104 protein-coding genes and 2 pseudogenes (1 of these 106 running past the window's edge) are annotated in these 111,834 nt (G+C 65.2%); 46 read left to right on the forward strand and 60 right to left on the reverse strand.

Going from position 1 to position 111,834, the window contains the following annotated elements; all coding sequences use genetic code 11:
- Positions 1-145 precede the first annotated feature (145 nt).
- From BVH06_RS22510 to BVH06_RS22530, 5 genes are all read left to right on the forward strand, one after another.
- The gene (locus BVH06_RS22510) at positions 146-1,363 is read left to right on the forward strand and encodes an HDOD domain-containing protein (RefSeq protein ID WP_075935785.1); all 1,218 of its coding nucleotides are present in this window, start codon (positions 146-148) and stop codon (positions 1,361-1,363) included.
- Positions 1,364-1,565: 202 nt separating this feature from the next.
- Positions 1,566-2,642 carry an FAD-dependent oxidoreductase gene (locus tag BVH06_RS22515; protein WP_075935547.1) on the forward strand — a complete coding sequence of 359 codons (1,077 nt, stop codon included), beginning with the start codon at positions 1,566-1,568 and terminating at the stop codon, positions 2,640-2,642.
- Positions 2,643-2,838: 196 nt separating this feature from the next.
- Complete coding sequence (locus tag BVH06_RS22520; RefSeq protein ID WP_027904039.1) at positions 2,839-4,392, forward strand: methyl-accepting chemotaxis protein; 1,554 nt, start codon at positions 2,839-2,841, stop codon at positions 4,390-4,392.
- A gap of 363 nt (positions 4,393-4,755) precedes the next feature.
- Positions 4,756-6,123 (forward strand): glutamine synthetase family protein, encoded by a 1,368-nt coding sequence (locus tag BVH06_RS22525; protein WP_075935548.1) that lies wholly within the window; start codon positions 4,756-4,758, stop codon positions 6,121-6,123.
- A 120-nt stretch (positions 6,124-6,243) separates the two neighbouring features.
- Positions 6,244-7,557 carry an FAD-binding oxidoreductase gene (locus BVH06_RS22530; RefSeq protein ID WP_075935549.1) on the forward strand — a complete coding sequence of 438 codons (1,314 nt, stop codon included), beginning with the start codon at positions 6,244-6,246 and terminating at the stop codon, positions 7,555-7,557.
- 51 nt (positions 7,558-7,608) lie between these two features.
- Here BVH06_RS22530 and BVH06_RS22535 read toward each other — a convergent pair whose 3' ends face one another.
- On the reverse strand, positions 7,609-8,985 hold the full coding sequence (locus BVH06_RS22535) for a uracil-xanthine permease family protein (RefSeq protein ID WP_075935550.1): 1,377 nt from the start codon (positions 8,983-8,985) through the stop codon (positions 7,609-7,611).
- 283 nt (positions 8,986-9,268) lie between these two features.
- Between BVH06_RS22535 and tauA the strand changes: the two genes are divergently transcribed.
- From tauA to tauC, 3 genes are all read left to right on the forward strand, one after another.
- Positions 9,269-10,252, forward strand: coding sequence for a taurine ABC transporter substrate-binding protein (gene tauA, locus BVH06_RS22540; protein WP_075935551.1), 984 nt, complete (start codon positions 9,269-9,271; stop codon positions 10,250-10,252).
- A 66-nt stretch (positions 10,253-10,318) separates the two neighbouring features.
- Positions 10,319-11,107, forward strand: coding sequence for a taurine ABC transporter ATP-binding protein (locus BVH06_RS22545; RefSeq protein WP_075935552.1), 789 nt, complete (start codon positions 10,319-10,321; stop codon positions 11,105-11,107).
- Entirely contained in the window at positions 11,097-11,912 is an 816-nt protein-coding gene (gene tauC / locus BVH06_RS22550; protein WP_075935553.1) for a taurine ABC transporter permease TauC, read from the forward strand. Before BVH06_RS22545 ends, tauC begins: the two co-directional genes overlap by 11 nt.
- Before the next feature lie 319 nt (positions 11,913-12,231).
- Here the strand turns inward: tauC and BVH06_RS22555 are convergent, their stop codons facing one another.
- The 3 genes from BVH06_RS22555 to BVH06_RS22565 form a co-directional block, all read right to left on the reverse strand.
- Positions 12,232-14,637: a TonB-dependent siderophore receptor gene (locus BVH06_RS22555; protein ID WP_075935554.1), complete on the reverse strand. Its 2,406-nt coding sequence runs from the start codon at positions 14,635-14,637 to the stop codon at positions 12,232-12,234.
- Positions 14,638-14,735: 98 nt separating this feature from the next.
- The gene (locus tag BVH06_RS22560) at positions 14,736-15,686 is read right to left on the reverse strand and encodes a FecR domain-containing protein (protein ID WP_075928403.1); all 951 of its coding nucleotides are present in this window, start codon (positions 15,684-15,686) and stop codon (positions 14,736-14,738) included.
- A complete protein-coding gene (locus BVH06_RS22565) occupies positions 15,683-16,186 on the reverse strand; it encodes a sigma-70 family RNA polymerase sigma factor (RefSeq protein WP_075935555.1) in 504 nt (167 codons plus the stop codon). Before BVH06_RS22565 ends, BVH06_RS22560 begins: the two co-directional genes overlap by 4 nt.
- Positions 16,187-16,359: 173 nt before the next feature.
- On the opposite strand from BVH06_RS22565, the gene BVH06_RS22570 reads away from it, so the two are divergent.
- From BVH06_RS22570 to BVH06_RS22585, 4 genes are all read left to right on the forward strand, one after another.
- Positions 16,360-16,575, forward strand: coding sequence for a dodecin (locus BVH06_RS22570; RefSeq protein ID WP_075928405.1), 216 nt, complete (start codon positions 16,360-16,362; stop codon positions 16,573-16,575).
- A 112-nt stretch (positions 16,576-16,687) separates the two neighbouring features.
- A complete protein-coding gene (locus tag BVH06_RS22575; protein ID WP_075928406.1) occupies positions 16,688-16,909 on the forward strand; it encodes a DUF1161 domain-containing protein in 222 nt (73 codons plus the stop codon).
- 159 nt (positions 16,910-17,068) lie between these two features.
- The gene (locus BVH06_RS22580) at positions 17,069-18,064 is read left to right on the forward strand and encodes an LLM class flavin-dependent oxidoreductase (protein WP_075928407.1); all 996 of its coding nucleotides are present in this window, start codon (positions 17,069-17,071) and stop codon (positions 18,062-18,064) included.
- An 85-nt stretch (positions 18,065-18,149) separates the two neighbouring features.
- On the forward strand, positions 18,150-18,575 hold the full coding sequence (locus BVH06_RS22585) for an OsmC family protein (RefSeq protein WP_075928408.1): 426 nt from the start codon (positions 18,150-18,152) through the stop codon (positions 18,573-18,575).
- A gap of 52 nt (positions 18,576-18,627) precedes the next feature.
- Here the strand turns inward: BVH06_RS22585 and BVH06_RS22590 are convergent, their stop codons facing one another.
- Complete coding sequence (locus BVH06_RS22590) at positions 18,628-19,047, reverse strand: hypothetical protein (RefSeq protein WP_075935556.1); 420 nt, start codon at positions 19,045-19,047, stop codon at positions 18,628-18,630.
- A 92-nt stretch (positions 19,048-19,139) separates the two neighbouring features.
- On the opposite strand from BVH06_RS22590, the gene BVH06_RS22595 reads away from it, so the two are divergent.
- Both BVH06_RS22595 and BVH06_RS22600 read left to right on the forward strand, forming a co-directional pair.
- The gene (locus BVH06_RS22595) at positions 19,140-20,228 is read left to right on the forward strand and encodes an aminopeptidase (RefSeq protein ID WP_139315711.1); all 1,089 of its coding nucleotides are present in this window, start codon (positions 19,140-19,142) and stop codon (positions 20,226-20,228) included.
- Positions 20,229-20,262: 34 nt separating this feature from the next.
- Complete coding sequence (locus tag BVH06_RS22600; protein ID WP_075928410.1) at positions 20,263-20,517, forward strand: DUF1161 domain-containing protein; 255 nt, start codon at positions 20,263-20,265, stop codon at positions 20,515-20,517.
- Positions 20,518-20,537: 20 nt separating this feature from the next.
- Here BVH06_RS22600 and BVH06_RS22605 read toward each other — a convergent pair whose 3' ends face one another.
- The 17 genes and pseudogenes from BVH06_RS22605 to tssA all read right to left on the reverse strand — a co-directional run bounded on the left by BVH06_RS22605 (position 20,538) and on the right by tssA (position 40,699).
- Positions 20,538-21,185, reverse strand: a complete 648-nt coding sequence (locus BVH06_RS22605) for an HAD family hydrolase (protein WP_075935557.1) — start codon at positions 21,183-21,185, stop codon at positions 20,538-20,540.
- A 63-nt stretch (positions 21,186-21,248) separates the two neighbouring features.
- The gene (locus BVH06_RS22610) at positions 21,249-22,214 is read right to left on the reverse strand and encodes a hypothetical protein (protein ID WP_075935558.1); all 966 of its coding nucleotides are present in this window, start codon (positions 22,212-22,214) and stop codon (positions 21,249-21,251) included.
- 80 nt (positions 22,215-22,294) lie between these two features.
- A complete protein-coding gene (locus BVH06_RS22615; RefSeq protein ID WP_075928413.1) occupies positions 22,295-22,843 on the reverse strand; it encodes a hypothetical protein in 549 nt (182 codons plus the stop codon).
- 312 nt (positions 22,844-23,155) lie between these two features.
- Positions 23,156-23,569 carry a hypothetical protein gene (locus BVH06_RS22620; protein ID WP_075935559.1) on the reverse strand — a complete coding sequence of 138 codons (414 nt, stop codon included), beginning with the start codon at positions 23,567-23,569 and terminating at the stop codon, positions 23,156-23,158.
- A 1-nt stretch (position 23,570) separates the two neighbouring features.
- On the reverse strand, positions 23,571-25,373 hold the full coding sequence (locus tag BVH06_RS22625) for a DNA/RNA non-specific endonuclease (RefSeq protein ID WP_075935560.1): 1,803 nt from the start codon (positions 25,371-25,373) through the stop codon (positions 23,571-23,573).
- The gene (locus BVH06_RS22630) at positions 25,363-26,475 is read right to left on the reverse strand and encodes a DUF2169 domain-containing protein (protein WP_075935561.1); all 1,113 of its coding nucleotides are present in this window, start codon (positions 26,473-26,475) and stop codon (positions 25,363-25,365) included. The genes BVH06_RS22625 and BVH06_RS22630 overlap by 11 nt, the downstream gene beginning before the upstream one ends.
- 21 nt (positions 26,476-26,496) lie before the next feature.
- On the reverse strand, positions 26,497-26,958 hold the full coding sequence (locus tag BVH06_RS22635) for a hypothetical protein (RefSeq protein ID WP_075935562.1): 462 nt from the start codon (positions 26,956-26,958) through the stop codon (positions 26,497-26,499).
- Between the two features lie 955 nt (positions 26,959-27,913).
- Positions 27,914-29,770 (reverse strand): annotated as a pseudogene (locus tag BVH06_RS26110) (type VI secretion system Vgr family protein); the annotation flags it as partial.
- Between the two features lie 25 nt (positions 29,771-29,795).
- Positions 29,796-32,498 carry a type VI secretion system ATPase TssH gene (tssH, locus tag BVH06_RS22645; RefSeq protein WP_075935563.1) on the reverse strand — a complete coding sequence of 901 codons (2,703 nt, stop codon included), beginning with the start codon at positions 32,496-32,498 and terminating at the stop codon, positions 29,796-29,798.
- An 11-nt stretch (positions 32,499-32,509) separates the two neighbouring features.
- A complete protein-coding gene (tssG, locus tag BVH06_RS22650) occupies positions 32,510-33,541 on the reverse strand; it encodes a type VI secretion system baseplate subunit TssG (RefSeq protein WP_075928419.1) in 1,032 nt (343 codons plus the stop codon).
- A complete protein-coding gene (tssF, locus tag BVH06_RS22655) occupies positions 33,505-35,364 on the reverse strand; it encodes a type VI secretion system baseplate subunit TssF (RefSeq protein ID WP_075935564.1) in 1,860 nt (619 codons plus the stop codon). Before tssF ends, tssG begins: the two co-directional genes overlap by 37 nt.
- Entirely contained in the window at positions 35,361-35,876 is a 516-nt protein-coding gene (gene tssE / locus BVH06_RS22660; RefSeq protein WP_075928421.1) for a type VI secretion system baseplate subunit TssE, read from the reverse strand. Before tssE ends, tssF begins: the two co-directional genes overlap by 4 nt.
- Entirely contained in the window at positions 35,864-36,664 is an 801-nt protein-coding gene (locus tag BVH06_RS22665) for a type VI secretion system accessory protein TagJ (RefSeq protein WP_075935565.1), read from the reverse strand. Before BVH06_RS22665 ends, tssE begins: the two co-directional genes overlap by 13 nt.
- 166 nt (positions 36,665-36,830) lie before the next feature.
- Entirely contained in the window at positions 36,831-37,319 is a 489-nt protein-coding gene (locus BVH06_RS22670; protein ID WP_075928423.1) for a type VI secretion system tube protein Hcp, read from the reverse strand.
- Between the two features lie 73 nt (positions 37,320-37,392).
- Positions 37,393-38,886 carry a type VI secretion system contractile sheath large subunit gene (gene tssC, locus BVH06_RS22675; protein ID WP_027904019.1) on the reverse strand — a complete coding sequence of 498 codons (1,494 nt, stop codon included), beginning with the start codon at positions 38,884-38,886 and terminating at the stop codon, positions 37,393-37,395.
- A gap of 12 nt (positions 38,887-38,898) precedes the next feature.
- Positions 38,899-39,417 carry a type VI secretion system contractile sheath small subunit gene (gene tssB / locus BVH06_RS22680; RefSeq protein WP_075935566.1) on the reverse strand — a complete coding sequence of 173 codons (519 nt, stop codon included), beginning with the start codon at positions 39,415-39,417 and terminating at the stop codon, positions 38,899-38,901.
- 247 nt (positions 39,418-39,664) lie between these two features.
- The gene (tssA, locus tag BVH06_RS22685) at positions 39,665-40,699 is read right to left on the reverse strand and encodes a type VI secretion system protein TssA (protein WP_075935567.1); all 1,035 of its coding nucleotides are present in this window, start codon (positions 40,697-40,699) and stop codon (positions 39,665-39,667) included.
- Between the two features lie 359 nt (positions 40,700-41,058).
- On the opposite strand from tssA, the gene tagH reads away from it, so the two are divergent.
- From tagH to BVH06_RS22770, 17 genes are all read left to right on the forward strand, one after another.
- Positions 41,059-42,609: a type VI secretion system-associated FHA domain protein TagH gene (gene tagH / locus BVH06_RS22690; RefSeq protein ID WP_075935568.1), complete on the forward strand. Its 1,551-nt coding sequence runs from the start codon at positions 41,059-41,061 to the stop codon at positions 42,607-42,609.
- 55 nt (positions 42,610-42,664) lie between these two features.
- Positions 42,665-43,132 (forward strand): type VI secretion system lipoprotein TssJ, encoded by a 468-nt coding sequence (gene tssJ / locus BVH06_RS22695; protein ID WP_075935569.1) that lies wholly within the window; start codon positions 42,665-42,667, stop codon positions 43,130-43,132.
- Between the two features lie 14 nt (positions 43,133-43,146).
- Positions 43,147-44,481, forward strand: a complete 1,335-nt coding sequence (tssK, locus tag BVH06_RS22700; protein ID WP_075935570.1) for a type VI secretion system baseplate subunit TssK — start codon at positions 43,147-43,149, stop codon at positions 44,479-44,481.
- Between the two features lie 6 nt (positions 44,482-44,487).
- Entirely contained in the window at positions 44,488-45,834 is a 1,347-nt protein-coding gene (locus tag BVH06_RS22705) for a DotU family type VI secretion system protein (RefSeq protein ID WP_075928427.1), read from the forward strand.
- Complete coding sequence (gene tssM, locus BVH06_RS22710; protein WP_075935571.1) at positions 45,831-49,349, forward strand: type VI secretion system membrane subunit TssM; 3,519 nt, start codon at positions 45,831-45,833, stop codon at positions 49,347-49,349. The genes BVH06_RS22705 and tssM overlap by 4 nt, the downstream gene beginning before the upstream one ends.
- Entirely contained in the window at positions 49,346-50,005 is a 660-nt protein-coding gene (tagF, locus tag BVH06_RS22715) for a type VI secretion system-associated protein TagF (RefSeq protein ID WP_075935572.1), read from the forward strand. Before tssM ends, tagF begins: the two co-directional genes overlap by 4 nt.
- Positions 50,002-50,730, forward strand: a complete 729-nt coding sequence (locus BVH06_RS22720) for a PP2C family serine/threonine-protein phosphatase (protein ID WP_075935573.1) — start codon at positions 50,002-50,004, stop codon at positions 50,728-50,730. The genes tagF and BVH06_RS22720 overlap by 4 nt, the downstream gene beginning before the upstream one ends.
- Positions 50,731-50,813: 83 nt before the next feature.
- Positions 50,814-53,840, forward strand: coding sequence for a serine/threonine-protein kinase (locus tag BVH06_RS22725; RefSeq protein ID WP_075935574.1), 3,027 nt, complete (start codon positions 50,814-50,816; stop codon positions 53,838-53,840).
- A complete protein-coding gene (locus BVH06_RS22730; protein ID WP_075928432.1) occupies positions 53,840-54,556 on the forward strand; it encodes an ABC transporter ATP-binding protein in 717 nt (238 codons plus the stop codon). The genes BVH06_RS22725 and BVH06_RS22730 overlap by 1 nt, the downstream gene beginning before the upstream one ends.
- On the forward strand, positions 54,556-55,752 hold the full coding sequence (locus tag BVH06_RS22735) for an FtsX-like permease family protein (RefSeq protein ID WP_075935575.1): 1,197 nt from the start codon (positions 54,556-54,558) through the stop codon (positions 55,750-55,752). Before BVH06_RS22730 ends, BVH06_RS22735 begins: the two co-directional genes overlap by 1 nt.
- Entirely contained in the window at positions 55,745-57,445 is a 1,701-nt protein-coding gene (locus BVH06_RS22740) for an SUMF1/EgtB/PvdO family nonheme iron enzyme (protein WP_075928434.1), read from the forward strand. Before BVH06_RS22735 ends, BVH06_RS22740 begins: the two co-directional genes overlap by 8 nt.
- Positions 57,446-57,595: 150 nt before the next feature.
- The gene (gene tagQ / locus BVH06_RS22745) at positions 57,596-58,474 is read left to right on the forward strand and encodes a type VI secretion system-associated lipoprotein TagQ (protein ID WP_075935576.1); all 879 of its coding nucleotides are present in this window, start codon (positions 57,596-57,598) and stop codon (positions 58,472-58,474) included.
- A 335-nt stretch (positions 58,475-58,809) separates the two neighbouring features.
- Positions 58,810-59,415, forward strand: coding sequence for a cytochrome c (locus tag BVH06_RS22750; protein WP_075935577.1), 606 nt, complete (start codon positions 58,810-58,812; stop codon positions 59,413-59,415).
- A 151-nt stretch (positions 59,416-59,566) separates the two neighbouring features.
- A complete protein-coding gene (locus BVH06_RS22755; RefSeq protein WP_075935578.1) occupies positions 59,567-60,196 on the forward strand; it encodes a thiol:disulfide interchange protein DsbA/DsbL in 630 nt (209 codons plus the stop codon).
- 22 nt (positions 60,197-60,218) lie between these two features.
- Positions 60,219-61,082: an endonuclease/exonuclease/phosphatase family protein gene (locus BVH06_RS22760; RefSeq protein WP_075935579.1), complete on the forward strand. Its 864-nt coding sequence runs from the start codon at positions 60,219-60,221 to the stop codon at positions 61,080-61,082.
- A gap of 2 nt (positions 61,083-61,084) precedes the next feature.
- Complete coding sequence (locus tag BVH06_RS22765; protein WP_075935580.1) at positions 61,085-63,154, forward strand: GGDEF domain-containing protein; 2,070 nt, start codon at positions 61,085-61,087, stop codon at positions 63,152-63,154.
- Positions 63,155-63,315: 161 nt separating this feature from the next.
- A complete protein-coding gene (locus BVH06_RS22770; protein WP_075935581.1) occupies positions 63,316-64,212 on the forward strand; it encodes a M23 family metallopeptidase in 897 nt (298 codons plus the stop codon).
- A gap of 18 nt (positions 64,213-64,230) precedes the next feature.
- Here BVH06_RS22770 and BVH06_RS22775 read toward each other — a convergent pair whose 3' ends face one another.
- The 7 genes from BVH06_RS22775 to BVH06_RS22805 all read right to left on the reverse strand — a co-directional run bounded on the left by BVH06_RS22775 (position 64,231) and on the right by BVH06_RS22805 (position 71,155).
- A complete protein-coding gene (locus BVH06_RS22775; RefSeq protein ID WP_075935582.1) occupies positions 64,231-64,974 on the reverse strand; it encodes an endonuclease/exonuclease/phosphatase family protein in 744 nt (247 codons plus the stop codon).
- A 137-nt stretch (positions 64,975-65,111) separates the two neighbouring features.
- Positions 65,112-65,870, reverse strand: a complete 759-nt coding sequence (locus BVH06_RS22780) for a hypothetical protein (RefSeq protein ID WP_075928442.1) — start codon at positions 65,868-65,870, stop codon at positions 65,112-65,114.
- Positions 65,871-66,105: 235 nt separating this feature from the next.
- Complete coding sequence (locus BVH06_RS22785) at positions 66,106-67,446, reverse strand: hemolysin family protein (RefSeq protein ID WP_075928443.1); 1,341 nt, start codon at positions 67,444-67,446, stop codon at positions 66,106-66,108.
- A gap of 69 nt (positions 67,447-67,515) precedes the next feature.
- A complete protein-coding gene (gene phoR / locus BVH06_RS22790; protein ID WP_075928444.1) occupies positions 67,516-68,823 on the reverse strand; it encodes a phosphate regulon sensor histidine kinase PhoR in 1,308 nt (435 codons plus the stop codon).
- Positions 68,824-68,875: 52 nt separating this feature from the next.
- Positions 68,876-69,565 (reverse strand): phosphate regulon transcriptional regulator PhoB, encoded by a 690-nt coding sequence (gene phoB / locus BVH06_RS22795; RefSeq protein ID WP_070885833.1) that lies wholly within the window; start codon positions 69,563-69,565, stop codon positions 68,876-68,878.
- A gap of 101 nt (positions 69,566-69,666) precedes the next feature.
- Positions 69,667-70,557 carry a 4-hydroxybenzoate octaprenyltransferase gene (gene ubiA / locus BVH06_RS22800; RefSeq protein ID WP_075935583.1) on the reverse strand — a complete coding sequence of 297 codons (891 nt, stop codon included), beginning with the start codon at positions 70,555-70,557 and terminating at the stop codon, positions 69,667-69,669.
- A gap of 55 nt (positions 70,558-70,612) precedes the next feature.
- The gene (locus BVH06_RS22805) at positions 70,613-71,155 is read right to left on the reverse strand and encodes a chorismate lyase (protein ID WP_075935584.1); all 543 of its coding nucleotides are present in this window, start codon (positions 71,153-71,155) and stop codon (positions 70,613-70,615) included.
- A gap of 143 nt (positions 71,156-71,298) precedes the next feature.
- Between BVH06_RS22805 and BVH06_RS22810 the strand changes: the two genes are divergently transcribed.
- From BVH06_RS22810 to BVH06_RS22825, 4 genes are all read left to right on the forward strand, one after another.
- Positions 71,299-71,466, forward strand: coding sequence for a rubredoxin (locus BVH06_RS22810; protein WP_075928447.1), 168 nt, complete (start codon positions 71,299-71,301; stop codon positions 71,464-71,466).
- A gap of 42 nt (positions 71,467-71,508) precedes the next feature.
- Positions 71,509-72,657, forward strand: a complete 1,149-nt coding sequence (locus BVH06_RS22815) for an FAD-dependent oxidoreductase (RefSeq protein WP_075928448.1) — start codon at positions 71,509-71,511, stop codon at positions 72,655-72,657.
- A 167-nt stretch (positions 72,658-72,824) separates the two neighbouring features.
- Positions 72,825-73,097, forward strand: coding sequence for an HU family DNA-binding protein (locus BVH06_RS22820; RefSeq protein ID WP_013789407.1), 273 nt, complete (start codon positions 72,825-72,827; stop codon positions 73,095-73,097).
- Between the two features lie 159 nt (positions 73,098-73,256).
- Entirely contained in the window at positions 73,257-73,649 is a 393-nt protein-coding gene (locus BVH06_RS22825) for a helicase (RefSeq protein ID WP_075928449.1), read from the forward strand.
- A gap of 42 nt (positions 73,650-73,691) precedes the next feature.
- Here the strand turns inward: BVH06_RS22825 and BVH06_RS22830 are convergent, their stop codons facing one another.
- From BVH06_RS22830 to exbB, 6 genes and pseudogenes are all read right to left on the reverse strand, one after another.
- Positions 73,692-75,095, reverse strand: a complete 1,404-nt coding sequence (locus BVH06_RS22830; RefSeq protein WP_075928450.1) for an aminoacyl-tRNA deacylase and HDOD domain-containing protein — start codon at positions 75,093-75,095, stop codon at positions 73,692-73,694.
- A 93-nt stretch (positions 75,096-75,188) separates the two neighbouring features.
- Entirely contained in the window at positions 75,189-77,264 is a 2,076-nt protein-coding gene (recG, locus tag BVH06_RS22835; RefSeq protein WP_075928451.1) for an ATP-dependent DNA helicase RecG, read from the reverse strand.
- 8 nt (positions 77,265-77,272) lie between these two features.
- On the reverse strand, positions 77,273-78,196 hold the full coding sequence (locus BVH06_RS22840) for a hydrogen peroxide-inducible genes activator (protein WP_075928452.1): 924 nt from the start codon (positions 78,194-78,196) through the stop codon (positions 77,273-77,275).
- A gap of 142 nt (positions 78,197-78,338) precedes the next feature.
- Positions 78,339-79,082: an energy transducer TonB gene (locus BVH06_RS22845; protein ID WP_075935585.1), complete on the reverse strand. Its 744-nt coding sequence runs from the start codon at positions 79,080-79,082 to the stop codon at positions 78,339-78,341.
- On the reverse strand, positions 79,079-79,507 hold the full coding sequence (gene exbD / locus BVH06_RS22850) for a TonB system transport protein ExbD (RefSeq protein WP_070885843.1): 429 nt from the start codon (positions 79,505-79,507) through the stop codon (positions 79,079-79,081). Before exbD ends, BVH06_RS22845 begins: the two co-directional genes overlap by 4 nt.
- A 4-nt stretch (positions 79,508-79,511) precedes the next feature.
- Positions 79,512-80,276: pseudogene (gene exbB / locus BVH06_RS22855) on the reverse strand (tonB-system energizer ExbB); the annotation flags it as partial.
- 536 nt (positions 80,277-80,812) lie between these two features.
- On the opposite strand from exbB, the gene BVH06_RS22860 reads away from it, so the two are divergent.
- Positions 80,813-81,670, forward strand: a complete 858-nt coding sequence (locus tag BVH06_RS22860) for an SDR family oxidoreductase (protein ID WP_075935587.1) — start codon at positions 80,813-80,815, stop codon at positions 81,668-81,670.
- Positions 81,671-81,710: 40 nt separating this feature from the next.
- On the opposite strand, the gene BVH06_RS22865 is transcribed toward BVH06_RS22860, so the two are convergent.
- The 5 genes from BVH06_RS22865 to BVH06_RS22885 form a co-directional block, all read right to left on the reverse strand.
- The gene (locus tag BVH06_RS22865; RefSeq protein WP_013789416.1) at positions 81,711-82,091 is read right to left on the reverse strand and encodes a RidA family protein; all 381 of its coding nucleotides are present in this window, start codon (positions 82,089-82,091) and stop codon (positions 81,711-81,713) included.
- Between the two features lie 292 nt (positions 82,092-82,383).
- Complete coding sequence (spoT, locus tag BVH06_RS22870; RefSeq protein ID WP_075928456.1) at positions 82,384-84,492, reverse strand: bifunctional GTP diphosphokinase/guanosine-3',5'-bis pyrophosphate 3'-pyrophosphohydrolase; 2,109 nt, start codon at positions 84,490-84,492, stop codon at positions 82,384-82,386.
- A 60-nt stretch (positions 84,493-84,552) separates the two neighbouring features.
- Positions 84,553-84,816: a DNA-directed RNA polymerase subunit omega gene (gene rpoZ / locus BVH06_RS22875; RefSeq protein WP_013789418.1), complete on the reverse strand. Its 264-nt coding sequence runs from the start codon at positions 84,814-84,816 to the stop codon at positions 84,553-84,555.
- A gap of 177 nt (positions 84,817-84,993) precedes the next feature.
- Positions 84,994-85,614, reverse strand: a complete 621-nt coding sequence (gmk, locus tag BVH06_RS22880) for a guanylate kinase (protein ID WP_075928457.1) — start codon at positions 85,612-85,614, stop codon at positions 84,994-84,996.
- Positions 85,615-85,723: 109 nt separating this feature from the next.
- Positions 85,724-86,587 carry a YicC/YloC family endoribonuclease gene (locus tag BVH06_RS22885; RefSeq protein WP_075935588.1) on the reverse strand — a complete coding sequence of 288 codons (864 nt, stop codon included), beginning with the start codon at positions 86,585-86,587 and terminating at the stop codon, positions 85,724-85,726.
- 163 nt (positions 86,588-86,750) lie between these two features.
- Between BVH06_RS22885 and rph the strand changes: the two genes are divergently transcribed.
- The 3 genes from rph (at position 86,751) to BVH06_RS22900 (ending at position 89,005) form a co-directional block, all read left to right on the forward strand.
- Positions 86,751-87,473, forward strand: coding sequence for a ribonuclease PH (gene rph / locus BVH06_RS22890; protein WP_074885778.1), 723 nt, complete (start codon positions 86,751-86,753; stop codon positions 87,471-87,473).
- Between the two features lie 26 nt (positions 87,474-87,499).
- Entirely contained in the window at positions 87,500-87,874 is a 375-nt protein-coding gene (locus BVH06_RS22895; protein ID WP_075935589.1) for a DUF4870 domain-containing protein, read from the forward strand.
- 132 nt (positions 87,875-88,006) lie between these two features.
- Positions 88,007-89,005: a hypothetical protein gene (locus tag BVH06_RS22900; RefSeq protein ID WP_075935590.1), complete on the forward strand. Its 999-nt coding sequence runs from the start codon at positions 88,007-88,009 to the stop codon at positions 89,003-89,005.
- Between the two features lie 6 nt (positions 89,006-89,011).
- Here BVH06_RS22900 and BVH06_RS22905 read toward each other — a convergent pair whose 3' ends face one another.
- The 11 genes from BVH06_RS22905 to BVH06_RS22955 form a co-directional block, all read right to left on the reverse strand.
- A complete protein-coding gene (locus BVH06_RS22905; RefSeq protein WP_070885853.1) occupies positions 89,012-89,335 on the reverse strand; it encodes a DUF3392 domain-containing protein in 324 nt (107 codons plus the stop codon).
- Between the two features lie 78 nt (positions 89,336-89,413).
- Positions 89,414-90,568: a radical SAM family heme chaperone HemW gene (gene hemW / locus BVH06_RS22910; protein WP_139315713.1), complete on the reverse strand. Its 1,155-nt coding sequence runs from the start codon at positions 90,566-90,568 to the stop codon at positions 89,414-89,416.
- 84 nt (positions 90,569-90,652) lie between these two features.
- Complete coding sequence (gene rdgB / locus BVH06_RS22915; RefSeq protein WP_041705675.1) at positions 90,653-91,246, reverse strand: RdgB/HAM1 family non-canonical purine NTP pyrophosphatase; 594 nt, start codon at positions 91,244-91,246, stop codon at positions 90,653-90,655.
- Positions 91,243-91,647, reverse strand: coding sequence for a DUF4426 domain-containing protein (locus BVH06_RS22920; RefSeq protein WP_075935591.1), 405 nt, complete (start codon positions 91,645-91,647; stop codon positions 91,243-91,245). Before BVH06_RS22920 ends, rdgB begins: the two co-directional genes overlap by 4 nt.
- 8 nt (positions 91,648-91,655) lie before the next feature.
- Entirely contained in the window at positions 91,656-92,276 is a 621-nt protein-coding gene (gene metW / locus BVH06_RS22925) for a methionine biosynthesis protein MetW (protein ID WP_075928463.1), read from the reverse strand.
- Positions 92,277-92,278: 2 nt separating this feature from the next.
- Entirely contained in the window at positions 92,279-93,418 is a 1,140-nt protein-coding gene (locus tag BVH06_RS22930) for a homoserine O-acetyltransferase (RefSeq protein WP_075928464.1), read from the reverse strand.
- A 123-nt stretch (positions 93,419-93,541) separates the two neighbouring features.
- Positions 93,542-95,524, reverse strand: a complete 1,983-nt coding sequence (locus BVH06_RS22935; protein WP_075935592.1) for a dynamin-like GTPase family protein — start codon at positions 95,522-95,524, stop codon at positions 93,542-93,544.
- A gap of 109 nt (positions 95,525-95,633) precedes the next feature.
- Entirely contained in the window at positions 95,634-95,930 is a 297-nt protein-coding gene (locus BVH06_RS22940) for a DUF167 family protein (protein WP_075935593.1), read from the reverse strand.
- Between the two features lie 159 nt (positions 95,931-96,089).
- Positions 96,090-96,680 (reverse strand): YggT family protein, encoded by a 591-nt coding sequence (locus BVH06_RS22945; protein WP_075935594.1) that lies wholly within the window; start codon positions 96,678-96,680, stop codon positions 96,090-96,092.
- Between the two features lie 11 nt (positions 96,681-96,691).
- The gene (gene proC, locus BVH06_RS22950) at positions 96,692-97,510 is read right to left on the reverse strand and encodes a pyrroline-5-carboxylate reductase (protein ID WP_075935595.1); all 819 of its coding nucleotides are present in this window, start codon (positions 97,508-97,510) and stop codon (positions 96,692-96,694) included.
- Positions 97,511-97,547: 37 nt separating this feature from the next.
- Positions 97,548-98,234 carry a YggS family pyridoxal phosphate-dependent enzyme gene (locus BVH06_RS22955; RefSeq protein WP_075935596.1) on the reverse strand — a complete coding sequence of 229 codons (687 nt, stop codon included), beginning with the start codon at positions 98,232-98,234 and terminating at the stop codon, positions 97,548-97,550.
- 136 nt (positions 98,235-98,370) lie between these two features.
- On the opposite strand from BVH06_RS22955, the gene BVH06_RS22960 reads away from it, so the two are divergent.
- Both BVH06_RS22960 and BVH06_RS22965 read left to right on the forward strand, forming a co-directional pair.
- Complete coding sequence (locus BVH06_RS22960) at positions 98,371-99,405, forward strand: type IV pilus twitching motility protein PilT (protein WP_013789435.1); 1,035 nt, start codon at positions 98,371-98,373, stop codon at positions 99,403-99,405.
- Between the two features lie 84 nt (positions 99,406-99,489).
- The gene (locus tag BVH06_RS22965) at positions 99,490-100,635 is read left to right on the forward strand and encodes a PilT/PilU family type 4a pilus ATPase (RefSeq protein ID WP_075928470.1); all 1,146 of its coding nucleotides are present in this window, start codon (positions 99,490-99,492) and stop codon (positions 100,633-100,635) included.
- An 83-nt stretch (positions 100,636-100,718) separates the two neighbouring features.
- Here BVH06_RS22965 and BVH06_RS22970 read toward each other — a convergent pair whose 3' ends face one another.
- Both BVH06_RS22970 and BVH06_RS22975 read right to left on the reverse strand, forming a co-directional pair.
- Complete coding sequence (locus BVH06_RS22970; protein ID WP_075935597.1) at positions 100,719-101,576, reverse strand: TIGR03915 family putative DNA repair protein; 858 nt, start codon at positions 101,574-101,576, stop codon at positions 100,719-100,721.
- Complete coding sequence (locus BVH06_RS22975; protein WP_075935598.1) at positions 101,576-102,787, reverse strand: putative DNA modification/repair radical SAM protein; 1,212 nt, start codon at positions 102,785-102,787, stop codon at positions 101,576-101,578. The genes BVH06_RS22970 and BVH06_RS22975 overlap by 1 nt, the downstream gene beginning before the upstream one ends.
- Positions 102,788-102,924: 137 nt before the next feature.
- Between BVH06_RS22975 and BVH06_RS22980 the strand changes: the two genes are divergently transcribed.
- The gene (locus BVH06_RS22980; RefSeq protein ID WP_167363091.1) at positions 102,925-103,326 is read left to right on the forward strand and encodes a TM2 domain-containing protein; all 402 of its coding nucleotides are present in this window, start codon (positions 102,925-102,927) and stop codon (positions 103,324-103,326) included.
- Between the two features lie 105 nt (positions 103,327-103,431).
- On the opposite strand, the gene BVH06_RS22985 is transcribed toward BVH06_RS22980, so the two are convergent.
- From BVH06_RS22985 to gshB, 7 genes are all read right to left on the reverse strand, one after another.
- On the reverse strand, positions 103,432-104,703 hold the full coding sequence (locus BVH06_RS22985; protein WP_075935599.1) for a dihydroorotase: 1,272 nt from the start codon (positions 104,701-104,703) through the stop codon (positions 103,432-103,434).
- Positions 104,703-105,710 (reverse strand): aspartate carbamoyltransferase catalytic subunit, encoded by a 1,008-nt coding sequence (locus BVH06_RS22990; RefSeq protein ID WP_075928475.1) that lies wholly within the window; start codon positions 105,708-105,710, stop codon positions 104,703-104,705. Before BVH06_RS22990 ends, BVH06_RS22985 begins: the two co-directional genes overlap by 1 nt.
- Positions 105,707-106,228, reverse strand: a complete 522-nt coding sequence (gene pyrR, locus BVH06_RS22995; RefSeq protein ID WP_075935600.1) for a bifunctional pyr operon transcriptional regulator/uracil phosphoribosyltransferase PyrR — start codon at positions 106,226-106,228, stop codon at positions 105,707-105,709. Before pyrR ends, BVH06_RS22990 begins: the two co-directional genes overlap by 4 nt.
- Positions 106,229-106,249: 21 nt before the next feature.
- On the reverse strand, positions 106,250-106,693 hold the full coding sequence (ruvX, locus tag BVH06_RS23000) for a Holliday junction resolvase RuvX (RefSeq protein WP_075935601.1): 444 nt from the start codon (positions 106,691-106,693) through the stop codon (positions 106,250-106,252).
- Positions 106,693-107,262 carry a YqgE/AlgH family protein gene (locus BVH06_RS23005; RefSeq protein WP_075935602.1) on the reverse strand — a complete coding sequence of 190 codons (570 nt, stop codon included), beginning with the start codon at positions 107,260-107,262 and terminating at the stop codon, positions 106,693-106,695. The genes ruvX and BVH06_RS23005 overlap by 1 nt, the downstream gene beginning before the upstream one ends.
- Positions 107,263-107,331: 69 nt before the next feature.
- Positions 107,332-108,228 carry an energy transducer TonB gene (locus tag BVH06_RS23010; RefSeq protein WP_075935603.1) on the reverse strand — a complete coding sequence of 299 codons (897 nt, stop codon included), beginning with the start codon at positions 108,226-108,228 and terminating at the stop codon, positions 107,332-107,334.
- 101 nt (positions 108,229-108,329) lie between these two features.
- Positions 108,330-109,292, reverse strand: coding sequence for a glutathione synthase (gene gshB / locus BVH06_RS23015; RefSeq protein ID WP_075928480.1), 963 nt, complete (start codon positions 109,290-109,292; stop codon positions 108,330-108,332).
- A 228-nt stretch (positions 109,293-109,520) separates the two neighbouring features.
- On the opposite strand from gshB, the gene pilG reads away from it, so the two are divergent.
- The 4 genes from pilG to BVH06_RS23035 form a co-directional block, all read left to right on the forward strand.
- Positions 109,521-109,928 (forward strand): twitching motility response regulator PilG, encoded by a 408-nt coding sequence (pilG, locus tag BVH06_RS23020; protein WP_070885873.1) that lies wholly within the window; start codon positions 109,521-109,523, stop codon positions 109,926-109,928.
- Positions 109,929-109,976: 48 nt separating this feature from the next.
- Positions 109,977-110,342, forward strand: coding sequence for a twitching motility response regulator PilH (gene pilH, locus BVH06_RS23025; protein WP_013789448.1), 366 nt, complete (start codon positions 109,977-109,979; stop codon positions 110,340-110,342).
- Positions 110,343-110,386: 44 nt separating this feature from the next.
- Positions 110,387-110,926: a chemotaxis protein CheW gene (locus tag BVH06_RS23030; RefSeq protein ID WP_013789449.1), complete on the forward strand. Its 540-nt coding sequence runs from the start codon at positions 110,387-110,389 to the stop codon at positions 110,924-110,926.
- An 82-nt stretch (positions 110,927-111,008) separates the two neighbouring features.
- Positions 111,009-111,834: the beginning of a methyl-accepting chemotaxis protein gene (locus BVH06_RS23035; RefSeq protein ID WP_075928481.1), read on the forward strand. The gene runs 1,223 nt beyond the window's last position; only the first 826 of its 2,049 coding nucleotides appear in the window; it begins with the start codon at positions 111,009-111,011; its stop codon lies beyond the right edge, outside the window.

Genomic DNA, 111,834 nt, shown 5'->3' on the forward strand with positions numbered 1-111,834 from the left:
GCTTCGGCGGGTCTTTTTTTGCCTGCCGTTTTGTCGCGGCATGTGGGGTGGTGGATAGCGACATCATTGATCCCGGTGCGCTTGGGCTGCCGCGGCCTTGTCTATACTCAGGCGCTGCCCTGTGTTGATGTTCCGAGGTTTTCTGATGGCTGAAGCGGTGCCCGCTCCAGAAGTGCTGATCGCCGATACCGACCCCTGGACGGCGGATCTGCTCGAACAACTGGTGCTCGACGTGCGGTGCGACGCCGTGGTGATTCGCGTCGCCGACGGCCAGGCGGCCATGGCGCGCTGCAAGCGACGCCTGCCTGAACTGGTGATCGCCGACAGCGAACTGCCGGGCGTAGATGGCCTTGAGCTGCTGCGCCAGCTACGTCGTCACCCGCGTACGCCGGCGCTGCCGTTCATCCTGATCAGCGGCCGCCTGGATGCCAACAGCGTGCGCGCCGCCAAGCCGCTGGCACCTACCGCCTACCTGGCCAAACCCTTCAATGCCGAGGCGCTGCGCAAGCGCTTGGCCAGCCTGCTGCTTGCCGACGGGGAAGAGTTGCTGTGCCCGATTCGCCCGCTGCTGGTGAACCGGCTGGAGGATTACCTGGATGCCATGCGCGAAGAAGGGCAGGGCGCGCCGCTGCTGGCCTCGGTGCGCGACTCGGTCAGCCAGTACCTGAACAGCAGCGAGCCGAGCCTGCGCGAGCTGGAGCAGGTGTTCGCCCGCGACCCGCAGATCACCGCCTGCCTGATTGCCGCGGCCAACAGCGCCGCCCACCACAACGGCTCGCCCTGTCAGACCCTGGCCCAGGCGCTGCCGCGTCTGGGCGTGGCGCGTACCCTGAACCTGGTGCTGGGGCTTTCCGTGCAGCGCAATGCGCGGCTCAGCGACCCGCGCCTGGCCGAGCGCGGCGTGCGTACCTGGGCTGCGGCCCAACGCAGCGCCGAGGTCGCCCATTGGTTAGCCAGCGAGCTGTCGCTGGATGCCGAGCTCTGCTACACCGCCGGCCTGCTGCATAACATCGGCGAACTGGCCTTGCTGCGCTGCATGCAGGACTGGCAGGACGCCGGCGGCAGCCTGAGCGATGCGCAGATCGACCAGGCCATTGGCCAGCGTGCTGCCGGCTTCGGTTCAGCCTTGCGTATCCGCTGGCGCCTGCCGTTCGGCTTGCGTGAGTTGGTGGCCGCCTATTACAGCCTGAACAGCGGCGTATTTTCCCGTGAGGCGCTGGTGCTCAATCTGACCGGGCAGGTGCTGGCGCTCGAGCAGGCGCAACGGCCCAGCGAGCAGCTTCGCGATGCCCGCTGCGTGCGCTTGCTGCGCATCGATCCGGGTTTGTTGGAGCGTTTGCCGGCGCAGGCCTCGGCGGCCTGAAAAACGGGTATTAACCGCAGCAAAAATGTGTCGAAAACCCGCCGCAAGCGTCTCTTCACTTGCTCGAAGCGGCCTGCTGCCGCCATGCTCCGCCAACCCCTTCGGCGGTGGGATCATTGTGCGGCTATTTCGGTCAAAGCTCGCTGTGCATGCCCACAGGCGGCTGCAAATCGCTCCCAGATTCTCAAGGATATCGGTGTAGATGACTGACTACGATCTGTTGCTGGTAGGCGCAGGCCCTGCCCATCTCGGGGTTCTGCGACGCTGGGCGCTGATCGAGCGGCCAGCGGGTCGCATCGCCCTGGTGGCCAGTGCCGAGCACACCTGGCACGCCGGCATGTTGCCAGGGCTGGTCGGTGGCCGCTATTCGCCGCAGGATTGCCAGATCGGCCTGGGCGCGTTGTGCCAGGCCGCGCAGGTCGAGCTGATCGTCGCCCCCGTTGCCGCGCTGGACGCCGCGACTCGTCAACTGACGTTGGAAGACGGTCGCGTACTGCAGGGGCACTGGCTGTCGCTCAACGTGGGTGACCGGGTCGCCTGTCCACCACGCGAGGGCGAGGCAATGGACGTGCTGGCGGTGAAGCCCGTGGATCACTTCATCACCGGCTGGCAGGCCTGGCGGCGCGACCCGCAGCCGCTGGCGATTCTCGGCGGCGGCGTGGCGGGGGTGGAGATGGCCCTGGCGCTCGCCGACCAGGTGCCGCAACTGGCGCTGTTCTGCGGTGAGCCGCTGTTGGCCGGCCACTGCGCCGGTTTGCGTATGCGCGCCTGGGGCCATCTGCGCATGCGCCGCGTGCAGGTGCGCGAGCATTGCCCAATCAGCCGCATCGACGGCAACTGCCTGATCAGCGGTGAGGCTTCCGTGTGGCATGGCAGCCGCCTGTTGCTGGCCAGTGGCGCTCAGGCGCTGCCTTGGATCGCGGCCAGCGGCCTGAGCTGCGATGGCGACGGTTTCGTGCACACCGCACTTACGCTGCAAAGTCATTCCCACCCGCAAGTGTTCGCGGTCGGCGATTGCGCCAACCTGCCCGGCGTGCGCAAGAGCGGTTTGTATTCGATGCGCCAGGTGCCGGTGCTCGCCGCCAACCTGGCGGCGGCCCTGCGCGGCGGCGCGCTGCGTGACTACAAGGCGCGTGGCCAACGCCCACTGCTATTGGCCAGCGGTGACGGCGGCGCGCTGCTGGGCTGGCAGCAGTGGAGCGCCGGCGGCCAACTGTACGGGCGCTGCAAGGACTACTTCGACCGCGCCTTCGTCAAGCGCCACCGCCTCGAACGCTGAGCGCGACCGTCGCTCTGCTACCAAAGTGCCATGGCGTAGCACCTCATGGGGTGATCAACTGACCGGATTGGTTTTCGGCCTACGGATTTGTCCCCTACGGCCGATGTACTGAACAGGGGCACCTTGCTGTGCTGCTAGAGCCTAGCGCTCGCATCACCTCACAATAAGAACGACGAGGTTCGCCATGGATGCTGGAATGACTCGTGATCGGCTCGCGCCGGCCTTGCACCTACTCGGCCTGCTGGCCCTGCTGGTGGTCTGGTACCAAGTGCAGCTGCCGGTTCATATCGCCGCCATCGCCCTGCTGGCGCTGGCCCTGTGGCCCTGGTTCGGCCCCTGGCGGCGACCGGCTGTAGTGGCCTCTACAGCCGCTCCTGCAACCTCGCTGGACGCGCTTAGCCAGAGCCTGTCGCAACATACCTGCCATAACGCGCTGTCCGCCGCCCAGGTGGCGTTCACTGTGCAGCAATTGTCCGGCAAGCTGCAGTCGCAGCTGGCGGCGGTCGAGCAGATCAGTGAAGGCGCTCGCGCCGTGACCCGCACCGAGCAGAGCAATGCCGAACGCGCCGGTCAGACCTTGGGTGCCGCGCAGACGGTGCGCGCCAGCAGCGCCACAGGTCAGAGCGAGTTGCAGCAAGCCATCGCGCGCATGCAGCAGCTCAGCACCCAGGCCGCCGCCAGCCGCGAATTGATCGATGGCCTCGGGGCGCGCACCGAGCAGATCGAGCAGGTCACCCAGGTAATCCAGTCCATCGCCAGCCAGACCAACCTGCTGGCGCTCAATGCCGCCATCGAGGCCGCGCGCGCCGGTGAGCAGGGGCGCGGCTTCGCGGTGGTCGCCGACGAGGTGCGCAGCCTGGCCGGGCGTACCGCCAGTGCTACCGGTGAGGTGGGGCAGATGGTCGCCGACATCCGTCAGCAGAGTGCGGCGGTGGTCAGCCATATCCAGCAGCAGGCCGAGGAGCTGGAAGCGGCCGCCCGGCAGATCGAGTTCACCGGCGAGCAATTGCGCGGCATCGCCGACCTGGCCGCCGATGTCGATGCTCAGGTGGAGCAGATCAGCGCCGGTACGGCGAGCAACCACGGGCATCTGGCCGAGCTGCTGGTGGCGGTCGAGCAACTGCGCGGCGACGTGCGCAGCAGCGAAGACCAGACCCGCCAGCTGGGCAAGGCCGCCGAGCAACTGGTCGGCCAGGCGGAAAGCGTCAGCGAGCAGTTGGCCAGCGTCGGGCTCGACGACTACCACCAGCGCATCTACGACCTCGCCCTGGAGGGCGCTGCCGCGATTGCCAGGCAGTTCGAGGCCGACATCCAGGCCGGGCGCATCAGCCTCGCGGACCTGTTCGACCGCCGGTACCAGCCGATCCCAGACAGCTTCCCGGCCAAGTTCCGCACGCGCTTCGACAGCTACGCCGACGGCGTGCTGCCGGCCATTCAGGAACCGCTGCTCAAGCGCCACGAAGGCCTGGTGTTCGCCATCGCCACCACGCCGGAAGGTTATGTGCCGACCCACAACCAGGCCTTCAACCATCCGCCCACCGGCGATCGCGCCGTGGACACCGTGAAAAGCCGCAGCAAGCGGCTGTTCAACGACCGCACCGGCATTCGCTGCGGCAGCCACCAACAGCGCGTGCTGTTGCAGACCTACATGCGAGACACCGGCGAACTGATGCACGACCTGTCGGTGCCGATCCATGTGCAGGGCAAGCATTGGGGCGGCTTGCGGCTGGGTTACAGGCCGGAGCCGTGAGCACTATGTTTAGCCGCTGGCTACCTGAAGGTGCGCCAATAACGATTTAACCTGACTGCCGCGGCGTGCGAGCCTCGCTGGCATGTCTATTCCGGTCTGCAGCCTTGCCCACGCTCTTGCCCTGCCAGCCTTGCGCTCGCGGGGGCGGGCGCCCGAACCCACGGCGCTGCCGCAGATCCTCGCCTTCTGGGCGCTCTGGCATTGCCGCCACGCCCGCCCGCCGGACGTTCTCTCCGCCCGCTGAATCCGATGGCTGCGCCATGTCCGCAGCCGCTGATACCCATTTGTCTGCCTGTGCGCCGATTCGAACAGCGAGCCGGCCGTGCGGACATCGAGCGCCTGACTGGCGCAAGCGAGTGCGCGATGACGACTTTCGCAGTTGTACAGGAAGCCCAGGATTTCCTGGCCGCTAACCCCAATATCGAATTGATCGAACTGTTCATCCTCGATGCCAATGGCGTGCCGCGCGGCAAGCTGTTGCACCGCGAGGAACTGCTGGCGCTGTACCAGAGCGGGCGGCCGCTGCCGAGCACCATGCTCGGTTTGTCCATCCAGGGCGAGGATGTCGAGGACACCGGCCTGGTCTGGGAGGTCGGCGACATCGACTGCCGTGCCTACCCATTGCCCTGCAGCCTGGTGCGCCTGCCCTGGCGGCAGATCCCCACCGCGGCCGTGCAGGTGTCGATGCACCCCAGCGAAGGCCTGCCGGCCACCCCGGCCGACCCGCGCCAGTTGCTGATCCGCGTGATCGAGCAGCTCGAAGCCGAAGGTTATTACCCGGTGATGGCCTGCGAGCTGGAGTTCTACCTGCTCGACCAGAAACGCGACGCCCACGGCCGCCCGCAGCCGGCCCTGGATGCCGACGGCGGCCGCCCGCGGCAGACCCAGGTCTACGGCCTGCGCGAGCTGGAGCAGCTCGAGCCGTTTCTCAAGGATCTCTATGCGGCCTGCAAGGCCCAGGGCATACCAGCGCGCACGGCGATTTCCGAATACGCCCCCGGCCAGGTGGAGATCACCTTGGAGCACGGCCCGGCGCTCGCGGCCATGGACCAGGCGGTGCGCTACAAGCGCCTGGTCAAGGGCGTGGCCCATGCCCACGGCATGCAGGCCTGCTTCATGGCCAAGCCGTTCGCCGAGATCGCCGGAACTGGCATGCATATGCATGTGAGCCTGGCCGACGGGCAGGGCGAGAATCTGTTTGCCAGCGAGGATCCGGCCGGCACGCCGCTGTTGCGTCAAGCGGTCGGCGGCATGCTCGCCAGCCTGCTCCACTCGCTGCTGCTGTTCTGCCCCAACGCCAATTCCTACCGACGCTTCCAGGCCAACAGCTATGCGCCGCTGGCGCCCACCTGGGGTGTGGATAACCGCACCGTCAGCCTGCGCGTGCCCGGTGGCCCGGCGGGTACCCGGCACATCGAGCACCGCATCTGCGGCGCCGATGCCAACCCCTATCTTGCCGCCGCGGCGATTCTGGCCGGGATTCACCGAGGCATCCGCGAAGCGCTGGATCCCGGGGCGCCGGTCGAGGGCAACGGCTACGCCCAGGCCACCGAGCGCCTGCCTACCCAGTGGTCGGCGGCGATCCAGGCGCTGGAGCACTCCGAGTGGGCCCGCGAGGCCTTTGGCGACGCGTTTCTCAAGGTGTACCTGGCGATCAAGCGCGCCGAATACCGCCAATTCATGGGTGAGGTCGGCGAGCAGGATTGGCGCTGGTACCTGAGCAACGCTTAAGGGCCGCCATTCGAAAGGATCGCGGCTGAAGCCGCTCCTACAGGGGACGCATGTTCCGTGGGAGTGGCTTCAGCCGCGATGACCGATTTCATCGGTGTGAACGCACCTCAAGGACATGCAATGAACGCAAGCAATCAATCCGTCAAACCCGCTGCCGTACGCGCGCCGTCCTACTACTCGGCGTCGCTGCATTTCGAGAGCGACTACCCGACGCTGCAGGGCAGCGTGACCGTAGACGTGGCCATCATCGGCGGTGGCTTCACCGGCATCGCCACCGCGGTGGAGCTGGCCGAGCGCGGTCTCAAGGTCGCCGTGGCGGAAACCCACAAGGTCGGCTGGGGCGCCAGTGGGCGCAACGGCGGCCAGGTCACCGGCAGCCTGTCCGGTGACGAAGCCATGCGTAAGCAGATGCGCAACACCCTCGGTGACGAGGTGGACGACTTCATCTGGCAGTTGCGCTGGCGCGGGCACGCGATCATCGAGCGCCGGGTGGCCAGGTATGGCATCGCCTGCGACCTCAAATACGGCCATCTGCATACGGCGATGAAAGCCAGCCATCTGGACGAGCTCAAGGCGACCTACGATGAGGCGTTGCGCCGCGGCATGGCTGACGATGTCAGCCTGCTCGACGCCCCCGGCGTACGGGCGCAACTGGGCAGCGACCTGTACTGCGGCGCGCTGAAGAACACCCGCAACATGCACCTGCACCCGCTCAACCTGTGCCTCGGCGAGGCAAGGGCTGCCGAAAGCCTGGGCGCGCTGATCTTCGAGCGTTCCGAGGTGCTGGAGATCATCCACGGCCCGCGCCCGGCGGTGGTCACCACGGGCGGGCGCATCGAGGCCAAACAGGTGTTGCTGGCCGGCGATGTCTACCACAAGCTGGAGCGCCGCCAGCTCAAGGGCCTGATCTTTCCGGCCATGGGTGGCATCGTTACCACCGCGCCGCTGGGCGAACTGGCCCGCGAGATCAACCCGCAGGATCTGGCGGTGTACGACTGCCGCTTCGTGCTCGATTATTACCGCCTGACCAGCGATGGCCGCCTGCTGTTCGGCGGTGGCGCCAATTACTCGGGGCGTGATTCACGGGATATCGCCGGCGAGCTTCGGCCGTGCATCGAGCGCACCTTCCCGCAGCTCAAGGGCGTGCCGATCGACTTCCAGTGGAGTTGCGCCATGGGCATCGTGATGAACCGCATCCCGCAGTTGGGCAAGCTGTCCGGCAACGTCTGGTATTGCCAGGGCTATTCCGGCCACGGCGTGGCGACCAGTCACATCATGGGCGAGATCATGGCCAAGGCGATCACCGGCGACCTGGAGCAGTTCGACACCTTCGCCGCCTGCAAGCACATCAAGGTGCCCCTGGGCGACCAGCTCGGCAACCCGATGCTGGCGGCGGGCATGTGGTACTACCAGATGCTGGAGAAGCTGCGCTGACGGCAGTTCGCCAGGGTTGCCTGCACCCTGGCGGTAACGGGCCACAGATTCTTAGTCGTGGCGTTCGGCCTTGGCCGCGCTCTCCGGCAGGAACCAGTTGAGCACCAGCGCGCAGATGCCGCCAGTGGCCACGCCGGACTCCAGCACGTTGCGCAGCGCTGCCGGCATGTGGGCGAGGAATTCCGGCACCTGGGAAACGCCGAGGCCGAGGGCCAGGGACACGGCGATGATCAGCAGCGCGCGGCGGTCCAGCTCGATACCGGCGAGGATGTTGATGCCCGAGGCCGCCACGGCGCCGAACATGACCATCGCTGCACCGCCGAGCACCGGCTCGGGCACGGCCTGGATTACGCCGGCTACGGCCGGGAACAGGCCGAGAATCACCAGCACCAGGGCGATCCACACGCCGATGTGGCGACTGGCGATGCCGGTCAGCTGAATCACCCCGTTGTTCTGGGCGAAGATCGAGCTGGGAAAGGTATTGAACACGCCGGCCAGCAGCGAGTTGACGCCGTTGACCAGCACGCCGCCCTTGATGCGTTGCATCCACAGCGGGCCTTCCACCGGCTGGCGCGACACCTTGCTGGTAGCGGTGACATCGCCGATGGCTTCCAGGGACGTCACCAGGTAGATCACCAGCATCGGGATGAACAGGCTCCACGAAAAGCCCAGGCCGAAATGCAGCGGCGTCGGCACCTGGAACAGCTCGGCCTGATGCATGCCGGTGAAGTCCAGGCGGCCCAGGTAGCCGGCCAGCGCGTAGCCGACCAGCAGGGCGATGACGATGGCGCAACTGCGCATCCACACCACCGGGATGCGGTTGAGCACCACGATCACCGCCAGCACCACGCCGGACAGCAGCAGGTTCTCGCCGTTGGCGAAGGTGCCATTGGCCATCGCGCCATAGCCGCCGCCCATGCTGATCAGGCCGACCTTGATCAGCGTCAGGCCGATCATCAGCACCACGATGCCGGTCACCAGCGGGGTAATGAGCTTCTTCACGAACGGCAAAATGCGAGAGATGCCGATCTCCACGAACGAGCCGGCGATCACCACGCCGAAGATCGCCGCCATCACGCCTTCCACCGGCGTGCCCTGCTTGACCATCAGCGCGCCGCCGGCGATCAGCGGGCCGACGAAGTTGAAGCTGGTGCCCTGCACCACCAGCAGGCCCGCGCCCAGCGGCCCGAAGCGGCGGCACTGCACGTAGGTGGCGATGCCGGAAATCACCAGGCTCATGGACACGATCAGGTTGGTGTCGCGGGCTGACACGCCTAGCGCCTGGCAGATCAACAGGCCCGGCGTGACGATCGGCACGATGATCGCCAGCAGGTGTTGCAGGGCGGCGAGGATGGCCACCAGCGGGCGCGGGCGGTCTTCGAGGCCGTAGATCAGTTCGCCGTTACGCGGGGAGTCACCTGGTTGCATGGTCGTGATCGCCTGGAAAAACGGCGGATTCTACTGCCTGGGCGGAGCAAGCCCAAGTGGCTGACGACCGTGTGATCGAGGTCCGGCTATCGGCGCCTTTTGCTGTGATCGGCGTTGTCTTGTGCAAGCGCTGGCGCTCTGGCTCGCGGCTGTGACAGGCGGCTCTAAGCTAATCATTAAATGTTATTGGAAGGATATTTTTTATAACCATAAATTTCTCGCAACAGCGCCACTGAGGCGCAGGCAGCCGGGACGGCTCGGTGCCCATTGCGAGGAGTTGCTCATGAAACATGCCTTAAAGACCCTGCTGCTCGCCGTCGTGGCTGCCACCAGCCTGCAGGCCCAGGCGGCCGATATCGTGATTGGCTACCAGACCGGCGTCGACCCGTCCAAGGTCGCCCAGGCCGACGGTGCCTACGAGAAAGCCATCGGCGAGAAGCTCGACTGGCGACGCTTCAATTCCGGCCCCGAAGTGGTGACCGCCCTGGCGTCCGGCGACGTGCAGATCGGCAACCTCGGCTCCAGCCCTCTGGCTGCGGCCACCTCGCGAAAATTGCCGCTGGTGACCTTCCTGGTCGCGGCGCAGATCAACGCCGCCGAGGCGCTGGTGGTACGCAACGGCAGCGGCATCGACACACCCGAGCAGCTGGTTGGCAAGACCATCGCCACGCCGTTCGTGTCCACCTCCCACTACAGTCTGCTCGGTGCCCTCAAGCACTGGAACATCGACCCGAGCAAGGTGAAGATCGTCAACCTCAACCCCGCCGAGATCAACGCGGCCTGGAAGCGCGGTGACATCGATGGCGCTTTCGTCTGGTCGCCGGCCCTGGGCGAGATCAAGCGCAGCGGCAAGGTGCTGACCGATGCCGCCGAAGTCGGCAAGTGGGGCGCGCCCACCTTCGAGGTGTGGGTCGCTCGCAAGGATTTCGCCGAGAAGCACCCCGAGGTGCTTGCCGAGTTCGCCGGCGTGACATTGGGCGCTTTTGCCGACTACCAGGCCAACGCCGCCAAGTGGACGGCCGACTCCGAGCAGGCCAAAAAGATCGCCAAGCTGATCGGCGCCAACGCCGCCGACGTTCCCGAGTTGCTGGCCGGCTCGACCTACCCCAACGCGCAGCAGCAGGTGAGCGCCGAGCTGCTGGGCGGCGGCACCGCCAAGGCCACCGCACGCACGGCTGAATTCCTCAAGGAACAGAAGCGCATTCCCGCCGTCCTGCCGGACTACTCGCCCTACGTGAGTGCCGAGTACGTGCCCAAGGCGCAGTGAACCCGAATCACCTTCACGACAGGTTCGCCCCTCTTCGGAGGGGCTTTTTTAATTGAGGAGTCGACCATGAGCCGACTGAATGCCGAGCGGGTCAGCCTGAGTTTCGAGCGCCGCGGTGAGGCGCAGGTGATCCTGGATAACTTCGACCTGCAGATAGACAAAGGTGAGTCGGTGGTCGTGCTCGGCCCGTCGGGCTGCGGCAAGTCGAGCCTGCTCAACGTGCTGGCCGGTTTTCAGCCAGCGGGCAGCGGCCGTGTGCATATCGACGGTAAAACCCTGCAAGGCCCGGGCGGCGAGCGCGGCGTGGTCTTCCAGGACGATGCGCTGATGCCCTGGCTCGATGCCCTCGACAACGTCGCCCTGGGCCTGCGCCTGCGTGGCCTGAGCAAGGCCGAGCGCCATGCGCGGGCGCTGCAAGTGCTGGAGCTGGTCGGCCTGGCCAGCCATGCCCACCATCAGGTCGGCGAGCTTTCTGGCGGACAGCGTCAGCGCCTCGGCCTGGCCCGGGCGCTGGCGGTCGACCCGGATTTCCTGTTGCTCGACGAACCCTTCGGCGCCCTCGATGCACTGACCCGCGAGCGCATGCAGGTGCTGCTGCTCGACGTCTGGAAGCGCACCGGCAAGGGCCTGTTCCTGATCACCCACAGCGTCGACGAGGCGCTGTTCCTGGCCACCGACCTAATCGTGCTGGATGGCCCGCCCGCTCGCGCGGTGCTGCGCCGGCAGTTGCCGTTCGCGCGCCGTTATACCGCCGGCGAGCCCGTACGTTCGATCAAGGGCGATCCCGCCTTCGCGCAGTTGCGCCAGGAGCTGCTCGACATTTTCCTGCAGGAGCCCGCCGGCCATGTCTACTGAAGCGCTACGCAGTACTCTGAACGTCCGCCGTCGCCGCCTTGCCATCGGCCTCGACCGCCGCCGCGTGGCCGCCTTCGGCACCCTGGCCGCGCTGGCGAGCCTGTGGTGGCTGGCCACGCACCTGGGCTGGATCGACACCATCTTCTTGCCGGCGCCCGAGCAACTGCTGGTGGCGCTCAAGGGCTTGCTGCACGACGGCTACCTGGACGCCACCCTGTGGCAGCATCTGAGCACCAGCCTATGGCGCGTGCTGATGGCCCTGCTGGCGGCGGTAATCACCGCCGTGCCGCTGGGCATCGCCATGGGTCTGAACCCGACGCTCAACGCCGCGCTCGACCCGCTGGTGGAGTTCTACCGGCCCATTCCGCCTTTGGCCTATCTGCCGTTGATGGTGATCTGGTTCGGCATCGGCGAGCTGTCCAAGGTGCTGCTCATCTACCTGGCGTTGTTCGCGCCGCTGCTGATCGCCACCGTGGGCGGCGTGCGCCGCGTCGACAAAGCGCGCATCCAGGCGGTGCGTTGCCTGGGCGCCAGCCGTCTGCAGGTGGTGCGCCACGTGATTCTGCCCAGCGCGTTGCCGGACATTCTCACCGGCTTGCGCATCGCCCTTGGCGTCGGCTGGTCGACGCTGGTGGCTGCCGAGCTGATCGCTGCCAATCAGGGCCTGGGTTTCATGGTGCAGTCCGCTGCGCAGTTCCTCGCCACCGACGTGGTGGTGGTCGGCATCCTGCTGATCGCCGGTATCGCCCTGGCCATCGAGCTCGGGCTGCGTGTGCTGCAGAAGCGCTTCGCATCCTGGAACTGACTGCTGAGCGGGCCTGAATAGATAAAGACCTATGACCACCGTATTCGAACGCATCGGCCAGGCCCTTGGCCAACTGCTCGGCAGGCCTCGAGGCGCTGCCCGTACCGATTCGCGTGCACCTGGAGACCGGGCGCAAGGGCCTGTTCGTCAGTGAGGCGTTCACCACCTGTATCAACGAGCTGGGCCGCCGGGGCATTGTGCTGGCAACCACCGTTGCGTATAGCGCAGCGCATGACCATCCGCGGTGTCGCGATCGACAAGCACCTCGGACAGGCGTTTGTCGGTCGCAGATCTGCCGGGGCAGGGGCGCATGCGCGGGTCAGAAGTCGCCTCTTAGCGTGAGCATGTAGCTGCGCGGTTCGCCGTAGGTGGTGCCACGCGTCCAGTAGCCGGTCGACGCGAAATACTTGCGGTCCAGCAGGTTCTGCACATCGATGCCCACCGTCCAGTGCGGGTCGAGCTGGTAGGCCGCACGGGCGTCGAAGATCGCTCGTCCGCTGTTGCTCACCCCGTTGTAGGCATCGTGGTAGCCATTCTGGGCCGACACGCCAGCGCCGACACTCGCGCGGCTCCAGGCACCGGGCAGCGTGTAGTTGGTGTTGAGACGCAGCATGTGCTTGGGGGTTTGCGCCGAGATCGGCCCGCCACTCGATTGGCGGGTGGTGTTGAAGGTGTAGCCGGCCGCCACCTGCAGGCCCGGCAGCAGTTCCCCGCTGGCCTCGGCCTCGAAACCCTTGCTGCGATTGATGCCGTCACCGTTGAGCCAGCAGCGGCCGGCCGGGTCACTTGGGCAGGCGCCGTCGTTTTGCATGTCGCGTACCGCCACGTCCTGCTGCTCGATGTAGAACAGCGCGAAGGACAGGTTCAGGCTTTTGTCGAACAGCTCGCCCTTGAGGCCGGTCTCGTAGTTGGAACCCACCGAAGGATCGAGCAGGCTACCGGATACCGTGCGGTAATCGGCCTGCGGCAGAAACACGTCAGCGTAGCTGGCGTAGACCGACCATTGCTCGTCCAGATCATAGATCGCGCCCACGAATGGAGTGAATTCGTGTTTCTGCTCGTTGACCGACACGCTGTCGTCGTTCCACGCCTCGGTCTTGTACCAACTCAGGCGCGCGCCGAGCACGAAGCTCAGGTCCCGGGTAGCGCGCAGGCGCGTGTTCAGGTAGGTGCCGTACTGGGTTTCGAAGGTGTCGTTCCTGGCGTCCCAGCCCTGGCGCGCGAGTTCAGGCACGTTGTCGTGGCTGGGGGCGAAGACGTTGAGCGGTAAGGGGCTGTCCAGGCGTACCGTGGCGTCCTTATCGTTCAGCTTGCGCCTTGACCAGTTGGCGCCCACCGTCAGGCTATGGGTCAGGCCGAAGGCCTCGAACTCGCCGTCCAGGTGGCCGTCGGCGGCGTTGGAGGTGGCGTCGAACTTGTGGTAACTGATGTCGTTGACCTGCGGGCCGCCTGCCACGGCGTACTGCAGGGAGTCCTCGGCGCTCCATTCGATGGCGCTGCGGTTGTAGCTGCTCTCGGTGTGCGACAGCGCCAGCTTGCCGGTCCAGCTGTCGTTGAAACGCTGGGTGATGTCGGCAAACACCTCATCGACGCGGGTCTGCATCTTGGTCCAGTCCTGCCCCAGGTAGGTCGAGCGTTTCAAGTGTGGATTGCTGCCATCCGGGTTGGTTGGCAGGCCCAGCACGCTGTAGCCATCGGTGCGCAGCGTCTGGCGGCGCAGCCCCAGGGCCAGCGTGGTGCTGTCGCTCAGGTCGCTTTCGACGATGCCGTACAGCAGCGGCCTTTTGGAGGTGGTGACGTCGGTGAAGTAGCCACGGTCTTCGTAGGCGGCGACCAGACGGCCGCGCAGGCTGCCCTGCGGATTGAGGCGGCCGCTGGCGTCCAGATCCAGGCGGTAGTTGTCCCAGGATCCGGCACGCGTCATGACGGTGAAGCGCGGGTCGGCGGTCGGTCGCTTGCGCACCAGGTTCACCGCGCCGCCGGGGTTGCCCGCGCCGACCAGCAGTCCGGAGGCGCCACGCAGGACTTCCACGCGGTCGAACAGGGCCATGTCAGGCACCATCAGGCCGGTGTAGCCATAGGCCAGGCCGGGTACACCGTCGACCATGTAGCTCTCATCGCTGAGGTCGAAGCCGCGGGAACTGAAATGGTGGTTGCCGTAGCCGCGATTGGCGCGGGTTATGCCAGGGGTCTGGGCCATCACCTGATCGAGGGTCACCAGGTTCTTGTCATCCATCAGCTTGCGGGTTACCACGGTGACCGACTGGGGCGTTTCACGCAGCGACCGCGCTGTCTTGCCGAGCGTGACCGCGCCGGAGGTGTAGGAACCCGAGCCTTCGGTGACCTCACTGAGCCCCATGCCGTTGATGTTGGTGGCGCCCAGTTCCAGTGCTCCCTGTGCCTGCACTGCCGGCACCACGCTGAACGCGCCACTGCTGGTGACTATTACCTGCAAGCCGCTGTCGCCCAGCGCACGTTGCAGGGCTTGCAGCGTGCTCATCGCGCCGACGATGGCCGGTGCCCGTTTGTTGGCCACCAGCGCAGGGTCGAGCGACATGACCTGGCCGCTCTGGCGGGCGATGGCATTGAGGGTGGTGCCCAGACCAGCAGCCGGCAGTTCGAAGTTCAGCAGTTGTTGCTGAAGGTTTGACTCGGCATGGGCGATTGCCATCGGCAGCCCTGAGGTCAGTGCGATAGCCAGGGCGAGAGGCCAGGGTTTGAACACGGGGATTCTCCTGAAAAGTGAGGTCGTCAGGAGAGAGGTGCAACGAGATATGAAAACCGGACACGGATGCGAAGGATATTCATTCGTTATCTGGCGGATTAACCGCGGGGGCCGATCAGGGTCAGCCAGGGGCCATAGCGCTCTATCCTTAGTGGCAGGGTTTCGGCCAGCGCTGCCAGTGTGCGGTCGCTGTCGTCCAACGGGAAAACACCCTGGACACGCAATTGCCGTACTTGCGGAGCGAGCCGTAGCAGGCCGCTGCGATAGGCGCGCAATGCGTCGATCACCGTCTCCAGCGGCTCGTCGAGCACACTCAGTTGTCCCTGCAGCCAATCGGCGCGATAACGCTGGTCGCCTGCCAGGCGCCTGATGCCTGTCGGTTGCAGCGCGGCGGCCTGGCCCTCCTGCAGGTCAAGATGGTGCCCCGTGGGTTGCGAGACACGCACCGAGTGCTGCAGAACTACCACGCGGCTCGACTCGGCTTGGCGTTCGACCATCAAGCGTGTGCCCAGCGCGCGCGCTTCGCCGTGGGAGGTACGAACCACGAACGGCCGCGCCGGGTCGGCGGCCACCTGAACCAGCAGCGCTCCCTGGCGCAAATGCAGCAGACGATGCTGCGCGCGCAGGTCGAGGTCGACTGCACTGTCGGCATTGAGGGTCAATTGGCTGCCGTCGCTCAGGGTCAGGGTACGTCGCTCGCCGCGGCCAGTGCGCAGATCGGCCAGCAGGACGCGACCGGGATCGCTGCGCGCCGCCAGCCACAGGCTGCCGCCAAGCAGGCCGAGGCCGACCAGCCCGCGCAACAGGTCACGACGGTTGGGTTCGCTATGCAGCAGGCTATCGCGCAGGTGGCCGGGCGCCTGGCGCACCCGTTCGTAATGACCGCCCAGGCCGCGTTGCAATTGAGCCCAGGCCTGCTGATGCGCCGTATCGCTGGCCAGCCAGGCCTCGAAACGCGCTTTTTGCCGAACGCTCGGGGTACCGGCGCGCAGCTGTACCATCCAGGCGATGGCCTCTTCTGCAGCGCGCCCGAGTGGAGCCTCGCTCATGGTTGCATGGCGCTCAGGTAGCACTGACGCAGCGCCTGGGTCATATAGCGGCTCACCGTACGTTCGGACACGGCCAGGCGTCGGGAAATCTCGACATAGCTGAGTTCGTCGAGCTGGCTATACAGGAAGGCTCTCTTGACCACCAGTGGCAGCCCATCGAGGGCCTGGTCGATGGCATCCAGAGCCTCGAGCAGCAGCAGGCGCTCTTCGGGTGAGGGCATCAGCGCCTCGGGCACTTGTGCCAGGCGCTCCAGGTACGCCAACTCCAGGCGTTTACGGCGGTGACGGTCAAAGATCAAGCGGCGCGCGATGGTCGACAGAAACGCGCGCGGCTGCTCGATGCTCGCCGGGTCGACGCGCGCGTTGAGCATCTGGCAAAAGGTCTCGGCGGCGGTGTCTTCGGCATCGGCCCGGTTGCGCAACTGGCGCTGGGCGTATTGCACCAACCAGCGATGATGATCGCTGAAGAAAAAACCTAGCGCGTTGGAATGGCTGCGCACAGCGTGACGTTCCGTAAAGGGTGCTAATGTTTCTCATTCTAAAGTTCATTGGCAAATGCCGGCAATCGTCATCGGCATGGCGCACCACGAAAACCTGAACTTAGCAGCGCGCTCCAGTGACTGATTGATTAAGGGCGATCAGCCCACCTCAATTCACAGCCCTGGAGGCGGATATGTCGGATCATCACACTTACAAGAAGGTCGAGCTGGTTGGCTCGTCCACCTCGAGTATCGAAGATGCCATCAACAATGCACTGGCCGAGGCCAGCAAGAGCATCCGGCATCTGGAGTGGTTCGAAATCACCGAAACCCGTGGTCACATCGCCGATGGCGCGGTGGCTCACTATCAGGTCACTCTGAAAGTCGGCTTCCGCGTCGCCAACAGCTGATCGCGGGCCTGGGCAGCCGCAGGTACTTGCCATAACGGCGATCTGCGGCTTTATTGAGTCGGGCCACTTTTAGGCACCCGGCGTTGTTCACTGGTACGAGGGAGCGTTTGTGATGAAGAAAGTGTTGTTTGCAGCAGGCCTGATGGCACTCGCTGGTTCGGCTTTCGCGGCCAAGGACTGCGAAGAGCTCAAAGGCGAGATCGATGCGAAGATCCAGGCCAATGGTGTTGCGTCCTACACCCTGGAAATCGTCGACAAAGGCAGCGTGACCGATCGCCAGGTGGTCGGCACCTGCGGTGGCGACACCAAGGAAATCGTCTACCAGCGCAATTGATGACGATGGTTCGAAGCCGGCTCGCAGCCTCTGCGCAGCCGGCTTTTTACTGCCTGCGATTTGTCACGAGTTGGCCTGAGCCGGTTGGGAGGCGTAGGATAAGACCTACTGTTTTACTCGGGTAAGGCCTCGGCGTTATCCATCAGCAAGGGTTTTCTCATGTCCGCACTCGCGAAACTTCCTTTCTCCGTTCTCGACTTGGCGCCGATCCGCGACACCGGCAGCCCGCAGCAGGCGCTGCACAACTCGCTGGCGCTGGCCCGGCACGTCGAGTCGCTGGAATTCAACCGTTTCTGGGTCGCCGAACACCACAACATGGACGGCATCGCCAGTTCGGCCACCGCTGTTTTGCTTGGCTATCTGGCCGCCGGCACTTCGCGCATTCGCCTGGGCTCGGGCGGGGTGATGCTGCCCAACCACGCGCCGCTGGTGGTCGCCGAGCAGTTCGGCACCCTGGCGACCCTGTATCCGGGGCGCATCGAGCTGGGGCTGGGCCGCGCGCCAGGCGCCGACCAGTTCACCGCCCATGCGCTGCGCCGCGAGCGCTCCGGCAGCGCTGACGACTTCCCCCAGGATGTCGCCGAACTGCAGCGCTACCTTGGCCCGCGTACTCCGGATCAACGCGTCATCGCCGTGCCCGGCACCGGCACCAACGTACCGATCTGGCTGCTCGGCTCGAGCCTGTTCAGCGCCCAGTTGGCTGGTGAGCGCGGTTTGCCCTATGCCTTCGCCTCGCACTTCGCGCCGCGTTACGTGCACGAGGCGATCAGGGTCTACCGCAACGCCTTCAAACCGTCCGAGGTGCTCGACAAGCCTTACGTGATGCTCGGTGTACCACTGCTGGCCGCCGATACCGACGAGCAGGCGCAGTACCTGGCGACCTCCGCCTACCAGCGCATCCTCTCGCTGATCCGCGGCCAGAGTCTGGTGCAGCGCCCGCCGGTGGAGTCGATGGAAGGCCTGTGGCTGCCCCATGAGCGCGATGCCGTGGGCAGCTTCCTGGGCATGGCGGTGATCGGCGGGCCGCAGAAGATCCGCGCGCGGCTTGAGGTATTGCTGGAGCAGACCGAGGCCGACGAGCTGATCTTCACCTGCGACCACTACGACTTCGCTGACCGCCTGCACGCCTTCGATATCCTCGCCAGCCTGCGCTGAGCAGCCGGTCACCCGGCAAAAAACTCGAACTTGCCCGGCTGCTGTCTCTCTGAATTCTGTACCCCTTATCAACAGGAGCGTAAAGATGAAGAAGACAGCATCGGCCCACTGGCAGGGCGGCATCAAAGACGGCAAGGGCACCATTTCCACCCAGAGCGGTGTGCTTTCCGAACAGCCCTACGGCTTCAATACCCGCTTCGAAGACAAGCCCGGCACCAACCCCGAAGAGCTGATCGGCGCAGCCCATGCCGGCTGCTTCTCCATGGCACTGTCCAAGGAGTTGGGTGAGGCGGGGATGACTGCCGAGAGCATCGACACCAAGGCCGAAGTCACTCTGGACAAGCAGGACGGCGGCTTCGCCATCACTGCCGTGCATCTGTCGCTGAAAGCCAAGATTCCGGGCGCTGACCGCGCTGCCTTCGAGAAAGCAGTGGAAACCGCCAAGACCGGTTGCCCGGTATCCAAGGTGCTGAACGCCGAGATCACCCTGGAAGCCGTGCTGGAAGCCTGAACGGCTTCCGCCTGCCAGACCTGAGCCGCCTTGCGCGGCTCAGTCCTTCAGATCAAAAAGTGCCGCAGCGCAGATTCTTGCCCTGCGCCAGCACGTTGCGGTCTGCATCGTAGAGCGCCGCCTGGGCACGCATTGCTGCCGAACGGGCCTCGACGCGATAGCGCTGACCGGCCTTGAAGTCGTCATAGCGAATGCGCACGTCACAAGTCAGCTCCTGTGGCTCTGAGATCATCGATGAGCCACCGCCGCCGGCGATCTCGAAGCGATAGCGCATGTCCAGCTCATGGGCGCCCGGTGTCACCTGGAAATAACGACCGTCATTGACGCGCTCGCGATTCAGGCGTTCGGCCATCAGCAGGTCGATGCCTTCGCCCTTGAGGTCGATCCAGGCCATGTTCGGGTCGGCGGCCGGCAGCGGCGACGCGCAGGCGCCCAGAAGCAGCAGGCTGGCAAGCAGGAGGGGCTGGCGCATCGAGGTATCTCCCATGGGCCGATTCGGTGGATGCAGCAGTATCGCGCAAAGCGGCCGCGACTTCGCGGTAGGATGAGGCGATCACCCTTCACATGACCACGGCCATGCTCGAGCAGTGCATCTCTTTTCTTGTCGACCTGTCGCGCCGCGCGACGGTTCCCCTGCTGGCCTTGGCGCTGACCGGCTGCAGCACGGTCGATTACTACGGGCAACTGGCCCGTGGGCAGTTGCAATTGCTGAGCGCGCGGCAGCCGGTGCAGGCGCTGATCGACGATCCGGCCACCGATGCGAGGCTGCGCGAGCGGCTGGCGCTTTCCCAGCAGGCGCGACGCTTCGCCAGCGAGAGGCTGGCGCTGCCGGACAACCGCAGCTATCGGCTGTACGCCGACCTGCAGCGGCCGTTCGTGGTGTGGAACCTGTTCGCCACCGAGGAGTTCTCGCTGCAACCGCAGCTGCACTGCTTTCCGATTGCCGGCTGCGTGGCCTATCGCGGCTTCTACCAGCAGAACCGCGCCCGTGGCGCGGCGGCCCTGCTCCAGGCCCAGGGGCTGGATACCTACCTGGGCGGCGTGGAAGCCTATTCGACCCTGGGCTGGTTCGATGACCCGATCCTCAACACCATGCTGCGCTGGAGCGACGAGCGCCTGGTCGCGGTGATCTTCCATGAGCTGGCGCACCAGCAGTATTACCTGGCCGGCGATACGGCATTCAACGAGTCCTACGCCACGTTCGTCGAGCAGGAGGGTTTGCGGCAATGGCGCGCGGCCCGCGGTCTGCCGGCCGCCAGAGAGCTCGGTGCGCAGCCGCGTGAACAATTCACCGCGTTGGTGCTGGCCAGTCGCGCTCGCCTGGAGACGCTCTACGCCAGTGGCCTGGATGCCGAGGCGATGCGTGCCGGCAAGCAGGCCGAATTCGCGCGCCTGCGCGCCGAGTATCGACAGTTGCGCGCGAGCCAGTGGCAGGGCGTGGGCTACTACGACAGCTGGATCAATGGCCCCTTGAACAATGCCAAGCTGCTGCCCTTCGGGCTCTATGACCAATGGGTGGGGGCTTTCGCCAGGCTGTTCGCCGAGGTCGACGGCGACTGGCCGACGTTCTACCAGCGGGTCGCCGAATTGGGGGCTTTGCCGCAAACGCAACGGCTTATACAACTGCGAGCGCTGGGCGCTGTCCCAGAGTAGGGTCAGAACCAACTAGACGCAGAGGAAGGTCGTGATGAGAGGATGGACGGCAGTGATGCTGGTGCTGGGCGTGATGAGCAGCAACGCCTGGGCGGCGCCCAAGTCGTGCGAAGAGCTCAAGCAGGAAATCGAAGTGAAGATCCAGGCGGCGGGCGTTTCCAGCTACACGTTGGAGATCGTGCCCAACGAAGAGGTCGAAGACGACGCCATGGTGATCGGCACCTGCGATGGCGGCAGCCGCAAGGTGATCTACCAGCGCAACGACCTGACCGGATCGCGAATGATGTAGCGGCTCGCGCCGCCGCCACTTCAGGCGCTGAACGCCTGGCGCAGCTGAGCCAGCGTCTGCACATGGTGAGCCGGGCGCTCGCCGCTCAGCTCCTCCAGGCTACCGAATCCGTAACCGACCGCCACCGCCTGCAAGCCATTGCTGTGGGCGCCGATAAGGTCATGCTTGCGATCGCCGATCATCAGCGTGTCGGCCGCATCGAGGCCTTCCTGTTCGAGCAGGTAGGCGATCAGCTCCACCTTGTTGGTGCGCGTGCCATCCAGCTCGCTGCCGTAGATGGCCTTGAAGTAACGGGCGAAATCGAAGTGCCGGGCGATCTCGCTGGCGAACACCGTCGGTTTGCTGGTGGCGATGTACAGGGTGCGGCCCTGTTCCTGCAGCAGTTGCAGCAGTTCGATCACGCCGTCGAACAGCTGGTTCTCGTACAGCCCGACCTCGCGGAAGCGATCGCGGTAATGGTTCACCGCCTCCCAGGCGCGTGCCTCGCTCAGGCTGTAGGTATGCATGAAGCATTGCAGCAGCGGTGGGCCGATGAAGTGCTCCAGCGCGACCAGGTCGGGCTCGTGGATATCCAGTTTCGACAGCGCATATTGCACCGAGCGGGTGATGCCTTCACGCGGGTCGGTGAGGGTGCCGTCGAGGTCGAAGAGAACGGTGCGCTGCTGCATGTGAGGGTATCCGCTGGCCTGAATCGGCGCGGATTGTCCCGCACCGTGGGTTGCCGCGGCAACTCAGGCGGCGAGCGGACGATAGATCCAGCGCAGGCTCAGGAGGGTCAGCGGCCAGAGCAGCGCCAGCAGCAGGACGCCGAACAGCACCATCAGCGCCAGCACCAGAAACTCCGAGCCGGCATACAGCGCCACCAGCAGTACGAAACCCAGCACGCCGGCCACCAGCAGCCAGATCGCCATGCACACCAGCACGCTCGCCAGCAGGCGGCCCACTGCCAGCTGCGGCAATTGCGCCGGCAGCGAGCGCTGCGCGGCGATCAGCGCCACCAGCCCGTACACCAGGCCGACGGCGGTGCTGAGCCCGAGCATCCACTCCATGCCGTAAGGGCTGATGGCCGTGGTGGGCAGCAGCGTCAGCAGCTTGGTGTAGAGCACGATGAACAACAGGCCGAAGGCCAGCGCGGTCTCGCCACGGCTCACCTGGGTCAGCCCGCTCTGGAACTGGCCCGTGCGGCGCATCAGGTGCAGGCTCAGCCACAGCGGCAGCAGGGTCGCCAGCATGAAGGACACCAGGTTCAGCGGCAGCATGAGCAAGGTGGGCGAGATGCCGCGGGCATTTTCATACAACCAGGGAGATACCTGCGCCCACAGCAGGTTGTAGAGCAGGCCGACCACGAAGATGGCCACCAGGTAGAGGCCGACGAACAGCGCGATGAGCCGCGTCGGGCGGCTCACATCAACCACATCGTGGCGCTGCAGGTAATAGCGGGCGAGCAGCAGCGCACTGCAGCCGTCGACCGCCAGGGCGCTGAGCCAATAGGCCGCCAGCTGCCACAGGTTGTTCAGATAGGCCTGGAAATACTCCGGCTCCAGCGTCAGCCACATGATCAGCCAGTGGATCATCAGGCTCGCCGTACAGCACGCCAGCGCCGTGAACAGCAGGCGCATGGGCAGGCGTGATGACCGTCGAGGCTCGATGCCATGGCCGGACTCGGCCTGGCCGATGACGGGGGAGGGGTTATCCATGGCGATTTCCTTTTGCGGCGACGCGGCGCCAGCAGGGTTGAGAGCAAATAGGTGGGCTTGAAGCAGGTTGTACGTGCGCCTCAGCGAGACGGCGGCGGCAGCCATTGCGAGCGACCGAAGCGGCCACGCAGCCAGGTGAGCGGCCACATGAGGGCCGACAGAATCAGCAGATACTCGACGAAGCGAAACGGCACCACTATCCAGCTGCTCAGCTCATCCACCTTGTGGCCGCTGGCATCGACGAAGCGGAAGTCGTAATTCACCCCGGTGCTGCCGCCGCCGTGGGTGACGATCTCCCGGGTCTCCAATTGCGCGCCAGCCGGGGCGAACAACCACTCCAGCGGTTTGTTGTAGACCGGGTTGCCGCGGGCATCGAGGAACATGCCGACATAGGCGGCGATCGCAATCAGCACCGCCGCCGCCACTGGCTTCGCCCAGGTGATGCGTGCCTTCCAGGCAATGGCAGCGAACCCCAGCAAGACCGCCGCGCTGGCCACCCCATCGATGAAAATCGCCCCGGTGAAGAACAGGTAGAAGGCGAAACCGATCAGGCAGAACCCACCGATCACGGCGGCGGCGATGGCGAAGATGGTGAGAACGGTCAGGAAACTGGAGCGTGGTTTTTTCATGGGGCGATTTTAGTGCAGGGCCGAATGGGGCAGTACAGTTGATAGCCGCCGCTTCGCATCCAGCCCTGCGTGTCTGCGTGGCGTCCAGGGCTGCCAACTGACCTACGCACTTCCAGCCCAAGGTCGGCAGTTGGCATATATTTGAGTTGTAAGCATTTTCGGTAAGCAGGCCATGTGGCGGCTGGCTGCTTGCGCGTTCTTGCCCCGACCGGTCGTGTCCAGAGATGCCATTCAATACATCGATGCCGCCAACGGCCCGCAATGATCTGCGTGAGCTGTCGGGGCACGGGCAGAGGCCAGGACGCGGTGCCTTCAGTTAGGCTGCGGCGGAACGCGGTCCTGCAACTCCGGTCGAGGGTAGCTGCGAAACTCGTCCGCCCACTTATCGGTAGAAGGAATGATTTCAAAGGCTGGCAGTTCGTCGTAAATGAAATCGAAGCGGAAGTTACCATCAGGTGTGATTTTGAATGTTGCGGTGTACCAGGCATGGCCATTTTCATGCAGTGCGGCCATCTTGGGCCGTAGCTCGCGAAACGCGTCGCTGACCTCATCTTCCGCAACGAACGACACGGCACGTCCATCACTCAGTCGATAGGAGCCTTTTTCGGAAAAGAAACGGGTGATCGCCAGGAAGCAATAGCTAGCCTCCGTCCAACCTTCATCGGGCAGCGCCTCATATACACCTTGGGCTATTGTTTGCTGCAGCTGCTGTATCTCGGGCGTCATTTCAGTGACCTGTAGGATTGATGATGGTGTGTTTGGCCGTGTTGCCGCCAATCGTCTCGGTGATTCTGAACTCGCTGGCCCGCGCACTTCCATCGGTGTATATGGGCCTGATTTTAACATGTACGTCTTTTCCGGCCGCCAACTCGCTGGCCCATCGCTTCTCCATCTGTCCCCACTCACCGGCGTGGTAGTTATTGATGTCCTTGTGCATTGGCGTCAGGTTGCCTTTTCCACCGTGGCCGCCAAATTGTGAACCGATGAGGTGACCCCCCTGGTCGTCAGCCAGCCTTCCATCCTCCTTGCCAACGGTACGTTGAGCGTAGGGGTTGCGATCAGCTTTTTTCAGTGACAACTTGCCTTCGACAGAATTGATACGGCCTTCTGCGTCCGTAGTGTATTTGTAGCCATTGAGCTCATAACTGTCGTTGGCCTTCAGCCTGCGCTTCTTGACTTGAACGCCCTGTCGAGCGCTGTCCGAGGCTTTCCCCGTCTCCGATGTCGCCTCGGACGCGCGTGCGCTTTCACTGGCGCCCCCAGTGGCTTTACCTGCTTGCGCCGCCCCCTCGGCTCCGCGAGCGGTGTCCGCCAAGGTATCTGCAGCCTCTATGCCACGTACCGCCTTGCTCGCCCTGCTGGCGCCCTTCACGACCACGCTGCCAGGTATGAACATCGACAGCACGGAGCCACCGGTTTGCGCATCGCTGGTCAGCTCGAACAGATCGTCGGCATAGCCTGAACTCATCATCTGGCTCGCCTGCCGGGCGAGCTCATTGGCCTTGGCCAGATCACCGGCCTGGTGGGCAGCAATGGCTGCCTTTTCCATGGCGTTGGCGCGCACGGCGACGGGTGGGATGCCCGCCACCGAAGTGTACTTGCTGGCCACCACGCCCAGGTTCCACAGGTCGGTGGGCAAGTTGCCAATGCCCTTCAGTACGCCGACGCCGGTATCCAGTGGATCATCTGCACTGGCTTCAGCGATTCGCTTGGTGCTGCTCCAGGCGCCGGAGCCGAAGTCCTTGGTCTTCTGCCACAACGAGCGCTCGTCGGCTTCTGCGTCGAGCAGCGCTTGCAGCTCCGGGTTGGCCTCTTTGTCGGAGGCTTGCGCCTGGGTGGCCGCGCTGCGCTGGGTCGTGACGACCTTGCCCAGTGCGCCGCCGATACCGGCACCATTGCAGTTGACCAGGCAGGTGCTGTCCTGGCGCACCAGGGGAATACCGTTGACCTTGACGTCGTTCTGGCCGCTGAGAAATCTGACGTAGCCGCCGCCCAGCGAGGTGCCGGCCACCACATGGGAGCCGGCATCGCCCTGAACGCCCTTGTGCAGGTCGCCGACGCGATACACCGGCACGCCCTGAGCTTTGACGTTGGGCGAGGACTGGGTCTGGTTACCGATGGTGGCGAAGCTGTCGAAGGGCACCACGGCGTTGCCGACCTTGCAGAAGTCCGGTACCGAGCAGACCGCTTTCCACTCATGGCTGTCGTTGGCGGCGTGGCGGGCGTTGCCCACGAGGTCCTTGCCATCCTCTGTCGGCTTTGACTCCGCCAATTCACCGTCTTTGAAGATGCCTTGGTCGTAGAGGTCTTTGACCTGTCTTGCGGTCTTGTCGAAGCTCTCCCGCTGCCCTGGAAAATACTCGCCGTTGCGGGCTGTGAAGGCTTCCCAAGGGTGGCCGCCACGGGCATACAGAGCATCCAGATTATTCAGGGCACTTGTAGCTTGGTCGGCACTGTCGATGCCGAAATTCTTACGAAACAGGTTGGCGTTGTGGTGAGGGCCCGCGACGATGTCGATATCAAGCGCCATGCACGTCCTCCTGTCTCAGGGGAGCGTCCAGCGTACCAACCGCCAGCCGTCGCCATGGCTCGATGCGCTCGAAGGTGCCACGCCAGATCAGCGAGACCTGCCGGGCATCCAGGTCGATGGCGACGGTATCGAGCACCAGCGGCCCTTGCCGGCAAAGGCCGCTGGTAGTGGTCAGGGAGACCAGCGCCAGCACACCGGGTAGGCGGAAATGGGTCAGCCCTTCGGGCAGCAGGCCGAGCAGCGAGATGAATTCGTCGCCGGCCAGGTAGCCTGGCTGAACCAGGTCCGGCGGGGCGGCCTGGTAGAAGCGCTCGTCGAAATCATCGGGCAGCAGCGGGTAGCGCTCACGCTGCCAGTGCTCGTCGTAGGTGCCGGCGTATTGCAGGCGCTCCTGGCTCCAGCGGGCGAGGGGGGCGAGGCCCTGCGGCGGCAGGGCGTCATGGGGGCTAGCGACGGGCGCCTCGACATCCTCGATCTGCGGCGCCGGCAGTTCGCTTACTTCTTCGAGCCATTGGCGTAGCTGGGCCTGAGCCTCGGGTGACATCGCCTGAAGGTCGGCCTCGCTGGGCAGCCAGCCGCACCCGGCTGGATTCTGCGGGTTGTATACCCGCTCGATCTCGCCTTGCTCGCCCGTCCTTACGCTGTAGCAGCCGCCGAATGCGTAGCGGTAGTCGAGCGGCACCTGCGTGACGGATTCCGCGCCGCTCAGGCGCCATTGCTGCCCGTGGCGTTCGAAGCGCCGCGGGCCGTGCAACTGCAACAGCTTGCGCCGGTTGCCGACACGGATGCCGGCGAGCCAGCCCGGTTTGGCGACCCTGCCTTCACTGTGCGCCGTACCGGTGACGTAGATATCACTGGCCGGTTTGAGCAGCACCAGATCACCTTCGCGGCGCAGCACGCTCTGCAGAGGGTTGACCTCGGGATGACCGTCATACTCATCGGCATAGACGATGGCGGCCTGCTTCGCGGCGCGCTGCAAAGGTTTATAGCGGTCGTTCAAGTCGAAGGTGCCGCGCAGCACCAGCACGTCGTGGACGATGCCGCCCGGCCCGGTTTTCTCGAACCAGGCGTGGGGAAAGCCGCTGCGGTTATCGATCTGCACGGTGCGCCCGTTCGCCCGGGGTCAGATTTCGTCGGGCAGCGCTGGCGCGGCCGTGACGAGCGACACGCTGTGCAGGCACTCGGGGTTGTTCTGCTTGAAGGCGAAGCGCAGTTGGCCCCAGGGCCGTGTGCTTTCCCAGACGCTGCTCTCGTGTAGCGAGCGACCACGCGGGGCCGAGACCAGCTGCAGCTCACCATATCGAGCCTGCAGCTCTTCGCGGCCGATGCAGGCACCGCTCAGAAACAGACCGACGGTACCCTGTCCGCTCGCCTGCTCCTTGCTGAGCACCGTGAAACCGATCTGCGCGATGCGTACGTTGTCCAGCAAGGCCACATCGCCTCCAACCCAGCGAGCGCGATGTTCATCCTGCTTGTCCAGCTGCAAGGGACTACCGAGCGTCTGCTCGATCTTGGCCTTGGTCAGCGGTGCCTGTTGCGCCAATTGCTCGATGGCTTGCCAGAGCGTGAAAGAGGCTTGGTTCATCCGTTCGTTCTCGTTCGTTGTAGAGCAGGCTGTTGCGCTCGCCACCAGCAGATAGGCGAAGAGCCTGAAGAAAAGCCGTTTACTTGCCGACGTTGTCGTCATACCAGCTGCCGTAGTAATCGTTGTACGTGACGAACTGGCCGTCGACCTTGACCGATGACGTCTCGCCGCCCCACAAGCGACCCACCGCCGAGCGTGCAGCGTCGCTGTTGCCGTTGCCGAGCAGTTGGTCGTAGGCCGCGTTGTAGCCGGCATGGTTGGCCGCCGAACCATTGATGCCGATGTCGGGGCCGCCGCTGGCGATGATTTCGCGCTGGACCTTGATGTTGTTCAGCACGGCTGCGCCTTCGTCCTTCAGCGCGCCATTGACGTATGCCGCCTTGGAGGACAAATCTTCCACGTACGGATTGGTGGCATGCCCCACTTCGTGGGCCAGCAACTGCGTCACCGTGTCGGGAGAGCCGCGCATGTCGCCATCGATGACGATCTTGCTGATGTCACCCTCCTGGGTGACGAAGGTCCCTTCGCCGGCAGGGCCATATTCGATATCCCAGCCGTCTTCTTGCAGCGTGCGAAGATCCTTCTGCAGCGAGGGTGATTGCGCGGCGAGGCGATCCACCGCGTTGCCCAGCCCGGTGGTCACCGCAGTGGGCGTCTGAGCTGCGGGCGAGCTGCTTTTCAGCGAAAGGCTGCTCTGCGCGTCGGCCGCCGGGCGCTTGTCATTGCCCTGGGCCGTTGGGCCTGCTTGTGAGCCGAGCCCGCGCACCACCCCGGCGATGGCCGCGAGCGCGCCCACCTGTGAGCCAGGTTCCAGCTTGCCGCTGTGCGCGGGGGCAGGTTGTGCAGTGCCCGAGTTGAGCAGGATGTCCGAAGGCGCATCGGCGTGCAGGTACTCCTGCGCCTTGAAATGGATGTCCTTGGCGCTGAGGTAGATGGCGTCCGGCGTCAGCGTCAGTTGTGAGCTGCCGACCTTGAATTCGATCTTGTCGCCGGCCGAAACGGCCCAGGTCTTGCCGATGAAGTCGGTGCGGTTCATGCCCACGGCCGAGAACATGGCCATGCCGACGTTGCGGTTATAGCCCAGGCCGACGTTGGTCATCTTCGCCATGCCGATGCTTTCGACCTTGAAGCGACCGATGTTGACCGTCTTGTTGTGGCCAATGCTGTAACGCTCGTTGCGGGCGATCTTCTTGGTGCGATTGGCGCCCACGTCGACGGTCTCGTTACGGCCGATGGATTTGCTGCGGTCGCGGCCGACGGCGTGGGTTTCGTCCTGCTCGACGACGATGTTCTGGTTGCGTTCGGCATGGATGTACAGCTGCTCTTCGCCCTTCTTGTCCTCCATGCGGATTTCATTGAACTGAGCAGGTGTGCCGCCCTTGCTCGAGCGGCTCTTGATGCCGCTCTGGGTGGCGTTGGCCGGAAGGTCGTAGGGCACCGTCTGTTCGGCGTTGTAGACGCGGCCAGTGATGATCGGCCGGTCGGGGTCACCTTCCAGGAAGCTGACGATCACTTCCTGGCCGATGCGTGGAATCTGGATCGCGCCCCAGTTCTTGCCCGCCCAGTTCTGCGACACGCGAATCCAGCATGAGCTGTTCTCGTTGGATTGGTCGTGGCGGTCCCAGTAGAAGTGCACCTTCACGCGACCGTACTGGTCGGTCCAGATTTCCTCACCCTGGGGGCCGACCACCAATGCCGTTTGCGGGCCCTGCACGATGGGCTGCACGGTCAGCGGTAGCGGACGGAACACCTGGCTGGCATCGATACAGTCGAGGCGGCTGTCGAATTGCAGCGGTTCATCATGGGTGTTGTTCTCGAAGGCTTCCTGAACGATCTGGTAGTCGGCACTGACGGTCAGGTATTCGCGGTTCTGATCGGCGCGTGGGTAACCGGTCATGCTGAACAGGTGGCCGGAGCCGATGCCGCGGGCGTTGGTACGCAGCTGAATGCGCTCGTACTGGGTCTGGATGGCCTCGATACGGTTGCGGGCGTATTGCTCGCCGTCCTTGCTCTGCACGTATTCGCCGGGGTAGTCGAACAGCGGATGACCGGCGTTGCTGTGCGCCCGTGAGACGATCGAACGTACTTCCAGGCGGGCGCTGGGGCGCTGGAAGTCGTAGTCGTTGAGCTCCAGCGAACCGGGTTGTACCTCGTGATCGAGGTGCCAGTCGTAGATGTGATCGCGCTCGCGCATCTGATCTTCCAGGGGGAAGAAGGGAACGCTGGCGTAGCCCGGTGCTGCTCGATGCGCACCGTAGGCGTCGCACAGCACCAGCACGTGGCGGGCCTGCTCGTGGCGGAAGTAGTAGTAGATCCCTTCCTGCTCGAGCAGCCGGCTGACGAAGTCCAGGCTGGTTTCCCGGTACTGAACGCAGTAGTCCCACTCGCGGTAGGTGCGCGTCAGCGCGTCTTCGAAGTCGGAGAAGCCCAGGTCGCGAAACACCTGCTTGACGATGTCGGGCACCGTCTTGTTCTGGAATATCCGGCAGTCGGAGGTCCGCGAGAGCAGCCACAACCAGGGTTTGAGGGTGACCCGGTAGCTGGCGAATTGTCCGCTACCGGCCGCCTGGCTGCAGCGCGCGGCGATACCGTGAAAATAACGGTCGCTGCCGTCGGCCAGTTGCAGGGTCAGGCCCATGGGCTTACCGAGCAAGGCGTTGAGCGGTAGCGAGTGGTCCTCGGATATCAACGCCAACTCGTAGGCGAATGGCCGGCTGAGCTCATCCCGGCCTTCCATGCGGCGCAGCACCAGCACGTCACCACCCAGCGGGCTGGTGACGATGGCCATGCGTGCATCCTGAGTAATTGCCATCAAGCGTCCTCTCGCGCGGCGGGCGTTATTGCACCTGTTCGAACTGGTAATGCAGATCCTGGTTCTGCACGCTCACCTGCACGCTGGCGAGCGGCTTGCCTTCGAGCAGGCGGCCGAGGAACTCACGGCTCATGTCCGGGAGCATGCTGTTGGTGAGGATCGCGTCGATCTGCCGGCCGCCGCTCTCGTTCTCGGTGCAGCGCGACACCACCAGGTCGACCACCGCATCGTCGTAACTGAACGGCACCTTGTGGGTGCTTTCGATGCGCTTCTTGATGCGCTCCAGCTGCAGGCGGGTGATGGCCTTGAGCATGTCGTCCGACAGCGGGTAGTAGGGGATGGTCACCAGGCGGCCGAGCAGGGCTGGCGGGAAGATCTTCAGCAGCGGCTCGCGCAGCGCCTTGGCGATGCCTTCGGGCTCTGGCATCAGTTCCGGGTCGCTGCACAGCCCGGCGATCATCTCGGTGCCGGCATTGGTGGTCAGCAGGATCAGGGTGTTCTTGAAGTCGATCTGGCGGCCTTCGCCGTCTTCCATCACGCCCTTGTCGAACACCTGGAAGAAAATCTCGTGGACGTCCGGGTGCGCCTTCTCGACCTCGTCGAGCAATACCACGCTGTAGGGGCGTCGGCGCACCGCTTCGGTCAGTACGCCACCCTCGCCGTAGCCGATGTAGCCCGGTGGCGCGCCCTTGAGGGTGGACACCGTGTGGGCTTCCTGGAACTCGCTCATGTTGATGGTGATGACGTTCTGCTCACCGCCATACAGGGCTTCGGCCAGGGCCAGGGCGGTTTCGGTCTTGCCCACGCCGGAGGTGCCGGCGAGCATGAACACGCCGATCGGCTTGTTGGGGTTGTCGAGCCCGGCGCGGGAGGTCTGGATGCGCTTGGCGATCATCTCCAGGGCGTGGTCCTGGCCGATGATGCGTTTCTTCAGGTGCGCATCCAGCTTGAGAACGGTCTCGATCTCGTTGCGCGCCATGCGCCCGACCGGAATGCCGGTCCAGTCGGCGACCACCGAGGCCACGGCCTGGTAATCGACGGTCGACAGGATCAGCGGGTCTTCGCCCTGCAGGGCGCTCAGGCGGCTCTGCAGGTCGGCGAGTTTACTGCGCAGGGTGGCGTGTTCCTCGTCGCTCAGACGGGCAGCGCCGGCCTCGCGGCTGGTCTCGTCCACCGGTTCGGCGGCCGCGCGCAGGCTGGCGCGGGTGGCCAGCAGTTCGTCGACCAGCGCCTTTTCCTCGCTCCAGCGCGCTTCCAGGCCGGCCAGGCGGCTGCGCTCTTCGGCCAGCGCGAACTCGCTGTCGCGGCGGCGGCTGCCGATGTTCACGCCGATGGCCTCTTCACGGCCGATGATCGCCAGCTCGGTTTCCAGCGCTTCGATGCGTCGACGGCTGTCGTCCACCTCGGCTGGCACCGCGTGCAGGCTGATGGCCACGCGTGCGCAGGCGGTATCGAGCAGGCTGACCGACTTGTCCGGCAACTGACGCGCCGGAATGTAGCGATGCGACAGCTTGACCGAGGCCTCCAGGGCTTCGTCGAGAATCTGCACCTGATGGTGCTTTTCCATGGTCGAGGCAACGCCGCGCATCATCAGGATGGCGCGATGCTCGGAAGGCTCGTCGACCTGCACCACCTGGAAGCGACGGGTCAGGGCCGGATCCTTCTCGATGTGTTTCTTGTACTCGGCCCAGGTAGTGGCTGCCACGGTACGCAGGGTGCCGCGGGCCAGGGCCGGCTTGAGCAGGTTGGCGGCGTCGCCGGTGCCGGCCGCGCCACCTGCGCCGACCAGGGTGTGGGCTTCGTCGATGAACAGGATGATCGGCTTGGGCGAGCTCTGCACGTCCTCGATGACCTGACGCAGGCGCTGTTCGAACTCGCCCTTCATGCTGGCGCCGGCCTGCAGCAGGCCGACGTCCAGGCTGCGCAGCTCGACGTCCTTGAGGCTCGGCGGCACGTCGCCGGCGACGATGCGCAGGGCGAAGCCTTCGACTACTGCAGTCTTGCCCACGCCGGCCTCACCGGTGAGGATCGGGTTGTTCTGCCGGCGACGCATGAGGATATCGACCAGTTGGCGGATCTCGTCGTCACGGCCGACGATGGGGTCGAGCTTGCCGCTGCGCGCCTGCTCGGTGAGGTCGACGGTGAAGCGCTTGAGCGCTTCCTGCTTGCCCATGGCGCTCGGCGCGATGGCGCCGCTGGCCTCGCCCGGCGCGGCGCCGGCCTGGAAGCCGTCAGTGGCGGTCAGGGCGTTCTCCGGCGAGGTGCCGACCACTTCGTCGAAGCGCTCGGTGAGGGTCTCGACCTTGAGTTTGTCGAACTCACGGGAGATGGCCAGCAGCGCGTTGCGCAGGCTTGGCGTCTTGAGGATGCCGACGATCAGGTAGCCGGTGCGCACCTGGCTTTCGCCGAACATCAGGCTACCGTACACCCAGCCGCGCTCGACCGCTTCCTCGACATGGGAAGACAGGTCGGTGATCGAAGTGGAACCACGCGGCAGCCGGTCCAGGGCCTCGGTGATGTCCTTGGCCAGGCGCGCCGGCTCGATGCTGAACTGGCGGATGATCTGGTGCAGATCGGAATCCTGCAACTGCAGGATCTGGTGCAGCCAGTGGCTCAGTTCGACATAGGGGTTGCCACGCAGCTTGCAGAACACGGTGGCGGCTTCGATGGCCTTGTAAGCGACGCTGTTGAGCTTGCCGAACAACGCGGCGCGACTGATTTCACTCATTTTCCTGTCCTCTAATTCGGGGTAGTGAGCGGCTGGGTGGCGACGTGATGCCTATCCAGCAGCAGATCCTTTGCATCCTCGCGCGGCTTGCCGAGCCAGGTATCGAAGCCGAGTCGGCAGCCGCCATCCAGTGACGCGGGCGGTACCTCCTCCTGTTTGAGCACCAGGTTGGTGTCCCAGTCCAGTTCCATGCCGACGTACTCGGCCACCCACGCCGCCAGCTCGGCGAGCAGCGGCTGGTCGGGCAGGAAACGGCGGTATTGCGCCAGGCTCAGTGGGCCGATGCGCAGGCGGAATTTGTGTTGCCGGTCCCATACGTGGGTGCCCAGACACAGGTCCATGCCCAGGGTGCAGGTGCTGGCACCCAGGCGGCTGTATTCCGGCAGCGGCAGCCACTGGCCGATGTATTCCTCGAGCGCCACCGGCACGCCGAAGTACTCGGCAACAATGGCCTGCAGCCCGTCGGGATAGCGGGTCTGGCTGGCCAGATGGCCGGTGAAGTAATAGCGCGCCGCGTCCGGGATCGGGCCCTGGCCGAGCAGGCTTTCCATGCCGCGGCCGGATAGCGCACCGAGGCGCGGCGACCAGTAGTCGTCAGCGGCGCGATCCTGGGCCACCGTTGGCCGGGCTTCGGCCCAGGCGCGGTAGAACAGAGTCAGCAGGCGGTGGTTGAAGACGTCGAGAAAACGCTTGAAAGTGGCATCGCCATGGTGGCGCTGGCGCTCGCGGGCGTGCTCGGTGAGGTGGATCGGCAGCGGTCCGTTGGGCCCGGTCAGGCCGAAGAAGAACTGCTCGATACGCGGCGTGCCGGTGCTGTCGTGGATGACGCTGGCCAGGGTAGAAGGCGCGAAGCCGCAGTCCGGCTTCTGGCCGAGGCGCAGCGGGTCGTCGACCAGGCGCACGGAATGGCCGAGGCGCGGGCGCTCCGGGTACTCGCACTCGATGCGCCGCATGGCCTGGAAAAAATCGTAGTTCCAGGGCGTTTCGGCCATCGCCGCCAGGCTGTTCACAGCGTCGGCCGACATCCGGGCTTGGCCCTCCATCGCATCACTTCGCCACGTTCGGTGGTACGCAGCACCGTCTCGGTGAAGCTGTTGATCGACACGTAACGGGTCAGGAAGCGCTCCAGCACCGAACCGAGCAGGAACACGCCGGTACCGCGAAAGGCGTTCTCGTCGAATTCCAGGCCGATCTCCAGGCCGCGCCCGAAGACGATCGGCCCCGGCATCGGCAGGCGCCGCGTGCACGGCTGGGCGGTAACCTTGCGCAGGCCGTCGATCTGCAGTTGCAGCGCGTTGTCACCGACATCGCCGTACAGGCGCAGCAGTTCGCGCAGCGCCGCAGCGCCCTGGCCTTGCTCGCTGAGCGACAAATAGTTGAGCGACAGCTGGCTGATCAGGCGCCAGGCGCTGGCGTCGTGGGCGCGGCTGGCCCGTGGGCGGCTGGGCCCGGCCAGGCAGCGCACGGCGACCACCGGGGCGCTGTCTTCGAGGGTGAAATCGCTGCGCGTGCCGCCGATCGGCATCGACAGCGGCAGGTCGCGGTTGGTGCACAGCGTGCCGATGCCCAGCTGGCGCAGGTCATGGCGGTAGGGTGCCTGGTTGGCGTCGACCAGCGAGATGAAGGTCTCGCTGCCCACGTAGGTCGAGCGCGGGCCGTTGCGCCGTTGCTTGCTCGACAGCACGCGAGGCTCGCGGCGCAGGCTGTACCAGGCCTGTTCGCGACCATAACGCGACGGGTCGCGCACCGCGTAGAACGGTTGGAACGGCTGCTCGGGGCCGCTGCCATGACCGCTGACCTCGGTGACCGAATGGATCTCGAAATCCTGCGGGCGGGTGCGGTCGGCGATGATCTGGTGCTCGTGCACGCGATCGCTCAGGTGAATACGGTCGGCACGGCGGGCGAACAGGTTGATCGCCGGGGTGCAGAACAGCCGGAACTGCTCGGCACCGATGCTGTTTTCCAGGCTGTTGTCGAGGCGGTTGAACAGCACCACGAGTTCCAGTTCCTGACTGGTGCTGCGCTGTACGGCGCGCTTGAGGCCCGTGAGCTCGACGAACAGGAAACGGTTGGGCAGGGCGAAGTATTCCTGCAGCAGGCGATAGCCCTGGAAGGCGCGGGGTACCACCGGCAGTGCGGCGTCCTGATCATCGAAGCCGCGCGGGCGCAGGCTGTCCGGCGGCAGGCGCTCGACCCAGGAACCGTCCACGGCCCGCACGAATAGGGCGCAGACGTTGCCCATCAATTGTTCGTAGAGGCGGAACGGTTGCTCATCGGCGCCGTGCAGATAGAACGTCAGCTCGTCGAGGTCCAGCGCATTGAACGGTAGCCCGGCGCCGGTACGCAGGCGCACTCGCACGGCGGCCTTGGCGCCCGGTTCGCTGGCCGCCAGGCGGCCGAGCTGGGTGCTCGGATTACCGAAATAGCTGGCCTGGGTGACCTCCAGTGGCCACAGGGTGACTGGCTGGCAGGTGCGATATTCGCAGGCGGTCTGCGCCTCGCTGCCCAGGGCGCCGCGCAGTGAAGCGCCGCGGTCGAGGGTGAAGCCGCTGCTCAGCGAGCCTTCATTGGGGTCGGCGCACAACTGCACCACGGTCATCGACGGCGTCGGTGCCAGGTAGTGCGGATAGGCGATTTCCAGCAGGTTGTGGGTGAAGGTCGGGTATTCGGCGTCGAGTTTGAGCTGCACCCGCGCGGTCAGGTAGGCGAAACCTTCGAGCAGGCGCTCCACGTAGGGGTCGGCGCATTCGACGCCGGACAGGCTCAGGCGGCTGGCGATCTTCGGGAATTCACGGGCGAACTCCTCTGCGCTTTCGCGGATGTGCTGCAGCTCCTGGTTGTAGTAACCGAGCAGGCGCGGGTTCATCGGCGTCTCCGTGAGGCGTCGGCGGGCAGCACCTGGACGTGCCCGGTTTCCAGATCCAGTTCGGTGGTCAGCAGCAGGCGCAGCGGCATCGGGTGGGCCCAGAGATCACCCTCGATCTCGAAGCTCAGGGAGTTGTGGTTCATTTCCTCGGCCTCCTGGCGGGCGCGCACGCGCAGCGACGAACGCACGATGCGCGGCTCGAAGTCGGCGATGGCTTTGGTCAGCAGGCGCTCGACCGCGGGTATGTCGATGCTCGAGGCGCTATGCCCGGCCAGCGGCGGCAGGCCGAAGTTGACCACCGAACTGCCGGCCCGGGTCAGGGCTTCGTCGTCGCTGGTCAGCGGGGCGATGGTATTGAACAGCCAGGCCAGGTCGCGCAGCACCGAGGTGCGCAGCTGGTTGAGGGTCAGCACGCGCTTGTCGACGCTCTCCGCCGGGTTGCTCGGGTCGTCGTCGAGCAGGCGGTCGAGCAGGGCGGGCTGCAGGCGCTCCTGACGTTTCAGGTCGGCCATGCCGCAGCATTCCCGTGCTCGAAGCTCAGCGTGCGCAAATCGAACAGCGCCTGGTCGCCGCCATCGAAGGCCAGCAGGCGCTGGCCGAGCGGCACGCCGTCGTCCTGCCATTCGGTCTTGCGTGCCAGGCGCAGCGCGCCGTCGCTGCTGGTGTGGGTGCCGGGATAGCGGCTGGGGATCAGCGCCACGGTGCTGCCGCCATTGGTGAGGGTCAACTGGGCGGGCAGCCAGACCAGATCTCGCAAATCGCTTGGTGCTTCGACGCTGAGGCTGGCGATGTTTTCCATGGGCAGCCAGACGTAGCGACCGTTGACGATCAGTTCCAGCACCGGGCCCAGGCGTGGGTCGGCGTCGGCCAGCCAGGTGAAGGGGGTGTCATCGAGCGTGCCTGGCACCGCAGCAGCGGCTTCGAAGGCCTGGTCACGCAGGCTCTGGGCTGCTGCGGCGTTACCCTGGGCGTCCTGTTCGAGGGCGAGGATCAGCGGCGCGACCCATTCGGCGGGTTGGCCGAGCACCACGGGCGTGGTCTTGCCGGCGAACACCTGCTCGCGCAGGGCCTCGCAGTTCAGTGCCGTACTGTAGGTCTGCACCATCGGCAGGCAGGCAGCATCCAGCTCGCCGGCGACCTTCAGCTGATTCTGCGCACGGCTCCATTGGCCCATCACCGCCAGCAGCTGGAACAGGAACACGCGCAGTTCAGCCTTGGCGGGTTGCGCCCGAACCTGGTCCTGCAGCGCCTTCAGCGCTTCGTCGAGCTGTGCGTTGCGCAGGTATTGTTCGGCAGTCATCGTCGGTCCCTGTACTGGAGCGGTCACCGCATTCGTGCGGTGATCCTTCGACGCGCTGCGCCTGTGTTGGCAGTGAGCGGCGCGTCATCGAAAATTCGTTCTGGTCAGAACCAGCGATGCCCGGCGCAGTGCCGGGCATCGCTGTGCACCCGAGATACGGGCGGTGTTACACCTTGACGTTCTGGCGGATGTTCCAGCCGTACTTGACCGGGCCGCCATCTTTGGCGCCGTCGGCTTTCTGCGGTTGGTAGTCGACCAGCACCTGAGCGAAGTTCAGGGTGACGTTCTCGGTCAGGCGATCTTCGCCACCGCTGCCGCCGGTGCTGATGGACGACACCAGCACTTCCTTCAGGGTGATGATCAGGTACTCGACCTGGGAGTCACCGCCGGCCTTGCGGACGGTCAGCTTGGCTTCCGGATAGTGCTTGCCGCTGGAGCAGGCCATCATCAGGTTGGGGCTGGATTTGTCGACGTACTTGGTCAGCGACAGATCCTGGATATTGACCTTGCCGGCACCGCCGCCACCGCCAACGTGCATGGAACCGGACTGGCTCATGCCCCAGCTCCAGGCCAGTACGTCGACTTCGTCGGCGTGGGCCTTGTCTTTGGATTCGCCCTTGACGTCGCCAATCTTGATGAACATATCAACAGCCATCATTCCTCCTTTCGTGGCTTTTGCCACTCTGTTTCAGCTACGCCCGCCGGTGCGGGCGCCACAGTGACGAGCCTCAGGCCCCCTTGGCCGAAGGCAGTTTGGATACCAGGCGCAGCGACACGGTCAGCCCTTCGAGCTGGTAGTGCGGGCGCAGATAGAATTTGGAGCTGTAGTAACCCGGGTTGCCCTCGATCTCCTCGACCACCACCTCGGCTTCGGCCAGCGGGTGCTGGGCCTTGGTGGTTTCGGTGGAGTGTGCGGGGTCGCCGTCGACGTAGTTGAGAATCCAGTCCTGCAGCCAGCGCTGCATTTCGTCGCGTTCCTTGAACGAGCCGATCTTGTCGCGCACGATGCACTTCAGGTAGTGGGCGAAGCGGCAGGTGGCGAACAGGTACGGCAGGCGCGCGGCCAGGTTGGCGTTGGCGGTGGCGTCCGGATCGTCGTACTCGGCCGGCTTGTGCAGCGACTGGGCGCCGATGAAGGCGGCCAGGTCGGTGTTCTTCTTGTGCAGCAGCGGCATGAAACCGTTCTTCGCCAGCTCGGCCTCGCGGCGGTCGGAGATAGCGATCTCGGTCGGACACTTCATGTCCACGCCACCGTCGTCGGTGGGGAAGGTGTGCGCCGGCAGGTTTGGCACTTCACCGCCCGACTCCACGCCGCGGATGCGCGAGCACCAGCCGTAGAGCTTGAAGGAACGGTTGATGTTGACCGCCATGGCGTACGCCGAGTTGGCCCAGGTGTACTTGCTGCTGTCGGCGCCGTCGGTTTCTTCCTCGAAGGCGAACTCTTCGACCGGGTCGGTCTTCGCGCCGTAGGGCTGGCGCGCCAGGAAGCGCGGCATGGTCAGGCCGATGTAGCGCGAGTCCTCGGAGTCACGCAGCGAGCGCCAACCGGCGTATTCGGGCGTGGTGAAGATCTTGGTCAGGTCGCGCGGGTTGGACAGCTCCTGCCACGAGCCCATGCCCATGACCGTCGGCGAGGCCGCGGAAATGAACGGCGAGTGCATGGCTGCGGAGATCTTGGCGATTTCGCCGAGCAGTTCGACGTCGGGCGGCGACTGGTCGAAGTAGTAGTCGCCCACCAGGCAGCCGTAGGGCTCGCCACCGAACTGACCGTACTCCTCTTCGTAGAGCTTCTTGAAGATCGGGCTCTGGTCCCAGGCGGTGCCCTTGAATTTCTTCAGAGTCTTGTGCAATTCGGGCTTGGAGATGTTGAGCACGCGGATCTTCAGCTGCTCGTCGGTCTCGGTGTTGTTGACCAGATAGTGCAGACCACGCCAGGCGCTTTCCAGCTGCTGGAAGTCGGGGTGGTGCATGATCAGGTTGACCTGGGCGGTGAGCTTGGCGTCGATCGCGGCGATGATCGATTCCACCGACTTGATGGCGTCATCGGAGATCAGGTCGGTCTTGCTCAGGGCATGTTCGGCCAGGGTGCGCACGGCGGTTTCCACCGCTTCACGGGCACGCTCGGTCTTGGGTTTGAATTCCTGCAACAGCAGCGAGGCGAATTCGCTGGTCTGTTCGGAGGTGGCGAGCGACTGCTCGGACGCCTGGGTCTGTTGGCTCATCGTGGCGTCCTCTTAGGCTTGCGGCTCGTTGTCTTGGGGCTTGGGCGCACTGGCCAGGGCCTGCAGCAGGGCCGGGTCCTTGATCGCCTTGATGATCAGCTCTTCGGCGCCGGTCTTGCCGTCCATGTAGGTCAGCAGGTTGGCGAGCTGAGTGCGCGCTTCGAGCAACTGGTTGAGCGAGTCGACCTTACGGGCGATGGCCGCCGGGCTGAAGTCGTCCATGCTCTCGAAAGTGATGTCCAGGCTCAGGTTGCCTTCGCCGGTCAGCGCGTTGGGCACGTGGAAGGCCGCGCGCGGCTTCATGGCCTTGAGGCGCGAGTCGAAGTTGTCGGCGTCGATTTCCAGGAACTTGCGGTCGGCGACTGCGGCCAATGGATCTTCCGGCTTGCCGGCGAGGTCGGCCATCACGCCCATGACGAAGGGCAACTGCACCTTTTTCTCGGCGCCGTACAGCTCAACGTCGTACTCGATCTGCACCCGCGGGGCGCGGTTGCGCGCGATGAATTTCTGGCTGCTGGTGGTGTTACTCATGTTGCTCCTCCTGTGCATGGGCACTGGCTTCTGCGGCCAATGGCCGGTAGCTGTGTGCGTGGCGCTTCCCTGAAGATCCGCCGCACGTTATCAGGCTGTTGAAAAACTACCTACGTTGCCGCCGCGTCGTTGAAAACAGCCTCGGATGCGAGTCCGATCAAAATGCTCATGTACAACTCGTACACTCCGCTTTTTCGACTGCTTTCGCCTTGCGTGGGCTGCCTCGCCTACGTTTTTCAACGGCCTGTTAGTCGTATTCGGGGCCGCGCAGGTTTTCGAACTGCGACATACCGTCGGGAATCAGATTGCGCACGATTTCCGCGAAATCCGCGGTGACCAGCTTCTGCGCGCGCGTCAGTAAGACCGGGACTGGGCTGGAAGGTTCGTGCTGGGCGTAATATTCGAGCAGGCGGTCGAGGGTGCGCAGTACGTCGTCGCGGCTGGCGATCCGACCGGGTGCGGCAGGCGCCTGACGCGCTGCTGGTGGCGCGTTGCTCGCGTCATCACCGGCGTCGCTGTAGGCGGGCGTTTCCTCGCTGTAGGACGCATCGTCGCCAGCGGGCGCCTGGTCGTTGAAGATCTGCCGGGTGTGGCGCAGCACCTGCTTGAGCGATTCGAGGTTGGCGCTTTGCGCCGAGCCGACGCGCTCGCTGAGCAGGCCTTCGATATCGGCCAGGGCCGCGGCGGCCTCGTCGAGCGCTACGCGGGTGCTGTCGAGCAGCTCGGCGTCGGTGTCCAGAAAGGCGCCGCGCAGTTGTTCGGGCGACAGGGTTTCGCTGGCGAAACGCTGCAGGTCGGCGGCGTTCAGGGCCGCGCGGATGCTCACCGCACCGAACGCCCGCGAGCGGGTGATGCTGGCCTCGCGCAGCAGCACGATCACCGGCTCGGCGCTCAGTGCATTGAGTGCGTTGATGCGGATGGTCGGGTCGTTGTCATCGTCGGCGTCGAGCTGCGGGTAGACGCCTTCCCAGTACTGGGTCAGCAGCTCGCGTACCAGGGTCAGGCCCTGGGCCAGGCCATTCAGGCCGTCGAGGGCGATGGCGCTCTGCAGGTACAGGCTGGCCAGGCGCAGGTCCTTGCTGCGGGCGAACAGGTCACCGGCGCGCTCGCGTACCTGGCGCCAGTCCGGCGGCTCGGCAGCGATGACCGACTGACCCATCTGGCGCTCCGGCTGGCCTTGGGCCAGGCGCTCGAGCTCGAGAAAGTCGGCGTCGTACTCGAGGTCTTCCCCGTGCGGGGTCTCGTCGGATACCGGGTTGATCAGGTACGACACATCCACCACGTCAAGTGCTCTCCATGTCAGGCCCAGTGGTCGAATGAGCGCTCGCCGCCTAACAGCCTGGCGGCCCGTGCTCATGACGAAAAGCGGCTAAATGCCACTATTCAGGCGGGGTTCGGTGCAGATCGGCGCCATTCTCCGAGCGCTCTTTGAGCATTGTCAAGCGAGGGCAAGGCGGTAGAAACTGTTGCGATGCACAGTATTTCGGTCTTCTGTGCGGTGACTCACAACCGCTTCGAATTTATTCCCGTCCGACCATTGAACCGTCGTCGTTAAGGGAAAAAAATAGAGCGCTTCGACTATTGACGATTGCCCTCGTCGATGGCGCTTTCGTTTTTCCGGCCGCACTGCAAGGAGTCGCAATGCCGTTGCGCTTGTTCATCACCACGTACCACAAGCTGACCCCCGGGCAACGGGCGGAGGTCGAGCTCGATCGCGGTGAATTGAAGATCGGGCGCAGCGCCGGCAACGACTGGGTGCTGCCCGACCCCGAACGCCTGGTTTCCAGTCAGCACTGCGTCATCCAGTACCGTGACGGTACCTACTACATCACAGATACCAGCACCAACGGCGTGATCCTGCAAAACGCCGGCACGCGTCTGCGCCGCGGCAGCAGCGAGCCGCTGCAGGACGGCGAGGTGCTGAAGATCGGCGAATACGAAATTCGCGTGCAGATCAGCGGGATCAGTGTCGCACCTGCCGCGCCACCGGCATCGGGCATGGCCGACGACCCGTTCAACAGTTTCGAGGCACTGCTCAGTCGCAGTGCCCAGCCGCTGGAAATGCCGCCGGTCAATCCCGCGCCGGCTGCCTCGGCGCCGCGTCGCGATTCGCCTTTCGACACCAAACCGGATCTGTTCGATTTTCTCAGCCCGCCGCCGGCCGTGGCGCCGTCGGTGCCCGATCATGTGCCGGCCCAGCAGCATGACTTCCGTCCGCCGCGCCCGACGCAGCCGGCGCCTGCCGTGGTGCCGGAAGCAGCGCCGGCCTCGGTGATCCCGGCAGACTGGGATCCGTTCGCCGACTTGCAGGCTGCCGCGCAGCCGCAGCCGCAGCCGATTGCCGATCCCTTCGCCGCACCGCCAACGGTGGATGCACTGCAGATTCCTGATCCGTTCGCCGAGCCGCCGAAAGCGCAGGCGCCGCAGGTTCCGGACCCTTTCGCCGAGCTGGCGCCGCTGCCCGCGGTGGAAATCCCGGCGTTCACCGTGGAAGAGTCGCCGGTGCAGCCGGTGCCACCGCCGCCCGTGGTCGAACCGGTGGCGACGCCCCAGCCGGCACCAGCACCAGCACCAGCTCCGGTGACGCAGAGCACGGCTGGCGATGACGAGTTGCTGGAAGCCTTTTTGCGCGGCGCCGGCCTGCAGCACCTGCGCCTGGACCGTGCGGCGGCCGCGGCGCAGATGGAGGCCATCGGCCGCAGCTACCGGTTGATGGTCGAGGGACTGATCGACGTGTTGCGCGCCCGTGCCAGCCTCAAGGGCGAGTTCCGCATGGCGCAAACCATGATCCAGCCGGTGCAGAACAACCCGCTGAAATTCGCGCCCAACGTCGACGAAGCGCTGCTCATGTTGCTGCGTCACGACAACCAGGCGTTCATGGCGCCGGACCAGGCGGTGGGCGAGAGTTTCGACGACCTGCGCGCCCACCAGCTGGCGCTGATGGCGGGCGTGCAGGCCGCCATCAAATATTTGCTCGCGCGCTTTGAACCGCGTGAGCTGGAAGGGCGTCTGAACAAGCCGAGCGGGCTCTCGGCACTGCTGCCCAATGGCCGTCGGGCGCACTACTGGGAACTGTTCACCGAGCTCTACGCGACCATCTCCCAGGAGGCCGAGGACGGTTTCCAGGAGTTGTTCGGCCGTGAATTCAGCCGCGCCTACGAAGAACACATTGCGAGATTGAGAGGCCGTTGAGGCCCTGTGGCCCGCCGCGTCGTGGCGGGCCTGCGGTAACCATCGAGGAAGCGTTATGCCAAGGATTTTGCCACTGCTGGTTTTCGTGTTGCTCGGCGCCTGCGCGTCGGGGCCGAAGGAGCCGGTGCCCACCACCGTCGAGTTGCGGCTACAGGCCAGCCGCGACCTCAACCCGGCGCTCGACAGCGCGGCTTCGCCGGTCTGGGTGCAGATCTACCAGCTGCGCAATGCCTCGACCTTTTCCCGTGCCGACTTCTTCTCGCTGGTCGATCGCGCCGACGCCACCCTGGCGAGCGAGCTGATCGAAACCGAGCGTTTCGTTGTGCGCCCCGGCGAAACCCAGCGCAAGTCATTGACCCTCGACGACGCCACCCGCCACCTCGGCGTGGTGGTGGCCTACCGCGCCCTCGACCGTTCGATCTGGCGCCAGGTCATCGAAATTCCTGCCCATCAGGCCAGCGCGCTGCGCCTGCAGCTGGACGCCTATGCCATCAGCGCCGCGCCGCTGACCCCTCTTGAGTGACTGGAGACCCGTTCATGTCCTGGAACAATCGTGTGGTTTGGTCGGAGGGAATGTTCCTGCGACCGCAGCACTTCCAGCAGCAGGATCGCTACATCGAAACCCTGGTCGAAAGCCGCAATCATGCCGTGCAGCCCGGCGCCTGGGGCTTCTCCCAACTGCTGATCGACAGCGCCCTGCTGGCCCAGGGCAAACTAGCCATCCTCTCTGCGCGTGGCCTGCTGCCGGACGGCACGCCGTTCAACATTCCCGAGAACGACGCCGCGCCGGCGCCGCTGAACATCGATGAGAACCTGCGCGACGGCATCGTCTACCTGGCCCTGCCGCTGCGCCGTGCCGGCCTGCGCGACACCGTGGAGACTGGCGAGCCGCTCGGCTCGGCGCGCTACCTGAGCAGCGTGCACGAAGTGCGTGACGACAATTCCTCGCTGGAAAGCCGCGCGCCGGTGGCCATCGGTTCCCTGGCGCTGCGCCTGATCACCGAGCGTGACGGCCTCGACGAGCATGCAGCGGTGGGCGTGGTACGGGTGGTGGAGAAGCGCGAGGATCGCAGCCTGCTGCTCGACGACAGCTACATCCCGCCGCTGCTCGACGTCAGCGCCTCGCGGCCGCTGTCCGGCTTTCGCAGCGAACTGCTCGGCCTGCTGCACCAGCGCGGCGAAGCCCTGGCCGGGCGGGTGGTCGCCTCCGGCGCCGGCGGCGCCTCGGAAATCGCCGATTTCCTGCTGCTGCAACTGGTCAACCGCGCCCAGCCGCTGGTCGCCCACCTGGCGCGCATCGCTCCGCTGCACCCGGAAGTGCTGTACCGCGAGCTGGTGGCGCTGGCCGGTGAGTTCTCGACCTTTACCGCCGCCGAACGCCGGCCGGGCGAGTACCCGGTGTACGAACACGACGACCTGACCAGCACCTTCGCACCGGTGATGCTGGCGCTGCGTCAGGCGCTGTCGATGGTCATCGACAGCCGCGCGATCCCGATTCCGATCATCGAGAAATCCTACGGCGTGCACGTGGCGATGCTCGCCGACAAGTCGTTGCTCGACTCGGCCAGTTTCATCCTCGTGGTACGCGCCGACGTGCCGGGCGAGAGCCTGCGCGGGCATTTCCCCCAGCAGGCCAAGATCGGCTCGGTGGAGCACATCCGCGACCTGGTCAACCTGCAGCTGCCGGGTATCGGCCTGCTGCCGCTGCCGGTGGCGCCGCGCCAACTGCCGTACCACGCCGGTTCCAACTACTTCGAACTGGACCGGGGCAGCGATCACTGGAAACAGCTGATCCACTCCGGCGGTTTCGCTTTTCATATCGCAGGCCAGTTCCCGGGCCTGAACCTGGCCTTCTGGGCCATCCGAGGCTGACGCGCGATGACCATCGACGATCCATTTGGCGCCTTGCCCGGCCAGCCCGGCAAGGGCAGCGACCCGGCTAACGACCGTACCATGATCATGCCGCGCCCCGGTGGTCGCGCTGCCGAGCCGGCGCGCCCCGCGCCTGCCGGCTCGCCGCCGCCACAGGTGCCCAGCGCGCCGCCGCTGGCCGCCCGTGGCCTGGGCCTGAACCCTATCGAGGCCGCCGCAGGCCCCATGTTGGCGCTGCTGACGCGCCTGCGCAGCACCATTTCCCATCCCGCGCCGGCCAGCCTGCGCGCCCAGCTACTCGGCTACCTGCGCCAGTTCGAGGACAAGGCCCGCGCCGCCGGCGTGGCCCAGGACGAAGTGATGCTGGCGCGCTACGTGCTGTGTACCGCGCTGGACGAAGCGGTGATGAGCACGCCCTGGGGCAGCGGCAGCGAATGGAGCAAGCAGAGCCTGCTGATCACCCTGCACAACGAGGCGTGGGGCGGCGAGAAGGTGTTCCAGCTGCTCGACCACTGCCTGCAGAACCCCCGCCAGCGCCTCAACCTGCTGGAGCTCCTGTACCTGTGCATCAGCCTCGGCATGGAAGGCCGCTATCGGGTCATGCAGGACGGCCGCAGCCAGCTCGACGCCTTGCGCGAGCGGGTGGCCGCGACCATTCGCAGTACCCGTGGTGAGATCGAGCGCGAGCTGTCGCCGCACTGGCGCGGCCTGGTGGTCGCCCGTGATCGTCTGCGCCAGTTCCTGCCGCCCTGGGTGGCGGTGGCCATCGGCCTGGCGATCCTGCTGGTGCTGCTGTTCGGCCTGCGCATGAAGCTGGCCGCCGAGGCCGAGCCGGTGTTCCGCAACCTGCATGCCCTGGGCGACGTACCGGTGCAGACCATCGACCGCCCGGCCCAGCAGCCGCGCATCGTCGAGCGGCCACGCCTGGCCGGCTTCCTGGCCGAGGAGATTCGTGCCCAGAAGGTGGCGGTGGAAGATGCCGTGGACCGCTCGGTGGTGACCATCCGCGGCGACCAGCTGTTCGCCTCCGGCAGTGCGACGATCGCCGATGACTTCCAGCCGCTGCTGCTGCGCATCGCCGAGGCGATCCGCAAGGTCAACGGCCAGGTGCTGGTCACCGGCCACAGCGACAACCGGCCCATCGCCACGCTGCGTTACCCGTCCAACTGGAAGCTCTCCCAGGACCGCGCCCAGCAGGTGATGGATGTGCTGGCAGCCAAGACCGGCCAGCCCGCACGCTTCCGTGCCGAGGGGCGCAGCGATACCGAGGCGGTGGCATCCAACGACACGGCAGAAGGCCGTGCGCGTAACCGCCGCGTGGAAATCACAGTTTTTGCGGAGGGCGTCGAGTGAAGGCGTTTTTCGGTTTCATGGCCCGTTGGGTCATGCCGGTGCTGGGTCTGATCGCGCTGGCACTGGTGATCTGGTTCATCGGCCCGCTGATCGCCATTGGCGGTTTCGAGCCACTGGCGAGCAGCACCGCGCGCTGGACGCTGATCATCCTGCTGTTCGCTGCCTGGGCAGCCTGGCGGGTGATGCGCATCATCCAGGCACGGCGCAATGCCGCTCGGGTCATGCAGGGGCTCGTCGAAGTGGCGCCGGACCCCACCAGCGTGGCCACCGCCGAGGAGCTGGCCACCCTGCGCGAGCGCATGGACGAGGCCCTGGGCCTGCTCAAACGCGCCAAGCTGGGCGGCGGCGAGCGGCGCAATCTCTACGAACTGCCGTGGTACGTGATCATCGGCCCGCCCGGTTCCGGCAAGACCACCGCCCTGGCCAACTCCGGGCTGCGTTTCCCGCTTGCCGAGCAGATGGGCGCCGGTGCCGTGCGCGGCGTGGGCGGAACCCGCAATTGCGATTGGTGGTTCGCCGACGAGGCCGTGCTGCTCGATACTGCCGGGCGCTATACCACCCAGGACAGCCACGCCGCGGTCGACAAAGCCGCCTGGCTGGGCTTTCTCGACCTGCTGAAGAAGCAGCGTTCGCGCCGCCCTATCGATGGCGCTTTCGTGGCCATCAGCCTGTCCGACCTGCTGCTCGGCAGCGAAAGCGAGCGCGCGGCCCACGCGGTGGCCATCCGCTCCCGGGTTCAGGAACTGTATACCCAGCTTGGCGTACGTTTCCCGGTCTATGTGATGCTCACCAAGCTGGACCTGGTGCCCGGCTTCATGGAGTTCTTCGAGGGCCTGAGCAAGGAAGAGCGCGCCCAGGTCTGGGGCATGACCTTCACCCTGGACGACGGCAAGAGTGCCGAAGGCCCGCTGCAGGTATTCCGCAGCGAGTTCGATGCGCTGGAGACGCGCCTCAACGAGCGGCTGGTCGAGCGCCTGCAGCAGGAGCGCGACCCGGCGCGGCGCGACCTGATCTACGGTTTCCCGCAGCAGTTCGCGGCGCTGCGCGAAGCGCTGGCCGGCTTCCTCGATGGCGTGTTCAAACCCAACCCATACGAGGAGCGGGTGCTGCTGCGCGGTGTGTACCTGACCAGCGGCACCCAGGAAGGCAGCCCCATCGACCGGCTGATCGGCGCCATGGCCCAGAGCATGAGCCTGGATCGTCAGCACCTGGCGCGCCAGACTGGCACCGGGCGCAGCTATTTCATCGAACGCCTGCTGCGTGACGTGGTGTTCGGCGAGCGTGGCCTGGTCGGCGCCAACCCCAAGGTCGAGCGGCAGAAGCGCTGGCTGGCCCGCGGGGTGATCGCCGCGACCGTGGTGCTGGTGCTCGGCACCGCCGCCGTCTGGTTCGCCAGCTTCCGCGCCAACCAGGCCTACATCGCCGCAGTGGATGCCCGCGTGCAGCCGCTGCGGGGCGAGCTGCAGGCGCTCAGCCCGGCGCAGCGCGAGGTGCTGGCGGTGCAGCCGCTGCTCAATGCCATCCGCAACGTCAGTGGCGATGCGCCGAGTTGGGCCGAGGGCTTCGGCCTGTACCAGGGCGACATGCTCGACAGCGAGGCCTCCAGTGTCTACCGCAAGCTGCTCATTGCGGTCATGGCGCCGCGGGTGCTGGCGCGTCTGGAAGAGCAACTGCGTGCCGGCGGCAATTCGGACTTCCTCTACGAGGGGCTCAAGGCCTACCTGATGCTCGGTGAAGCCGAGCGCTACGATGCCGATTTCATCAAGGCCTGGATCGCCCTGGATTGGGACCGCAGCCTGCCGCGCGACCTGCTGCCCGAGCAGCGTGACGCGCTCAACGCGCACCTGGCGGCGCTGTATGACCGCCAGCCGCCGGTGGTGCGCCTCGACGAGCACCTGATCGAGGACGTGCGCCGTCAACTGCAGCGCCTGTCCGTCGCCCAGCGCGCCTACGATCGGGTCAAGCGCCAGAAACTGCCCGACGGCATCCCCGACTTTCGCATCAGCGAAGCGGCCGGGCGTGACGCCGCGCTGGTCTTCACCCGCAAGAGCGGCAAGCCGCTGAACGAGCCGCTCAGCGGCTTCTACACCCAGCGCGGTTACCGCGAAGCCTTCCTGGTCGGCAGCGTCAGCCAGGCCGGTACGCTGGCCGAGGAGCAGTGGGTGCTCGGCCGCAGCCTGGACGATGGCCAGAACGCCGCCGCCCTGGCCCTGGAAGTGCGCCGCCTCTATGTGCAGGACTACATGCGCCAGTGGGATGCGCTGCTCGCCGACCTCGACTTCGTGCCGGTGACCAGCGTCGCTCAGGCCGCCGACGTGCTGCGCGTGCTGTCCGGCCCGACTTCGCCGCTCAAGAAGCTGCTGCAGGCAGTGGCCAAGGAAACCGACCTGCAGAAGGAGGAGCGCCTGGTCGCCGAGAAGCTCAAGGAGCGCGGCGGCGATACCGTCGACCGCCTCAAGCAGCAGCTCGGCTCGCTGGTCGGGCAGTCGGAAGAGGGCGCGGCCCAGGTACTGGCCACCGAGATGGATCCGATCACCGCGCACTTCGCCGAGCTCAACCGCCTGGTCGAGGACGCTGACGGCCAGCCGCCGGCCATCGATGCGCTGCTGCAGGACCTCAACGCGCTGTACGTGCAGGTCAGCGCCATGAGTGGTGCCAGTGGCGATGCGCTGCTGGGCGAGTCGCGCAACCAGACCACCGCGGCCGCCGACCAGGTACGCCTGAGCGCCGAGCGTCAGCCGCCGGTGGTGCAGGGCTTCCTGAAGTCGGTCGTGGGCTCCACCACCGGCACCATGATGGGTGGTATCCGCAACCAGCTGAACGCTGCCTGGATGAGCGAAGTGGTCAGCGTCTACCGCCAGTCTCTGGCTGGGCGTTATCCGCTGGATCGCAGCAGCAGCCGTGACGCGACCCTGGACGACTTCGGTCACTTCTTCGGCCAGGGCGGGGTGCTCGACAGCTATTTCCGTCGCTACCTGCAACCCTATGTCGATACCTCCGCCAGCACCTGGCGCTGGCAGCCCGGCGCCGCGCAGAAGCTCGGCATCGGCAGTGGTGTACTGCAGACCTTTCAGCGCGCAGCGAGCATCCGCGAAGCGTTCTTCCGCTCCGGGGGTACCCAGCCGATGGTGCGTTTCGAACTGCGCCCGGTGGCCATGGATTCTGCAATCGAGCAGTTCCAGCTCGACCTCGACGGCCAGCAGTTCAGCTACGACCATGGCCCGGCACGCCCGGTGGCCATGCAGTGGCCGAGCGCCAACGGCACTGGCGTGGTGCGCCTGAACATCTCGCCGGCCTCGGTCACCGGTCGCTCGGGCATTACCCTGGAAGGGCCGTGGGCGTGGTTCCGCCTGCTCGACCAGTCGGACCTGGCCCAGGGTAATTCGCCGGATCGCTTCACCCTGCGCATGCGGGTGGACAACGCCAGCATTTCCAGCGAGCTGCGCGCCAGCAGCGCGTTCAATCCATTCCGCCGCCAGGTGGTCAGCGGTTTCAGCCTGCCGGAGCGTTTGTGAGTACACCAGGTTTCTACGGCAAGTTGGCCGTACGGGGAGATTTCATTCATCGCGGCCTGAGCCCGGCGTTCATCGAGGCCTGGGATGCCTGGCTGGCAGCGGGGCTGGCAGCCAGCCGGGAGACCCTCGGCGAAGCCTGGCTGGACGCCTACCTGGTCAGTCCGTTGTGGCGCTTCGCCGTGGCGCCCGGCTTGCTCGGCCCGGACGCGGTATGCGGGGTGATGATGCCCAGCGTCGATCGGGTCGGTCGCTATTTTCCGCTGACCATCGCCCTGCCGCTGCCGGCCGATGCCGATATCGGCCAACTGGTCAGCAGCCGTGACGACTGGTTCGAGCGCGCCGAAGGCCTGTTGCTGTCGACCCTCAACGAGGGCGCCGATGCCGAGGCGTTCGAGCGCAGCGTCGAAGCCCTCGGCAGCCCGCTGCCGGCAACCAGCAGCGAACAGCGCCGGGATGCCAGCGGCGCGACGATCTGGCCGGTGGATACCCCCCAGGATCGCGGCCTGGCCCTGATGCAGCAGGCCTGGAACGGCGCCAGCCTGTGGTGGGGCCATGGCTCCGAGCGCGTGACGCCGGGGCTGGTGCGCTTCACCGGGTTGCCGCCGGCCCAGGCGTTCTGCCGCCTGCTCAGCGAGTCTGCGGGAGGTCAGCCATGAGCCCGTCGAGCGTGACGCGCTACCACTCGGCCAGCCATAGCCATGTCGGCATGGTGCGCAAGATCAACGAGGACGCCTGCCTGGATGCCCCGGACAACGGCCTGTGGGCCGTCGCCGACGGCATGGGCGGGCATGCCAGCGGCGACTTCGTCAGCAGCCTGATCATCGATAGCCTGCGCGCCCTGCCGCCCAGTGCGGTACTCGACACCTACCGCGGGGCGATCATCGACACCCTCGATCACGTCAACGGGCAGGTGCGTGTCGAGGCTGAGAAACGGGGCGGCGCGACCATGGGCAGCACCGTGGTGGTGCTCGCCGCCCGTGGCGCGGAGGCGCTCTGCCTGTGGGCCGGCGACAGCCGCCTGTACCGGCTGCGCAATGGCGACCTGCAGCCGATCAGCCGCGACCACAGCTACGTGCAGGAACTGGTCGACAGCGGCCTGCTCGACGACGAAGCCGCGCGCAGCCACCCCATGGGCAACATCGTCACCCGCGCCCTCGGCGTGCAGGACGAGCTGGAGCTGGAAACCGCGACGCTGGAGGTGCGCCCCGGCGACACCTTCCTGCTGTGCAGCGACGGCCTGAACAAGACGGTCGAGGATCATGAACTGCGTGAGGTGCTGGGCCACGAAGACCCCTACCAGGTGGTGCGCAGCCTGGTGCACCTTGGCTTGACCCGGGGAGCGCCGGATAATATTACCGCCGTGGTGATCAAGGCCGCGTAGGCCGCCACGGCGCCTGCTCCACTCACCATCCAGACATCCGCCGCACCCGGGGCTCCCGGGGTGGCCTCGGAAGACCAGACAGCATGGACATGCAAATACCGGGTTACGACATCGAACGCGAGCTGGGCGATGGCGCGATGGCCGTGGTCTACCTGGCGACCCAGCGCTCCCTCGACCGCAAGGTAGCGCTCAAGGTGATGGCCGCCTCGCTGGCCGCCGACCCGACCTTCTGCGAACGCTTCCTGCGCGAGGGCAGGACCCTGGCGCGGCTGTCGCACCCCAATACCGTGACCATCCACGACATCGGCAATGTCGGCAGCCTCTACTACATGGCCATGGAATACCTGCCCAACGGCACGCTCAAGGAGCGTATCGCCGCGGGGCTGAGCATCGACCAGGGGCTGGTGTGGATCCGCCAGATCGCCTTGGCCCTGGGCTATGCCCACGCCCAGGGCATGGTGCACCGCGACGTCAAGCCGGCCAACATCCTGTTCCGCGCCGACGGCACCGCGGTGCTCAGCGACTTCGGCATCGCCAAGGCGCTGGACGATCGCACCCAGTTCACCCAGGCCGGCTTCGCCGTCGGCACACCGAGCTACATGAGCCCGGAGCAGGCCCGTGGCCTGGATATCGACGGCCGCGCCGATCTCTACGCCCTGGGCGTGGTGCTCTATGAAATTCTCACCGGCAAGCTGCCCTATACCGGCAGCGATTCGCTATCCACGGCGCTGGCGCACCTGACCGAGCCGCTACCGTCGTTGCCCATGGTGCATGGCCGCTACCAGTCGATTCTCGAGCGTCTGCTGGCCAAGGATCCCAGCGCGCGTTTCGCCGACGCCGCCGAGCTGATCGCCGCGCTGGATCGCCTCGAGTCGCCCGCCGACGATGCCACGCTGTTCCAGCCGCTGGTGCTGCCAGGGGCCGAAAAAACCAGCGACACCAGCCCACCGCCGTTGGCGCCGGTGACGGTGGACATCCCCACCCACGCACCTGCCGCCGAGCCCACGGCAGCGCCGCGCCCGCAGCCGTCGCCGCTGGCCTCTTCGGTGCGCCAGGGCAATGCCGGCGCCAGCAGGAAGCCGCTGATTCTCGGTGCCTCCCTGGCAGGTGTGCTGTTGCTGGCCGGTTGCGGCTACTGGCTGTTCGGCTCGGATACAGCGGGGCCTGCTGCGCCGCCGGTGGCCGGTCAGCCGGCCCAGAGCCAGTCGCAGCCCCAGGCCCAGCCCAGCGGTGAGGCCGGGCCGATCTCGGCGCTGGCCGACAGCGACGGCGGTGATCGCCCGCTGCTGATGCCCGGCAAGAAGACCCTGTTCCAGCGCGTGCTGACCAAGCCGGGCGCCAAGCTCGCCGATGCGGCTGGCGGCAGCGGTGGCAAGGACATGCCGGCGTTCTCGGTGTTCTACGTCTACGCCCGCCAGGACATCGACGGCCAGCCCTGGCTGCAGATCGGCGCGTCCACCGATGGCCGCCGTGAAGGTTGGCTGCCGGCCAATGCGGTCAGCGACTGGAAGCAGAGCCTGGTGCTCAAGTTCACCGAACGCTCCGGCCGTTCGCCGGTGATGTTCGTGCGCGATGCCTCGGCCCTGGAGCAACTGCTGGCCGAGCCGGCGCGGGCTCGAGAAGCGCTGCGCGAGGCGCTCAAGGGCACCGGCCACAACGTGGTGGCGGTCGAGCCGGGCGGCAGTGCCGTGCCGCAGGATCAGTTCTACCTGTTGCCGATCTTCGACTCCGAGGAAACCTTCGACGCCAATGGCCAGCCGCTGCAACTGCTCAACGTCGCTTCCATCGACCCGGGCAGTGCCCCGCCAGTTGGGGCCGACAGCACGCCAGCGGCGATGCCGGAAGGCTTCAGGACGGCCATCGTGCTGGTGGTCGACACCTCGGTGTCGATGCAGCCCTACATCGACCGCGTGCGCGACGTGGTGCACGAGCTGCAGGGGCAGATCGCCAAGCGCGGCGACCTGGACAGCGTCAGCTTCGGCATGGTCGGCTTCCGCAGCAACACCAGCAAGACGCCGGGCCTGGAGTACACCGCCAAGACCCTGGTCAGCCTGGAGCAGGGCCGCGACCCCGAGCGCTTCCTGCAACTGGCGCAGCAGATCAAGGCCACCGACGTGTCCAGCCACGACTTCAACGAAGACGCCTTCGCCGGCGTCATGCAGGCGGTCGACGGCATGGACTGGAATGGCTACGGCGGCCGTCTGATTCTGCTGGTCAGCGATGCCGGCGCGCTGCGCAAGAGCGACCCGCTGGGCCTGACCCAGATGAACGAGGCCGAAGTGCGCGAAGCCGCCCTGCGCAAGCAGATCAAGATCTACGCCCTGCACCTGAAAACTCCTGCCGGCAAGCGCAACCATGGCTTCGCCGAGCAGCAGTACCGCAGCCTGACCGCCGACCCCAACCCGCGCATCGGCGACCTGTACGTGCCGGTGGCTGGCGGTGACGTCAACGCCTTCGGGCAGAGCGTCGCGCAGATCGGCACGAGCTTCGCCGACCTGGTGCATCAGGTGCGAACCGACAGCAGCCTGCCCGAGCCCAAGGGCGGCGCGAGCATCGCCGACAAATCGGCGGCGGTCGGTTACGCCATGCACATGGATTTCCTCGGCCACCAGAGCCAGGCCCGCGCGCCGCAGGTGGTCACTGCCTGGACCAGCGACCGCGACATTACCGATCCGGCCCTGCCGGCCTTCCAGGTCTGCGTGCTGCTCACCAAGCTGCAGCTCAACGACCTGCAGCAGTCGCTACGCATGGTGGTCGACGCGGCGCGGCGCACGCAGAGTTCGCCCAAGGACTTCTTCCAGGAAATCGCCAGCGCCAGTGCGCACATGAGCCGCGACCCCTCGGCACTGGTCAAGGGCGGTAACCTGGCACAGAGCGGCGTGCTCGGAGAATACCTGGACGGCCTGCCGTACCGCAGCAAGGTGCTGAACATGAGCCAGGACCTGTGGCTGTCGCTCAGCGTCGCCGAGCAGGAAGATTTCATCGACGAGCTGGATTCCAAGATCCGCCTCTACGAAACCTTCCACAACGACACGGCCAACTGGGTTCGCTTCGGCGATGCCGCACCTGGCGACGCGCTGTACCGCGTGCCCTTGTCGACGTTGCCCTGATGCTCAGTCTCGAGGCGATCAGCAAGACCCGCGGTGCCGACGGGCAGCGCTATCGCCTGGAAATCCCGGCGCTGCAGTTGCGCGCCGGACGACGCATCGCCTTGATCGGCACCAGTGGCAGTGGCAAGAGCACGTTACTCGACCTGCTGGCCCTGGTGCTTTCGCCTGACCCGGGCGGCGCCCAGTGCTGGAACGATGGCGCGCAGTCGCTCGATCTCGCCGAACTGTGGCGCCAGGGCCAGCATGACCAGTTGGCCGCACTGCGCGCCCGGGCCTTTGGCTATGTGCTGCAGACCGGCGGGTTGCTGGGCTTTCTCAGCGTGCGCGGCAATATCCAGCTGCCCCGCGAGCTGCTCGGCCTGCCGCTGGGCGATGCCGTCGAGCAACTGGCCGAGCAATTGGGCATCGCCGATTTGCTCGAGCGCCAACCGGGGCGCCTGTCGGTCGGCCAACGCCAGCGCGTGAGCATCGCCCGTGCATTGGCCCACCAGCCGGCCATCGTGCTCGCCGACGAGCCGACCGCATCGCTCGATCCATTGAACGCCGAGCGGGTCATGCAACTGCTGGTCGAGCAGGCCGCTGCCCGGGACCTTTGCCTGGTGATTTCCACCCATGACCAGGCACTGGCCGCGCGTTACGGCCTGACGCCGATGCAACTGCAGGTCGAGCCCCAGGGCGACGGGCTGGTGGTCGCGCGCCTGGCGGAGTGCGGCTGATGCGTCTGGCGCTGTTCACTCGCCTGGCCTGGCAGGATTATCGCTGCGACGCGCGGCTGTCCTGGTGCGCGATCCTCGCCCTGGCGGCGGTCATCGCGCCGCTGCTGGTGCTGTTCGGGCTCAAGTTCGGTTTGGTCACCACTCTGACCGAGCGCCTGGAACGCGACCCGACGGTGCGCGAAATCATCCCCCTTGGCGGAGCCCGCTATAGCCTGCAGAGCATCGAGGCACTGGCCTCGCGCGAGGATGTCGGTTTCGTGATCCCGCGTACCCGGCAGATCGCCGCGACCGCTGACCTGAAGGGCCCGGCGCAGATGCTCAGCGTGGAAATGCTGCCAACCGCCGAGGGCGACCCCTTGCTCGATGGCCTGCCGGACCCTGCCGATGGGCACGCCGTGCTGCTCAGCCAGAGTGCTGCGGAGAAGCTCGGGGTCACGGCCGGTGATGTGCTGCAGGCCGGCTTCGGGCGGCGTGTGAGCGGCCAGTCGCAATATGCCCAGGCCAGCTTACGGGTGCAGGCCGTGCTGCCGGTGACGGCCTTTTCCCGGGATGCTCTCTTTGCGTCGCTGAGTTTGTTGGAGGCCGCCGAGGACTACCGCGACGGTTTTGCGGTGCCGGCCTTTGGCTGGTCGGGCGCGCAGCCGGACGCGCAGCGTGAGCGGATCTACCCGAGCTTGCGCCTGTACGCGCGGGATCTGGATGGCGTGGAAAGCCTGCGCCAGTACTTCCAGCAGTCGCACCAGGCGGTGGCCACCCAGGCCGAGGCGGTCGCCCAGGTGCGGGCGCTGAGCCGCAACCTGGCGTGGGTGTTCTGGTCGGTGGCCTGCCTGTCCCTGGCGGGCGCCTTCGCCGCGTTGGCCGCCGGCACCCTGGGTGCGGTGGCGCGCAAACGGCACGAACTCGCGGTGCTGCGCCTGCTGGGGTTCCCCGCCGCGGCGCTGGTCGCGTTCGTGGTGCTGCAGGCGCTGTATACCGGGCTCGCCAGCCTGGCGCTCTCGGCGCTGCTGTACGGGCTGGCCGCCAGCGGCCTGAACCTGTTGTTCCAGTCGGCGCCGGGCGAATATGCTTGCCGACTGCTGCTCTCCCACTATCTGCTGGCAGCGTCGGCCACCTTGCTGTGCTGCGTGCTCGCGGCTGCCGCCGGTGGCTGGCGGGCGGCTCACCTGGAAGCCTCGGAAGGATTGCGTCATGTATAAGGTGCTCAGCGCCACCCTGGTTCTCTCATGCCTGGCCGGTGCTGCCTGGGCCGAGCCCGATGCCGATCCGCTCTACAACCCCAAGCCGCTCAAGGGCGACGTCAGCCTGCCGCTGCCCTGTGATGGGGAGATGGTGTTCCGCCATGTCTACGTGCTGGCCAAGGGCTCGCTGGACGACCACGAGGTCACCCTCGGTTACCCCTTCAGCGAGGGCGAGCCGGGTTATCAACAGTCCTTCATTTCCGGTTACCGTCGGGACTACATCAACGGCCAGTTCACCCTGGGCGACCTGTCCAGGGATTGGCAGGCCAAGGTGCGCGGCGAACTGCCCAAGGCCGACGGGGTGACGCCGCTCAAACCGATGCTTTACTTCATCGGCAAGTATGAGGTGACCCAGCGCCAGTACGATCTGGTGATGGCTCAGGCGCCGTCCCTGGCCGGCGAGGGTGAACCGCCGGCCTGTGAGGCGGCAGCCGGCATGGCGGCGCGGCTGCCCAAGGTCAACCTGTCGCGCTTCGATGCCGAGCGTTTCGCTGCGGTGTACAGCGCCTGGCTGCTGAAAAACCACCGCGATCTGCTGCCGGTCAGCGGACGCAGTGCCAACCGTGAGGACGGCGGCCAGGCCTTCGTGCGCCTGCCCACCGAAGTGGAATGGGAGTATGCGGCGCGTGGCGGCCATGCGGTGAGCCGCCAGCAACTCGAAGCGCGGCTGTTCCCGCGCCCCGTGGAAGGCAGCGAGAGCGACGGCCCGCTGGGCGACTGGGCGGTGTTCAACCAGGTAGCCGGTGGCACCGGTCAGAACGCGCGCCTGCTGCCCATCGGCCTGAAGAAGCCCAACCCGGTCGGCCTGTTCGATGTGATCGGCAACGCCGCGGAGATGGTTCAGGAGTCCTTCCAGCTGGTGCATGCCGGGCGCCGTCAGGGCACCTATGGCGGCTTCGTGGTCAAGGGCGGCAATTACCTGGAAGGCGAGATGACCCTTTTCACCGGCATGCGCCGCGAGTACCCGCTGTTCGGCGCCGATGGCACCGAGCAGCGCAACGAAACCACCGGTTTCCGGGTGGCCATCGGTGCGCTTTCCGCACCTCGTTCTCGATACAAGGAACTGTTTGCGCAATGGAAGGACGAAGGACGGGTCAGCACGCTTACCGACGAGATCGATGAAGATCAGGACGCCACCAAACTGCTCGATGGGCTGATCGCCAACAGCGACGATCCGCAACTGCGCGATCGCCTGGCGATCGTCAACGAGGAGCTCAAGCGCAGCGTCTCGTTGATCGCCAAGCAGCGTGAGGATGCGGCCGGCAACCTGATCCAGTCGGCGGCCCTGGTGGCCGAAACGATCAACAACTACAACATTCGCCTGACCAATCTTCGCAAGAGCCGTGACGAGGCTCGCAGCGCCAAGGACGAAGCCTCGGCGAAACTGTTCGAAGCGGCCATGGCCAATGGGCAGAGTGCCCTGGACGGCGCGCTGGCGATCTACATCGACAACCTGGCCAACGGTACGCGCTACAGCAATGCCGTGATCCAGGCGCAGTTCCAGCGCACCAAGGAAGAGCTGGCGCGCAAACCGGTTCTGGGCAAGAGCCTGGTAACCCGAGCTACGCTGTTCGTGCGGCACGTGGGTGAATACCGCAAGAACCGCAAGGCCGATGCGGATGTGATTCTCAAGCAATTGCTGGCACCCTGATCGGGTCGCCCAGCCGTAACGGATTCAGGCACTGGCGAGCGGCCGGTGCCGATGTGGCAACTCCACGGCTGTCGCCGTGAAAACGCAGGTGGTGTCACCCGGCCCCGCCTGAATGGAATAAACGCTCACTCAAGTACGAGATCGACGACGATGCAAACTTTCAACAAGGCCCCCGCTTTTTCCTCGATACGCACTGCGCTGATTTCTGCCGTTACCTGCACCAGCGTGCTGTTGGTCGGTTGCGCCGGTTCGCCAAGCTCCCAGGTCGCTTCGACCACCAAGGCCGAATACTTCCCGCAGTGCTACGAGCCGGTCACCCAGCTGCGCAGCTCCGACGACGCGATGAGCCGCAGCGTCGCCATTGGCGCCGTCACCGGCGGTCTGATGGGCGCCCTCGGTGGTGCCCTGGTCGATGACGAGAAGCGTGGCCGCAACGCTGCCATCGGTGCTGCCGGTGGCGCCCTGGCCGGTGGCGCCCTGGCGTACTACAACCAGCGCCAGCAGCAGATCAGCGACGACAATGCGCGCTTGGCCTCCTACGCCACCGACATCAACACCAACAACCAGAACATCGACCGCAACATCCGTTACGCCACGGCCGCCCAGAGCTGCTACCAGCAGGCGTTCACCCAGCTGCGCGCCGACCGCAAGGCCAACAAGATCAGTGACGCCGATGGCCGCAAGCGCCTGGCCGAGATCGTCAGCGGCCTGAACGAGACCAACGCCCTGCTGGCCAAGGTCGACGGTCGCACCGGCGAGAACGTCAACACGTACACCCAGGCCTACGAGAAAGACCTGCAGACCGTGGGCGTCGAGCGTAAGGAAGTGACCAAGGTGGCCACCGCCAAGCAGCCGAAGCCGACCGCCAAGGTCACCAAGGAAGTGATCACCACCGAGCAATCGCTGCAGAAGGCCCAGGCCAAGCAGAAGGAAAGCCAGCAGGTGGCCAGCCGTGGCCGTACGCTGATCAGCGACGTGTGCAACAACCCGGACATGGGCGACTGGGCACCGGCCAGCTGCAAGGCCTGACCCCCGCTGCACCAAAAAGACCGCGCCTGGCGCGGTTTTTTTATGCCTGTCGTTCCTGGCCTCTCACCGAGCGAGTCGAGCGGTAATCTGCATGGGTGATTGATGCCGGTCATTATCGGGCCCGCCGCGCTGAGCAATCATGGCGGGTGCCGAGTGGGTGACCAGGCTGTTAGGGTGCAGGGCAGGGGGCGTGCCGAGTGGCGCGTCATCCCCAGGCCATGCCGCCCCAAGGTTCGTGCAGAAACGCGCGGCTTGAGTATTTCCGCACCGCCGCCTGATGCGGTGGGTGGAACGCCCCGGTTCATAACACTTCTCTTAGCCGTTTGGATGAGCTGATGAACAATACAATAGTGAGTCTGCTGCTGGCGCTGGGCCTGGCCGGGGCTGCTCAGGCGGCGGGTGATCCGGCCGCGGGGCAGGCCAAGGCGGTGGTTTGCGGGGCCTGTCACGGGGTCGATGGCAACAGTGCGCTTGCCAACTTTCCCAAGCTGGCCGGCCAGGGTGAGCGCTACCTGCTCAAGCAGATGCAGGACATCAAGTCCGGCGCCCGACCGGTGGTGGAAATGACCGGCATGCTCGAGCCGCTGAGCGAGCAGGACATGGCCGACGTCGCGGCCTATTTCGCCAGCCAGAAGATGAGCGTTGGCGCGGCCGATGCGGCGCTGGTCGAGCGCGGCCAGGCGCTGTTTCGCGGCGGCAAGCTGGCCGAGGGCATGCCGGCCTGCACCGGCTGTCACTCGCCCGACGGCGCGGGCATCGCCACGGCGGGTTATCCACACCTGGGCGGCCAGCACGCCGCTTACATCGCCAAGCAGTTGACTGCTTTCCGTGAAGGCGAGCGCAGCAACGACGGCGACGCGATGATCATGCGCGATATCGCCGCCAAGCTCAGCAACAAGGATATCGAGGCGGTGTCTAGCTACGTTCAGGGGCTGCACTGAGGCGTTGATCGGCATTTGCCGAGCGGTGAAAAAAAGGGTGGCGGTGGCCACCCTTTTTCGTTGGCGAGCCCGCTACAATGTCAGGAACCTGCCGGGTGGCGACCAGTCGAACCAGAGCTGTCCGCAGCACCTTCATCGTTAGGAGTCATGCATGCGTAATCTGATCCTCTCCGCGGTTCTGGCCACTGCCAGCCTGTTCGGCGTTACCGCCCACGCCGCCGATATCCAAGCTGGCGAACAGTACGTCGAGCTGAGCAACCCGGTACCGATTTCCAAGCCCGGCAAGATCGAAGTCGTCGAGCTGTTCTGGTACGGCTGCCCGCACTGCTACCAGTTCGAGCCGACCCTCAACCCGTGGGTCGAGAAGCTGCCGTCCGACGTCAACTTCGTGCGCATTCCCGCCCTGTTCGGCGGCCTGTGGAACGCCCACGGCCAGATGTTCATCACCCTGGAAAGCATGAAGGTCGAGCACAAGGTGCACGACGCCGTGTTCCGCGCCATCCACAAGGAAGGTCGCAAGCTGGCAACCCCGGAAGAAATGGCAGATTTCCTGGTCACCCAGGGCATCGACCGTGACGCCTTCCTCAAGGCCTACAACTCCTTTGGCGTGAAGAGCCAGATGGAAAAGGCCAAGAAACTGGCCATGGCCTACCAGATCAACGGCGTGCCGGTGATGATCGTCAACGGCAAGTACCGTTTCGACATCTCCAGCTCGGGTGGCCCGGAGCAGACCCTGCAGGTTGCCGATCACCTGATCGCCAAAGAGCGCGCCGCCAAGTAATCGATCTATCGGAGCGCCTGCCATGCTGCGTCGCCGCTCGATGCCCCGTCAGGCTGGCCTGTGTGACCCACAGGTCAACCCCGACTGCACCCCGGACAGCGAGTGGCCGGAAGACGGGCGCTTGCGCCTGCTCAGCTTCAACATCCAGGTCGGTATCAGTACCGAGCGCTACCACCATTATCTGACCCGCGGCTGGCAGCACCTGCTGCCGCATCAGGGCCGCGCCGGCAATCTGCAGCGCATCGGCGACCTGCTTGGCGACTACGACATCGTCGCCCTGCAGGAAGCCGACGGCGGCAGCGTGCGTTCCGGGTTCATCAATCAGGTCGAGCACCTGGCGCGCATGGGTGCCTTTCCCTACTGGTACCAGCAGCTCAACCGCAACCTGGGGCGTTTCGCCCAGCACAGCAACGGGTTGCTCAGCCGTCTGCGACCGACCCTGCTGGAAGATCACCCGCTGCCCGGCCCGGCCGGTCGTGGGGCGATCCTGCTGCGCATCGGCGAGGGTGATGACGCCATCGCCGTGGTAATGATGCACCTGGCACTGGGCGCCCGTACCCGTACCCGGCAGCTGGCCTATATCCGTGAGCTGATCGGCGGTTATCGCCACCAGATTCTCATGGGCGACATGAACACCCACGCCATCGACCTGCTGGAGCATTCGCCGCTGCGCGATCTCGGCTTGCTCGCCCCCCAGGTCGAGGCGACCTTTCCGAGCTGGCGCCCGCAGCGCTGCCTCGACCATATTCTGCTCAGCCCGGGCCTGGAACTCGAGCGCTTCCAGGTGCTGGCCCAGCCGATCTCCGACCACCTGCCAGTGGCCGTGGAGATTCGCCTGCCCAATACCCTCACGCCACCGTTGACGCCTCGTGTACAGGAGCCCTGAGCATGGCCGACGACGCCAAACGCTGGCGCGAGAAGTACCTTGCCAATATCGAGCAGCAGGAAAAGCTCGAGCGGCGTTGGGACATGCGCATCGACCTGCTGCGCCGTGGCCTGGTGCGCAGCAGCCTGGCCGCCGAAGGCTCCGACAAGTCGGTTGACCAGTGCATGCAGGATCTTCGCGAGATCCTGCGCCGTGACGATATGGACGCCGGCCTCAGTGCCCTGATTCCACGGTTGGAAAAGACCGTTCTGGATTCCGAGCAACGCCGCCAGCAGCGCATCGAGCAGGTCGCCAGTGGCATGGCGAGCCTGGTGGCGCAGCTGTTGAAGACGGATTTACCAGGTGATGTGCGCAAGTCGCTCAAGCGCTTTGCCAAGCAGGTCGAGCAACGTGCCCGGCAGTCGCGGGAAATGCCGGCGCTGCTGGCCGAACTCGGCCTGCTGCAGCAGCAGGCCTTGCAGGCGCTGGGCGGCGAGCAGGTCGAGCGGCCCGGTTTTATCGAGCGGTTGTTCGGCAGCCGAGACAGCGCCGGCCCGGCGGCTGGCAGCGAGTCCGAGACCCCCGCTACGCCAGTGGCAGCGGATGAGCAGGTTGCACCTGCCTCCAGCGAAGCCGCGTCCGTCGAGCCGCCGGTGGCCGAACGGGTGGTGGCTGAACAGCAACCGCAAGCCGTAACGCAGGTGGAGGCGGCGCCTGCCGTTATTGCCGAGGCGGCGCCGCTGTCGTCTACAGCGTTTTCACCACAACCTGTCGTCGCACCAGCACCAGCACCAGCACCAGCACCAGCACCAGCACCTGTGGTTGCCAGTGCGCCTGCTGTCGTCAGCCGCGTGATGTTGGACAGCCTGCCGCTGTCGTCGGCCCTGTTGATGCCATCTCCCGCGGCCAAAGCCTCTACCGAGCCTGTCGCCGTGCCCGCCACAGTGGCCGAGCCGGTTCAGGAAGCTGAGCCCCAGGTGACCGCCGGCGATGAGGCGATGGCGCAGGCCGATCCCGAATACGCCCTGCCGCCGGCGCCCGAGCCGGGCTACAGCGCCATCGCCAGCCACGTGGAAGGCAGCCTGCTGAAGCTGCTGGAAGAGCTGCCGCTGCCCGAGCGCCATCAAGGCCAGGCCGACGCGCTGCGCCAGCGCATCACCGCCGGGCTGAACATGTACGAGCTGGTGCCGGTACTCGACGACCTGGCAGTGCTGATGCTGGCGATCGCCGACGTGGGCCAGCGCGAGTTCGAGGGTTATCTCAAGCAGCTCAACGAACGTCTCGCCGCCTTCCAGGGCAGCCTGCAGGACGTGCACACCGACTACGCCGATTCCGCCGAGGCGGCGCGCAGCCTGGACAGCGAGCTGCGCCAGCAGGTCGACGGCCTGCACAGCAGCGTGCAGGCGGCTACCGACCTCGACAACCTCAAGGAGCTGGTGGAGAACCGCCTCAGCGGTCTGCTCGGCACCATGAGCCAGTACCAGCAGCAGCGCGATGCCCGCGAGTTGCAGGTTGGCGAGCGCCTGCAGATCCTGGTCGACCGGGTGGCCAGCATGGAGCTGGAGGCCAAAGGCTTTCGTGATCATCTCGAGGAGCAACGCCAGAAGGCGCTACTCGACCCGCTCACCGGGCTGCCCAACCGGGCGGCCTGGACCGAGCGCCTGGATCTGGAGCTGGCGCGCCTGCAGCGCTACGGCGGCGATTTGCTGCTGGCGGTGCTGGATATCGATCACTTCAAGCGCATCAATGACGACTACGGTCACCTGGCTGGCGACAAGGTGTTGAAGATCATCGCTGGTGAATTGCTCAAGCGGCTGCGCAAGACCGATTTCATCGCGCGCTTCGGCGGCGAGGAGTTCGTGTTGCTGATCCCGTCGACGCCCCTGGACGGTGGGCTGAAGTTGCTCGACACCTTGCGTTCGGCGATCGAGAACTGCCCGTTTCACTTCAAGGGCGAACGCGTGACCATCACCCTGTCAGGCGGCATCAGCTCGTTCAGCAGCGCCGAGCGTAGCGAGCAGGTGTTCGAGCGCGCCGACCAGGCCCTGTATCGCGCCAAACGCGGCGGGCGCAACCGTATCGAGGTGGGCTGAGTCCTGCCGAATTCTGGCTGCGCCGCCATTCATCCCTTCTGTGCGCCAGGCACGCCCGGCGTGTGCCGGTTGTCGCAAAGCGCAGCGCCGGCAGTCGCCTGGCCATCACGGCGCTGCTAGTCTTGCACCTGCCGAACACTTGATAACCAGATCGACTTCTTATGCTAGGGCGCCTCTCGCTGCTGTTGGGACTCGCTGCGTTCGCCTGCCAGGCGAGTGCGCTGACCGTCTACAAGTACACCGATGCCAATGGCGTGGTCACCTACAGTGACCAGGCGGCACCCGGTGCGAAGGTGTTCGTGTTCAGCGACCGCATGGTCGAGAAGCTCGACAACCAGGTGAAGCTGGAGACCCGCAAACATGCTGCCGGCGAAACCCTGCTGGTGCGCAACGATCTGTATGCGCCGGTGCAGGTGGAACTCAAGCTGGAGCAGTTGAGCAACGTCAGTGGCGCGCCGGGCAAACCGATCAACTGGGTGCTGCCGCCGCGCAGCGAGATTCGCCTGGCCACCCTGGCGCCGCTGGATCCTGCCAAGCCGCTGCGCTACACGCCGAAGCTCAATTACGCCCTGGGCGACCCGCGGCTGTTGCCGATCAAGCAGGCTTACCCACTGCCGTGGCGCGGTGGGCCGTTTCGCCTGACCCAGGGCGCCAACGGCCAGTACAGCCACTTCACGCCCAAGGGCCGTTACGCCCTGGACATCGCCATGCCCGAAGGTACGCCGATCATCGCGGCGCGCGCCGGGATGGTGGTCAAGACCGAGAACGCCCAGAGCGGGCGTGGCACCAACCCGTCCGGCAACTTCGTGCGCATCCTGCATGACGACGGCACCATGGGCGTTTACCTGCACCTGATGCAGGGTTCGGTCAACGTGCGCGAGGGGCAGCGCGTTGCGGTCGGTGCGCCGATCGGTCGCTCCGGCAATACCGGCAACAGTACCGGCCCGCACCTGCACTTCGTGGTGCAGCGCAACGTGGGCATGGCGCTGGAGTCGATCCCCTTCGAGTTCGCCCAGCCGGTGGACAGCCTGCCCAATTTCGCCGTGGGCGGCGACTGAAACCATCAGCCCGTGCGGTCAGGCCTTGCCTAGGCGACAACTCAATGCACAGTGGTCGGACACGCCGCTGGTCATCCTGGCGTCTTCCAGGTGATAGCCCGGCGTGTGGAACAGCCCATCGACCATGAACGGAATCTCGCCGGCACGGTGCAGCGAGCCGTCGATGCTGCTGGTGTAGTGCGCCGGCACCCCGTCGATGAAGCGCTCGGCGATCAAATCGAAGGTGGCGCGCCCGCGCGGTGCGTTGAAGTCGCCGGTCAGCAACAGGCCGCCGGCGCCATGGGCTTGCGCCTCGGCCAGCATGATCAGTTTGCCGGCGCTTTCGCGCTGATACGGCGTAGAGCTGCCGAACGGGGTGACGTTGAGGTGGGTGGTCGAGACGCGAAAGCCGCGAACCGTGGCACTGAGCATGACTTCGGCGATGCTCCGCGGGTCGGCCACACGCCGGCCCTCGGTGGTGAAGAACGTCATCTCCTGAATGTGCTCCGGGTTGCCCGAGTAGTACTCGGCCGTTACATCGAGCAGCGCCTCGCCACGGGCCAGCATGCCGATGCCCACCACATTGGCCGGGCCTTCATCGGGGTAGCGCGCCATTGGTGCAAAGACCATGGGCCCGCCCATCAGGGCTTCGAAGAATGGAATGTCGCGCTCGCACAGTTCCTGCAGACAGAGCAGGTCCGGGCGTTCGCGCACGATCAAAGCTTCGACGCGCGCCAGGTGGCGGGAGCGTTCGATATTGATGGAGGCGATATTGAGCGACATGGAATCGGAAGGCGTGAAGAAAGGAGGCGCTGCAGCAGCGGCCAAGTATACCTGACGCCCGTGGTCAGCATGCGCGGTACGCCAGCCACAACGCGAATCGCCCGGGCAAGCCGGGCGATTCGTTCACAGCGGCGTGATCAGAACGCCAGGCCGACCTTCAGGCCAACCTGCTCTTGCTTGAGCTTGCTGTTTTCCGCCAGCACGGTGTCGCTGTCGAGTTTGTAGTTGGTGCGGGTGTAGTACAGGCTGGTGCTGATCGGCAGGTTGTTGATGCCCTTGTTCCACAGCACGGTCAGTTCGGCGTACGGGTTGGCCTTGTCCTTCAGATCGACGGTGTCGCTGCCTTCGCCGCTGACTTTCAGCTTGGCTTCGGCGTCGAGCGAGTAGCGCGCACCGGCTTCCAGGCGCACGGTGTAATCCGGGGTCAGGTAGTTGTAGCCGATGCCCGCCTTGGCGAACGGGGATTTGCTGGTCAGCTTGACGTCGTTGCCGAATGGCGCGACATCGTCCTGCTCGATACGACCCCAGTCGTAGCCACCACCCACGATGAAGTCGACGTAGTTGTTGGTGCTCAGCGCAGCGCGCAGGCCCAGGTCCAGGTCGGCGCGGGCCGCCTTGTATTCGTCGTCGTCCTTCTTGCGGTACTGGCCTTCGATACCGGCCTGGTAGATGAAGCCTTCATGGCCGGTCAGCTTGTTGCCGAAGTTGTAGAACAGGCCGCCCTGGTTCAGGCGTTCCTTGTCGCTCTCGCCAAAGGCGCTCAATTTGTACTGGTTGTGCGAGCCGATCACACCGATGGTCGAAATCGGGTCCGTGATCGAGTCGGCGTAGGCATGGGAAGCGCCAGCGAGGCACAGGGCGAGGGCAGTTTTCGAAGTGATTCCATTGAGTTGCATGGCTGAATCCTTGGCAGTCTGTTCATGTGATGGCGTGCACCGATCCAATCGATGCTCGCGGTGGACTGCCCACCTGCCATGGGTATTCGAGGAAGCCGACGAACGGTCGTAAGTGCTTGTCTTGAAAGGCAGGGTCGGCGCTGCTCACCTGCCATATATGACCGATCGGTCAGGTCGCCGCGGCGGCGATGAACAGCGCCTGGCGGATCGATACGCAGCCCCCGGTTCACCGGTATCAGTCGAGCTTGATGACCTTGGCCAGGAGGATTTTCGGGCCTTTCATCTTCTTGACTATCAGTCGCAGGCCGGCGACTTCCAACGATTCCTCTTCCTCGGGCACGCGCTTGAGGGTTTCGTAGATCAGACCGGCAAGGGTCTCGGCCTCGATATGGTCGAGGTCGATGCCCAGCAGCCGCTCGAGCTTGAACAGTGGTGTGTCGCCGCGCACCAGCAGCTTGCCGGGCTGGTAGGCGAGGATGCCGCGTTCGGTCTTGCGATGCTCGTCCTGGATATCGCCGACCAGGGCCTCGAGCACGTCTTCCATGGTCAGGTAGCCAATCACCTTGCCATCGGCTTCCTCGACCAGTGCGAAGTGAGCGCTGCCCTTGCGGAACTGCTCCAGCAGATCGGACAACGGCAGGTTGCGGCTGACCTTCTCAATCGGGCGCATCAGCTCGGCCAGGCGCAGGGTCGATGGCAGCATTTCCAGGAGCGACAGGTGCAGCAGCAGGTCCTTGATGTGCAGCACGCCGACGAACTCGCCCGCGGCTTCGTCGTAGATCGGGAAGCGGCTGTACTTGTGGCGTCGGAACAGGCTGAACACCTCGTCCAGCGTGGCATTGAGTTCCAGATAGACGAGGTCTTCGCGGGAGTTGGCCCAGTCGACCACCTCCAGCTCGCCCAACTCCACGGCAGAGGCGAGCACGCGCATGTCCTGATCGCTCGGGTCGCTGGCGCGACTGGAGTGCAGGATCAGCTTGAGTTCGTCGCGGCTGTAATGGTGCTCGTGATGCCCGGCCGGCTGATCCTGGCCGGCGATGCGCAGGATGGCGTTGGCGCTGGCGTTGAGCAGGAAGATCGCCGGGTACATGGCCCAGTAGAACAGATACAGCGGCGCAGCCGTCCACAGCGACAATAGTTCCGGCTTGCGGATCGCCCAGGATTTCGGAGCCAGCTCGCCGATCACGATGTGCAGGTAGGAAATGATGAAGAACGCGGTGAAGAAGGCGATCCCGTGGATCAGCTTCTGCGATTCGATGCCGATCGAGGTCAGCAATGGTTCGAGCAAGTGCGCGAAGGCCGGTTCACCCACCCAGCCCAGGCCCAGGGAGGCCAGGGTAATGCCCAGTTGGCAGGCAGAGAGATAAGCGTCGAGCTGATTGTGCACGGTGCGCAGGATATGCCCGCGCCAGCCGTTTTTCTTGGCCAGGGCCTCGACCTTGGTGGCTCGCAACTTGACCATGGCGAACTCGGCGGCCACGAAGAAGCCGTTGAGCAGCACCAGGAACAGGGCGAACAGCACCAGGCCCATGTCAGCGAAATAACTGGAGAAGGAGACGCTCGTAGAGGGATCCATAAGGGGTTCGTGTGACCGGATGTTGCTAAAGGGTGGGGCCTGGGCGAGCGCTTTGCAATAGGGCCCTATTCAGCGGCTCGGCGGGGCGATCTGCGCCGGCTGGAAATTACAGGTGAACAGGCTGCCCTTGCCGACCACGCTGGTGATTTCCAGCCCACCGCGGTGGCGCAGCAGCACGTGCTTGACGATGGCCAGGCCGAGGCCAGTGCCGCCGGTATGGCTGGCGCGACTGGAGTCGACCCGGTAGAAGCGCTCGGTCAGGCGTGGCAGGTGCTTGGCCTCGATACCGGGGCCGGTGTCCTGTACCGATAGGTGCGCACCCTGGTCGTCCTGCCACCAGCGAATGCGGATCTCGCCCTCTGCCTGGGTGTACTTCACGGCGTTGAACACCAGGTTGGAAAACGCGCTGCGCAACTCCGACTCACTGCCCTTGAGCTTGAGGCCTGCGTCGGCCTCGAGGCTGATCCGATGATTGCGCTCAGCGGATAGCGAGAGGGCATCGTTGCGAATGGTCTGTAGCAGCCCGTCGACCGCCACCGGGTGGTTGTCGGAGGGGTAGTCGGTGGCTTCCAGCTTGGCCAGGAGCAGCAGGTCGTTGAGCAGGCCCTGCATACGAGCGCCTTGCTGCTGCATTTGCTGCAGGGCACGGCGCCAGCGTGGGTTGATGTCGTCGACGTTGTCGTGGAGGGTTTCCAGATAGCCGGAAATCACCGTCAGCGGTGTGCGCAGTTCGTGGGACACGTTGGCGACGAAATCCTTGCGCATCTGCTCCAACTGGTGAAGACGCGTGACGTCGCGCACCAGCATCAGATGTTCCTCGTTGCCGTAGCGGGTGACGTTGAGTTGTAGCTGCTTGCGTGGGTTGACCGGCGAAGGCAGCTCGAGGGGCTCGAGGAAATTGCCGCGTTCGAAGTAGTCCTTGAAGCGTGGGTCGCGCACCAGGTTGGTGATCGACTGGCCGCTGTCCTGGGGCGTTTTCAGGCCCAAGAGGGTTTCCGAGGCCTTGTTCCACCATTCCAGGTTGCCGTGGCTGTCGAGCATGATCACCGCATCGCGCAATGCTGCGGTGGATTCCTGCACGCGGTCGATCACCGCCTGCAGGCGCCCGCGGGCCCGCTGGTTACGGCGCTGCAGGTGGTAGATGCTGTCGAATACCTCGCCCCACAGGCCATAGCCGTCGGGCGGTGGTTCGTCGGGCTGGTGATCCTTGAGCCAGGTGTGCAGTCGCAGCAGCTGGCTGAGGTTCCATAGCAGGTGAGCGGCCAGGCCGATGGCGATGGCCCAGGCATATTCGCCGGTGATCACCCCGGCGGCCAGGCAGGCTGCGATCAGCAGCACCAAGCGGCGGGTTATGGCGCCACGCCAGTTGCTCGTCACGTTTCGCTCATCCGCCAGCCGATCCCTGTGATGGTGAGTTGCAGGCTATCGTTCAGCCCTTGGTGGAGAAACGATACCCGGTGCCGCGTACCGTCTGCACCAGATTTTCATAGGCCTCGCCCAGCGCCTTGCGCAGGCGGCGGATGTGTACGTCGACGGTGCGTTCCTCGACATAGACGTTGCCGCCCCACACCTGATCGAGCAACTGCCCGCGGGTGTAGGCGCGCTCCTGGTGCGTCATGAAGAACTGCAGCAGGCGGTATTCGGTCGGGCCCATCTCGGCCGGTTTGCCGTCGATAGTCACGCGGTGGCTGATCGGGTCGAGCAGCAGGCCGCCCACTTCGATCGGCCCTTCGCTGTCGCTGGGGCCGGCGCGGCGCAGCACGGCCTTGAGGCGGGCAACCAACTCGCGCGGCGAAAAGGGCTTTGTGATGTAGTCGTCGGCGCCGACTTCCAGGCCCTGGATCTTGTTGTCCTCTTCACCCTTGGCGGTGAGCATGATGATCGGGATGTCGCCGGTCAGCTCATCGCGCTTCAGGCGCCGGGCCAGCTCGATGCCCGATGTGCCGGGCAGCATCCAGTCGAGCAGGATCAGGTCGGGTTTGCGGTCGACGATGATCGCGTGTGCCTGCCCGGTGTTTTCCGCTTCCAGGCACTCGTACCCGGCCATTTCCAGCGCTACCACGATCATTTCGCGGATTGGCGCTTCGTCATCGACGATCAGGATGTTCTTGCCAACCATGGGTTGAGCCTCGGTTCATTCAACTGTCATGCGGCGCATTAGATAACGGAATTATTGCAGCGATATGACAGCTGTGCGGCAAGCGTTCGTGCTGGCGCTGCTCAGCGCAAGCCATAGTCGAGCACGATGCCCAGGAAGATCGCCAGCCCGGCCCAGTGGTTATGCAGGAAGGCCCGGAAGCAGACCATCGGTTCGCGCTGGCGGGTCATGTAGAACTCCCAGGCGAAGCAGCCGGCGGCTACCAGCAGGCCGAGATGGAAGTACAGGCCCAGTTCGAAGCGCCCCCCGGCCAGCAGCAGGCACAGAAGGGTCAGGCCCTGCAGGCCGAAGATGATCACCCGGTCTGCATCACCGAACAGGATCGCCGTGGATTTCACGCCGATCTTCAGGTCGTCCTCGCGGTCGGCCATGGCGTAGTAGGTGTCGTAGGCCACGGTCCAGATCACGTTGGCGAGCAGCAGCAACCAGGCCGCCGCCGGCAGCTCGCCAGTCTCGGCGGTGAAGGCCATCGGCATGCCCCAGGAGAACGCGGTGCCGAGCACCACTTGGGGGTAATAGGTGTAGCGCTTCATGAACGGGTACAACGCCGCCACGCCCAGGGCTCCGAACGACAGCCAGACGGTGGTGGCGTTGGTCAGCAGTACCAAGGCGAAGCTGAGGGCCACCAGCACGGCGAAGAGGATTAGCGCCTCGCGCGCGGTGACCTTGCCGCTGGCCAGCGGACGCGCCTTTGTGCGGCTGACGTGGCCGTCGAAGTTGCGGTCGGCGTAATCGTTGATCACGCAGCCGGCGGCGCGCATCAGCACCACGCCGGTCACGAAGATCACCAGGTTCTTGATGCTCGGCATGCCTTCGGCGGCGATCCACAGCGCCCATAGCGTCGGCCACAGCAGCAGGTAGATACCGATGGGTTTGTCCATGCGCGTCAGCTGCAGGAAGTCCCAGATACGTGGGTGCAGGTGATTGAGCGATTGCAGCAGACGAATGTACATCGAGCGGTTCTCCTGGCGCGGTGCACGGATTATACGGCGCCGCGCCGCTGCGGGGTCAGCGGCTCGCTGCGGGCCAGAAGGCCGGCAGGAAAACTTCGGCGACCAGCACGGCCAGCTGTTCGCGACGAAAGCACGAGCGCCGCGCCCACAATTTATCCTGTAAGGCTTCTGCCGGTAGCCAGGCGCCTGGGTAGCGGCAGACTTGCAGTTCGCCGCGAGTAAAGGCCTGGTCGCTGAACAGCAGCTCGCCCAACGAGCGGCTGCCCAGTTGCTGAAGATCCAGGCCCGAGCCTTCCAGCGCCTGCCGGGCAGCCACGCTGCGGGCGAACACCCAGGGTTGGCCATTGCCGCGCAGGTAGACTTCGCGCACCCAGCCGGTACTGCCCGGCGATACGTCCAGGGCCGCGCATTCGTCGTCACGCAGGGCCAGCCAGCCCTCGCGCAGCGGCGTCACGCTGAAACCGTTCGCGGACAGTTCGGTCAGCCGCCGGGTCAGCGAGCGCTCGTCGAACAGCCAGTCGCAGACGCTGGCCGAGGGCGGGGCCGATAGCTTATCGCGGGTGAGCCAGGTGGGTGTGTGCAGGGCGGAAGGGGGCACGGTGCAGGTTCGCGGTGGGGCGGAGCGCAGAGTCTACCATGGGCGTTGCGGGCCCTCGGGCATTCGTCGCGGCCGCTTGGCGATCGCGAGGCATTGCGGTAGCGTGCCCGCGCAATGACCGTGATTAGCGCCGGAGAGCCTGTATGAAGAAGTGGCAATGTGTGGTCTGTGGACTGATCTATGACGAACGCGAAGGTTGGCCGGATGACGGCATCGCCCCCGGCACCCGCTGGGAAGACGTGCCCGAGGACTGGCTATGCCCCGATTGCGGCGTGGGCAAGATGGACTTCGAGATGATCGAAATCAACTGAGTGGGCAGCCCCGCCCATCAACCGTCGTAATAGGAGCAAGCAATGAGTGATCCCGTCGTCATCATCGGCACCGGTCTGGCCGGCTACAACCTGGCCCGCGAATTTCGCAAGCTGGACAGCGAAACGCCATTGCTGCTGATTACCGCCGACGATGGGCGCTCGTATTCCAAGCCGATGCTGTCCACCGGCTTCGGTAAGAACAAGGATGCCGACGGCCTGTGCATGGCCGAGCCGGGCGCCATGGCCGAGCAGCTCGCGGCCCAGGTGTGGACGCACACCCGGGTCACCGGCATCGATCCCGGCCACCGCCGCCTGTGGATCGGCGAGGAAGCCGTGGCCTATCGCGACCTGGTGCTGGCCTGGGGCGCCGAGGTGCTCAGCGTGCCTGTCGAGGGTGATGCCGCTGATCAGTTGTTCACGGTCAACGATCTGCAGGGCTATGGGCGGTTTCGCCAGGCCGTCGAGGGCAAGCGCAAGGTGCTGATCCTGGGCGCCGGGCTGATCGGCTGCGAGTTCGCCAACGATCTGTCGTTGGGCGGCTATGAAGTTGACCTGGTAGCGCCCTGCGAGCAACTGATGCCGGCCCTGTTGCCGGTCGAAGCCGCTGCCGCGGTGCAGGGCAGCCTCGAAGCGCTGGGTGTGCGCGTTCACCTCGGCCCAGTGGTCAGTCGCCTGCAGCACGCGGCCAGTGGGCTCGAAGCGCACTTATCCGATGGCCGCACGATTGCCTGCGATGCGGTGATTTCGGCCGTCGGCCTGCGCCCCCGCACCGAACTGGCGGCCGCAGCTGGCCTGGCGGTGAACCGGGGCATCGTGGTCGACCGTTTGCTGCGCACCTCCCACGAACATATCTACGCTCTGGGCGATTGCGCCGAGGTCGATGGCCTCAACCTGCTCTACGTGATGCCGCTGATGGCCGGCGCCCGGGCGCTGGCCAAGACCCTGGCCGGCACGCCGAGCGAGGTAAGCTATGGCGCCATGCCAGTCACCGTGAAGACCCCGGCCTGCCCGCTGGTGGTCTCGCCGCCGCCGCGGGGCACGCAGGGGCACTGGACGGTCGAAGGCAGCGCAACCGATATCCGCGCCCTGTGTCACGATGCTAACGGCGGCCTGTTGGGCTACGCGCTCACCGGCTCGGCGGTGCAGGAGCGCCTGGCGCTCAACCGCGAGCTGCCGGCTCTGCTGGCGTAGCGATCTGCCGTCCATTCGACAAAATGGCGGATTTAGCCTGGTGCAGGGCTGGCGGAGCCCCCCAGAGCATGCCATTCTCCCCAGGCCTGGCCGCAGCGTAGAGCTGTCGGCGCGCATTGGCGCCAGGGCGCGGAACACAACAACAACAAACCGTAAATGAGGCAATCATGCGTAAACCGGAACTCGCCGCCGCAATCGCGGAAAAAGCTGATCTGACCAAGGATCAGGCCAATCGTGTACTCAACGCCGTTCTCGAAGAAATCACCGGGGCACTGAACCGCAAGGACAGCGTCACCTTGGTCGGCTTCGGAACCTTCGTGCAGCGCCACCGCGGCGCCCGTACCGGCAAGAACCCGCAAACCGGTCAGCCGGTGAAGATCAAGGCCAGCAACACCGTTGCCTTCAAACCGGGCAAGGCCCTCAAGGACTCGATCAACTGAGTCCGCAGGCCTGCTGAGGTTTCGCCCGGGGTTGCGCCGCGGCGTTGAAACCTCAGCAGACCTTCACCATCCGCCAGCACGTCCACCGCACCCGGCTGTCAGGCTTCGGGTAGGTCGCTACAATGCGTGGCTCTTTCATTCGCGCTAACGGGCCATGCCATGAAATTTCGTTTTCTTCTGTGGATGCTGGGTCGTCTGATGGCCAAGGCCAGCCGTGACAATCCCGCGTTTCGCCAGCAGCTGGAAGGTCGCGATCTGGTATTCCAGCTGCACACCCTGGACGGCAAGGTCGCCCGTCATTTCATCGTCGAGAATCAGCGCATCACCAGCAAGCGCGGCCTCGCCAGCGCGCCGGCCTTCGCCATCGGTTTCAAGGATGGTGCCTACGGCTACGCCACGTTGACCGCCCAGAACAAGCAACTGGCGTTCATGCAGGGCATTCAGAACAAGGACATTCAGATTCAGGGCAACCCGGCCCTGGTGATCTGGTTCCAGGGCCTGACCAAATACCTGCGGCCCAGGAAGCGCACGGCCGACAAGAAAGCGGCCTGAGGCGATTGCCGCGGCCCGCTGATCGCGGGCTGCGGTGGCGGGTCAGTGCGGCGAGCCGAACTGCGTGGCGAGGTCGCGCAGGGCGACTTCGGCGGCCAGCACCTTGTTCAGCGCTTCCTCGGCCTTGTCGCGGGTGATACCCAGGTTGTCCAGCAGGCTTGCCGGGATCTCGCGCTCCGGGCCGTTGCCGATGCCACGGTTGTGCAGCAGGCTGACCGCCAGGTAAACCAGGTTCGGGTAGGTGGCATGGTTGCCGGCGTAGCTGGGGTCATGCTGAAAGCGCAGGGCAACCGCCAATTCCTCGGGCATGTCCCAGTAGCGCATCAGCCAGGAGCCGATCTGCTCGCGGCTGATGCCCAGCAGGTGCTGCTCGATGTAGCTGTGCGGCAGGTGCGGGTTGACCTCCAGGTGCCGGCAGATCAGCGAGAAGTGCGGCGGGAACACGTGCGCCAGCACCAGGTTGCCGAAGTTGTGCAGCAGGCCGGCCAGGTAGGTCAGGCCGGCTTCCGGGCGCTGTGCGCGGGGCATGGCGCGGGTCAGGCCTTCGATCACGGCGGCGGTGTAGATTGCCTGCTGCCAGTACGGCGTGGCCTGTTGTGGCTGATCCTTAGGCAGGCTGAGAGTCTTGCCCAGGGCCAGGCCGAGGGCCAGGTTGACCACCAGGTCGAAGCCCAGCACGCGCACGATGGCGTCCTCGACCGATCGGATCTTGCCGGGCGCCGCGTAATACGGCGAGGCCGCCCAACTGACCACCTGAGCGGCCAGTGCCGGATCGGTTTCCACGACGCCGGTGATGTCGTCGACCGTGGCATTGGGGTCGACCCGCAGCTTGATGATCTTCTGCGCCGTTTCGGCCAGCGGTGGAATTTCGATGGTTTCCTCCAGGCGCTGCTGGATGCGGCGTGCGGTGAACGCCTGCACCGCCTGGCTGATCTCCTGACGGTCGTCTTCGGGGCGACTGAAGTTGGGGCGCACCTTGCTCGCCGGCTCGCCGAAGCGCGCGGCGCTGGCTTTGCCCAGCAGGCCCTTGAAGGCCTCGGTGCCGATTTCCAGCAGCACGCCTTGCTGGCCGGACTGGATGTACAGGGTCGGCACGTCGAGCAGGCGCTCGTCATAAAGGCAGGGCGAGCTGGTCAGCGCCGGAATGCCCGGCAGCAGCGCCAGGTCATGCTTGCCGAGCATGCGGTTGAGGCGCTCGGGCTTGACGGCCGTCAGCTTGCGTCCGGTCAGTTCGGCAAGGCGGTTGAGGTCGAGCAATTGATTCTGCGGGAACAGCACCAGCAGAGCGCCCACGGCGTCTTCCAGCAGCACGGTCTGCACGCGTTGCGCAGCCGGGATGCCGGGTTGATCGTGGCGGGCCTGATAAGTCACACCGAGTTTCTCCAGCAGCTGACGGATTACGTGAGGCGGTTGGGGGGAGGTGTCGGCGATGGCGAGTTCAGTCATGACGTATTCCGTCTTCAAAGGGAACGCAACGTCCCAAGTATAACCAGCAAGCTGACGACGTAACCGTTCGAGGCGACCATCGTCCCGTCTCGCTCACACTTGCCCATATTGTTGCCCGTGGCGCAGCCAGCGCTCCAGCAGCGGGCTGACATGCTGCGGCCATTGCTCCTGCAGCGCCTGGGCGGCATCGCGTACCGCCGGCAGCAGGTCGGCGTCACGCATCAGATCGGCTACCTTGAACTGCAACAGGCCGGTTTGTCGAGTGCCGAGCATTTCTCCGGGGCCGCGCAACTCCAGATCCTTCTCCGCGATGATGAAGCCGTCACAGGTTTCGCGCATGATGCCCAACCGCTCGCGGCCGATCTGCGACAGTGGCGGGTGGTAGAGCAACACGCAATGGCTTGCCGCGCTGCCTCGCCCGACCCGGCCACGCAACTGGTGCAGCTGGGCCAGGCCGAGGCGTTCGGGGTTCTCGATGATCATCAGGCTGGCGTTGGGTACGTCGACGCCCACTTCGATCACCGTGGTGGCCACCAGCAGTTGCAGGTGCCCCTGCTTGAACTGATCCATCACCGCCGCTTTCTCGGCCGGCTTCATGCGCCCGTGGATCAGCCCAACCTGCTGGCCGACCAGTGCGGCGGCCAGATCCTCGTAGGTGGTTTGCGCCGCCTGGCAGGTCAGCTCTTCGGATTCCTCGATCAGCGTGCAGACCCAATAGGCCTGGCGGCCTTCGTTGCACGCCGAGCGCACCCGCTCGACCACCTCGAAGCGGCGGCTGTCGGCGACCAATACGGTGTTCACCGGGGTACGACCGGGCGGCAGTTCGTCGAGGATCGAGGTGTCCAGGTCGGCATAGGCGCTCATCGCCAGGGTGCGCGGGATCGGCGTCGCGGTCATGATCAGCTGATGCGGGCTGAGCCGGCCGCCCACGCCCTTCTGGCGCAGGGCCAGGCGCTGCTGCACGCCGAAGCGGTGTTGTTCGTCGATGATCGCCAGGGCCAGGTTGCGAAAGCGCACTTCATCCTGGAACAGCGCGTGAGTGCCGACCACCATGGGCGCGCCGGCGGCGATCTGCTCCAGCGCGGCGGCGCGCGCCTTGCCCTTGAGCTTACCGGCCAGCCAGGCGGTTTCCAGGCCCAGGGGCTGCAGCCAGCGGGTGAAGTTGATGTAGTGCTGCTCGGCGAGGATCTCGGTGGGCGCCATCAGCGCCACCTGGTAGCCGGCCTCGATGGCCTGCAGCGCCGCGAACGCGGCCACCACTGTCTTGCCAGCGCCGACATCGCCCTGCACGAGGCGCAGCATCGGCTCGTGCTGGCTGAGGTCGTAGGCGATTTCTGCACCCACGCGCTGTTGCGCGCCGGTGGGCTTGAACCCGAGGTTGTCGAGAAAACGCTGTGGCAGGCGCTTGGCGACCGGCAGCGAGGGTGCTTGCTGGGCGCGCGCGCTTTCGCGCAGGCGCTGCATCGACAACTGATGGGTGAGCAGCTCCTCGAAGGCCAGCCGATGCTGGGCCCAGTGACGGCCCTCGGCGAGTTCCTCCAGGTCGGCGTCCGGTGGCGGGCGATGCAGGTAGCGAATCGCCTGATCCAGCGGCGCCAATTCGTACTCCCTGGCCAACTCCCGGGGCAGCCAGTCCGGCAGGCTGTGCGGGCCGAGGCGCGCCAGCGCCTGTTCGCTGAGCTGGCGCAAACGCTGCTGGGTCAGGCCTTCGGTGGTCGGGTAGATCGGCGTCAGGGTCTGTTCCACGGCTGGCGGTTCGTCACCGGTCAGCGCGCGGTACTCGGGATGGTAGATTTCCAGGCCGGATGAGCCGGGGCGGATTTCCCCGTAGCAGCGCACTTGGGTACCCCGCTTGAGGCCTTCCTTCTGGGCATTGCTGAAATGGTAGAAACGCAGGCTCAGCGTGCCGCTGCCATCGTTCAGGCGTACCAGCAGGCTGCGGCGTTTGCCCATGACCACGTCGGCCCCTGACACGGTGCCTTCGACCACCGCATCCTGGCCGGGGCGCAGGGCGCCGATGGGCACGATGCGGGTGCGGTCCTGGTAGCGCAGCGGCAGGTGGAAGAGGATGTCCTGCAGGGTTTCCAGGCCGACCTTGGCGAGCTTTTCCGCCAGGGCTGCCCCAACGCCCTTGAGATCGGTAACGGAAACCGTCGACAGCTCGCTCATCGCGGTCCTCAGGCGTTACGTGGCAGTGGCTTGGCGACCGAGCACAGGCGGATGGAGTCGGCCAGCACTTCGATGGCCTTGGGGCGCGGGAAGCTGGCACGCCAGGCGATGGCCACGGTGCGGAAGGGGGCTGGCGGGCTGAGCGGGCGAACTTCTATCACGCCGGGTGCGTAATGGTGACTGTCGACGGCCGAGAACGGCAGGATCGATACGCCGAGGCCCGAGGCAACCATGTGGCGAATGGTTTCCAGCGAACTGGATTCCACCGTGGTGTGCTTGGCGTGTTCCTCGCCCTTGCGCAGCGTCGGGCAGGCTTCCAGTACCTGGTCACGGAAACAGTGGCCTTCGCCGAGCAGCAGCAGGCTCTTGTCGTTGAGCAGCTTGGTGTCGATCGTCTGCATGGCCGTCCACGGATGATCCGCCGGCAACAGCGCGTAGAAGGGTTCGTCGTACAGCGGCAGGGTCAGCACGTCGGCTTCCTGGAACGGCAGGGCGACGATGATCGCGTCCAGTTCGCCGGTGCGCAGCTTGTCGCGCAGCACGTGGGTGAAGTTTTCCTCGATGTACAGCGGCATCTGGGTGGCCACGCGGTGCAACTGCGGGATCAGATGAGGAAACAGGTACGGGCCGACGGTATAGATGGCGCCAATCTTCAGCGGCGCGGCCAGCTGGTTCTTGCCGGCCTGGGCCAGCTCGCGAATGCCCTGGGCCTGTTCCAGCACCTTCTGCGCCTGGGTGACGATGCCCTCGCCGACGGGAGTCAGGCGCACGGCGCTCTTGCTGCGCTCGAAGATCAATACGCCGAGTTCGTCCTCGAGTTTCTTCACGCCCACCGACAGCGTGGGTTGGCTGACGTGACAACGCTCCGCCGCGCGGCCGAAGTGCTGTTCCTGGGCGAGCGTCACGATATAGCGCAGTTCGGTGAGGGTCATAGTCTTAATCCATTGAGATGGCGCCAAGCATAGCCGCTGTCTTCAATGGAACCAACCACTCAGGGTGCTCAAGAGATGTCCGCCGCACGCGGCTTGTAAAAGCGCTGCCCCGGCGGGTGCCGGGGCAGAGGCAGGGCTGGGGTCAGCGGCTGCGGCCGCGCTCCAGCGAATAGACGAACGGGGCGACGATTTCGATGCTGCCGTTCTTCAGCACTTCCGCGGGCGGCTTGGGCAACGGCTGCGCGCGACGAATCATCTGCAGGGTGGCTCGATCCAGCGATGCACTGCTGGACTTGCCCACCAGCGTGTACGACAGCACCTTGCCGTCGGCATCGACCACGAAACGCAGGCGATTGACCCCCTCGAGGCCGCGACGACGCGCGTCTTCGGGGTAGCGCTTGTACTTGGCCAGGTGGGCCAGCAGTTCGCTCTGCCAGGTTCTTTCCGCCTTGCTCGGCGAACTGACCGGTGCCTGCTGCGGTGCGGCCGGTTTGGCTTCTGCCGGGGCTGGCGGTGCTGGCGGCGCCTCTTCTGGCGGCTGCTCCTGAGGCTCCGGTGGCTTGGGTTCGGGCGGCTTGGGTTTCGGCGGCTTTGGCTTGGGCTTCGGCTTGGGCGGTGTGACCGCCAGCGTGGGCTTCGGCGCTTCGGCGATTTTCGGCTGCGGCTCGGGCTCCTCCGGAACCACTTCCGGCGGCGGCGGCGGTGCAGGCTTGGGCGCAGCTGGCGGCAAGGGCTCCAGCTCGACGATCATCGCCGCTGGTGGCGGTAGCTCGATGGGCGTTGCCTGGGGCTGCCAGTACATGGCCCAGAGGAACAGGCCAACGTGCAGCCCAACCACGATGACCAGGCTGGCGCCCCAGGAAAACGTGCGGCTGGATTTCTTCATTGCGCGCCGACCGTCTCCAGGCCAACCAGGCCGATCTTCAGGTAACCAGTGCCGCGCAGGGTGTCCATGACTTCCATCAGGTCGCCGTATTCGACGCCCTTGTCACCGCGCACGAAAATGGTCTTTTCCTTGTCGTTCTGGGTCAGCTTGTCCAGGGCGGCGCCGAGCATGGCAGGCTGCACCTCGTCGTTGTCGAGGAACAGCTTCTTGTCTTCCTTGATGCTCAAGTAGATCGGCTTCTCCGGCCGCGGCGCCGGCTTGGCGCTGGAGGCGGGCAGGTCGATCTTGACGTCGACGGTGGCCAGTGGCGCGGCGACCATGAAGATGATCAGCAGCACCAGCATCACGTCGATGAAGGGCGTGACGTTGATCTCGTGGTTTTCCTGGAGATCGTCGCCGCCGTTTTCGTTGAGATGAAGCCCCATGGTCTTAACCCACCTTGACCACGTGAGGCTGCTGGGCGCGATCATGGCCCGGCAGCATGTCCAGATCACGGCTCACCAGCAGCAGCACCTGGGCCGAGGCGTCGGCGACCTGGGCCTTGTAGGCACTGATCGAGCGCGAGAAGGCGTTGTAGATGATCACCGCGGGAATCGCCGCGACCAGACCCAGCGCTGTGGCCAGCAGGGCTTCGGCGATGCCGGGGGCGACCACCGCAAGGTTGGTGGTCTGGGTTTTGGCGATGCCGATGAAGCTGTTCATGATGCCCCAAACGGTACCGAACAGGCCCACGAAGGGCGCGGTGGAACCGATGGTGGCGAGCACGCCGGTGCCCTTGCTCATGTCACGACCGCAAGCGCCGACCAGGCGTTCGAGGCGGAAGCTGACGCGCTCCTTGATGCCTTCCTTCTCGCGGCTGGTGGCCGAGAGTTTCAGTTCTTCGCGGGCGTCCTCGATGAGGATTTCACTGAAGCTGTGCTTGGCGCGGGCTTGATCACTGGCCTGGGCCAGGTTGCGCGCGCCCTTGAGCTCGACGATCTCGCGGCGCAGGCGGCGGCGTGCGGTCACCAGCTCGATGGTCTTGGCGATCCAGATGGTCCAGGTGAGGATCGAGGCCAGCACCAGGCCGATCATCACGCTTTTCACGACCACGTCGGCGCCCTGGTACATGCCCCACGGCGACAGGTCGTGGAAGGCTTGCTCGGCTTCGACGGCGGCGTCGTTGTCAGCGGCGAATTTCTCGAGAGAGCTGCTGAATTCGCGAAGCTTGTCGATGGTTTCCTGAGACGCGCCCTTTTCCAGAAGGAATTGGTCGCGAGTCTGATTCACTTGCTCAGGTGTGGCATCGGGGCCGAGCGCATCGATTCTGGCCTGCATTTCTTCTACAAGGCCTGGGTCGACTGCTGGTACGGCCGGCGGCGCATCGGATTGTGCGGACGGTTGCTGGGCGCTGGTGCCGGCAGCGGTTTGAGCGCTGGACGCAGGTTGCGCCGGCGCCGACTGATCAGCAAAGCCCGCGATTGGGGCCAGTATCAGGCTGAGCAGCAGGGCAAGAGAGGCGCCGAGGCGTTGCGGCCGTGCGGCGACGTTGGTTGGCTTGGCGCTATGGGCGATAGAGTTCATGCTTGCCGGACCTAAATGTGAGGGCGGTGACCTGCGCTGCCATGGGGCGGCGCGGAAAAAAAGGCTAAACATTATTGCAAGTAATTCTTGTTCATGAAAGCGTTAGTGTAACTTTATTACGTTTGTGAGTGCTTTTTTGAGTGCTTGCCAGGCTGAGAGAGGATCGGATGAGCAAAGTTGCGAGGGTGCTGATCGCCGGTTGCGGTGATGTGGGTGGTCGGCTGGCCGTGCGCCTGCATGGCGCGGGCTGGGAGGTCTATGGCATGCGCCGCAGCGTGTCCGAATTGCCCGAAGGCATCGTGCCGGTAGCCGGTGATCTGCACCACGCCGATTGCCCCGACCAATGGCCCCGCACAGAGCTGGACTATCTGGTGTACAGCGCCGCTGCCACCCAGCATGACGAAGCGGGCTATCGCCAGGCTTACGTCGATGGGCTGCGCCACGTGCTGGGCTGGTTGCAGGCCCGCGGACAGCTTCCCAAGCGGCTGCTGTTCGTCTCCAGCAGTGGGGTCTACGGTCAGGCGGGGGGGGAGTGGGTCGACGAGACGTCGGCAGCCGAGGCGCAGGGCTATTCGGGGCGGATCATGCGCGAGGCCGAGCAGGTGGCCTGGAGCAGCGGTGTACCCGCTACCGTGGTACGCCTGACGGGTATCTACGGGCCGGGTCGTGAATGGCTGCTCAAGCAGGTGCGTATGGGCTATCGGGTGTCGGTCGAGCCGCCACTGTTCGGCAATCGCATTCATGCTGATGACGCCGCCGGTCTGCTGGCCTTTCTGCTGCAGGCCGATCTGGCGGGCAAAGCGCTGGACGATTGCTACATCGGCGTGGACGACGAGCCGGCGCCGCTGCATGAGGTGGTCGGCTGGCTACGTGAACAGCTCGGGGTCGAACACTGGGCCGAGGATTCGGCAGTGCGCCGCTCCGGCAGCAAGCGCTGCAGCAACGCACGGGCCCGGGCGCTGGGCTGGGTGCCGCAATACCCCAGCTATCGCGAGGGCTATGCCGCCGTATTGCGGGAACGCTGAAGGGAGCGCCCGGAGCCGGCGCTCCGGGCTCGCGGCAAGGTCAGTCGATGACCAGAATGCCGTCCATTTCCACCTGGGCGCCTTTTGGCAGGGCGGCCACGCCAATGGCGGCGCGCGCCGGATAGGGCTGCTGGAAGTAGCGGCCCATCACTTCGTTGACGGTGGCGAAGTGGGAGAGGTCGGTGAGGAAGATGTTCAGCTTGACCACGTCCTTGAACGAACCGCCGGCGGCCTCGATCACCGACTTGAGGTTCTCGAAGACCTGCACGGTCTGCGCTTCGAAGCCTTCAACCAGTTCCATGGTCTTGGGATCCAGCGGGATCTGCCCGGACAGGTAGACGGTGTTGCCGGCCTTGATGGCCTGGGAATAGGTGCCGATGGCGGCTGGGGCCTTGTCGCTGTTGATGACGCTCTTGCTCATGGAGAACTCCTTGATAGGGCAGCCTCAGGCTGCAAGACGAACGCAGGCAGGCTACAGGCTGGCGTTCGCCGCCTCAAGCCAAGACCCGCGTCGTTGCGTCTTTTGGATAGGCGATGACGCTTCCAGGTAGTCATAAGAATCTGATCATGATCTTTCAGGCCAGATCGTCGATTTTGGCAGCTAAGCGGCGGGGCGGCCGGGCGCTCCCACAGTAGATCGGCGAACGGCAGCTTCTGCCTTGTAGTTGCCGCTTTATGCGCATAAAGATCGTTGAGGTGAGTTATGCGGCGCGTCAGGCTTTCATGCGGGTGATGCGCATGACGCCGGGCAGGGTACGCAGCTTCTTGATCACCCGTGCCAGGTGCACGCGGTCATGTACGCTGACCACCAGTTGGACGACGCTGACGCGGCCGTCGCGCTCGTCCATGCTGATCTTCTCGATGTTGCCATCGGCGGCATTGACGCTGCCGGCCAGCAGCGCGATGAGGCCGCGCTGGTGCTCCAGTTCGACGCGCAGTTCGACGTTGAATTCGCCCGTGACATCCTTGGCCCAGGCCAGCTGGATGCATTTCTCCGGGTTGTGGCGTACTTCGCTGATGTTCCGGCAGGTGTCCATGTGCACCACCATGCCCTTGCCCGCCGAAAGGTGGCCGACGATCGGGTCGCCCGGGATCGGCGTGCAGCACTTGGCGTAGCTGAGCACCAGGCCCTCGGTGCCGCGAATCGCCAGGGGGCCTTCGGCGTTGGGCAGTTCCTCACCGTCACTGGCCAGCAGGCGGCGCGCCACCACGTAAGCCATGCGGTTGCCCAGGCCGATGTCTTCGAGCAGGTCGTCGAAGGTTTCCAGGCGGTATTCGTTGAGCACGGCCAACTGGCGTTCGGCGGGTACTTTGTCGAGATGGCTCTCGAAACTCGCCAGTACCTTGTTGAGCAGGCGCTCGCCGAGGTTCACCGATTCCGAGCGGCGCTGCAGCTTGAGTGCGTGGCGGATATGGGTGCGCGCCTTGCCGGTGACCACGAAGTTCAGCCAGGCCGGGTTGGGGCGAGCGCCCGGCGCGCTGACGATCTCCACCGTGGAACCGCTTTCCAGGGCCTGGGACAGCGGCGCCAGGCGGCGGTTGATGCGGCAGGCAATGCAGGTATTGCCGACGTCGGTGTGCACTGCGTAGGCGAAGTCCACGGCCGTGGAGCCTTTTGGCAGCTCCATGATGCGACCTTTGGGCGTGAACACGTAGACCTCGTCCGGGAACAGGTCGATCTTCACGCTCTCGATGAATTCCAGCGAGTTGCCGGCGCGCTGCTGCAACTCCAGCACGCCCTTGACCCACTGGCGGGCGCGGGCGTGGTTGCCCTTGGGCAGCTCGTCCTCGCTGGACTTGTACAGCCAGTGTGCGGCGATGCCGTTGTTGGCCATCTCTTCCATTTCGCGGGTGCGGATCTGGATCTCGATGGGCACGCCATGCATGCCGAACAACGTGGTGTGCAGCGACTGGTAGCCGTTGGCCTTGGGAATCGCTATGTAGTCCTTGAAGCGCCCCGGCAGCGGCTTGTACAGGTTGTGCACGGCGCCGAGCACGCGGTAGCAGGTGTCGACCTTGTCGACCACGATGCGAAAGGCATAGACGTCCATGATCTCGTTGAACGACTTACGCTTGCCGCGCATCTTCTGGTAGATGCTGTACAGGTGCTTCTCGCGGCCTACCACTTCGCCGCTCAGGCCTTCGCGTTCGAGGCAGTGCAGCAGCGATTCCTCGATGCGCGTGACGATTTCCTTGCGGTTGCCACGGGCGCGGCGCACTGCGGCGCGGATGCGCTCGGAACGCATCGGGTGCATGGCCTTGAAGCCCAGGTCTTCGAATTCCACGCGCATGCTGTGCATGCCCAGCCGGTTGGCGATGGGCGCGTAGATCTCCAGGGTTTCCTTGGCGATGCGCCGACGTTTCTCGCCGGACAGCACTTCCAGAGTGCGCATGTTGTGCAGGCGGTCGGCCAGCTTGACCAGGATCACGCGGATGTCGCGCGCCATGGCCATGGCCATCTTCTGGAAGTTCTCGGCCTGCGCCTCGGCCTTGGTCTCGAAGTTCATCTGGGTCAGCTTGCTGACCCCATCCACCAGCTCTGCCACGGACTCGCCGAACTGCGCGTGCAGGGCTTCCTTGGCGATGCCGGTGTCTTCGATCACGTCGTGCAGCATGGCGGCCATCAGGCTCTGATGATCCATGTGCATGTCGGCGAGGATGCTGGCCACGGCCAGCGGATGGGTCACGTAGGCCTCACCGCTGCGGCGGCGTTGCCCGTCGTGCGCCTGTTCGGCGTAGAAGTAGGCGCGACGAACGAGGTTGACCTGTTCGTCGCCCAGGTAGCCCGAAAGCCTGTCGGCGAGGGCGTCTATGCTCGGCATGGGAGGCTCCCCTGCCGTGCATTGTGCACCTGCGACGTACGCTTTCGACCCGGCATAGGCTTACAGAGGCTCGTTCGCCTCTTCCTCGAAGGCTGCGAACAGCGGTTCTTCTTCGATGATGTCTTCCTGGGCGACGATCTCGGCGTCTACCAGGCCGCTGGCGATTTCACGCAGGGCGACCACGGTTGGCTTGTCGTTTTCCCACGCCACTTTCGGCTCTTTGCCGCCGGTTGCGATTTGACGAGCGCGCTTGGTGGCGAGCATGACCAGCTCGAAGCGGTTATCGACGTTGTCCAGGCAGTCTTCAACGGTAACGCGGGCCATGGTGTTCCTCGTAGCGAATGCAAATTTAGCTGGGCCCGAATGGGCGAGCGGACTGAATAGTCTAGAAAAACGCCAGCATTAAGGGAAGCGAAACTCGCCGAGAGGCACGAGTTCGCGACGCAGAAAGGGGTTTTCGCGGCCTGAAAGGGCGGTTTTGCGCCGCCCATCGGCTTCGCGTCAGGCCAGCAGCTCGCTCAGCAGCCCGGCGTGGCGCTGTTGTTGTGCAGACTGCAGCAGCTGGTTGGCGCGGAAAACGGCTTTCAGATCGCTGAGCGCGTGGCTGAAATCATCGTTGATCACCAGGTAGTCGTATTCGACGTAATGGCTCATCTCGCTGACCGCTTCGCGCATGCGTTGCTCGATTACTTCGCCGCTGTCCTGGCCGCGGCCGGTCAGGCGATGACGCAGCGCTTCGAGGGTTGGCGGCAGGATGAAGATCGACTTGGCCTGGGGCATCAGGCGACGCACCTGCTGCGCGCCCTGCCAGTCGATCTCCAGAATCAGGTCGATGCCTTCGGCGAGGGTCTTTTCCAGCGCGCGCTGCGACGTGCCGTAGTAATTGCCGAATACCTGGGCATGCTCCAGGAATTCGCTACGCTCGAGCATGGCGGTGAACTGCGTGTGATCCACGAAGTGATAATGCACGCCGTCCTGCTCGCCCGGGCGCATGCCGCGGGTGGTGTGCGATACGGACACGCGAATCAGCGGTTCGCTGTCGATCAGCGCTTTCACCAGGCTGCTCTTGCCGGCGCCCGATGGGGCGGAAATGATGTACAGCGTGCCGCTGGTGGTGCTCATGGATCTGTCCTGAAACGTTGGAGTCGGGAAGGCGCGTGGTCGGGGCCGGGCGCCGCTGTCTGGCTGTGTGCTGCGCCGCGATGGCAGCGCGGCTGTTTTCAACAGCTTGCTATTCGATGTTCTGAACCTGCTCGCGCATCTGCTCGATCAGCACCTTGAGGTTGACCGCCGCCTGGGTGCTGCGCGGGTCGAACGCCTTGGAGCCGAGGGTGTTGGCTTCGCGGTTGAGTTCCTGCATCAGGAAGTCCAGGCGGCGCCCGGCCGCGCCGCCGGCCTTGAGTACGCGGCGCACTTCGGTAACGTGAGTGCTCAGGCGATCCAGCTCCTCGGCGACGTCGCTCTTCTGGGCGAGCATCACCAGCTCCTGCTCCAGGCGCTGCGGGTCGAGTTCGGCCTGCATTTCGCGGCAGCGCTCGATGATCTTCTGGCGCTGGGCCTCGAGCATCTGCGGCACCAGCTCGCGCAGGGCGGCGACTTCCTCGAGCATGCTGTCGAGGCGCTCGTTGAGCAGCTTGGCCAGCTCGGCGCCTTCGCGGCCGCGGCCATTCTTCAGTTCGTCGAGGGCATTGCCGAACAGCTCCAGCGCAGCTTTGTTCAGCGCTTGAGGGTCGCTGCTATCGGCAACCAGTACGCCGGGCCAGCCGAGCACTTCCAGAGGGTTCAGCGGCGCGGGTTGCTTGATCAGCGCGGCGACGCTCTCGGCGGCGGCGATCAGCTGGGTAGCCTTGTCGCGGTCGACCTGCAGCGGTTTGCCGGCACTGTCTTCGGTAAAGCGCAGGGTGCATTCCACCTTGCCGCGCGACAAACCCTGACGCAGCGCTTCGCGCACCGCGCCTTCGAGATCGCGGAAGGCTTCCGGCAGGCGCAGGTGGGGTTCGAGGTAGCGGTGGTTGACCGAGCGCAGCTCCCAGCTCAGGGTGCCATTGGCACCTGCCTGCTCGGTGCGGGCGAAGGCCGTCATGCTGTGGATCATGCTGCTTACCTCGGCTTGCTGTAGGGCAAAGGCTGCGATTGTAGCGCACCGCGTCGTTGGCTCCCAAACCCCGTGCGGCGCCATCGGGCGGTCGCGGTCGCGGCGCGGTGGCAAGAGCCCCTATAATGCGCGGCAGATTCTACTTGAGAGCAGGTATTTGTTGATGAAACGTCCCAGTGGCCGCGCCGCCGATCAGTTGCGCTCGATCCGCATCACCCGCAACTACACCAAGCACGCCGAGGGTTCGGTACTGGTCGAGTTCGGCGACACCAAGGTGATCTGCACCGTCAGCGTCGAGCAGGGCGTACCGCGCTTTCTGAAGGGCCAAGGCCAGGGCTGGGTAACTGCCGAGTACGGCATGCTGCCGCGTGCCACCGGCGACCGTAATCAGCGTGAGGCCAGCAAGGGCAAGCAGGGCGGTCGCACCCTGGAAATCCAGCGTCTGATCGGCCGCTCGCTGCGCGCCGCACTGGACATGAGCAAGCTAGGCGAGAACACCCTGTACGTCGACTGCGACGTGATCCAGGCCGACGGCGGCACTCGCACCGCGTCGATCACCGGCGCCATGGTGGCTCTGGTCGATGCCCTGAAAGTGATGAAGAAGCGTGGCGGCCTGAAAGGCGGCGACCCGCTCAAACAGATGATCGCCGCCGTTTCCGTCGGCATCTATCAGGGTGAGCCGGTGCTGGACTTGGATTACCTGGAAGACTCTGCCGCCGAGACCGACCTCAACGTGGTGATGACCAGCACCGGTGGTTTCATCGAGGTGCAGGGCACCGCCGAAGGCGCGCCGTTCCAGCCTGCCGAGCTGAATGCCATGCTGGCCCTGGCGCAGCAGGGCATGGGCGAGTTGTTCGCCCTGCAGCAGGCTGCGCTGGCCGAGTGATGTTTCGCTGACCGAGGAGAGCCGTGATGGATGAGCATAACGCCGTAACGCCTGCTGACGAGCCCGATCGGGATGCGCGCCAGTGGGCGATGATCTGCCACTTCGCGGCCGCCCTCGGCTTCGTGTTCCCCTTTGGCAACCTAATCGGCCCGCTGGTGGTCTGGCAGGTGAAGAAGGATTCGCATGCCTTCATCGATGAGCAGGGCAAGGAAGCGCTCAACTTCCAGCTGACGGTAGCCATCGCCGGCATCGTCTGCCTGCTGCTGATGCTGGTACTCATCGGCTTCCTGCTGATGGGCCTGCTGTGCATCGGCACCGTGGTGCTGACCATCATCGGCGGCATCAAGGCAGGCGAGGGCAAGCACTACCGCTACCCGTTCTGCCTCAGGCTGGTGAAATGATCCTCGCCTGATCGAAGAGAAAGCCAGCAGATTGCTGGCTTTTTTATTGAAGTGTAACCAAGTGTTGATTCGCTTTAGGGTGACTTCTAAGCTCTGCCACGAAATCGGCTCACAGCGCTTAAAAGGACACCCATGATCCCCATCAATCCACTGGCCATGATGCTCGGATCATTGTTCCTGCTGGTGTCGCTGGTTTGCGTCGCCGCGCTGCTGGCGTTGCTGGTCGCTTGCCTGAATGCCCGCTCGCGACGCTTCATTCGGGCGCATCCCTGGTGGTTTGCGTTGCTTGCCGTGTTTCTGGCCGCTGGCAGCCTGCCCACCGTCGAATTTTTGCGTTGGCAGGCCAGGCACTGGTTCGAGCAACGCGCGCTGAACCCTCGGCTGGACAGCGAGCAAGCATTAGGTGAGTTGCTGCTGCCCGCTGGCACGCGGGTGTGGCTGGAACGCCTGGAGCCTGGCAAGAATCTCAGTGGCGAGCCCTTGCCCCACGGCTTGCAAAGCCTGCAGCGCGCCGAATTCGACGGGCAGCCGGCGGTGATAAGGGGCGCCGCCGTGCGGCGTCTGGATTTGGGCGACACGTTTGCCGAGGTCAGCCTGGTCGACGATGCGCAATTGGCCGGCTGGCAGTGCTCGGCACAGGCTCCAGTGACCTTCCGCTACGCCGCCGGCGCGCGTTTTGCGCCCGAGCAATGGCAACTGGAAAGTTGCACGCTGGCCGCCGGCAGCCAGGTGGCCGGCATCACCTGGCCGGGGCCGATGACCGTGCACGCGGTGCCAGAGGGCCGCTGGCAACTGGAAACCACCGACACGCCGGTGCGCTTCCAGGGGCTGAAGCTGCGGCTATGGAACCTGTGGCTCGATGGGCCTTACGGCGCGCTGCTGGATTGGCAGGCCGAGTTGACCGAACCGCTCGAGTTCGGCCCCATGCAGTATCCGGCGACCACCCGGGTACGGGCCTTTCACGGCAACCTGCTGTTCAGCCCGCTGGTCGAAGCGCCTGGCGTCGAGCGCCTGAGTGGCAAGCCGATCGAGCCCGACCTGTCGGTCGAGCAGGATGCTGCCGGTGAGGTGCTGGGCACTCACCGCAATGACGACGTTGGCGTGGTCGACTGGTTCAAGGTCGTGCCCTGAACCGGTTCAGCTGCGGTCGGCCAGCACACCGATCAGGAACATCACCACCAGCAGCACCGGCGCCAGGGTGTAGTTGTTGAAGTGGCCCAGCAGCTGGGTGAGCAGCGGCGTCAGGTAGACCAGCGCCAGGCCGTAGCCGACCACGCAGACCGCGACGAATATCAAGGTGCGCAGCACGAAATTGAGGCTGCCGATGCGTCCCTGTATCCAGGCATTGATCGCCGGGCCGAACAGCACCAGCAGGGTGGCCATGAGCCCCAGGGAAATCTCGCTGAGGTGGCCGCGGCTCCAGCGTGACACGGTGGCGATCAAGTCCAGCACATAATCCATGGTTGTTCCTCAGACGTGACGATTGAATCCTGCTGCCTCGGATCATCCGGCGCGCCGTTGGTTCGCCGGGCGCGGCGATCAGGGCAGGAAGTACTGCAGCAGATCATTGAGAAACAGCTGGCCTTCGCGGGTGGCTACCAGGCGCGTCGGTTCCGCTTGCAGCAGGCCGCGGCGCTGGGCCTGTTCGCGGGCCTTGGCCAGTTGCTCCTCGGGCAGGCCCGTGCGTTGGCTGAACAGCTCGGCGCTGCAGCCATCGCTCAGGCGCAGCACGTTCATCAGGAACTCGAACGGCAATTCCTCGGCGGTGAGCAACCTTTCACCGGCGCTGTAGCGCTTGGCAGGGTCGAGATAATCCTTGGGCAGGCGGGTTTTCCAGGTGCGGCTGATCCGGCCATCCGGCGTACTCAGCTTGCCGTGGGCGCCGGCACCGATGCCGAGGAAATCACCGAAGGTCCAGTAATTCAGGTTGTGCCGCGCCATGCGCTCGGGTTGCGCGTAGGCCGACACTTCGTACTGGGCGTAACCGTGCTCGGCGAGCAGCGCCTGGCCGGCCTCCTGGATGTCCCATAGGGTGTCGTCCTCGGGCAGCACCGGCGGCTGGTTCCAGAACACCGTGTTCGGCTCCACCGTCAGCTGGTACCAGGACAGGTGGGTCGGCGCCTGGGCGATGGCGATGCGCAGGTCGCCCAGGGCGTCATCGAGGGACTGATCCGGCAGGCCATGCATCAGGTCCAGGTTGAAATTGTCGAAGCCGGCGGCGCGGGCCATGTCGGCGGCGCGCACGGCTTCATCACCGTCATGGATGCGCCCCAGGGCCTTGAGTTTTTCCGCCTGGAAGCTCTGCACGCCGATCGACAGGCGATTGATGCCCAGGCGCCGGTAGGCGGCGAATTTCTCCTGCTCGAAGGTGCCCGGGTTGGCTTCCAGGGTGATCTCGATATCGCCGGCGAACGGAATGCGCCGCTCCACGCCTTCGAGCAGGCGGCCCAGGGCCTTGGCGGAAAACAGGCTGGGCGTGCCGCCGCCGAAGAAGATCGAGGTCAGCGGGCGGCCGTGGGCCTGGGCCAGGTCAGCGTCGAGGTCGGCGAGCAACGCGTCGACGTAGGCCTCTTCCGGCAGGTTGGGGCCGGCGGCGTGGGAGTTGAAATCGCAGTAGGGGCACTTGCGCACGCACCAGGGAATATGGACGTACAGGGCCAGGGGCGGCAGTTGGAACACGGGCTTCTGGATCACGGCAGGATGGTTGCGGGGCGCTATCGTGGCACGAGTTGGGCAAACTGCCAAAACGCGTGGACGAAGCGCCCCATTCGAAAGCGCTTACAAACCCAGGCGCTGCTTGAGCAGCTTCATGGCAATGGCGCGGTGGCTGAGCTGATTCTTGTCGGCCGCAGGCAGCTCTGCGCTGGAGCACTGGCGCTCCTCGACCCAGAACAGCGGGTCGTAGCCGAAGCCGTGCTCGCCGCGTGCCTCATGCAGGATGCGGCCATGCCACAGGCCCTCGCAGAGAATCGGCAGCGGGTCGTCGGCGTGTCGCACCAGAGCCAGGCAGCAGACGAACTGGGCGCCGCGCTCGGCGTCCGGCACTTCCTTGAGGGCCGCCAGCAGCTTGGCGTTGTTGGCGGCATCGCCCTGGCCATCGGCGTAGCGAGCCGAGTAGATGCCCGGCGCACCGCCGAGAAAATCCACCGCCAGGCCGGAGTCGTCGGCCAGCGCCGGCAGGCCGGACAGGCGCGAGGCGTTGCGCGCCTTGAGGATGGCGTTCTCGACGAACGACAGACCGGTTTCTTCAGGCTCCACCTGGCTGAACTCACCGACCGAGCGCAGGCGCACGCGGTCGCCGAGCATGGCTTGCAGTTCCTTGAGTTTGCCGGCGTTGTGGCTGGCGAGGACGAGTTCTGGAAAAGGCATCATGGCTCCGGAAAGAGTTCCTGGTTGAAGTCCAGGCGCTGGCCGTTCACCTGCAGGTTGAACAGCAGCACCTCACGGGATTCGATGGGAAACTGCGCCAGGTAGGAAACGAATTCGCCCTCGCGCTGTTCGACGAAGGTCAGCGCCTGGCCATGGCCCAGCACGTTCTTCACCTCGCCGCTGATCTCTGCTGCCGTCGGCTTGCCGCCGCGCAGCACACTGATGTTCAACACCCCCAGCTTGGCGCTGCGCACCAGGCCGCTGGCCTGGGCGATCTGCGGTTGCAGGTAGCTGGCGTTGAAGGCGCTGTAATGCACCTGCAGGTCGCCAAGGCGCTGCATGCGGTTGTCGGCCAGTGCCGGCAGGCCCAGGCACAGGACGATCAACATGGCGAGCAGGCGCATGGGGCGGCCTAGTTGGCGATGCGCACGTCGTGCGCATTGTGGCCGCTGATGCGGTAGATGCCGATCTCGCCCAGCAGGTTCGGCCACGCGCGGCTGGCCCAGCCATGCCGGTGCTCGCGGTCCACGGCCAGGCGGTCGAGCACCCGGGCGCTCTGCTGGTGGCACAGGCGTTCGAAGTCCTCGAAGGTGCAGAAGTGGATGTTCGGCGTGTTGTACCAGGTGTATGGGAGGAAGTCGGACACCGGCATGCGGCCCTTGCTGGCCAGGTACCAGCGGCAGCGCCAGTGGCCGAAGTTGGGAAAGGTGATGATGCAGGTCTTGCCGACGCGCAGCATCTCGGCCAGCACCTTGTCGGGAAAGTGCAGCGCCTGCAGCGACTGGGTCATGACCACCACGTCGAAGCTGTCGCTGGCGAAGTTGCCCAGGCCTTCGTCGAGGTTCTGTTCGATGACGTTGACGCCCTTGCCGATGCATTGGGCGATCTTGTCCGGGTCGATCTCCAGGCCATAGCCGCTGACCTGCTTGTTGGCGCCCAGCCAGGCCAGCAGTTCGCCGTCGCCACAGCCCAGGTCGAGGACGCGGCTGCCGGCGGGAATCCATTCCTGGATGATCTCTAGGTCGGCTCGCATGCTTACACCTCGATCCGTTTCATGTAGCTGGCAAAACCCTGCAGGTAGCGGGGGATCGGTATCAGGAAGGCGTCGTGGCCTTGCGGCGCGTCGATTTCCAGATAGCAGACGTTCTTGCGGGCGGCGAGCAGGGCGTCGACGATTTCCCGCGAGCGGGCTGGCGAGAAGCGCCAGTCGGTGGTGAACGACATCACGCAGAAGTCCGCCTTGGCCTTGGCCAGGGTCTTGGCCAGGTCGCCGTCATGCTCGGCGGCCGGGTCGAAGTAGTCCAGCGCCTTGGTCATCAGTAGGTAGGTGTTGGCATCGAAGCGCCCGGAGAACTCTTCGCCCTGATAGCGCAGGTAGCTTTCGACCTGGAACTCCACGCTGTGGAAGTCGTAGTTGAGCTTTTCGTTCTTCAGGCCGCGGCCGAATTTCTCGCCCATGGCGTCATCGGACAGGTAGGTGATGTGCCCGACCATGCGTGCCAGCATCAGGCCGCGCTTGGGGATCACGCCCTGGTCCTGGAAGTGCCCGCCATGGAACTCCGGGTCGGTGAGAATCGCCTGGCGCGCCACTTCGTTGAAGGCGATGTTCTGCGCCGAGAGCTTCGGTGCCGAGGCGATGGCCAGGCAGTGGCGCACGCGCTCCGGGTAGCTGATGGTCCACTGCATGGCCTGCATGCCGCCCAGGCTGCCGCCAACCACCGCGGCCCACTGCTCGATGCCCAGCAGGTCGGCCAGGCGTGCCTGGCTGTTGACCCAGTCCTCCACGGTCATCACCGGGAAGTCGGCACCGAACGGCTTGCCGGTGGCCGGGTTGATGTCGGACGGGCCGGTAGAGCCGTTGCAGCCGCCCAGGTTGTTGAGGCTGACGACGAAGAAGCGGTTGGTGTCCAGCGGCTTGCCAGGGCCGATGCAACTGTCCCACCAGCCCGGCTTACGGTCATCGGCGCTGTGGTAACCGGCGGCGTGGTGATGGCCGGACAGCGCGTGGCAGATCAGCACCGCGTTGCTGGCGTTGGCGTTGAGCTCGCCGTAGGTTTCGTAGATCAGCTGGTAGTCGGCCAGGCTGCGGCCGCAGGCCAGCGCCAGTGGCTCTGAAAACCTGGCGATCTGCGGCGTCACCAGGCCAACGGAGTCTTGAGGAAAAACAGTCGACATCGACTCTGCTCGGCTAAGGAAGGTACGGGAAAGTGCAGCAGTCTAAAGAGCGCGCCTGTCAGCGGCAAGGAAACTGCTGGCCGCGCTGGCCGAGCCAGCTAACGCGGCGTATCCCGCTGCCGGCTACTCGAGGTTGCCGGCCGGGCGCGGCATGCCTTTGAGGGTGACCACCTTGGCCTGCCGCTGGATGGGTGCCGGGCGGCGCATCACGCGCAGCATGTCGCCGGCCTGTGCCAGCTGCTGCTTGAGCTCCTCCGCATACTGGGCCAGCTGCTGGTGGCGCTGGCGACCGTGCTGGGTGTCCTGGGCCAGGGCCTTGAGACGCAGCATGTGGCCTTCCAGCAACTGCTTGTGCTCCAGGGTGTGCTGCATCAGCGGCATCAGTGCCTCGTCGGCCCAGCGCTCGGCATCGCGGCGCAAGCGGCGGTGCAGACCGATGACTTCCTGTACCAGGGTGGCGAAGAAGCGTCGGCCGAGGCTGCGCTGCTCGGTCAGCAGGGTCTTGAGGCGCAGGCGGAAACGGTCGCCTTTCTTCTGCAGATGGCGCAGTTCGCGCACGTAGTCCGCCAGTTCGAAGCGCGGCGCATCGACCGCCTGCAGCGGGTTCTCCTCGTTGTGCCGGCGGTAGATGGCCTCGACCATGCGGTTGGCCATGTCAGCATCGTGGGACAGGCTGTGCAGGTCGTCCTCGACCGCGGTGAAAAAACCGAGGATCGCTTGGTTGATGCCCAGGGTCGTCCAGGCACCATTGAGCTGGCGGCGCAGCTGGGCGAGGTGCGCTTCGAGCTTTTCCGCCTGGGCCGAGGTCTTCAGGCGCTCGCCTTGATTGCGCAGCAGGCGCTGGTTGGTACGCAGCGCCACCAGGCGCTTGTGGTGCAGGGTGTGATCGTCCTTGGTACGGCTGGTCAGCTCCATGAGCATCTGGCCGTTGTCCTGGCGGCGCTCGTCGAGCAGTTCCAGCTGTTCGTTGACCTTGCCCAGGCGCAGGCCGAGCACGTGCTGGCTGTTGTTGAGCATGGCCAGCACCTGGCGCACCACGCGCTCTTCGAGCAGCCGTTCCTTTTGCGCCACGATGCGCTCGCAGAGCAGCGTCTCGAGTTCGGCCATCTGGCTGCGCGCCAGCAATGCCGGGTCCTGACGCACCTTGGCGAGCAGTGCCTGCTTGGCCGACAGCGGCAGGATGTCCCGGCCGGCGATGCCCAGGTGGCGGGCGGCCTGCATGCGCACCCGCTCGATGGCATTGGCCACGAAGGTGTCGCCGGCCAGGTCGTCCCACAGCACGTCGATCTTGTTCAGCACCGCGTACAGGCAGCCTTGGCGCTCCTCGTCGAGGGGCTGTACGTGCTGCTGCCAGATATCCAGGTCGCTGGCCGTCACACCCGTGTCGGCAGACAGCAGGAAGATCACCGCCTGTGCGCTGGGTAGCATCGACAGGGTCAGCTCCGGCTCGCAGCCCAGGGCGTTGAGGCCGGGTGTGTCGAGAATGCGCAGGCCCTGGCGCAGCAGCGGGTGGTCGAAGTTGACGATGGCGTGGCGCCAGGCCGGTACCAGCACCTGGCCGGCTTGCTCGGTGCTTTCCAGGTTGTCCGGGTGAAAGCCCAGGGCGATGGCCTTCTCCACCGGCATGGCCTTGTTGGCAGCGACCTGGGCGAAGGCTTTGGCCATGCTGTCCGGGTCATTGGTGTCGAGGGCGACGTTCACCCAGTGGCGGGGCGTGCGCTTGAACTGCGCCACGCTGGCCTCGGCAATACGTGTCTCGATGGGTAGCAGGCGGATATAGGGCTGCGCGGCGCCCGGATCGAAAAGAATCTCGGTCGGGCACATGGTGGTGCGTCCGGCTTGAGACGGCAGCAGGCGCTGGCCGTATTCGGAGAAGAACAGGCTGTTGATCAGCTCGGTCTTGCCGCGGGAGAACTCGCCGACGAAGGCCAGGGTGATGTGGTCGGTGCGCAGCAGGCGCAGCGCCCGCTCCAGACGTGCCTCGACGCCTTCGCTGCTCAGCCGGTTATGAGCCAGCCAGCTACGGTAGCGGGTGATCTCGCGGACCAGTTCGCGCTTCCAGGCGACATATGCATCGACCTGCTCACTGAGACGTTCCATGCTCATCGGTGGGTTCCCTGACAAGGCATCGGCTTCGATGCGGGCTGCCGAGCATTATGCGAGGGGCGCAGGCGGCGTCAATGGCGAGTGGGGCGCATTGGCACCTGATGGTCGTTCAGGACGGGCGAGCGGTCAGGCCGAGTTCGCCGGGCAATTTGCTGGGCGCCTGAATGCGCACCCGCTTCTGGCGGCTCTGCTGGCCGCTTTCCAGGCTGACCTGGCTCTTGGCGACACCGAAGGCTGCGGCCAGAAAAGCCAGCAGGTGGGCATTGGCCTTGCCGTCCACTGGCGGGGCGGTAAGGCGGATCTTCAGGCGTTCGCCATGCAGCCCGGCGAATGCATCGGCACTCGCCTTGGGCTGCAGGTGGCAGTCGAGGATCAGCGCATTGCCGTCCCAGCGAAAGAAACTCATCGACTTTTAGAACCTGTTCATGATCTCGCGAGCTAGAGCCCTACAAGGGCTAGGCGCCCCCGCAAAAATAGGCGAGGACGCGGAGTTTACGAGTTGTAAATGAGCAGTCCGAGCCTGTTTTTAACGCAGTAGGGCCGACGCGCAGCAGATCATGAGAGCTTAGATCGCCAGGCTCAGGCCGCTGAACATACCGGTGCTGACCGCCAGGTTACGGATTACCAGCATGTCGATCAGGTTGAGGATCAGGAATGCCACGATGGGCGACAGGTCCAGGCCGCCCAGGTTGGGCAGGATGCGGCGGATCGGCATCAGCAGCGGCTCGCAGATCTGGTTGACCAGCAGGGCGGCCGGGTTGTGCGTGCCCTGGGCGACCCAGGAGAGGATCACGCTGATGATCAGGGCGAAGAAGAATACCTTGAGCAGCAGGGCGGTCACGCCAATGATCGACCACACCAGGACCAGCAGCGGGTCGCCGATGCCGACACCCATCAGCATCAGGGTCAGAGCCATCAGCACGAACTGGACGATCAGCGCCAGCACCAGCGAAGCCAGGTCGAGGCCGCCGAGGCTGGGGATGATACGGCGCAGCGGCTTGAGAATCGGGTGGGTGGCGCGCACGATGAACTGGCTGAGCGGGTTGTAGAAGTCCGCGCGGACCAGTTGCAGGATGAAGCGCAGCAGCACGATCAGCAGGTAGAAGCTGCCGATGGTCTGCAGGACGTAAACGGCTGCGGTGTTCAGACCGATCATTGATTGTCTCCTTATTGACCCAGTTGTTCGGCCAGCTCGGCCGAGCGCCGATCGGCGGCCTTGACGGCCTGCTCGACCAGGGCTTCGAAGCCGCCAGCCTGGAATGTCTTGATCGCCGCCTCGGTGGTGCCGGCTGGCGAGGTGACGCGGCGACGCAGCTCGGCGGCGTCGACGTCGCTGTTCAATGCCATCTGTGCGGCGCCCAGGGCGGTCTGCAGGGTCAGCTTGGCGGCAACATCGCGGGGCAGGCCGAGCTTCTCACCGCTGGCGGTCATCGCCTCGATCAGCAGGAAGAAATACGCCGGGCCGCTGCCGGACACGGCGGTCACGGCGTCGATCAGCTTTTCCTCTTCCAGCCACACCGCCATGCCGACGGCGCTGAGCAGTTGCTCGGCCTGCTGGCGCTGCGCGGCGCTGACCTGCGCATTGGCGTACAGGCCGCTGGCGCCCAGGCGCAGCAGCGATGGGGTATTGGGCATGCAGCGGACGATGGCCCGCGCGCCCAGCCATTTCTCCAGGCTGGCGCTGGTGATGCCGGCAGCGATGGAGACGATCAACTGGCCGTCCTGCACATGGGGCGCCAGGTCGAGGCACACGTCCTTCATGACCTGGGGCTTGACCGCCAGGACGATCACGTCGGCGTCACGGCAGGCCTCGGCATTGCTGGCCACCACGTCGATGCCGTGTTCGGCGGCGATCTTCTCGCGCTGTTCGGCGCCACGGTCGCTGGCGCGGATGGCGCTGGCCGGCAGGCCCTGGGCGAGCAGCCCGCCGATCAGGCTGGCAGCCATGTTGCCGGCGCCAATGAAGGCGATACGGGGAGTGGTCATGGGGAGGTTCCTATCTGAAGAGTCGAGATCGGGTAATTCAAACCTTGCCGTAATCGCGTTCGCCGAACAGTGCCGTGCCGATACGCACCCAGCTCGCGCCCTCGGCGATGGCCGCTTCGAGGTCGTGGCTCATGCCCATGGACAGGGTGTCGAGATCGAGGTTCAGCGCGTCCCGCAGTGCGCGCAGGCGGGCGAACGCCGCACGTTGCTCGGCCACGTCATCGGTGGGCGCGGGGATTGTCATCAATCCGCGCAAACGCAGGTTGGGCAGTTGTGTAACCGCCTGTGCCAAGGCCGCGAGTTCCTCGGGCACGCAGCCGGACTTGCTCGCTTCGCCGCTGACGTTGACCTGCAGGCAGATGTTCAGGGGCGGTAGCTCGGCGGGGCGCTGGGCGCTCAGGCGTTCGGCGACTTTCAGGCGATCCACCGAGTGCACCCAGGCGAAATGCTCGGCGATGAGGCGCGTCTTGTTGGACTGGATGGGGCCGATGAAATGCCAGGTCAGCGGCAGGTCGGCGAGCAGCGCCTGTTTTTCGAGCGCCTCCTGCAGGTAGTTCTCACCGAAATCCCGCAGGCCGGCCGCGTGGGCTTCACGAATCGCTTCGGCGGGCTTGGTCTTGCTCACCGCCAGCAACCCGACAGAGGAAAAATCTCGCTGCGAGGCTTGCGCCGCCTCACGGATCCGCACACCGACCTTTGCAATATTCTCTGCTATCGTGGACATTACCTGCGCCTGCCGCCTGAGCGTTTCTGCGGGCCCCACGGTGTTCTGCCAAGGGCGTGCTCGCGCAGCCGCCTGGTGATCCCCCAAGGCCCCAATCCTTAAGTTACGCGGCATTCTACCGTCATTAGGGAGTCCCATGGATATCACCGAGCTGCTTGCCTTCAGCGCCAAGCAAGGCGCGTCGGACCTGCACCTTTCCGCAGGCTTGCCGCCGATGATCCGGGTCGACGGCGATGTGCGCCGGATCAACCTGCCCGCCCTGGATCACAAGCAGGTGCACGCGCTGATCTACGACATCATGAACGACAAGCAGCGCAAGGACTTCGAAGAATTCCTGGAAACCGACTTTTCGTTCGAAGTGCCCGGTGTGGCGCGCTTCCGGGTCAACGCCTTCAACCAGAACCGTGGCAGCGGCGCGGTATTCCGGACCATTCCGTCGAAAGTGCTGAGCATGGAAGACTTGGGGATGGGCGAGATCTTCAAGAAGGTCTCCGACGTGCCGCGCGGGCTGGTGCTGGTCACCGGGCCGACCGGTTCGGGCAAGTCGACCACCCTGGCGGCGATGCTCGACTACATCAACAGCAACAAGTACCACCACATCCTCACCGTCGAAGACCCCATCGAATTCGTCCACGAATCGAAGAAGTGTCTGGTCAACCAGCGTGAGGTGCACCGCGACACCCACGGCTTCTCCGAAGCCCTGCGCTCGGCACTGCGCGAGGACCCGGACATCATCCTGGTCGGCGAGATGCGTGACCTGGAAACCATCCGCCTGGCGCTGACCGCCGCAGAAACCGGTCACCTGGTGTTCGGCACCCTGCACACCACCTCCGCCGCCAAGACCATCGACCGGGTGGTCGACGTGTTCCCGGCCGAGGAAAAGTCCATGGTTCGTTCCATGCTGTCCGAGTCCCTGCAGGCGGTGATTTCCCAGACCCTGCTGAAGAAGATCGGCGGCGGTCGGGTAGCGGCCCACGAAATCATGATCGGCACCCCGGCGATCCGAAACCTGATCCGCGAAGACAAGGTGGCGCAGATGTATTCGGCCATCCAGACCGGCGGTGCACTGGGTATGGAAACCCTCGACTCCTGCCTGAAACGGCTGGTTTCCAAAGGCCTGGTCAGCCGTGAAAGTGCCCGTGAAAAGGCCAAGACCCCAGAGAATTTCTGACCTTTTCACGATTCCGAGCCCAGGCCGGCGGAAGCAGCTCCGCCGGCAATTGAACATCGCGCCAGCGCATTTAGGTAAGCACCCATGGAATTCGAGAAACTGTTGCGCCTGATGGTCGAGAAGGGCGGCTCCGATCTGTTCATCACCGCTGGCGTGCCGCCGTCGATGAAGGTCAACGGCAAGATCATGCCGGTGACCAAGACCCCGCTGTCGCCGGAAATGACCCGTGAAACCGTGCACGCGGTGATGAACGAGCAACAGCGCCGCGACTTCGCGGAGAACCACGAATGCAACTTCGCGATCAGCGCCCGAGGCATCGGCCGCTTCCGGGTCAGCGCCTTCTACCAGCGCAACCTGGCCGGCATGGTGCTGCGCCGCATCGAGACCAACATTCCGACGCTGGACGACCTCAAACTGCCGGAAATCCTCAAGAAGCTGGCGCTGACCAAGCGCGGCCTGGTGTTGTTCGTCGGCGCCACCGGTACCGGCAAGTCCACCTCGCTGGCAGCGATGATCGGCTACCGCAACAAGAACAGCAGCGGCCACATCATCTCCATCGAAGATCCGATCGAGTACATCCACCAGCACCAGAACTGCATCGTTACCCAGCGCGAAGTGGGCATCGACACTGATTCTTTCGAGGTCGCGCTGAAGAACACCCTGCGCCAGGCGCCGGACGTGATCCTCATCGGTGAGGTGCGTACCCGCGAGACCATGGACCACGCCGTGGCCTTCGCCGAAACCGGGCACCTGTGCCTGGCCACCCTGCACGCCAACAACGCCAACCAGGCGCTGGACCGGATCATCAACTTCTTCCCGGCGGACCGGCAGAACCAGGTGTGGATGGACCTGTCGCTGAACCTCAAGGCCATCGTCGCCCAGCAACTGATCCCCACGCCCGATGGCAAGGGCCGCCGCGCGGTGATCGAGGTGCTGATCAACACCCCGCTGGCTGCCGATCTGATCCGCAAAGGCGAGGTGCACGAGCTCAAGGGCCTGATGAAGCGCTCTACCGAGCACGGTATGCAGACCTTCGACCAGGCACTCTACAACCTCTACAGCCAGGGTGAGATCACCTACGAAGATGCCCTGCTGTACGCCGACTCGGCCAACGACCTGCGCCTGATGATCAAGCTCGGCTCGGAAACCGACGGCGAGCATCTGACCAGCATGTCCCAGGGGCTGGCCCTGGAAATCACCGACGAAGATCAGGGGCGACGTTTCCGCTGAGCGGCCCAAGGCAATGAAAACAAAACCCGCTTCGGCGGGTTTTTTATTGCACTAGCCGGGCGGACTGGCAAACAAACCCTGAATTACTGCCGTACCGGCAAGACCTTCTCGGCATCGGCATGGATGCGCTTTCCGGGCTGGTTGGCAACGGCTTGGGCCTGGCCATCGGCCTGGGCGCCCGCGCGGGCCTGGCTCATCAGGCGGGGAATCAGCGGACCTTCCGGCAGGTTGCGCCAGAAGCGCACCGGCATGTTGGTTTCCAGCACGCTGCGATTGAGGCGTGCCGGGTTGAAGGTACTGCCGTAGTAGGCCAGCCACATCGCTTCGTTGCGGTCATCGGTGCCCTGGGCCAGGCGTTGCCAGTCGGGAGGGCAGGGGCTGGCGTGATGCAGCTTTTCACCATCCCAGAACACTCCGTCGTCCGGTGTGGCGATCAGCCAGGTCTGCCGGCCAAGGCGATCGGCGAAATGGCCCGAGGCGCTGGCGAGAATGTCGTGGGCCGGCTCGTGCCAGGCCACCAGCTCCGGCCCGCCAGCGCTCGCGTCCCGCGGTTTGAAGCGCAGAAAGGCGTGCAGGTGATGCGCTTCACGACGAACCGCCTTGAGGCGCGTATGCAGTTCGCTGCCATCGATATCGCCGGCCAGCATGGCGGCATGGTCGCCGTTCGCGACGCGCCAGAGGATGCGGTACAGCAATGCCCAGCGTTGAGCGCAGCGAAAGCGAGCAGCGCATTCCAGTTGTTCGATCAGGGCGCGCGGAACCCGCACGGGTCGGTCGGCAGCCGCGGCGGGTTGAGGTGCTTCCAGCGCGGCGAATAGATCCTGGTTTTCCTGGCTGTCCTGTACCCAGCTCAGTTGATGCGGCGCCATGCCTCGGCGCAGTTGCGCTCGGGCAGCGTCCCGCCAGCCGGCGAAACTGCCGTCGAAGTGCACCGCGTGCATCACCAGAGCCCCATCTGTTGCGGCGCTTCGCTCAATTGCTGGCGCAGCACCAGGGATTCGCGGGTCGCCTGAGCCGGGCGGTAATCCTGGGTGACGATGAACGGTTTGGCTTTTTCCAGCACGCAGCGCAGGCGGCCGACGTCCGCAAAACGGATGCGCTTCTGGCGGCGCAGGGCGACCAAGCGCTGGGCGCTGAGCACGCCGATGCCGGGGATGCGGGCGATCAGGGTCACGTCCGCGCGGTTGAGGTCGACGGGAAAGTGCTGGCGATTGTTCAGTGCCCAGGCCAGTTTGGGGTCGATATCCAGCGCCAGGTTGCCGGGGCCGTCGAGCAACTCGGTGGCCTTGAAGCCGTAGCCGCGCATCAGGAAGTCCGCCTGATACAAGCGGTGCTCGCGCAGCAGCGGCGGTGCCTCGAAGGGGACGCTCTTGGGGCTTTGCGGAATCGGGCTGAAGGCCGAGTAATAGACGCGCTTGAGGCGGAAGTCGCCATATAGCGACTGAGCGGTGTGCAGGATGATGCTGTCGTCGGTAGCATCCGCGCCGACGATCATCTGCGTGCTTTGCCCGGCAGGCGCAAAGGCGGGCGCGCGCTTTTCGCTGTCGGCCTCCTCGACGCCATTGCGAATGGTGCCCATGGCCTGCTTGATCGGCGCCACGCTCTTTTCCGGCGCCAGGCGGATCAGGCTGCTTTCGGTGGGCAGTTCGATGTTCACGCTGAGGCGGTCGGCGTAGCGACCGGCTTCGGCGATCAGCTCCGGTGACGCGTCGGGAATGGTCTTGAGGTGGATGTAGCCACGAAACTCGTGCTCCTCACGCAGCAGCTTGGCGACCCGGTTGAGTTGCTCCATGGTGTAGTCCGCGGAACGGATGATGCCGGAACTGAGAAACAGCCCGCTGATGCAGTTGCGGCGATAGAAATCCAGGGTAAGTGTGACCACTTCCTCGGGCGTGAAGCGCGCACGCGGCACGTCACTGGAGCGCCGGTTGACGCAGTATTGGCAGTCGTACAGGCAGAAGTTGGTCAGCAGGACTTTCAGCAGCGCCACGCAGCGGCCATCGGGGGTGAAGCTGTGGCAGATGCCCATGCCGTCGGTGGCGCCCATGCCGCTCTGGCCTTTCGAGCTGCGTTTGGGTGCGCCGCTGCTGGCGCAGGAAACATCGTATTTTGCGGCGTCGGCGAGTACCGTAAGCTTTTCGATCAATTCCATGGGTACGATTCGATAGCTGTATTTATGTACAGTATTCGGTAAGCCTGCGGTTCCCGCAAGGTCGTCTCGTCGGTGAAAGGCGAAACCTGCGGCGCCGCCATGGATCGAAGCGAATCAACCTGTCCTTTCTGGAGAATCTGATGCAGCGTCCTGATACCCACAGCAAGATCATCGGCTACCTGCTGTGGATCTTCGGTTTCCTCGGTGCGCACCGCTTCTATTACGGCAAGCCGGTGACTGGCACCATCTGGTTTTTCACCCTGGGCCTGCTGTTCATCGGCTGGATCATCGACCTGTTCCTGATCCCGGCGATGGATCGCGAGGCGGACCTGCGCTTCACGGCCGGCCGGCTCGATTACAACGTCGCCTGGATCCTGCTGACGTTCCTGGGCATTTTCGGCGTGCACCGCATGTACCAGGGCAAGTGGATCACCGGGATCCTTTACCTGCTGACCGGCGGGCTGTTTCTGGTCGGCGTGCTGTACGACCTGTGGACGCTGAACAATCAGGTGTCGATCGAGAATGCGCGCAATGGATAAGGTGAAGGAAGGCATCGCTGCCGGCCCTTGTGGGGCGACAGGGATGCCTGGTTGATGCGGATTATTTCGCGGGCATGGCCCGCTCCCACATGAGCCGGTGGTAGATCAGCTTTGGAAGCTGATATGCCCATCCACCAGGGTGTAGCGCACCTGGCCGGGCAGGCAGTGACCCAGGAACGGGCTGTTGCGGCCCTTGGAATACCAGCTTTCGCCGGCTACGGTGGAGGCTTGTGGGTCGAACAGCAGGATATCCGCCGCATCGCCCTGCTTGAGTTGCCCGACCGGCAGGCGTAGCGCCTGGGCCGGGCCGCTGCTCAGGCGGGCGAGCAAGGTGGGCAGATCCAGCAAACCGTCCTGCACCAGAGTCATGGCCAGCGGCAGCAGCAACTGCACGCCGCTGATGCCGGGCTCGGTCTCGCCGAACGGCGCCAGCTTGGCATCGAGCTCGTGGGGCTGGTGATGGCTGGAGATGGCGCTGATCACACCGCTCTTCACCGCCTCACGCAGGCCATCGCGGTCGGCGCGGGTGCGCAGCGGCGGTTGCACGTGATAGAGGCTGGAGAAGTCGATCAGCGCCTCGTCGGTGAGAATCAGTTGGTACAGCGCTACATCGGCAGTGACCGGCAGGCCACGAGCCTGGGCATCGGCGATCAGCTGGGCGCCGCGGGCACTGGTCAGCTGGCTGAAGTGCGCCCGCACGCCGCTCTGCTCGACCAAAAGCAGGTCGCGCGCCAGGGCCACGGTCTCGGCGGTTTCCGGAATCCCCGACAGGCCGAGGAAGCTGGCGGTGGCGCCTTCATGGGCCAGGCCGCCTTCGGCGAGGTCGTGATCCTGGGAGTGGAAGATCACCGTGAGGTCGAAGGTGGCTGCATATTCCAGGGCGCGGCGCAGGGTGCGCGCGTTGCGGAAATTGTTCAGGCCATTGCCGAACGCCACGCAGCCGGCATCGCGCAGGGCGACCAGCTCGGCGAGCTGCTCGCCATCGAGCCCTTTGCTCAGGGCGCCGATGGGAAACACCTTGGCGTGGCCGGCTTCGCGGGCGCGGTCGAGGATCAGTTCGGCCACCGCCGAAGTGTCCAGCACCGGCTTGGTGATCGGCGGGCAGCACAGGCTGGTGACGCCGCCAGCGGCAGCGGCCAGGGTTTCACTGGCGATGCTGCCCTTGCGGCTGTAGCCGGGCTCGCGCAGGGCGACGGACAGGTCGACCAGGCCGGGTGCCGCGACCAGGCCGCTGGCGTCCAGGGTCTGGTCGGCTTCGAAGCCGGCCGGCGCCTGGCCGATGGCGCTTAGCTTGCCGCCTTCTATATACAGGTCGGCGACCTGATCGAAGCCGCTGCTCGGGTCGATGACGCGGGCGCCGAGGATACGGGTACGCATCAGTTTTGCTCCTCAGCGTTGAGTTGGCGTTGGGCGTTCTGGCCGCTCATGGCCATGGACAGCACGGCCATGCGGATGGCGATGCCGTAGGTGACCTGGTTGAGAATCACCGATTGCGGGCCGTCGGCCACCGCTGACTCGATTTCCACGCCGCGGTTGATCGGCCCCGGGTGCATGACCAGCGCATCGGGCTTGGCCAGCTTGAGGCGCTGCTCGGTCAGGCCGAACAGGCGGTAGAACTCGCCCTCGCTGGGTAGCAGGCCGCCGGTCATGCGCTCGCGCTGCAGGCGCAGCATGATCACCACGTCGACATCCTTGAGGCCTTCATTGGCATCGCTGAACACGCGCACGCCGTAGCTTTCTTCCAGGCCGATGGGCAGCAGGGTCTTCGGCGCGATCACGCGGATGTCGGGGCAGCCGAGGGTCTTGAGCGCCAGCATGTTGGAGCGCGCCACCCGCGAGTGCAGGATGTCGCCGACGATGGCCACCGAGAGATTCTCGAAGCTGCCCTTGTGGCGACGGATGGTCAGCATGTCGAGCATGCCCTGGGTCGGGTGCGCGTGGCGGCCGTCGCCACCGTTGATGATCGCCAGGTTCGGACACACGTGCTCGGCGATGAAGTGGGCGGCGCCGGAGCCGGCATGGCGCACCACGAAGATGTCGGCGGCCATAGCTTCGAGGTTGCGCAGGGTGTCGAACAGCGTCTCTCCCTTGCTGGTCGAGCTGGTCGACACGTTAAGGCTGATCACGTCGGCGGACAGGCGCTGAGCGGCCAGCTCGAAGGTGGTCCGGGTGCGCGTGGAGTTCTCGAAGAACACGTTGCACACCGTCTTGCCGCGCAGCAGTGGGACTTTCTTGACCGCACGGGCACCGACTTCGAGGAAGGAGTCGGCGGTGTCGAGGATTTCCGTCAGCAACTCGCGGGGCAGGCCGTCGAGGGACAGGAAGTGGCGCAACTGGCCTTGGTCGTTCAGTTGCAGGGGGCGCTTGGCATCGAGTGCGGTCATTGCGGACGGCCTTGGTCGGAAAGCGTCTGGAGTTCGAGGGTGAAGGGCGCGGGGCCGGACAATTTTACCCGCTGATCGGCCGCCAGCGACAGCGTCGCGCCGACCACGTCGGGGCGGATCGGCAGTTCGCGGGCGTCCAGGTCGAGCAAGCTGACCAGAGTCACGCTGGCCGGGCGACCGTAGTCGAACAGCTCGTTCAGCGCGGCGCGGATGGTGCGCCCGCTCATCAGCACGTCGTCGATCAGCACCAGATGCTGGCCTTCGATCTCGAACGGCAGTTCGGACGGCTGCACCTGTGGGTGCAGGCCGTTCTGGGTGAAGTCGTCGCGGTAGAAGGATACGTCGAGCACGCCCAATGGCTCGTCGCGGCCCAATTGCTCGAGCAGCGCCTGGGCCACCCACACGCCGCCGGTGCGGATGCCGATGAAGCGCGGCGTGCCGATCTGCCGACGGTTCAGGTGGTTGCTCAGCGAGGTCGCCATCTGCGGCAGCAGTTCGGCGGGGTTGGGTAGGCTCATCTAAAGCTCCTTGTGGCCGGGTCAGCCCAGGCAGTTTTCTTCCAGCCAGCCCTGCAGCAACAGAGCGGCGGCCAGGGCGTCGACCGGGCGCTGGCGATAGCCGCCGGTCTGGCCCTGCTGCAGGCGCTCGCCCTTGGCGGCATAGGTGGTCAGGCGTTCGTCGTGGGTGAATACCGGCAGGTTGAAGCGACCGTTGAGGCGGCGGGCGAACTTCTCGGCCCGTTCGCTCATGTCGCTCGGCGTGCCATCCATGTTCAACGGCAGGCCGACGACGATGGCATCGGGTTGCCATTCCTTGATCAGCGCTTCGACCTTCTGCCAGTCCGGCACGCCGTTCTGCGCCTTGAGGATGCACAGCTCGCGGGCCGAGCCGGTGATCGGCTGGCCGACGGCGACGCCGATCTGCTTGGTGCCGTAGTCGAAGCCGAGCAACAGGCGCAGCGATTGTTTGTCGATTTCGACCATCAGGCGTGGCCCGCCTGGGGGGTGAGCAGGTTGAGGTCGATGCCGAGCAGCGCGGCGGCGCCGCCGAGGCGCTGGTCGTAGGGCGTTTCGAACAGAATCGCCTGGTTCGCCGGGCAGGTCAGCCAGGCGTTATCGGCCAGCTCGGCCTCCAACTGACCGGCGCCCCAGCCGGCGTAGCCGAGGGCGATCAGGTGATTGGCCGGGCCGCTACCTTCGGCGATGGCGAACAGCACGTCCTGGGAGGTGGACAGGCCGAGCTCACCGAGGTCGACCGTCGCCTGGAACTGCGCGCCCTTGGGGTGCAGTACGAAGCCGCGGTCGGTCTGCACCGGGCCGCCGCTGAAGATCGGCAGGCTCTGGCACAGCACCGAGGGTGTACTTTCCGGGCGCAGCTGTTCGAGCACGTCGGCCAGGTTCAGGCCATTGGGGCGGTTGATTACCAGGCCCATGGCGCCCTGGTCGTTGTGATCGATGAGGTAGATCACGGTGTGCGCGAAATTCGGATCGTCCATGTGCGGCATGGCGATCAGGAAGTGGTGCTTGAGAATGCTCGGGCTGGCGTCTTTCATGGCCGCTAGTTTGAAGCTGCGCGGCGCAAGCTACAAGCCGCACGTTCGGGCAAAAACGCCGCGTCGCCGTCAGTTGCTCGACAGGCGGTCGCCGCGCTCGAAGCGCCAGGTGCGGATGATCTCCAGGCGATCGATGTCGGCCAGATCGCCGGTGAACGGCGCGTAGGGCGCGGCCAGGCGCACGATGCGCATGGCGGCCTGATCGAGCACCTGCTCGCCGGACGATTCCAGCACCATCACTTCGTACAGGCTGCCGTCACGGTTGATCGACACCAGCAGGCGCAGGCTGCCGTGGATCTGCCGGCGCCGAGCGTCGTCCGGGTAGTTGAGGTTGCCGATGCGCTCGACCTTCTTGCGCCATTCGTCCTTGTACCAGGCGCCCTTGTCGCGCATGGTCGAGGCGGCGTTGAGGCGGTGGATCTTCGGGCGCTTGGCGTATTGCTGCACCTGGTCGGACAGCTCGGCTTCCAGGCTGGCGATCTCGGCGGACAGTTGCGCACTGTCGAAGGACGGCGCCTCCGGGCTCGGCGGCGTCGGCTTGGTTTCCTCGCGCTTGGCCGGCGCCTTCTGCTGTTGCGGGGCGCGGGTGGTCACCGCGGCTATCGGCGCTTCGGGTTTCACGGCGGGCGGCGGCGGTGCGGCGGCGGGCGTCACCTTGCGCACTTCGGTGTCCTGGAAGGGCGCCTGTTCGGTGGTGGTCGGCGCCGCCTTCTTGTCCAGGGTGCCGCTGCCTTGCTGATTGTCCTGGGCGAGGAAGTCCGCCTCCTTGGGCTTTTCATCGCTCTTGAAGGTGGACAGGGTGATCTCCAGGGTCTTGCTGATCTGCCCAGGCTCGGCAAAGGTGAAGCCCACGCCGAGAATCAGCGCGGCGTGCAGCACCGCGGCCAGAAACAGGGTGAAGCCCAGCCGGTCCGCCGGGCGAACGCCGGAGGAGGTGAGGTCGGGTGGGCTGGCTGTTGCGTTCATCACGGTCTGTCGTCGGGGCTGTCAACGTTTCGGCGCGGTCGTGCTGAAACGTCAGCAGACCCTGGGTTGCCGCGCAGTCTGCCGAGGCGATGTGCAAAAGTCTATGAAGCACTCCGCGCATTGAGCTTTTCGGCAATCTTGTCCATCAGCTGTTCGCCGATACGCGTATCGAAGGCTGCATCGATCTCGCGAATGCAGGTCGGGCTGGTGACGTTGATCTCGGTGAGGCGGTCGCCGATCACGTCCAGGCCGACGAACAGCAGGCCGCGCTCGCGCAGGCTCGGGCCGACGGCGGCGGCGATTTCGCGGTCGCGCTCGGTGAGCGGGCGGGCTTCGCCGCGGCCGCCGGCCGCCAGGTTGCCGCGGGTCTCGCCGCTGGCCGGAATGCGCGCCAGGCAGTAAGGAACCGGTTCACCGTCTATCATCAGAATACGCTTGTCGCCGTCGACGATGGCGGGCAGGTAACGCTGCGCCATGATCTGCTGGCTGCCATGGGCGGTGAGGGCTTCGAGAATCACCGACAGGTTCGGATCGCCCTCGCGGTGACGAAAGATCATCGATCCGCCCATTCCATCGAGGGGTTTGAGAATGATGTCACGGTGCTGTCGTGCGAAATCACGCAGAATGTCGGGTCTGCGGCTGACGATGGTCTCCGGCGTGAACTGCGCAAAGCGTGTGGCGAAGAACTTCTCGTTGCAGTCGCGCAGGCTCTGTGGTCGGTTGACCACCAGCGTGCCGGCTTCCTCAGCCTGTTCGAGCAGGTAGGTGGAATAGACGAATTCGTTATCGAAGGGCGGGTCTTTGCGCATCAGGATCACGTCGAGCTCGGCCAGGGGCATGTCCTGCTCGTCGCCGAATTCGAACCAGTGCTGGGGGTCGGCGAATACCTTGAGCGGGCGAGTGCGGCCGCGGGCGATACCAGCGGCCTGGTAGAGATCCTTCTGTTCCATATAGAAGAGGCTCCAGCCGCGCGCCTGGGCAGCCAGAAGCATGGCCAGCGAGCTGTCCTTCTTGTAGGCGATCTGTGCGATGGGATCCATGACGATGCCGAGCCGAACGCTCATTGAGGTATCTCCGTAGAGGGCGGTGCGAAGCAGCCGCGAAGGTAGCAGGGATGGGCGCCAAGGGTGGCGCTGACGGGGCTGGTGGTCAAGGGCGACCAGGCCGATGGCTTGCATGTGGAGAGTGTGCTAAAAAGGCCCAGCGATGGGCCGGGCCCATTGGTTTCAGGGCCTCCGGCGCACTGGATATGGCGTAATACAACGACTCACCGAAGTGGTGGCAGGGCAGACATGGAACAGCATTCGGAAGGCTTGAGGGTGATGGTGATCGACGACTCGAAGACGATTCGTCGTACAGCGGAAACCCTGCTGAAAAAGGTGGGCTGTGACGTGATCACCGCTGTGGATGGTTTCGATGCCCTGGCGAAGATCGCCGACACCCATCCGAACATCATCTTCGTCGACATCATGATGCCGCGCCTCGACGGCTATCAGACCTGCGCGTTGATCAAGAACAACAGTGCCTTCAAGTCCACGCCCGTTATCATGCTGTCGTCCAAGGACGGCCTGTTCGACAAGGCCAAGGGGCGCATCGTCGGTTCTGATCAATACCTGACCAAGCCATTCAGCAAGGAAGAGCTGCTCGGCGCGATCAAGACCCACGTGCCGGAGTTCTCTCCGGTCGAACAGGCGTCCTGACGTCCGGCTGTCGCTACAACCGCCTCTCTTCATGTATTGGGAAACATCATGGCTCGAATTCTGATTGTTGATGACTCGCCGACCGAAATGTACAAGCTGACCGCCATGCTGGAAAAGCACGGCCATCAGGTACTCAAGGCCGAAAACGGCGCCGACGGCGTCGCCCTGGCACGCCAAGAAAAACCCGATGTGGTGCTGATGGACATCGTCATGCCCGGGCTCAATGGCTTCCAGGCTACCCGGCAGCTGACCAAGGATGCCGAAACCAGCCACATCCCGGTGATCATCGTCACCACCAAGGATCAGGAAACCGACAAGGTCTGGGGCAAGCGCCAGGGCGCCAAGGACTATCTGACCAAGCCGGTCGACGAAGCTACGCTGCTGAAAACACTGAACGCGGTGCTCGCTGGCTGAGGCCGCGCAGCGCGACACGACAAAAGAAGAAGGTCACGACAGGCATGTCAGAGACACGCACCCCCTTTCAGATCCTTCTCGGCATCGAGCAGCGCTGCCGCGCGTTGGCAGCGGGCTTGCCGTCGCAGCAGGTGGCGGTGCAGACCTGGAGTGGCATTGGCTTTCGCATGGGCGAGCGGTTTTTCGTCGCACCGATGGGTGAGGTCGGTGAAGTGCTGCACGAGCCACGGCATACCTTGCTGCCCGGCGTGAAAAGCTGGGTCAAGGGTGTGGCCAACGTGCGTGGACGATTGCTGCCGGTGATGGACCTGTGCGGCTTCTTCGGCGGCGAGCTGTCGCCCCTGCGCAAGCAGCGGCGGGTGCTGGTGGTCGATCATCACGACATCTTCGCTGGCCTGACGGTCGACGAGGTGTTCGGCATGCAGCATTTTGCGGTGGATACCTTTTCCGAGCAGTTGCCGGCGCTCGAGGCTTCCATCGCGCCATTCATTCACGGTGTGTTCCAGCGTGAACAGCCCTGGTTGGTGTTCAGCCCTCATGCGCTGGCCCAGGCTCCAGAGTTTGTCGACGTGGCATACAGATAGCTTTTCGGTGGGGGCGGCGCAGCCAGCCTTCTGACGTTAGATGGAATTCGAAGTGCGGTAGGGTCCAGGCGGGGGCCAGATAATGAAAAAAGTAATCTCCAACAATGTGCTGGCGGGGACACGGGTCGGCGCACTCGTGGCGGGGCTGTTCGTCGTCCTGATCGTTTCGATCGTGATGCTGTTCGCCAACTTCGCGTACATGAATACGCAGAGTAACTACGACACCGAGTACCTCAGCAACGCCGGTGAACTGCGCGTGCTGTCCCAGCGTATCGCCAAGGATGCCACCGAATCCGCTGCGGGTAAGGCTGAAGCCTTCGCCCTGCTGCGCGATGCCCGCAACGATTTCCAGACCCGTTGGGCCTACCTGACGGACGGTAACGCGCAGACCGGCCTGCCTGCCGCACCGGCATCGGTGCAGGCGCAGATGGCTGCCGTGCAGCAGGACTGGGATGCCCTGCGCCAGAACGCCGACGCCATTCTGGCCAGCGAACAGACCGTTCTGTCGTTGCACCAGGTTGCCGCCACCCTGGCCGAAACCATTCCGCAACTGCAGGTCGAGTACGAGGAAGTGGTCGACATCCTGCTCGAGAGCGGTGCGCCGGCGGCCCAGGTATCGGTCGCCCAGCGTCAGTCGCTGCTCGCCGAACGTATTCTCGGTTCGGTGAACAAGGTACTGGCCGGTGACCAGGACTCGGTGCAGGCCGCCGACATGTTCGGTCGCGACGCCAGCCTGTTCGGTCGCGTGCTCAGCGCGATGCAGGAAGGCAACGCGGCCATGGAAATCACCAAGGTCAGCGACCAGGAAGCCTTGGAACGCCTCGGCGAGATTTCCGAGCTGTTCGAATTCGTATCCGGTTCCGTGGACGAGATTCTCGAAACCTCGCCGGAGCTGTTCCAGGTTCGTG

It is taken from the genome of Pseudomonas sp. PA27(2017), assembly GCF_001945445.1.
Lineage (GTDB): Bacteria > Pseudomonadota > Gammaproteobacteria > Pseudomonadales > Pseudomonadaceae > Aquipseudomonas.

Excerpts from the sequence above, each read along its gene's own strand:
- BVH06_RS22570 (WP_075928405.1), top strand. The coding sequence starts at position 16,360 with ATGTCGGATCATCACACTTACAAGAAGGTCGAGCTGGTTGGCTCGTCC.
- BVH06_RS22825 (WP_075928449.1), top strand. The coding sequence starts at position 73,257 with ATGAAATTTCGTTTTCTTCTGTGGATGCTGGGTCGTCTGATGGCCAAG.
- BVH06_RS22725 (WP_075935574.1), top strand. The coding sequence starts at position 50,814 with ATGGACATGCAAATACCGGGTTACGACATCGAACGCGAGCTGGGCGAT.
- tssE (WP_075928421.1), bottom strand. The coding sequence starts at position 35,876 with ATGGCCGACCTGAAACGTCAGGAGCGCCTGCAGCCCGCCCTGCTCGAC.
- rph (WP_074885778.1), top strand. The coding sequence starts at position 86,751 with ATGAAACGTCCCAGTGGCCGCGCCGCCGATCAGTTGCGCTCGATCCGC.
- exbD (WP_070885843.1), bottom strand. The coding sequence starts at position 79,507 with ATGGGGCTTCATCTCAACGAAAACGGCGGCGACGATCTCCAGGAAAAC.
- BVH06_RS22895 (WP_075935589.1), top strand. The coding sequence starts at position 87,500 with ATGGATGAGCATAACGCCGTAACGCCTGCTGACGAGCCCGATCGGGAT.
- BVH06_RS22990 (WP_075928475.1), bottom strand. The coding sequence starts at position 105,710 with ATGACCGCACTCGATGCCAAGCGCCCCCTGCAACTGAACGACCAAGGC.
- BVH06_RS22865 (WP_013789416.1), bottom strand. The coding sequence starts at position 82,091 with ATGAGCAAGAGCGTCATCAACAGCGACAAGGCCCCAGCCGCCATCGGC.
- rpoZ (WP_013789418.1), bottom strand. The coding sequence starts at position 84,816 with ATGGCCCGCGTTACCGTTGAAGACTGCCTGGACAACGTCGATAACCGC.
- BVH06_RS22625 (WP_075935560.1), bottom strand. The coding sequence starts at position 25,373 with ATGGCGCTTGATATCGACATCGTCGCGGGCCCTCACCACAACGCCAAC.
- BVH06_RS22780 (WP_075928442.1), bottom strand. The coding sequence starts at position 65,870 with ATGCAACTCAATGGAATCACTTCGAAAACTGCCCTCGCCCTGTGCCTC.
- BVH06_RS22860 (WP_075935587.1), top strand. The coding sequence starts at position 80,813 with ATGAGCAAAGTTGCGAGGGTGCTGATCGCCGGTTGCGGTGATGTGGGT.
- BVH06_RS22935 (WP_075935592.1), bottom strand. The coding sequence starts at position 95,524 with ATGAGCATGGAACGTCTCAGTGAGCAGGTCGATGCATATGTCGCCTGG.
- BVH06_RS22635 (WP_075935562.1), bottom strand. The coding sequence starts at position 26,958 with ATGAACCAAGCCTCTTTCACGCTCTGGCAAGCCATCGAGCAATTGGCG.
- BVH06_RS22735 (WP_075935575.1), top strand. The coding sequence starts at position 54,556 with ATGCGTCTGGCGCTGTTCACTCGCCTGGCCTGGCAGGATTATCGCTGC.
- BVH06_RS22885 (WP_075935588.1), bottom strand. The coding sequence starts at position 86,587 with ATGATCCACAGCATGACGGCCTTCGCCCGCACCGAGCAGGCAGGTGCC.
- tssF (WP_075935564.1), bottom strand. The coding sequence starts at position 35,364 with ATGAACCCGCGCCTGCTCGGTTACTACAACCAGGAGCTGCAGCACATC.
- BVH06_RS22965 (WP_075928470.1), top strand. The coding sequence starts at position 99,490 with ATGGAATTCGAGAAACTGTTGCGCCTGATGGTCGAGAAGGGCGGCTCC.
- BVH06_RS22740 (WP_075928434.1), top strand. The coding sequence starts at position 55,745 with ATGTATAAGGTGCTCAGCGCCACCCTGGTTCTCTCATGCCTGGCCGGT.
- BVH06_RS22730 (WP_075928432.1), top strand. The coding sequence starts at position 53,840 with ATGCTCAGTCTCGAGGCGATCAGCAAGACCCGCGGTGCCGACGGGCAG.
- BVH06_RS22585 (WP_075928408.1), top strand. The coding sequence starts at position 18,150 with ATGAAGAAGACAGCATCGGCCCACTGGCAGGGCGGCATCAAAGACGGC.
- BVH06_RS22840 (WP_075928452.1), bottom strand. The coding sequence starts at position 78,196 with ATGACCCTCACCGAACTGCGCTATATCGTGACGCTCGCCCAGGAACAG.
- BVH06_RS22530 (WP_075935549.1), top strand. The coding sequence starts at position 6,244 with ATGAACGCAAGCAATCAATCCGTCAAACCCGCTGCCGTACGCGCGCCG.
- BVH06_RS23010 (WP_075935603.1), bottom strand. The coding sequence starts at position 108,228 with ATGAACGCAACAGCCAGCCCACCCGACCTCACCTCCTCCGGCGTTCGC.
- BVH06_RS22515 (WP_075935547.1), top strand. The coding sequence starts at position 1,566 with ATGACTGACTACGATCTGTTGCTGGTAGGCGCAGGCCCTGCCCATCTC.
- BVH06_RS22955 (WP_075935596.1), bottom strand. The coding sequence starts at position 98,234 with ATGTCCACGATAGCAGAGAATATTGCAAAGGTCGGTGTGCGGATCCGT.
- BVH06_RS22590 (WP_075935556.1), bottom strand. The coding sequence starts at position 19,047 with ATGCGCCAGCCCCTCCTGCTTGCCAGCCTGCTGCTTCTGGGCGCCTGC.
- BVH06_RS22940 (WP_075935593.1), bottom strand. The coding sequence starts at position 95,930 with ATGAGTTTCTTTCGCTGGGACGGCAATGCGCTGATCCTCGACTGCCAC.
- BVH06_RS22620 (WP_075935559.1), bottom strand. The coding sequence starts at position 23,569 with ATGACGCCCGAGATACAGCAGCTGCAGCAAACAATAGCCCAAGGTGTA.
- BVH06_RS22610 (WP_075935558.1), bottom strand. The coding sequence starts at position 22,214 with ATGGATAACCCCTCCCCCGTCATCGGCCAGGCCGAGTCCGGCCATGGC.
- rdgB (WP_041705675.1), bottom strand. The coding sequence starts at position 91,246 with ATGATGCCTTTTCCAGAACTCGTCCTCGCCAGCCACAACGCCGGCAAA.
- pilG (WP_070885873.1), top strand. The coding sequence starts at position 109,521 with ATGGAACAGCATTCGGAAGGCTTGAGGGTGATGGTGATCGACGACTCG.
- BVH06_RS22785 (WP_075928443.1), bottom strand. The coding sequence starts at position 67,446 with ATGGATCCCTCTACGAGCGTCTCCTTCTCCAGTTATTTCGCTGACATG.
- BVH06_RS22820 (WP_013789407.1), top strand. The coding sequence starts at position 72,825 with ATGCGTAAACCGGAACTCGCCGCCGCAATCGCGGAAAAAGCTGATCTG.
- BVH06_RS22510 (WP_075935785.1), top strand. The coding sequence starts at position 146 with ATGGCTGAAGCGGTGCCCGCTCCAGAAGTGCTGATCGCCGATACCGAC.
- tauA (WP_075935551.1), top strand. The coding sequence starts at position 9,269 with ATGAAACATGCCTTAAAGACCCTGCTGCTCGCCGTCGTGGCTGCCACC.
- BVH06_RS22600 (WP_075928410.1), top strand. The coding sequence starts at position 20,263 with ATGAGAGGATGGACGGCAGTGATGCTGGTGCTGGGCGTGATGAGCAGC.
- BVH06_RS23030 (WP_013789449.1), top strand. The coding sequence starts at position 110,387 with ATGTCAGAGACACGCACCCCCTTTCAGATCCTTCTCGGCATCGAGCAG.
- BVH06_RS22750 (WP_075935577.1), top strand. The coding sequence starts at position 58,810 with ATGAACAATACAATAGTGAGTCTGCTGCTGGCGCTGGGCCTGGCCGGG.
- tssH (WP_075935563.1), bottom strand. The coding sequence starts at position 32,498 with ATGAGTGAAATCAGTCGCGCCGCGTTGTTCGGCAAGCTCAACAGCGTC.
- BVH06_RS22775 (WP_075935582.1), bottom strand. The coding sequence starts at position 64,974 with ATGTCGCTCAATATCGCCTCCATCAATATCGAACGCTCCCGCCACCTG.
- BVH06_RS22920 (WP_075935591.1), bottom strand. The coding sequence starts at position 91,647 with ATGCGCCTGCTCGCCATGTTGATCGTCCTGTGCCTGGGCCTGCCGGCA.
- BVH06_RS22985 (WP_075935599.1), bottom strand. The coding sequence starts at position 104,703 with ATGCGTACCCGTATCCTCGGCGCCCGCGTCATCGACCCGAGCAGCGGC.
- BVH06_RS22520 (WP_027904039.1), top strand. The coding sequence starts at position 2,839 with ATGACTCGTGATCGGCTCGCGCCGGCCTTGCACCTACTCGGCCTGCTG.
- gmk (WP_075928457.1), bottom strand. The coding sequence starts at position 85,614 with ATGAGCACCACCAGCGGCACGCTGTACATCATTTCCGCCCCATCGGGC.
- ruvX (WP_075935601.1), bottom strand. The coding sequence starts at position 106,693 with ATGGTCGAAATCGACAAACAATCGCTGCGCCTGTTGCTCGGCTTCGAC.
- BVH06_RS22830 (WP_075928450.1), bottom strand. The coding sequence starts at position 75,095 with ATGACTGAACTCGCCATCGCCGACACCTCCCCCCAACCGCCTCACGTA.
- tssC (WP_027904019.1), bottom strand. The coding sequence starts at position 38,886 with ATGAGCCAACAGACCCAGGCGTCCGAGCAGTCGCTCGCCACCTCCGAA.
- BVH06_RS22545 (WP_075935552.1), top strand. The coding sequence starts at position 10,319 with ATGAGCCGACTGAATGCCGAGCGGGTCAGCCTGAGTTTCGAGCGCCGC.
- BVH06_RS22755 (WP_075935578.1), top strand. The coding sequence starts at position 59,567 with ATGCGTAATCTGATCCTCTCCGCGGTTCTGGCCACTGCCAGCCTGTTC.
- phoB (WP_070885833.1), bottom strand. The coding sequence starts at position 69,565 with ATGGTTGGCAAGAACATCCTGATCGTCGATGACGAAGCGCCAATCCGC.
- BVH06_RS22720 (WP_075935573.1), top strand. The coding sequence starts at position 50,002 with ATGAGCCCGTCGAGCGTGACGCGCTACCACTCGGCCAGCCATAGCCAT.
- BVH06_RS22975 (WP_075935598.1), bottom strand. The coding sequence starts at position 102,787 with ATGGAATTGATCGAAAAGCTTACGGTACTCGCCGACGCCGCAAAATAC.
- recG (WP_075928451.1), bottom strand. The coding sequence starts at position 77,264 with ATGAGCGAGCTGTCGACGGTTTCCGTTACCGATCTCAAGGGCGTTGGG.
- BVH06_RS22580 (WP_075928407.1), top strand. The coding sequence starts at position 17,069 with ATGTCCGCACTCGCGAAACTTCCTTTCTCCGTTCTCGACTTGGCGCCG.
- pilH (WP_013789448.1), top strand. The coding sequence starts at position 109,977 with ATGGCTCGAATTCTGATTGTTGATGACTCGCCGACCGAAATGTACAAG.
- BVH06_RS23005 (WP_075935602.1), bottom strand. The coding sequence starts at position 107,262 with ATGAAAGACGCCAGCCCGAGCATTCTCAAGCACCACTTCCTGATCGCC.
- BVH06_RS22605 (WP_075935557.1), bottom strand. The coding sequence starts at position 21,185 with ATGCAGCAGCGCACCGTTCTCTTCGACCTCGACGGCACCCTCACCGAC.
- BVH06_RS22595 (WP_139315711.1), top strand. The coding sequence starts at position 19,140 with ATGACCACGGCCATGCTCGAGCAGTGCATCTCTTTTCTTGTCGACCTG.
- pyrR (WP_075935600.1), bottom strand. The coding sequence starts at position 106,228 with ATGAGCCTACCCAACCCCGCCGAACTGCTGCCGCAGATGGCGACCTCG.
- BVH06_RS22535 (WP_075935550.1), bottom strand. The coding sequence starts at position 8,985 with ATGCAACCAGGTGACTCCCCGCGTAACGGCGAACTGATCTACGGCCTC.
- tagH (WP_075935568.1), top strand. The coding sequence starts at position 41,059 with ATGCCGTTGCGCTTGTTCATCACCACGTACCACAAGCTGACCCCCGGG.
- gshB (WP_075928480.1), bottom strand. The coding sequence starts at position 109,292 with ATGAGCGTTCGGCTCGGCATCGTCATGGATCCCATCGCACAGATCGCC.
- tssJ (WP_075935569.1), top strand. The coding sequence starts at position 42,665 with ATGCCAAGGATTTTGCCACTGCTGGTTTTCGTGTTGCTCGGCGCCTGC.
- tssK (WP_075935570.1), top strand. The coding sequence starts at position 43,147 with ATGTCCTGGAACAATCGTGTGGTTTGGTCGGAGGGAATGTTCCTGCGA.
- BVH06_RS22845 (WP_075935585.1), bottom strand. The coding sequence starts at position 79,082 with ATGAAGAAATCCAGCCGCACGTTTTCCTGGGGCGCCAGCCTGGTCATC.
- BVH06_RS22945 (WP_075935594.1), bottom strand. The coding sequence starts at position 96,680 with ATGATCGGTCTGAACACCGCAGCCGTTTACGTCCTGCAGACCATCGGC.
- BVH06_RS22560 (WP_075928403.1), bottom strand. The coding sequence starts at position 15,686 with ATGAGCGAGGCTCCACTCGGGCGCGCTGCAGAAGAGGCCATCGCCTGG.
- BVH06_RS22930 (WP_075928464.1), bottom strand. The coding sequence starts at position 93,418 with ATGTCGACTGTTTTTCCTCAAGACTCCGTTGGCCTGGTGACGCCGCAG.
- proC (WP_075935595.1), bottom strand. The coding sequence starts at position 97,510 with ATGACCACTCCCCGTATCGCCTTCATTGGCGCCGGCAACATGGCTGCC.
- tagQ (WP_075935576.1), top strand. The coding sequence starts at position 57,596 with ATGCAAACTTTCAACAAGGCCCCCGCTTTTTCCTCGATACGCACTGCG.
- BVH06_RS22810 (WP_075928447.1), top strand. The coding sequence starts at position 71,299 with ATGAAGAAGTGGCAATGTGTGGTCTGTGGACTGATCTATGACGAACGC.
- BVH06_RS22670 (WP_075928423.1), bottom strand. The coding sequence starts at position 37,319 with ATGGCTGTTGATATGTTCATCAAGATTGGCGACGTCAAGGGCGAATCC.
- BVH06_RS22575 (WP_075928406.1), top strand. The coding sequence starts at position 16,688 with ATGAAGAAAGTGTTGTTTGCAGCAGGCCTGATGGCACTCGCTGGTTCG.
- BVH06_RS22960 (WP_013789435.1), top strand. The coding sequence starts at position 98,371 with ATGGATATCACCGAGCTGCTTGCCTTCAGCGCCAAGCAAGGCGCGTCG.
- BVH06_RS22615 (WP_075928413.1), bottom strand. The coding sequence starts at position 22,843 with ATGAAAAAACCACGCTCCAGTTTCCTGACCGTTCTCACCATCTTCGCC.
- tssB (WP_075935566.1), bottom strand. The coding sequence starts at position 39,417 with ATGAGTAACACCACCAGCAGCCAGAAATTCATCGCGCGCAACCGCGCC.
- BVH06_RS22525 (WP_075935548.1), top strand. The coding sequence starts at position 4,756 with ATGACGACTTTCGCAGTTGTACAGGAAGCCCAGGATTTCCTGGCCGCT.
- BVH06_RS22815 (WP_075928448.1), top strand. The coding sequence starts at position 71,509 with ATGAGTGATCCCGTCGTCATCATCGGCACCGGTCTGGCCGGCTACAAC.
- tauC (WP_075935553.1), top strand. The coding sequence starts at position 11,097 with ATGTCTACTGAAGCGCTACGCAGTACTCTGAACGTCCGCCGTCGCCGC.
- BVH06_RS22905 (WP_070885853.1), bottom strand. The coding sequence starts at position 89,335 with ATGGATTATGTGCTGGACTTGATCGCCACCGTGTCACGCTGGAGCCGC.
- BVH06_RS22765 (WP_075935580.1), top strand. The coding sequence starts at position 61,085 with ATGGCCGACGACGCCAAACGCTGGCGCGAGAAGTACCTTGCCAATATC.
- ubiA (WP_075935583.1), bottom strand. The coding sequence starts at position 70,557 with ATGTACATTCGTCTGCTGCAATCGCTCAATCACCTGCACCCACGTATC.
- BVH06_RS22770 (WP_075935581.1), top strand. The coding sequence starts at position 63,316 with ATGCTAGGGCGCCTCTCGCTGCTGTTGGGACTCGCTGCGTTCGCCTGC.
- metW (WP_075928463.1), bottom strand. The coding sequence starts at position 92,276 with ATGCGAGCCGACCTAGAGATCATCCAGGAATGGATTCCCGCCGGCAGC.
- spoT (WP_075928456.1), bottom strand. The coding sequence starts at position 84,492 with ATGCCGAGCATAGACGCCCTCGCCGACAGGCTTTCGGGCTACCTGGGC.
- BVH06_RS22665 (WP_075935565.1), bottom strand. The coding sequence starts at position 36,664 with ATGACTGCCGAACAATACCTGCGCAACGCACAGCTCGACGAAGCGCTG.
- BVH06_RS22705 (WP_075928427.1), top strand. The coding sequence starts at position 44,488 with ATGACCATCGACGATCCATTTGGCGCCTTGCCCGGCCAGCCCGGCAAG.
- BVH06_RS22900 (WP_075935590.1), top strand. The coding sequence starts at position 88,007 with ATGATCCCCATCAATCCACTGGCCATGATGCTCGGATCATTGTTCCTG.
- BVH06_RS22970 (WP_075935597.1), bottom strand. The coding sequence starts at position 101,576 with ATGCACGCGGTGCACTTCGACGGCAGTTTCGCCGGCTGGCGGGACGCT.
- tssG (WP_075928419.1), bottom strand. The coding sequence starts at position 33,541 with ATGGAGGGCCAAGCCCGGATGTCGGCCGACGCTGTGAACAGCCTGGCG.
- BVH06_RS22760 (WP_075935579.1), top strand. The coding sequence starts at position 60,219 with ATGCTGCGTCGCCGCTCGATGCCCCGTCAGGCTGGCCTGTGTGACCCA.